At 41.7% G+C, this 115,343-nt stretch carries 104 protein-coding genes (2 of these 104 cut by a window edge); 63 read left to right on the top strand and 41 right to left on the bottom strand.

Going from position 1 to position 115,343, the window contains the following annotated elements; genetic code table 11:
* The 23 genes from CS948_RS14980 to CS948_RS14870 all read left to right on the top strand — a co-directional run.
* Nucleotides 1-550 carry the 3' portion of a sugar transferase gene (locus CS948_RS14980; protein WP_099292508.1) on the top strand. Its footprint begins 65 nt before the window's first position, so 550 of the gene's 615 nt are visible here — the last part of the coding sequence; its start codon lies beyond the left edge, outside the window; its stop codon occupies nt 548-550.
* A 9-nt stretch (nt 551-559) separates the two neighbouring features.
* The gene (locus CS948_RS14975; RefSeq protein WP_099294553.1) at nt 560-1,192 is read left to right on the top strand and encodes an acetyltransferase; all 633 of its coding nucleotides are present in this window, start codon (nt 560-562) and stop codon (nt 1,190-1,192) included.
* A gap of 11 nt (nt 1,193-1,203) precedes the next feature.
* The gene (locus CS948_RS14970) at nt 1,204-2,316 is read left to right on the top strand and encodes a 3-oxoacyl-ACP synthase III family protein (protein ID WP_099292507.1); all 1,113 of its coding nucleotides are present in this window, start codon (nt 1,204-1,206) and stop codon (nt 2,314-2,316) included.
* Nucleotides 2,317-2,330: 14 nt separating this feature from the next.
* Entirely contained in the window at nt 2,331-3,839 is a 1,509-nt protein-coding gene (locus tag CS948_RS14965) for an amino acid adenylation domain-containing protein (RefSeq protein WP_176555072.1), read from the top strand.
* A complete protein-coding gene (locus tag CS948_RS14960; RefSeq protein ID WP_176555071.1) occupies nt 3,826-4,638 on the top strand; it encodes a GNAT family N-acetyltransferase in 813 nt (270 codons plus the stop codon). The genes CS948_RS14965 and CS948_RS14960 overlap by 14 nt, the downstream gene beginning before the upstream one ends.
* Before the next feature lie 3 nt (nt 4,639-4,641).
* Entirely contained in the window at nt 4,642-4,866 is a 225-nt protein-coding gene (locus CS948_RS14955; RefSeq protein ID WP_099292504.1) for a phosphopantetheine-binding protein, read from the top strand.
* A gap of 13 nt (nt 4,867-4,879) precedes the next feature.
* A complete protein-coding gene (locus CS948_RS14950; RefSeq protein WP_176555070.1) occupies nt 4,880-5,551 on the top strand; it encodes an SDR family oxidoreductase in 672 nt (223 codons plus the stop codon).
* A complete protein-coding gene (locus CS948_RS14945; RefSeq protein WP_099292502.1) occupies nt 5,548-6,306 on the top strand; it encodes an SDR family NAD(P)-dependent oxidoreductase in 759 nt (252 codons plus the stop codon). Before CS948_RS14950 ends, CS948_RS14945 begins: the two co-directional genes overlap by 4 nt.
* Nucleotides 6,307-6,321: 15 nt before the next feature.
* The gene (locus CS948_RS14940; RefSeq protein WP_099292501.1) at nt 6,322-6,540 is read left to right on the top strand and encodes an acyl carrier protein; all 219 of its coding nucleotides are present in this window, start codon (nt 6,322-6,324) and stop codon (nt 6,538-6,540) included.
* A 54-nt stretch (nt 6,541-6,594) separates the two neighbouring features.
* Nucleotides 6,595-7,212, top strand: coding sequence for an MBL fold metallo-hydrolase (locus tag CS948_RS14935; protein ID WP_099292500.1), 618 nt, complete (start codon nt 6,595-6,597; stop codon nt 7,210-7,212).
* Nucleotides 7,213-7,242: 30 nt separating this feature from the next.
* A complete protein-coding gene (locus CS948_RS14930; protein WP_099292499.1) occupies nt 7,243-8,403 on the top strand; it encodes a DegT/DnrJ/EryC1/StrS aminotransferase family protein in 1,161 nt (386 codons plus the stop codon).
* A 29-nt stretch (nt 8,404-8,432) separates the two neighbouring features.
* Nucleotides 8,433-9,554, top strand: a complete 1,122-nt coding sequence (locus CS948_RS14925; protein ID WP_099292498.1) for an SIR2 family protein — start codon at nt 8,433-8,435, stop codon at nt 9,552-9,554.
* Between the two features lie 9 nt (nt 9,555-9,563).
* A complete protein-coding gene (locus CS948_RS14920; RefSeq protein ID WP_099292497.1) occupies nt 9,564-11,840 on the top strand; it encodes a hypothetical protein in 2,277 nt (758 codons plus the stop codon).
* A 157-nt stretch (nt 11,841-11,997) separates the two neighbouring features.
* Nucleotides 11,998-12,390 carry a LytTR family DNA-binding domain-containing protein gene (locus tag CS948_RS14915; protein WP_099292496.1) on the top strand — a complete coding sequence of 131 codons (393 nt, stop codon included), beginning with the start codon at nt 11,998-12,000 and terminating at the stop codon, nt 12,388-12,390.
* Nucleotides 12,391-12,576: 186 nt separating this feature from the next.
* On the top strand, nt 12,577-12,948 hold the full coding sequence (locus tag CS948_RS14910; protein WP_099292495.1) for a hypothetical protein: 372 nt from the start codon (nt 12,577-12,579) through the stop codon (nt 12,946-12,948).
* Nucleotides 12,949-12,979: 31 nt separating this feature from the next.
* Complete coding sequence (locus CS948_RS14905) at nt 12,980-13,564, top strand: N-acetylmuramoyl-L-alanine amidase (RefSeq protein ID WP_099292494.1); 585 nt, start codon at nt 12,980-12,982, stop codon at nt 13,562-13,564.
* Nucleotides 13,565-13,582: 18 nt separating this feature from the next.
* Nucleotides 13,583-14,206 carry a hypothetical protein gene (locus CS948_RS14900; protein WP_099292493.1) on the top strand — a complete coding sequence of 208 codons (624 nt, stop codon included), beginning with the start codon at nt 13,583-13,585 and terminating at the stop codon, nt 14,204-14,206.
* A gap of 29 nt (nt 14,207-14,235) precedes the next feature.
* Nucleotides 14,236-14,874 (top strand): DUF6266 family protein, encoded by a 639-nt coding sequence (locus CS948_RS14895; RefSeq protein ID WP_099292492.1) that lies wholly within the window; start codon nt 14,236-14,238, stop codon nt 14,872-14,874.
* Between the two features lie 300 nt (nt 14,875-15,174).
* Nucleotides 15,175-18,870 (top strand): phosphoribosylformylglycinamidine synthase, encoded by a 3,696-nt coding sequence (gene purL, locus CS948_RS14890; protein ID WP_099292491.1) that lies wholly within the window; start codon nt 15,175-15,177, stop codon nt 18,868-18,870.
* A gap of 137 nt (nt 18,871-19,007) precedes the next feature.
* Nucleotides 19,008-20,522, top strand: a complete 1,515-nt coding sequence (locus CS948_RS14885) for a PQQ-binding-like beta-propeller repeat protein (protein WP_099292490.1) — start codon at nt 19,008-19,010, stop codon at nt 20,520-20,522.
* Between the two features lie 62 nt (nt 20,523-20,584).
* Nucleotides 20,585-21,151, top strand: a complete 567-nt coding sequence (xpt, locus tag CS948_RS14880) for a xanthine phosphoribosyltransferase (protein ID WP_099292489.1) — start codon at nt 20,585-20,587, stop codon at nt 21,149-21,151.
* Nucleotides 21,152-21,162: 11 nt separating this feature from the next.
* Nucleotides 21,163-22,488 (top strand): nucleobase:cation symporter-2 family protein, encoded by a 1,326-nt coding sequence (locus CS948_RS14875; protein ID WP_099292488.1) that lies wholly within the window; start codon nt 21,163-21,165, stop codon nt 22,486-22,488.
* 22 nt (nt 22,489-22,510) lie between these two features.
* Entirely contained in the window at nt 22,511-23,659 is a 1,149-nt protein-coding gene (locus CS948_RS14870; RefSeq protein WP_099292487.1) for a M20 family metallopeptidase, read from the top strand.
* Between the two features lie 66 nt (nt 23,660-23,725).
* On the opposite strand, the gene CS948_RS14865 is transcribed toward CS948_RS14870, so the two are convergent.
* From CS948_RS14865 to CS948_RS14845, 5 genes are all read right to left on the bottom strand, one after another.
* Nucleotides 23,726-25,120: a hypothetical protein gene (locus CS948_RS14865; protein WP_099292486.1), complete on the bottom strand. Its 1,395-nt coding sequence runs from the start codon at nt 25,118-25,120 to the stop codon at nt 23,726-23,728.
* 155 nt (nt 25,121-25,275) lie between these two features.
* Entirely contained in the window at nt 25,276-26,349 is a 1,074-nt protein-coding gene (gene buk / locus CS948_RS14860) for a butyrate kinase (RefSeq protein WP_099292485.1), read from the bottom strand.
* A gap of 119 nt (nt 26,350-26,468) precedes the next feature.
* Nucleotides 26,469-27,593 (bottom strand): glycerate kinase, encoded by a 1,125-nt coding sequence (locus tag CS948_RS14855; protein ID WP_099292484.1) that lies wholly within the window; start codon nt 27,591-27,593, stop codon nt 26,469-26,471.
* 3 nt (nt 27,594-27,596) lie between these two features.
* On the bottom strand, nt 27,597-28,964 hold the full coding sequence (locus CS948_RS14850) for a serine hydrolase (RefSeq protein ID WP_099292483.1): 1,368 nt from the start codon (nt 28,962-28,964) through the stop codon (nt 27,597-27,599).
* A gap of 109 nt (nt 28,965-29,073) precedes the next feature.
* On the bottom strand, nt 29,074-29,859 hold the full coding sequence (locus CS948_RS14845; protein WP_255302107.1) for an aminotransferase class IV: 786 nt from the start codon (nt 29,857-29,859) through the stop codon (nt 29,074-29,076).
* Nucleotides 29,860-29,981: 122 nt separating this feature from the next.
* On the opposite strand from CS948_RS14845, the gene CS948_RS14840 reads away from it, so the two are divergent.
* The 7 genes from CS948_RS14840 (at nt 29,982) to CS948_RS14810 (ending at nt 36,395) form a co-directional block, all read left to right on the top strand.
* Nucleotides 29,982-30,461, top strand: a complete 480-nt coding sequence (locus CS948_RS14840) for a hypothetical protein (RefSeq protein WP_099292481.1) — start codon at nt 29,982-29,984, stop codon at nt 30,459-30,461.
* Between the two features lie 2 nt (nt 30,462-30,463).
* Nucleotides 30,464-31,303 (top strand): Rossmann-like and DUF2520 domain-containing protein, encoded by an 840-nt coding sequence (locus tag CS948_RS14835; protein WP_099292480.1) that lies wholly within the window; start codon nt 30,464-30,466, stop codon nt 31,301-31,303.
* Nucleotides 31,304-31,324: 21 nt separating this feature from the next.
* Nucleotides 31,325-31,852 carry an HAD family hydrolase gene (locus CS948_RS14830; protein WP_099292479.1) on the top strand — a complete coding sequence of 176 codons (528 nt, stop codon included), beginning with the start codon at nt 31,325-31,327 and terminating at the stop codon, nt 31,850-31,852.
* Nucleotides 31,853-31,869: 17 nt separating this feature from the next.
* On the top strand, nt 31,870-32,805 hold the full coding sequence (locus tag CS948_RS14825) for a geranylgeranylglycerol-phosphate geranylgeranyltransferase (protein WP_099292478.1): 936 nt from the start codon (nt 31,870-31,872) through the stop codon (nt 32,803-32,805).
* Nucleotides 32,806-32,808: 3 nt separating this feature from the next.
* Nucleotides 32,809-33,399, top strand: a complete 591-nt coding sequence (locus CS948_RS14820; protein WP_099292477.1) for a Maf family nucleotide pyrophosphatase — start codon at nt 32,809-32,811, stop codon at nt 33,397-33,399.
* Between the two features lie 29 nt (nt 33,400-33,428).
* Nucleotides 33,429-35,588 (top strand): S46 family peptidase, encoded by a 2,160-nt coding sequence (locus tag CS948_RS14815; protein ID WP_099292476.1) that lies wholly within the window; start codon nt 33,429-33,431, stop codon nt 35,586-35,588.
* Nucleotides 35,589-35,795: 207 nt separating this feature from the next.
* Entirely contained in the window at nt 35,796-36,395 is a 600-nt protein-coding gene (locus tag CS948_RS14810) for a GNAT family N-acetyltransferase (RefSeq protein ID WP_099292475.1), read from the top strand.
* A 13-nt stretch (nt 36,396-36,408) separates the two neighbouring features.
* On the opposite strand, the gene CS948_RS14805 is transcribed toward CS948_RS14810, so the two are convergent.
* The 3 genes from CS948_RS14805 to CS948_RS14795 all read right to left on the bottom strand — a co-directional run bounded on the left by CS948_RS14805 (nt 36,409) and on the right by CS948_RS14795 (nt 40,189).
* Complete coding sequence (locus tag CS948_RS14805; protein ID WP_099294551.1) at nt 36,409-37,017, bottom strand: superoxide dismutase; 609 nt, start codon at nt 37,015-37,017, stop codon at nt 36,409-36,411.
* 320 nt (nt 37,018-37,337) lie between these two features.
* Nucleotides 37,338-38,027, bottom strand: coding sequence for a hypothetical protein (locus CS948_RS14800; RefSeq protein ID WP_141560962.1), 690 nt, complete (start codon nt 38,025-38,027; stop codon nt 37,338-37,340).
* A 26-nt stretch (nt 38,028-38,053) separates the two neighbouring features.
* Nucleotides 38,054-40,189 (bottom strand): TonB-dependent receptor, encoded by a 2,136-nt coding sequence (locus CS948_RS14795; RefSeq protein WP_255302027.1) that lies wholly within the window; start codon nt 40,187-40,189, stop codon nt 38,054-38,056.
* Between the two features lie 807 nt (nt 40,190-40,996).
* Between CS948_RS14795 and CS948_RS14785 the strand changes: the two genes are divergently transcribed.
* From CS948_RS14785 to CS948_RS14775, 3 genes are all read left to right on the top strand, one after another.
* Nucleotides 40,997-41,428, top strand: a complete 432-nt coding sequence (locus tag CS948_RS14785) for a Fur family transcriptional regulator (RefSeq protein WP_099292471.1) — start codon at nt 40,997-40,999, stop codon at nt 41,426-41,428.
* 24 nt (nt 41,429-41,452) lie between these two features.
* Complete coding sequence (locus CS948_RS14780; protein WP_027202454.1) at nt 41,453-42,001, top strand: NADH peroxidase; 549 nt, start codon at nt 41,453-41,455, stop codon at nt 41,999-42,001.
* A gap of 203 nt (nt 42,002-42,204) precedes the next feature.
* Nucleotides 42,205-42,789: an alpha/beta hydrolase gene (locus tag CS948_RS14775; RefSeq protein WP_099292470.1), complete on the top strand. Its 585-nt coding sequence runs from the start codon at nt 42,205-42,207 to the stop codon at nt 42,787-42,789.
* Nucleotides 42,790-42,836: 47 nt separating this feature from the next.
* Here the strand turns inward: CS948_RS14775 and thiD are convergent, their stop codons facing one another.
* Nucleotides 42,837-43,646, bottom strand: a complete 810-nt coding sequence (thiD, locus tag CS948_RS14770) for a bifunctional hydroxymethylpyrimidine kinase/phosphomethylpyrimidine kinase (protein ID WP_099292469.1) — start codon at nt 43,644-43,646, stop codon at nt 42,837-42,839.
* Nucleotides 43,647-43,660: 14 nt separating this feature from the next.
* Nucleotides 43,661-44,368, bottom strand: a complete 708-nt coding sequence (locus CS948_RS14765; protein WP_099292468.1) for an SAM-dependent methyltransferase — start codon at nt 44,366-44,368, stop codon at nt 43,661-43,663.
* Nucleotides 44,369-44,442: 74 nt separating this feature from the next.
* On the opposite strand from CS948_RS14765, the gene CS948_RS14760 reads away from it, so the two are divergent.
* The 13 genes from CS948_RS14760 to CS948_RS14700 all read left to right on the top strand — a co-directional run bounded on the left by CS948_RS14760 (nt 44,443) and on the right by CS948_RS14700 (nt 59,600).
* A complete protein-coding gene (locus CS948_RS14760; protein ID WP_099294549.1) occupies nt 44,443-45,204 on the top strand; it encodes an MBL fold metallo-hydrolase in 762 nt (253 codons plus the stop codon).
* A gap of 95 nt (nt 45,205-45,299) precedes the next feature.
* On the top strand, nt 45,300-47,816 hold the full coding sequence (gene gyrA, locus CS948_RS14755) for a DNA gyrase subunit A (protein WP_099292467.1): 2,517 nt from the start codon (nt 45,300-45,302) through the stop codon (nt 47,814-47,816).
* A gap of 43 nt (nt 47,817-47,859) precedes the next feature.
* The gene (locus CS948_RS14750) at nt 47,860-49,104 is read left to right on the top strand and encodes a lipopolysaccharide assembly protein LapB (protein WP_255302026.1); all 1,245 of its coding nucleotides are present in this window, start codon (nt 47,860-47,862) and stop codon (nt 49,102-49,104) included.
* Between the two features lie 188 nt (nt 49,105-49,292).
* Nucleotides 49,293-50,102, top strand: a complete 810-nt coding sequence (locus CS948_RS14745) for an SDR family oxidoreductase (RefSeq protein ID WP_099292465.1) — start codon at nt 49,293-49,295, stop codon at nt 50,100-50,102.
* A 298-nt stretch (nt 50,103-50,400) separates the two neighbouring features.
* Nucleotides 50,401-51,741, top strand: coding sequence for a DUF3078 domain-containing protein (locus CS948_RS14740; protein ID WP_255302025.1), 1,341 nt, complete (start codon nt 50,401-50,403; stop codon nt 51,739-51,741).
* A 4-nt stretch (nt 51,742-51,745) separates the two neighbouring features.
* A complete protein-coding gene (locus tag CS948_RS14735) occupies nt 51,746-52,792 on the top strand; it encodes a nucleoid-associated protein (RefSeq protein ID WP_099292464.1) in 1,047 nt (348 codons plus the stop codon).
* Between the two features lie 2 nt (nt 52,793-52,794).
* On the top strand, nt 52,795-53,829 hold the full coding sequence (mltG, locus tag CS948_RS14730; protein ID WP_099292463.1) for an endolytic transglycosylase MltG: 1,035 nt from the start codon (nt 52,795-52,797) through the stop codon (nt 53,827-53,829).
* A gap of 111 nt (nt 53,830-53,940) precedes the next feature.
* Nucleotides 53,941-54,288, top strand: coding sequence for a 30S ribosomal protein S6 (gene rpsF / locus CS948_RS14725; RefSeq protein ID WP_199691956.1), 348 nt, complete (start codon nt 53,941-53,943; stop codon nt 54,286-54,288).
* A 3-nt stretch (nt 54,289-54,291) separates the two neighbouring features.
* Nucleotides 54,292-54,561, top strand: a complete 270-nt coding sequence (rpsR, locus tag CS948_RS14720) for a 30S ribosomal protein S18 (protein WP_018336357.1) — start codon at nt 54,292-54,294, stop codon at nt 54,559-54,561.
* Nucleotides 54,562-54,582: 21 nt separating this feature from the next.
* On the top strand, nt 54,583-55,023 hold the full coding sequence (gene rplI, locus CS948_RS14715) for a 50S ribosomal protein L9 (protein WP_099292461.1): 441 nt from the start codon (nt 54,583-54,585) through the stop codon (nt 55,021-55,023).
* Between the two features lie 128 nt (nt 55,024-55,151).
* Nucleotides 55,152-57,902, top strand: coding sequence for an excinuclease ABC subunit UvrA (uvrA, locus tag CS948_RS14710; protein ID WP_099292460.1), 2,751 nt, complete (start codon nt 55,152-55,154; stop codon nt 57,900-57,902).
* A gap of 43 nt (nt 57,903-57,945) precedes the next feature.
* The gene (locus CS948_RS14705; protein ID WP_099292459.1) at nt 57,946-58,707 is read left to right on the top strand and encodes a dihydroorotate dehydrogenase electron transfer subunit; all 762 of its coding nucleotides are present in this window, start codon (nt 57,946-57,948) and stop codon (nt 58,705-58,707) included.
* Complete coding sequence (locus tag CS948_RS14700) at nt 58,695-59,600, top strand: dihydroorotate dehydrogenase (RefSeq protein ID WP_099292458.1); 906 nt, start codon at nt 58,695-58,697, stop codon at nt 59,598-59,600. The genes CS948_RS14705 and CS948_RS14700 overlap by 13 nt, the downstream gene beginning before the upstream one ends.
* A 56-nt stretch (nt 59,601-59,656) precedes the next feature.
* On the opposite strand, the gene CS948_RS14695 is transcribed toward CS948_RS14700, so the two are convergent.
* Nucleotides 59,657-60,079, bottom strand: a complete 423-nt coding sequence (locus tag CS948_RS14695; RefSeq protein WP_099292457.1) for a helix-turn-helix domain-containing protein — start codon at nt 60,077-60,079, stop codon at nt 59,657-59,659.
* Nucleotides 60,080-60,728: 649 nt separating this feature from the next.
* Here CS948_RS14695 and CS948_RS14690 point away from each other — a divergent pair.
* Nucleotides 60,729-62,507 (top strand): aminopeptidase P family protein, encoded by a 1,779-nt coding sequence (locus CS948_RS14690; RefSeq protein WP_099292456.1) that lies wholly within the window; start codon nt 60,729-60,731, stop codon nt 62,505-62,507.
* Between the two features lie 57 nt (nt 62,508-62,564).
* Here the strand turns inward: CS948_RS14690 and CS948_RS14685 are convergent, their stop codons facing one another.
* Entirely contained in the window at nt 62,565-63,296 is a 732-nt protein-coding gene (locus CS948_RS14685; RefSeq protein ID WP_099292455.1) for a hypothetical protein, read from the bottom strand.
* A gap of 192 nt (nt 63,297-63,488) precedes the next feature.
* On the opposite strand from CS948_RS14685, the gene CS948_RS14680 reads away from it, so the two are divergent.
* Entirely contained in the window at nt 63,489-64,022 is a 534-nt protein-coding gene (locus CS948_RS14680) for an RNA polymerase sigma factor (protein WP_099292454.1), read from the top strand.
* Entirely contained in the window at nt 64,015-65,304 is a 1,290-nt protein-coding gene (locus CS948_RS14675) for an outer membrane beta-barrel protein (protein WP_099292453.1), read from the top strand. Before CS948_RS14680 ends, CS948_RS14675 begins: the two co-directional genes overlap by 8 nt.
* On the opposite strand, the gene CS948_RS14670 is transcribed toward CS948_RS14675, so the two are convergent.
* Nucleotides 65,301-65,786: a hypothetical protein gene (locus tag CS948_RS14670; protein WP_099292452.1), complete on the bottom strand. Its 486-nt coding sequence runs from the start codon at nt 65,784-65,786 to the stop codon at nt 65,301-65,303. The genes CS948_RS14675 and CS948_RS14670 overlap by 4 nt on opposite strands.
* 199 nt (nt 65,787-65,985) lie before the next feature.
* On the opposite strand from CS948_RS14670, the gene purH reads away from it, so the two are divergent.
* The 8 genes from purH to ftcD all read left to right on the top strand — a co-directional run bounded on the left by purH (nt 65,986) and on the right by ftcD (nt 76,351).
* Nucleotides 65,986-67,524 carry a bifunctional phosphoribosylaminoimidazolecarboxamide formyltransferase/IMP cyclohydrolase gene (purH, locus tag CS948_RS14665; RefSeq protein WP_099292451.1) on the top strand — a complete coding sequence of 513 codons (1,539 nt, stop codon included), beginning with the start codon at nt 65,986-65,988 and terminating at the stop codon, nt 67,522-67,524.
* Nucleotides 67,525-67,531: 7 nt separating this feature from the next.
* Nucleotides 67,532-68,554: a rod shape-determining protein gene (locus CS948_RS14660; RefSeq protein ID WP_018336345.1), complete on the top strand. Its 1,023-nt coding sequence runs from the start codon at nt 67,532-67,534 to the stop codon at nt 68,552-68,554.
* A 4-nt stretch (nt 68,555-68,558) separates the two neighbouring features.
* Nucleotides 68,559-69,386, top strand: a complete 828-nt coding sequence (mreC, locus tag CS948_RS14655; protein ID WP_099292450.1) for a rod shape-determining protein MreC — start codon at nt 68,559-68,561, stop codon at nt 69,384-69,386.
* Nucleotides 69,379-69,885, top strand: a complete 507-nt coding sequence (locus tag CS948_RS14650; protein WP_099292449.1) for a rod shape-determining protein MreD — start codon at nt 69,379-69,381, stop codon at nt 69,883-69,885. Before mreC ends, CS948_RS14650 begins: the two co-directional genes overlap by 8 nt.
* A 41-nt stretch (nt 69,886-69,926) precedes the next feature.
* Nucleotides 69,927-71,768, top strand: a complete 1,842-nt coding sequence (mrdA, locus tag CS948_RS14645; RefSeq protein ID WP_099292448.1) for a penicillin-binding protein 2 — start codon at nt 69,927-69,929, stop codon at nt 71,766-71,768.
* The gene (gene rodA, locus CS948_RS14640) at nt 71,761-73,185 is read left to right on the top strand and encodes a rod shape-determining protein RodA (RefSeq protein WP_099292447.1); all 1,425 of its coding nucleotides are present in this window, start codon (nt 71,761-71,763) and stop codon (nt 73,183-73,185) included. Before mrdA ends, rodA begins: the two co-directional genes overlap by 8 nt.
* A 63-nt stretch (nt 73,186-73,248) precedes the next feature.
* Complete coding sequence (gene hutI / locus CS948_RS14635) at nt 73,249-74,502, top strand: imidazolonepropionase (RefSeq protein WP_099292446.1); 1,254 nt, start codon at nt 73,249-73,251, stop codon at nt 74,500-74,502.
* 148 nt (nt 74,503-74,650) lie between these two features.
* Complete coding sequence (ftcD, locus tag CS948_RS14630; protein WP_099292445.1) at nt 74,651-76,351, top strand: glutamate formimidoyltransferase; 1,701 nt, start codon at nt 74,651-74,653, stop codon at nt 76,349-76,351.
* Nucleotides 76,352-76,611: 260 nt separating this feature from the next.
* Here ftcD and CS948_RS14625 read toward each other — a convergent pair whose 3' ends face one another.
* The 12 genes from CS948_RS14625 to rimO all read right to left on the bottom strand — a co-directional run bounded on the left by CS948_RS14625 (nt 76,612) and on the right by rimO (nt 89,275).
* On the bottom strand, nt 76,612-76,989 hold the full coding sequence (locus CS948_RS14625; RefSeq protein ID WP_099292444.1) for a nuclear transport factor 2 family protein: 378 nt from the start codon (nt 76,987-76,989) through the stop codon (nt 76,612-76,614).
* A 4-nt stretch (nt 76,990-76,993) separates the two neighbouring features.
* Nucleotides 76,994-77,761, bottom strand: coding sequence for a class I SAM-dependent methyltransferase (locus tag CS948_RS14620; protein ID WP_099294545.1), 768 nt, complete (start codon nt 77,759-77,761; stop codon nt 76,994-76,996).
* Between the two features lie 358 nt (nt 77,762-78,119).
* Nucleotides 78,120-78,587: a co-chaperone YbbN gene (locus tag CS948_RS14615; RefSeq protein ID WP_176555069.1), complete on the bottom strand. Its 468-nt coding sequence runs from the start codon at nt 78,585-78,587 to the stop codon at nt 78,120-78,122.
* Between the two features lie 329 nt (nt 78,588-78,916).
* A complete protein-coding gene (locus CS948_RS14610; protein WP_099292442.1) occupies nt 78,917-79,231 on the bottom strand; it encodes a helix-turn-helix transcriptional regulator in 315 nt (104 codons plus the stop codon).
* 307 nt (nt 79,232-79,538) lie between these two features.
* Entirely contained in the window at nt 79,539-80,246 is a 708-nt protein-coding gene (locus tag CS948_RS14605; RefSeq protein ID WP_099292441.1) for a LytTR family DNA-binding domain-containing protein, read from the bottom strand.
* Nucleotides 80,243-81,301, bottom strand: coding sequence for a sensor histidine kinase (locus CS948_RS14600; RefSeq protein WP_099292440.1), 1,059 nt, complete (start codon nt 81,299-81,301; stop codon nt 80,243-80,245). Before CS948_RS14600 ends, CS948_RS14605 begins: the two co-directional genes overlap by 4 nt.
* On the bottom strand, nt 81,298-82,176 hold the full coding sequence (locus tag CS948_RS14595) for a sensor histidine kinase (protein WP_099292439.1): 879 nt from the start codon (nt 82,174-82,176) through the stop codon (nt 81,298-81,300). The genes CS948_RS14600 and CS948_RS14595 overlap by 4 nt, the downstream gene beginning before the upstream one ends.
* 5 nt (nt 82,177-82,181) lie before the next feature.
* Nucleotides 82,182-82,373, bottom strand: coding sequence for a hypothetical protein (locus CS948_RS21480; RefSeq protein WP_141560961.1), 192 nt, complete (start codon nt 82,371-82,373; stop codon nt 82,182-82,184).
* 34 nt (nt 82,374-82,407) lie between these two features.
* Entirely contained in the window at nt 82,408-84,717 is a 2,310-nt protein-coding gene (locus CS948_RS14590) for a carboxypeptidase-like regulatory domain-containing protein (protein WP_255302106.1), read from the bottom strand.
* A 194-nt stretch (nt 84,718-84,911) separates the two neighbouring features.
* Complete coding sequence (locus CS948_RS14585; protein WP_099292437.1) at nt 84,912-85,511, bottom strand: nitroreductase family protein; 600 nt, start codon at nt 85,509-85,511, stop codon at nt 84,912-84,914.
* Between the two features lie 162 nt (nt 85,512-85,673).
* Nucleotides 85,674-87,857: a sodium-translocating pyrophosphatase gene (locus CS948_RS14580; RefSeq protein WP_099292436.1), complete on the bottom strand. Its 2,184-nt coding sequence runs from the start codon at nt 87,855-87,857 to the stop codon at nt 85,674-85,676.
* Between the two features lie 131 nt (nt 87,858-87,988).
* On the bottom strand, nt 87,989-89,275 hold the full coding sequence (rimO, locus tag CS948_RS14575; protein WP_099292435.1) for a 30S ribosomal protein S12 methylthiotransferase RimO: 1,287 nt from the start codon (nt 89,273-89,275) through the stop codon (nt 87,989-87,991).
* Nucleotides 89,276-89,393: 118 nt separating this feature from the next.
* Here rimO and CS948_RS14570 point away from each other — a divergent pair, with 118 nt between their 5' ends.
* The 4 genes from CS948_RS14570 (at nt 89,394) to CS948_RS14555 (ending at nt 93,404) form a co-directional block, all read left to right on the top strand.
* Complete coding sequence (locus CS948_RS14570) at nt 89,394-89,954, top strand: Crp/Fnr family transcriptional regulator (RefSeq protein WP_099292434.1); 561 nt, start codon at nt 89,394-89,396, stop codon at nt 89,952-89,954.
* Nucleotides 89,955-90,036: 82 nt separating this feature from the next.
* A complete protein-coding gene (locus tag CS948_RS14565) occupies nt 90,037-90,705 on the top strand; it encodes an HAD family phosphatase (protein WP_099292433.1) in 669 nt (222 codons plus the stop codon).
* A gap of 100 nt (nt 90,706-90,805) precedes the next feature.
* Nucleotides 90,806-92,641 carry a YgiQ family radical SAM protein gene (locus CS948_RS14560; protein ID WP_099294543.1) on the top strand — a complete coding sequence of 612 codons (1,836 nt, stop codon included), beginning with the start codon at nt 90,806-90,808 and terminating at the stop codon, nt 92,639-92,641.
* A gap of 142 nt (nt 92,642-92,783) precedes the next feature.
* Nucleotides 92,784-93,404: a tetratricopeptide repeat protein gene (locus tag CS948_RS14555; RefSeq protein WP_099294541.1), complete on the top strand. Its 621-nt coding sequence runs from the start codon at nt 92,784-92,786 to the stop codon at nt 93,402-93,404.
* On the opposite strand, the gene CS948_RS14550 is transcribed toward CS948_RS14555, so the two are convergent.
* From CS948_RS14550 to CS948_RS14520, 7 genes are all read right to left on the bottom strand, one after another.
* A complete protein-coding gene (locus CS948_RS14550) occupies nt 93,395-94,540 on the bottom strand; it encodes a hypothetical protein (RefSeq protein WP_099292432.1) in 1,146 nt (381 codons plus the stop codon). The two genes, CS948_RS14555 and CS948_RS14550, sit on opposite strands and share 10 nt — an antisense overlap.
* 113 nt (nt 94,541-94,653) lie before the next feature.
* Nucleotides 94,654-95,421 carry a hypothetical protein gene (locus CS948_RS14545; RefSeq protein WP_099292431.1) on the bottom strand — a complete coding sequence of 256 codons (768 nt, stop codon included), beginning with the start codon at nt 95,419-95,421 and terminating at the stop codon, nt 94,654-94,656.
* Nucleotides 95,422-95,533: 112 nt separating this feature from the next.
* Nucleotides 95,534-96,007, bottom strand: a complete 474-nt coding sequence (locus tag CS948_RS14540) for a GAF domain-containing protein (RefSeq protein ID WP_099292430.1) — start codon at nt 96,005-96,007, stop codon at nt 95,534-95,536.
* An 87-nt stretch (nt 96,008-96,094) separates the two neighbouring features.
* A complete protein-coding gene (locus CS948_RS14535) occupies nt 96,095-97,546 on the bottom strand; it encodes an aminoacyl-histidine dipeptidase (protein ID WP_099292429.1) in 1,452 nt (483 codons plus the stop codon).
* 89 nt (nt 97,547-97,635) lie between these two features.
* The gene (locus tag CS948_RS14530) at nt 97,636-98,052 is read right to left on the bottom strand and encodes a MarR family winged helix-turn-helix transcriptional regulator (protein WP_099292428.1); all 417 of its coding nucleotides are present in this window, start codon (nt 98,050-98,052) and stop codon (nt 97,636-97,638) included.
* An 83-nt stretch (nt 98,053-98,135) separates the two neighbouring features.
* The gene (locus CS948_RS14525; RefSeq protein ID WP_099292427.1) at nt 98,136-98,465 is read right to left on the bottom strand and encodes a DUF1904 family protein; all 330 of its coding nucleotides are present in this window, start codon (nt 98,463-98,465) and stop codon (nt 98,136-98,138) included.
* Nucleotides 98,466-98,587: 122 nt separating this feature from the next.
* On the bottom strand, nt 98,588-99,607 hold the full coding sequence (locus CS948_RS14520) for a bifunctional oligoribonuclease/PAP phosphatase NrnA (protein WP_099292426.1): 1,020 nt from the start codon (nt 99,605-99,607) through the stop codon (nt 98,588-98,590).
* Nucleotides 99,608-100,042: 435 nt separating this feature from the next.
* Between CS948_RS14520 and CS948_RS14515 the strand changes: the two genes are divergently transcribed.
* Nucleotides 100,043-100,588: an RNA polymerase sigma factor gene (locus CS948_RS14515; RefSeq protein ID WP_099292425.1), complete on the top strand. Its 546-nt coding sequence runs from the start codon at nt 100,043-100,045 to the stop codon at nt 100,586-100,588.
* 124 nt (nt 100,589-100,712) lie between these two features.
* On the opposite strand, the gene CS948_RS14510 is transcribed toward CS948_RS14515, so the two are convergent.
* From CS948_RS14510 to guaA, 7 genes are all read right to left on the bottom strand, one after another.
* Nucleotides 100,713-102,170, bottom strand: coding sequence for a thioredoxin family protein (locus CS948_RS14510; RefSeq protein ID WP_176555068.1), 1,458 nt, complete (start codon nt 102,168-102,170; stop codon nt 100,713-100,715).
* Nucleotides 102,171-102,185: 15 nt separating this feature from the next.
* Nucleotides 102,186-103,148 carry an FISUMP domain-containing protein gene (locus CS948_RS14505; RefSeq protein WP_099292423.1) on the bottom strand — a complete coding sequence of 321 codons (963 nt, stop codon included), beginning with the start codon at nt 103,146-103,148 and terminating at the stop codon, nt 102,186-102,188.
* A gap of 12 nt (nt 103,149-103,160) precedes the next feature.
* Nucleotides 103,161-104,189, bottom strand: a complete 1,029-nt coding sequence (locus CS948_RS14500) for a hypothetical protein (protein WP_141560960.1) — start codon at nt 104,187-104,189, stop codon at nt 103,161-103,163.
* Nucleotides 104,190-104,217: 28 nt separating this feature from the next.
* Nucleotides 104,218-105,780 (bottom strand): RagB/SusD family nutrient uptake outer membrane protein, encoded by a 1,563-nt coding sequence (locus CS948_RS14495; RefSeq protein WP_099292421.1) that lies wholly within the window; start codon nt 105,778-105,780, stop codon nt 104,218-104,220.
* A gap of 12 nt (nt 105,781-105,792) precedes the next feature.
* Nucleotides 105,793-109,386 carry a SusC/RagA family TonB-linked outer membrane protein gene (locus tag CS948_RS14490; RefSeq protein WP_255302024.1) on the bottom strand — a complete coding sequence of 1,198 codons (3,594 nt, stop codon included), beginning with the start codon at nt 109,384-109,386 and terminating at the stop codon, nt 105,793-105,795.
* Between the two features lie 82 nt (nt 109,387-109,468).
* The gene (locus tag CS948_RS14485; protein ID WP_099292419.1) at nt 109,469-110,641 is read right to left on the bottom strand and encodes a FecR family protein; all 1,173 of its coding nucleotides are present in this window, start codon (nt 110,639-110,641) and stop codon (nt 109,469-109,471) included.
* Between the two features lie 346 nt (nt 110,642-110,987).
* On the bottom strand, nt 110,988-112,517 hold the full coding sequence (guaA, locus tag CS948_RS14480; RefSeq protein WP_099292418.1) for a glutamine-hydrolyzing GMP synthase: 1,530 nt from the start codon (nt 112,515-112,517) through the stop codon (nt 110,988-110,990).
* Between the two features lie 106 nt (nt 112,518-112,623).
* Here guaA and CS948_RS14475 point away from each other — a divergent pair, with 106 nt between their 5' ends.
* The gene (locus CS948_RS14475) at nt 112,624-113,970 is read left to right on the top strand and encodes a sodium-dependent transporter (RefSeq protein WP_099292417.1); all 1,347 of its coding nucleotides are present in this window, start codon (nt 112,624-112,626) and stop codon (nt 113,968-113,970) included.
* A gap of 112 nt (nt 113,971-114,082) precedes the next feature.
* Here CS948_RS14475 and thiE read toward each other — a convergent pair whose 3' ends face one another.
* Together thiE and thiM are read right to left on the bottom strand one after the other, a co-directional pair.
* Nucleotides 114,083-114,697: a thiamine phosphate synthase gene (gene thiE / locus CS948_RS14470; RefSeq protein WP_099292416.1), complete on the bottom strand. Its 615-nt coding sequence runs from the start codon at nt 114,695-114,697 to the stop codon at nt 114,083-114,085.
* A 1-nt stretch (nt 114,698) separates the two neighbouring features.
* On the bottom strand, nt 114,699-115,343 hold the 3' portion of the coding sequence (gene thiM / locus CS948_RS14465; protein WP_099292415.1) for a hydroxyethylthiazole kinase. It continues 150 nt past the right edge of the window; only the last 645 of its 795 coding nucleotides appear in the window; its start codon lies off the right edge, out of view — the gene reads right to left on this strand; its stop codon occupies nt 114,699-114,701.

The following is a 115,343-nucleotide window of genomic DNA, read 5'->3' as shown; positions in this document are numbered from 1 at the left end:
TTGGTGGTTCTTAGCTATTCTTACTATCTGGCTTCACTTTGCTAATAAAGGTGCGGGGGCATTTTTCACTCAGGAGCGTCCAGGAAAAGACGGGAAAATCTTTAAAGTGATTAAATTTAAATCAATGACAGATGAGAAGGATGAACAAGGATGTTTATTACCGGATGCAAAACGTTTAACACGGGTCGGGAGGTTTATCAGATCCTCCTCGTTGGATGAATTACCCCAGTTGCTTAACGTGTTAAAAGGAGATATGGCTCTGATTGGGCCGAGGCCATTATTGGTTCAATATTTACCCTTGTATAGTAAAGAACAAGCCCGTAGGCATGAAATAAGACCCGGAATTACCGGATGGGCTCAGGTACACGGGAGAAATACGATAAGTTGGACTGAAAAATTTGAATTAGATGTTTGGTACGTGGACCATTGCACGTTGTGGACTGACATCAAAGTTGTTTTTATCACCCTAAAAAAAGTGATTTGCAGAGTAGATATTAATAATATATCGGGACAATCGGCAACGATGCCCACGTTTACAGGAAATAATTAATGAATGCAGATGAAAGATATTATAATACTTGGAGCTAATGGCTTTGGAAGAGAGGTGTTACAGTGGATCAAGGATATTAATAAAGTTGAAGAAACGTGGCATATAAAGGGTTTTCTTGACGATAATTTAAATGCACTGGATGGATATGCTTGTGACAAAAAGATTTTAGGAACAATTAGTGATTGGGAGCCTTCCGAAAATGAAGAATTTGTATTCGCTATAGCTTCTCCAAAAGTGAAAGAGAGAATCGCCACAGAATTAAAAGCCAAGGGAGCCCGATTTGCAAGAGTGGTGCACCCGACCTCGTTAATAGGGGAATTTTGTGAAATAGGAGAAGGACTTGTGGTAACACCTCGTGCAAAGATTTCACCTAATGTGAGAATGGGTGATTTTGTAACCGTTCTTGGTTGTGGGGTAGGTCATGATGCGGAGATAGGTGATTTTTCTACGCTTTGTGGAAATTGTGCGGTGAATGGTCATGTGAGGTTAGGTAAACGAGTATTCGTGAGCACAAGTGCTGTAATAGCACCTTCCAAAAAGGTTGGTGATGATGCATATATTTGTATGGGGAGTATGGTAATGACGAATGTTAAGGCTGGATACAAAGTGTTGGGGAATCCTGCTAAAAAAGTTGATCTATAAAATTTCGATGTATGGCGTTTTTCCAATTTAAAAATATTAAAGTGGCGGGGATTGCTTGTGCTGTGCCTGTCAATGAAGTAAAAACCGAATCATATAAAACTCTTTTTGGTGATGAGGAAGTAGAAAAGTTCATGGAAATGACCGGAGTTAGAGCGTCCCATAGAACCACGGAATACCAAACTTGTAGTGATCTTGGTTTTAGAGCAGCCCGTGAACTGCTCGCAAAAAAAGGCGTGAATCCAGAAGAGATTGGGGCTTTGATTTTTTCTTCCCATAGTCCAGATTATCGTAGACCTTCCACGGCTTTTGTGCTTCAACATAGATTAGGTGTACCGAAAGAGGCTGTTTGTTATGATATTAGTTTAGGATGTTCCTCGTTAGTAGTAGGTATGCAGACCGTGGCTTCTATTATGAGTACGGGGAATATCAAAAAAGCACTTCTTTTCGTGGGTGATACTGCTGGCAAGTCCGTGTATTCTAAAGATAGAAGTTCTGCTATGCTTTTTGGGGAGGCCGGAGCTGTGATGCTTTTAGAGAAAACAGAAAATGAATGTGATGAAATTAAAGCATTGGTAAGGAGTGATGGTTCCGGTTTTAAATATATGATTGTTCCGGGAGGAGGTTATAGAAATCTTCATGCGAATGAGGGGGTCATAATGTGTGAAGATGGAAATGAGAGAACTTTGATGAATTCCTTTATTCAAGGAACATCAGTTTTTACATTCACAATTTTTGATGTACCGCGGCTTATTAAGGATTTTTTGGTGCAAACAGGAACTGTTCCTGCCGATTATGATTGTTTTGCTTTTCACCAAGCTAATCTTTATATATTGAAGCAGATTGCCAAGAAGACCAAAATAGATTTTGATAAAATGCCAATAACGCTTGATCGTTACGGGAATACTTCCGGTGCATCTGCTATTATATCACTTTGTGACCGATATGGACATTGCGAGGAACATAAAGTTTTGAAAGTGATGACTTGCGGTTTCGGTATCGGTATTTCACTTGGAGCAACGTCTTTCGAGATTAACACGGATGATATTTTACCAATTTATGAAGATGATGAAATTTACGAGGAAGGTTTAATAATTAATCCTAATCAACTTTACGAGAAAAAGTAATGATAACCAATATTTTGACATATTTAGAAGAGGCTACAACTCATTGGCCGGATAAAACGGCAATTGCGGATGACAAGAATTTACTGACTTTTACACAATGGTTGGATTATTCTGAAAGGATTGGTTCTGCTATTGCTGAGGTGACGGGAGGGGTAATTCATAAACCCGTTTTAGTGTTTGTAGATAGAAGGATAGAGGGATTGGTCGGTTTTACCGGAGTTGTCGAAAGTGGTAACTTTTACGTGCCGATTGATTGTAGAATGCCGGAACAAAGGGTGAAGCTTATTCATGATGTACTTGATCCGATTGCGGCAATAACGGTGACCGAATCTGATTCCAAGATTCTGGATATGATAAATTTTAAAGGAGTTTGTTTGCATTATGAAGAGGTTATTTCTCATGAAGTAAACCATGAGAAATTGTATGAAATCCGTTCTGAAATGATTGACCTTGATCCGGTTTATGCTATTTTTACCAGTGGATCAACAGGTATACCGAAAGGGGTATTGGTTAGTCACCGAGGAATGATAGATTTGTCGGAATGGTTAGTCGAGACATTCGGTTTTGACGAGACTGATTCTCTTGGAAATCAAACTCCGTTTTATTTTGATGGTTCCGTGAAAGATATTTGTATTTGCTTGAAAGCAGGTGTAACACTAAATATTATTGGCAAAAAGTATTTTACGTTTCCGAAACTTTTGATCCAATTCTTGAATGACAGGAAAATAACTTCTATTCTTTGGGCGACATCAGCAATAATCTTGGTAGGTAACAGTAATATTCTTGATGATAATGAGCCTCGATATATCAAAAGAGTAACTTTTGCGGGGGAAGCCATGCCTGCCAAACAATTGAATGTTTGGATAAAGAAATTATCGGGAGCAAAGTTTTATAATTTATATGGTCCAACGGAAGTGACTGTGGATTGTACTTATTATGAGGTGAAGCGGGAATTTCGAGATGACGAGTATATTCCTATAGGCAACAGTTGTAGAAATAAGGCTGTCTTAGTTTTAAATGAGTCTAATCAACTCGTGAAGGAAGGAGAATCGGGGGAACTTTGCGTGAGGGGAACCGGATTGGCTCTCGGATATTACAATAACAAGGAGAAAACTCGAGAAGTGTTTGTTCAAAATCCCCTTCATGATTTGTATGATGATAAGATTTACCGGACAGGAGATATTGTCAAATATAATGAAATGGGAGAAATTGAATTTATATCCCGGAAAGATTTTCAAATAAAACACATGGGTAACCGTATCGAAATGGGAGAAATAGAGGTTACAATAAATTCTATTCCAAAGGTCACTAATGCGGCTTGTATTTACGATCAGGCTGGGGAGAAGATAGTGCTTTATTATACAACATCAGACGGGAAAGAAGTAGATATCATCAATTATTTAAAGGTAAAACTTCCCAAGTATATGTTTCCGAATATTATCTATCATTTAAAAACGATGCCTTATAACATGAATGGCAAGATTGATAAAATCGAACTTAAAAAGATGTATGGATCCAAATAAAATAATTTCTCTCAAGCATTATGACGAGATTGTGAAAAAATACAACTTTCGGAGTAGTTATTCCAATAATTATATGCTACGGGAAGAGGTCCGTGATCTTATTAGTAATGGCAGTTTAAATGTGTTTAGCACAGGATATAATTTGTTTTTTATTATTCAGAAACCGAAATGTTTTCGTTTGTATTACTATTTGAATGACCTGAGTGAATTGATGTTTTTTGATAAAGAAAATTTAGTAACGGAAATTCTTTATAGAGGAGACGATTTTTATCCTGAGGTTGAGGTCGATTTTTTTTTGAAGTGTGGTTTTTCTAAGAATTTGATCCGTGATCAGTATTCTGGAGTCTATAAAAATTTAACTATAGCGAGGGATTATGATAGTATATCTGTAAAGATTGCAACCACAATGGAAGAGATTAAATACGCTTGTGAGTTGTTTAATAATAGTTTTGATCCTTTCAGTGGTGATTTTATCTTAGAATCTAAGTATGAAACATTACAAGATAACGGGGATATTGTTGTGGCAACACTAGATAATCAACTCATTGGAGCACTTCACCAAACGCTCAAGAATAATGTGGCTTGGATTTCTCATGTGGCGGTTGATGAATATGCTCGAGGGCGGCATGTGGGACAGGCGTTAGTAGATTTTTATGTTACTAGAAATATGAGCTCAGAAAAAAGTCGGTACATGTTTTGGGTGCAGCGACAAAATATGCCAGCTATAAATATGTATCAGAAAAAAGGTTTTAAATATATCAATAAGTCAACGATATCACTATTGAAAATTAATAAATAGAGTATGGAAAAATTATTAGAACTTTTAAAAGGAATTCGTCCTGATATAGATTTTGAAAATGAAATTGCTCTTGTAGAGGACGGTTTGCTTGATTCTTTTGATGTTGTATCAATTATTTCAGAAATTGATGACGTTTTTGGAGTTCAGATTCGTATTAGCGAGCTTGATCCTGAGAATTTTAATTCTATTCAAACAATTTGGGATTTGATACAAAGACTCCAAAAATAGAATGATTAACCCGATGGATTTAACGGGGAAACAAATTCTAGTAATAGGAGGTGTTTCCGATATAGATAAGGCAATTATTCGCCAGATTTCTAACTTAGGAGCGAATGTGATATGTTATGATGAGCATGATACATCAAAGATCGAGACTGATATAAAGGAGATCGTGAAGAACAATAGAATTTTCGATGGGATGGTATTCTGTTTTGTTCATAGTGATTTTCGACCACTTCTATTCGTGAAACCAAATTACGTAAACGAGATTTTGAATGATAATTTTAATGTGTTTATTGAGGTAATGCGTTCGATCAATAAAGCCAAAGGATTGAAAGAAGGGGCAAGCGTGGTAGCTATGTCTTCGATAAGTAGTATCCGAGCGATGAAGGCTAAAATGGTATTTTGTGCTGCAAAAGCGGCTCTTGATGCAGCCATCAGATGTTTGGCTGTCGAGTTAGCTGATAAAAGAGTTCGGGTGAATTCTGTACAAAAGGGTGGTGTTGATGTTGATTTTGAGAAGGAACATATTCAAAATATTAATATTTTAAATGAAGAATTTACCAGCCAAAAACAGGTTTTGGGAATATCGAAAGCCGAGGAGATCGCAAATGTCGTTACTTTTCTTTTAAGTGATGCAACTAGAACGATAACGGGGACTTCAATAGTAATAGATGGAGGCTATACATTATGAATATAATAGATTTTACGGGTAAGACCTTTATCGTTTCTGGAATAGGAGGTATTGGTGCAGAAACGACAAAACTACTTGATAGCTGGGGTGCTAAAATTATCCTCATGGATATTGATGAGAAAAATATAACGAGAACTAAAGAATTATTATCTGGAGACAAGCATGCCGGTTACGTTTGTGATTTTTCTAACGTAGAAGGGATTGAGCCTATCGTGAGGGAAATTATAATGGAACACGGTCCAGTGGATGGATTTGTGCATTGCGTAGGTGTAGGTACCGTACGCCCCTTAAAGATGTCGAAATATGATTTCATGCTTTGGGTGATGAATATCAACTATTTCTCGTTTGTGGAAGTCGTTAGATGTTTGTCAATCAAGGGAAATTTTAACCCTGCGGGGATGAATGTTGTTGGGATTTCAGCACTTGGAGCTTTTTTAGGAAATTCGACCAAGACGGCTTATTGTGCATCGAAAGGGGCGATGAATGCTGCTGTGAGATGTCTGGCAAAGGAATTGGCCCCTAAAAATATTAGGGTAAACACGGTTGCCCCCGGGGTGACTAATACCTTAATGGCAGCTAATTTCGAGCAAATGGGCATAGAATCGGAGGAAACCAAAGCAATAAAATCAAGACAATATCTAGGGGCTTGCGAGCCTAGTGATATTGCAAATTCAATTGCGTTTTTGTTAAGTGATCTGTCAAGAATGATTACAGGATCATGTATAAACGTGGATGGAGGAAAATTAACGTCTTAATTAAAATAGAAGAATATGACAAATCAAGAAAAAATGAGAATGCTCGAAGAAATTTTCGAGTTAGATGAAAATTATTTAACAGAAGATTCTGTGCTTAAGGATATTGTTGAGTATGATTCGATGGCGAAATTGTCTCTTATTGTTCTTTGCGATGACGAGTTTGACAAAAAATTGACGGGAGAACAAATTCGGGAGTTTGAAACGGTAAGAGATATCTTGAATTTCTTGAATTAACTTTCTCTAATGGAAAGAAGTTTATAGAAGTTAAACTTTAAATTATTATTGAGAATGGGGAAACTTGAAGTATATAGGTTGGAAAATGATGTATTTATGTCTAACACGTATGTACTTTTAGAGACAAAAAGTCAATGGGTTTGGTTGGTAGATGTTGGGGATATTTGTAAAGTAAAAAAGTTATTGACTTCTAAAAACGACGTGAAGGGATGTTTTATAACCCATTCTCATTTTGATCATATTTATGGATTAAACGAGTTGGTAAATGAATTTCCTGATTGTGTAATTTATGTTTCGGAATATGGAAAAGAAGGACTTTTTTCTGCTAAATTAAATTTTTCATTTTATCACGAAAATCCGTTCGTTTTTGGAGGGGGAAATGTGAAAATTCTTGAAGATGGATATGATGTAAAGCTTCAAGAAAATCTTTTTATGAATGTTGTTTCAACACCAGGTCATGATAAAGGATGCTTGTGTTATAAAGTTGGAGATTACTTCTTTACGGGAGATTCTTATATACCAGGAATAAAGACTGTAACAAAATTGCGGGGAGGTAATAAGGAGGATAATGAAAAAAGTTTGATGAAACTAAAAGCTTTGTTCTTGCCAGATACTTTGATTTGTCCGGGACACGGGTTGATAGTACATGCGAAAGATATATTGGATAGCTGAGATATTAAATAGCAATAAAATACGATGTTTATGAGGCCTAAAATTTGGCTTTCTCTCGCCCACATGGGAGGAAGGGAGCAGGAGTTTATACAGGAAGCGTTTGATACGAATTGGGTTGTTCCGCTGGGACCGAACGTGAATGCTTTTGAAAAATCCTTGAAGGATTTTTTAATTGAAAATGGAAAGTTGAAAGTTGAAGACGAGGGGAAGCAGGTGGTGGCTTTAAGTGCCGGAACGGCGGCATTGCATTTGGGGTTGTTACTTTTAGGTGTCAAGGAGGGGGATGAAGTAATTTGCCAGAGTTTCACGTTCTCGGCATCGGCGAACCCGATCGCTTATCAAGGGGCAACTCCGGTGTTCGTGGATAGTGAAGTGGATACTTGGAACATGGATCCGGTGTTGCTGGAGGAAGCGATAAAGGATAGACAGCTAAAGACTGGACGATTACCGAAAGCGATTATTCCGGTACACTTGTACGGGATGCCGGGGAAGTTGGACGAGATTTTAGAGATCGCCGGTCGTTATAACATTCCCGTGCTGGAGGATTCGGCGGAGGCGTTGGGTTCCGAGTACAAGGGGAGGAAGTGTGGGACGTTTGGGGAATACGCGGCGTTGTCGTTTAACGGGAACAAGATTATCACGACCTCCGGTGGCGGGGCGTTAGTTTGTCCGAACGAGGAACGGGCCAAGCGGGCGTTGTTTTACGCCACGCAGGCGAGGGAGCAGGCCCCGCATTACCAGCACGAGAAGATCGGTTATAATTACCGGATGAGTAATATTTGCGCTGGAATCGGGCGAGGACAGATGTTCGTGCTGGATGAACACGTTGCCCGGAGACGGGAGATTCACGATTTGTACGTGAAGTTATTGGCCGGAGTGAAGGGAGTGAATGTGATGTGCCAGCCGACGGGGGGAGATTTTAACTCGAATTACTGGTTGACGTGTATTACGGTGGACCCGGAAGATGCTGGTTTCACGAGGGAGGACGTGAGGTTGGCTTTGGATGCGGATAATATCGAGAGCCGCCCATTGTGGAAGCCTATGCATTTGCAGCCGGTGTTCAAGGATGCGCCTTTTTACGGGAACGGGACAAGTGAGAGGTTGTTCAAGATTGGGTTGTGTTTGCCCTCGGGACCAATGTTGACGGATGAAGATATAAAACGAGTGATTGGGGTGATTCTTGATTTATGATTTTAGATTAAGTGGCTGAAAATATAACAATGAAGTTCAATCGTTATTTTTATCAACTTCAGGAAGATTTTAGAAGGAAAAAACGGATGGTGTTGTTCGTGGGAGCGGGAATAAATGCTACGAAAGGGAAACATTTGCTCTGGGAAGATTTGTTGCGTTACTTGTTTGACAAGGCAATACGTTACTTGTCTATAGAACGCAGTCTTGATAACGAGGTACTTGACAAGCTGAAGGGTGCTATGAATTTTTCCATGACAGGTAAAGGAAATCTTCAGGAACAGTTTGAACTTCATGAGTTTATTAACCGGGAGTTCCCGCTTATTGTTCAGGCATCTATAGTAAAAAAAGTGCTGGGAAACAGTTACACGTCCGCAATACAGGATTTCTTTTACGGGCAGTGCAACAAGGATTTGTTGGCGAGGGTATTCCGGGATAATTACAGTTTTTCTCGGGAAAAGAATGACGGGGATAATGAATACCCGTTTCACACGTTGTACCAGTTGGCACGAGTGATCTTGCTGTGCCCGTCGATTGAGGGCGTGGTGACATATAATTACGATAATTTCCTGACCGAGGCGATAAAGATACTGTACGAAGAACGGGAGGATTATTTTTCGGGAGCGGAACTGGATTGGCTGAATCGTCGCGAGAATTTTCGCGTGCACGATATTTCCGGCTCACTGTATGACCGGGAGCTCGGGTCTAACGACTTGTTCGTGTATCACGTTCACGGTTTTGTCCCGTCACCGTCGCAAGTGATCCCTTCCGCGGGTAACGAGATCGTGTTGTCGATGGAGGAGTTTTACGAGAATTCCCGGGAAGTGTATTCCTGGCAAACCGCTACCCAGTTGCATTTTTTCAGTCATTACACCTGTTTGCTGGCGGGAATGTCGTTGTCGGACATGACAGTACAACGGATGCTTCATTATGCCAGCCGTTGCGGTAACGAGGATAAGATTTATTATTTGCACGCGGGAAATGCGCGGGGAGATGATTCCCACGCGAGGACGTACGAGACGTTAAAGAATATCAAGGATACCTTTCATCTCGAGAACGGGGTGGTGCCGTTGTTTCACAAGGACGGGTACGTGGAGTTGTACCGTTGGCTCGGTGAAACGGTTTCCGATTTAGTCAAGAATGGATTTAAATAAGGGCGTTTTATGGATAAAAAAGAGATAGTACAGAAGTTGTCCACGGGAATCAAGGGGTTGAACGAGCTTTTTTACGGGGGTATACACCTGCAACCGTTTCACGATAACAGACAAGCGAGGGAGGAGGGGCGGTCGTCGCGTGCTAATGACGGGATCATTATCATGATCCGGGGTCCCCGGGGAATTAACAAAATACAACTGGCGATGCAAATGATGCACGGGTTGACACGAGATCTTTATTCTATCGGGGATTGCACGGATGCCTCCCCCTTGTTTTACTCGTTGAACAAGGACACGGCTCGATTGGAGAATATGCTTCTTGATTTATTGATCTCCAAGCAAGTGAACACGATTATAAGGGAGAATGCAAGCGGGAGAGGGAGCCAGTGGCATAACGATTTGTTGGGGAAGAGTTTGTTCGATTTACAAACTCTCTCTTTGCGAGAGTACGGCAACGATGTAAATGGACTAAGCCTTCCTGCCGATTACAAGGAGTGTATAGACCGGTACTTGTGCGATCGGACGATCTACTATAATACTCGCACGAACGCTTTGCATTTCAAACGTTTGGATAAAGGGGATGCTAATGACAACATGTTGTTCTATCGTTTTAGCGATCGGTTGGCGGATTATTGCCGGGATAACAAGGGGGCTTTGGGGGCTTTACCGAAGGAGATGAGGGATGATTTTTTTAATGTCGATTTTAATCATCACGAGTCCTCGGATGGAGGAGACTGGGATTATTATTATTCCCGCACGGTGTTGCAGATATTTGACCTGATCGTGGACGATATCGCCCGCGAACGGGCGAATAAATCTCGGCCGTGCCTAGTCGTGGACGGTTTCGCTGAATTATCATCGGAGGATCTGGCGAGGTTGCCGTTATCCCACCTGGAAAGATCTTTGCGGGAAACGGCACGGGTATCGATTTTAGTTTTTGACGAGAGGGGAAAGAACGTGAAATGTAACGCGGATATCATTATCGATATGCGGCGAAAGGAGGAGCCGGAGAACGCTTACACGTATCACGAGTTGCAAATTTCGAAGTGCGTGTTCCAGTCAGTTTCCTACGGTTGGCACCAGTACAAATTGCGAGATGCCGGTTTGGAAGTGTTCCCAAGTATACATCGTTTACTGCAACGCCGCCATTACCTGGCGCATATTTTGTTGAACACGCACGAGAGTATCCTGCACGATTCGTACTCGGAGTACATGCGTGCCGAGAAAATCACTTCCTCGAAACCGGATTATTCTTATAAGACCTATCAGGAGAAACAACGGGTAAAAGAGGATGAGTTCCTGAAAGAGATGTATCATCGGCAAGTGGAAAATAGGAAGCATACCGAAGAAATTGGGATGGATATATTGAAGAGGATAATCCTGGGACAAAAGGGGAAGGCAGGTGAAAAAAACAATCAACTTGCCCGAAAGGAGATTACCGCTTTGGTGGGAAACCCGAACAGTTTCAAGCGTTTTATCGTTAATGCCGGTATTTTTAATGCGTCCTGTCAAAAGAAGCACTCGTTGGTTATTCTTTTCGACAAGGAGGAGGCGGACATGAGACGTCAGATTATTTGTCCCGGTTTCAGGGACAAGGAGAATGTTGTGCCTTGTTTCGAAGATGAGAGCAAGTACGAGAATAGAGGGTGTGCAATTTGTAATCTATCCTGCAAGTTGAGAAAGTGTCGTTCGTGTTACGATTATATTCATTTTTTCGGGGTTCGGACGGGATGTATTTCGGCAGATGAGCTTTTTGCCGTGATCAAGGAGCAAGTGGAATTGCCGTTCTCGGATGGACAAAAAATTTCTCGCGTGATTGTTGATGATTTGCAGAAGATCGATTACAGTTTTCCTTTCTTGAGGAAGGAGAGTCTTTTCCTCACGGCATTTGTGTCATTGTGCCGGGAATATAATTTGGAAACGATGTTGCTTTGTGATAAGAATGCTTCGTTGACAGATCCCTTGTGTTCGTTAGCGGATAACGTGGTTTGCCTTAAGCGAGAGTGGGATGATTATGACAGTTTGACCTTGTACGTGGAACGAGATTCGGAACACGTGATTCCTAGTGGGGTGTATCGGTATGAGATCCAGAAAATTTCAAACTCGTTTTCTTGTGGCGAGGATGGGGTGAAATTAGACGAAAATGCGGGGAAGATTTCATGTGAACAGATCGGCTCGATGCGGGATTACTGGAGGAAAAAATTGAAGGTTTTCACGGAGGAAGATAAAAATGAAGGAGCAGCAGATAGAAGTAAAGGACGTGAAGAAGATAACAGCGATAAATAACTTGTAATTAGTAAGGGAATAATATATCGTATTACCTGCCAAGGGTATGGCGAAAGCATAAATCACTTTCGTCGTACCCTTTTTTGTTTTTTAGAGTTTCGACAAGGTGTTTGTAGATATGAAAAGGTCATTTCACGAAATATAAAACTACAGATTTATGAAAGAATTGAATGATCAATCGCAACGTCTCGTGGGAGACCGTTTTTTTATACGTAAAGGTGAACGCACAGTAAGATATTTTTACTCGGAAATTCTGTACGTGGAAGCTTCGGGATGTTATAGTCGTATTTATTTTCGGGATCGGTCCACGCTTTTCGTCACCAATCCTCTTGTGGCGACCGAACTGTTGTTGCCGAGGAATATGTTTCGGCGGGTTCACCGGAGTTATATCGTGAATCTTTGGGAGATTGAGGGGTTTGTCAATAACACAATCTACATTGATGATATTTTGATACCGATGAGTTCCCGTTACCGGGAGGAGGTATTCGGGTGTTTCGTGTTTTGGAATTTTAGGTCAGAGAAAAAGGGGGAAGAGGATAAAAGTGCATAGAAGATAAAATCGTTAATTATTAATCGTGCTTGTGAGATGACCTTGTATAGATAAAGGTAGAATAAGTTTCGTTTAGATAATTTTTCCGGGCATTCAGATAATAAATCGGGGCATTCAGATAATTTCGTTTGGTAAAGGGCGGTTTGGGATGTACTTTTGGAATACAATTAAAAATTACAAAAGATTATGGGAGTATTACAAAACGTGATTAGAGAGATTGGGGATATCGTGAATCGATTGTCGGTGTCCTCGAGAGAAAAACAGAAGATACAGGAGGAGATTCAATCTCTGGTGTATCGTTACAAGAGTGAGCTGGTGCGTGAACAGTCGGCGGCAGTGGGTGATGAGATGCGGGGAAATTGGTTGCAACGGTCGTGGCGCCCGATGGTGATGTTGGTGCTCACGTTATTGGTTGTACTGGGAGTATTCACGGAGTCGTCAATGTTGTCCGACACTTCCCGTTTTTGGGATTTGCTGGAAATCGGGATAGGCGGGTACGTGATTGGTAGAAGCGGGGAAACGATTACCGGTAACCTGTTGTCCCGAAGACAGAAATAAGGCATGTGTTTCATTTTAAATTTGAAGTGTTATGGAAATTATTGACAATTTGTTGTTCGGGGATAACGTGAAGTATTTACAGTGTTCGAAATGTAACGTGAGGTTATCGCACTCGGATACTATCGTGCTGCACGGGACGGGAGGTGCAAGCGCTGTTTCGTCTGCCCTTTACTTGAGCAGACCGGACACGGGAGTATCGGCTCACGTGGTGATCGGTCGGGACGGGGAGATATTCCAGTTGTTGCCTTTTGACGTGAAAGCGTGGCACGCGGGGAAGAGTTACCATGCCGGAAGGGTGAACTTGAATGATTGTTCGATAGGCATAGAGTTGGATAACGCCGGAGAGTTGCAACGGGTAGGCGACAGGTATTACTCGTATTTCGGACGGGAATATTCTCCCGAACAGGTGTACACGACCGAGATAGAAGGGAGAGCGAGGTACTGGCATCTGTTTACCGAGGGGCAGTTTAAAATTCTGGAAGAGGTTTGCCGCTTGCTGAAAGAAAGGTACAAGATCAAATATCTCGTGAGGCATTCGGATATCACTTCACGAAAGGTAGACCCGGGACCGGCATTTCCCTTCGAGGAGTTGAAGAAGAGATTAAAGTTTAATTAATTAGAAAAGGAGGTTGTTATGGCTCGTTGTTATTCAAGTGTGTTTAATCGTTTTTCGGGGCAGATAGGGAGGGTGATTTATTATCAGGTAGGGGATAATCTTTACATGAGAACATCCCCGGGACAGGTGAAGGATTGTCGTTCGGAGTTGCAATTGTATTACAGGGAGAGAATGCGGGGAACGGTCACGTTTTACGGGGTTGTCCGCCAGACATTGCTGGCTCTCGTGTGGCAGGCTGTGGGGCGGAGAAAGAAGCGTTCGGCATATAATCTTTTCGTGCAGGCCAATATCCGGGCGTTTAACGGGACTGCATTGTTGTATGATTTGGTGCGTTTCAGCTCGGGAGGCTTGGGTTTGCCCCATGATTTACAAGCGTGCCGGGAAGGTGATAAGGTTCGTTTGACATGGAGGAATGAAGATATGTTGAGCGATGAACGGCTGGCGGACGAATTGTGGTGCGTGGTGATGACGGAGGACAAGAATTTCCGGATTATCGGACCGGGAGAAACCGGGGCAATTCGAGGGGATGAACTCGTGGAGATAGAGCTCACGAGCGAGGAAAGAGGGAAGGTACATTTTTATTGTTTCTTCGGGTCAGCGGGGAGAGATGATTTCTCGGAGAATTTACATTTCGTGTTATGAATATATGTTTTATTTTAAAATTTGAGATTATGGCATTATTTAAATCATTTTTGTTGGGAGACGTGAGAAAATCAGTGGCTAACGTGACGATGTACGCTGGGGCGAACGGGTACAGTATCGCGCGAGGCAAGAGGAACACGGTGCGCAACCCGCGGACGCCCGCGCAATTGACGCAACGGGCGAAGTTGAAGGCACTGGAAGAGGTTTCCCGGTATTTTGCCCCGGCGGCGGCCCTTGGTTTCCCGGGACGTAAGGGTGGAAGTACGTTCTATAACGCGTTCGTGTCATCGAACATGGCGGCAGTGACGGTGGACGAGAATTACGAGCCCACGATTGATTTCGAAAAACTCAAGTGTGCCGCTGGTTCTTTGCAAAACGGTAAAGTGACTATCACGGTGGACGAGGAGAACGGTAAGGTGATGGTTTCACAGGAGGCTCAAACTCGGTGGAACACGGTAGCTAACCCGACGGACGTGTTGCACGTGGTGGTTTACGAGAAGACCAAAAAGGAGATGATCGTGGAAGCTTGCAGGAATCGTAAGGAAGCGGGTTCAACATCGATCGCGATGGACGAGGGATGGAGTAAAGAGAATCTCGTGTTTTACGCTTTCATGTTGTCGAAGGACAAACGAAAGGCGTCGAATAGCGTGACGGTTCAACTGGAGTAGTGTTTTTTGCCCTATTAGTCAAAGGTTTATAAAGTTCATAAGGTCCGTAAAGTCCATAGACCCTGCGGGCGCTTAGCTTACGGCAGCAAAGCTGCCGATGAACACAGTCCGAAGGGGACGCCCGTGACCTTATGGACTTTATGAACCTTAAGAGCCGAAGGCTCGACTTTATGGACCGGGCAAAAAGCGGTTTCATGCGAATTGTCCGGTTTTTTCCCCGCGAGTTGAGAGGCTGGCGGGGAATTTTTTATTATATTCGCGGTGCGAACACGTGTAGTTGAAAATAAACAAATAAAACGCATGGCTATAGTATTCTATCAAAAAGATGCAACAGTGTATGCCGTACACTATAAAGATACGGAAAATCCTTTAGACGTAAGTAAATTAGAATGGTTGTTCAGTGGTGCGAAGAGAGTGCGGGAGGATGTTCTGGATAGCTTTTTCGTGGGGCCTCGCCGGGAAATGATTACCCCGTGGAGCACGAATGCCGTGGAGATTACCCAGAACATGGGGATTGCCGGGATATTGAGGATCGAGGAATTTACTCGCGTTGAAGATGAGAAAGCAACTTTTGACCCGATGCTTCAAGCATTCTACAAGGGGTTAAATCAAGATATATTCACGATTGACAAGAAGCCGGACCCGATCGTGTATATCGAGGATATACGGGTTTACAATCAACAGGAAGGGTTGGCTTTGAACGAGGATGAGATTTCTTATTTGGAGAGTTTGAGCAAGAAGTTGAACCGTCGTTTGACGGATTCGGAAGTGTTCGGATTCTCGCAAGTGAATTCGGAGCATTGCCGGCACAAGATTTTTAACGGAAGGTTTATTATTGACGGGGAAGAACAGGAGGAAAGCTTGTTTGCCATGATTAAGAAGACTTCCAAGACGAATCCTAATCGTATTGTATCGGCTTACAAGGATAACTGTGCTTTTATCGAGGGACCTGCCAGCGTGCAATTTGCCCCGGTATCACAGGATAAACCAGATTTCTACACGCAGAGGGATATTAACACGGTGATTTCGTTGAAAGCGGAAACGCACAATTTCCCGACAACGGTAGAGCCTTTCAATGGAGCTGCAACCGGTACGGGCGGTGAAATCCGCGACCGTATTGCCGGGGGACAGGCTTCTCTTCCGTTAGCGGGTACGGCTGTTTACATGACTTCCTACCCTCGCTTGGACGCAGACCGCCCGTGGGAACAGGCTATTGATCCCCGGAAGTGGTTGTACCAGACTCCGGAAGATATATTAATCAAAGCTTCGAACGGGGCTTCGGATTTCGGCAATAAATTCGGTCAACCGCTAATCGTGGGTTCCGTGCTGACTTTCGAGCACGAGGAACACGAGAAAACGTATGGTTACGACAAGGTGATCATGCAAGCCGGGGGTATCGGGTTCGGTAATAAAGACCAAGCAACGAAACATACCCCAGAGGTAGGTGAGGAAGTTGTGTTGTTGGGTGGCGACAACTATCGTATCGGCATGGGCGGCGGTGCCGTTTCATCGGTTGACACGGGTGTGTATGCCAACGCTATCGAGTTGAATGCCGTGCAACGTTCCAACCCGGAAATGCAACGCCGGGTATGTAACGCGCTCCGTTCTATGGCGGAAAGCGAGAATAACCCGATCGTGTCTATTCATGACCACGGGGCAGGCGGGCATTTGAATTGCTTGTCCGAATTGGTGGAAGAAACGGGAGGTTTGATTCATCTGGATAAGTTGCCCGTGGGTGATCCGACACTTTCCGACAAGGAGATCGTGGGTAACGAATCGCAGGAGCGCATGGGACTTGTGATTAAATCCGGGGACGTGGCAACATTGCAACGGGTGGCTGACCGCGAACGCGCACCGATGTACGTGATAGGGGAAACGACCGGAGATCACCGTTTCGTGTTCGAGGACGGGAAGACCGGGGAAAAGCCAATCGACTTGGAGATGACCGATATGTTCGGGAATCCGCCGAAGACGATCATGGAGGACAAGAGTAAAAAAGAACACTTTGCAGAAATAGAATATAGTGCCGATAAAGTTGAAGAGTATATCGAGCAGGTATTACAAATCGAAGCGGTGGCTTGTAAGGATTGGTTGACGAACAAGGTCGACCGTTCCGTATCCGGTCGGGTGGCTCATCAGCAGTGTGCCGGACCGTTGCAATTGCCGTTAAACGATTTGGGTGCCGTGGTATTGGATTATCACGGGGAGAGAGGTATCGCGACTTCTATCGGGCATGCCCCGGTTGCCGCGTTGGCTGATCCTGCCAATGGTTCCCGGTTGGCTATTGCCGAGGCTTTGACTAATTTAGTCTGGGCTCCGGTCGAAGAGGGACTGCGGGGTGTTTCCCTGTCGGCAAACTGGATGTGGCCTTGCAAGAACGCCGGAGAGGATGCCCGTTTGTATAAAGCGGTACAGGCTGCCAGTGATTTCGCGATAGAGTTGGGTATCAATATCCCGACGGGAAAGGATTCCCTTTCCATGACGCAGAAATACGGCAAGGATAAAGTATACGCACCGGGTACGTTGATCGTTTCCACCGTGGGAGAGGTTATCGACGTGAAGAAAATCGTTTCTCCGGTATTGAAGGCGGACAAGGATACAGAAATCGTTTATATTGATTTCTCTTTCGATAAGTTGAAATTGGGAGGTTCCAGTTTTGCCCAGATATTGAACAAGGTGGGACGAGAAACCCCGGACGTGAAGGATGCGGATTATTTCGCCGCTGCTTTCACTGCCGTTCAGCGTTTGGTGGACGAGGGGTATATTCTTGCCGGACACGATATCTCGGCAGGAGGTATGATTACCGCGTTGCTTGAGATGTGTTTTGCAGACAATCGTTTGGGACTGGATATTGATTTCTCTTATTTAGCAGAGAAGGATATCGTGAAGATATTGTTTGCCGAAAACCCGGGCGTGTTGGTACAAATCAAGGATTGCAAGAAGGTTGCCGCTATCTTGGATGAAGCCGGGGTCGCTTATAACTTCTTGGGACGTACGGGTAAAGCCGGGAAGTTGAATATCAAGAAGGACGCTACCGTGTTGAATCTCGATATTCCGTCTTTGCGGGATCTTTGGTTCAAGACGTCTTATTTGCTGGATCGTCGTCAGAGCGGTAATGAATTAGCTCTTGAAAGATACAAGAATTACAAACATCACGAGTTAAAATACAAGTTTGCCCCATCGTTCACGGGAAAACTGGCACAATTCGGGTTAGATCGCAACCGCACGAAATCGTCGGGTATCAAGGCGGCTATTATCCGGGAGAAAGGATGCCAATGCGAGCGCGAAACGGCTTGGGCAATGCATCTCGCTGGATTTGACGTGAAGGACGTGCATATGACCGATTTGGTTACCGGTAGGGAAACTCTCGAAGACGTGAATTTTATCGTGTTCGTGGGCGGATTCTCCAATTCGGACGTACTCGGTTCAGCTAAAGGTTGGGCAGGAGCTTTCAAGTATAACGAGAAGGCTCGTATCGCTTTGGAAAATTTCTACAAACGTGAAGATACTTTGAGCTTGGGAGTTTGCAACGGTTGCCAGTTGATGGTGGAGTTGGATTTGATTTACCCGGAACACAAGGAGAAAGCGAAGATGTTGCATAATGATTCCCACAAGTTGGAGTCGGCTTTCCTGAGTGTCGATATCGAGGAAAACAATTCCGTGATGTTGAAGACTATGGCCGGAACACGATTGGGAATCTGGATTGCTCACGGGGAAGGGAAATTCTACCTGCCTTACGGTCAGGAAGAGTACAATATCCCGGTACGTTACTCGCATGATACATACCCCGCCAACCCGAACGGCTCGCCGTTTGCCACCGCAGCAATATGTAGTAAGGACGGTCGCCATCTGGCGATAATGCCTCATTTGGAACGTTCTATACACCCGTGGAACTGGGCCTATTATGCAGAGGGACGTGAAAATGACGAAGTGAGCCCGTGGATAGAGGCATTCGTGAATGCACGGTTGTGGGTTGAGAAACAAAAAGGACTTTAGGCTGAGTTTATAAAGTTCATAATAAGGTTTATAAGGTTCGTAAAGTTGTAGGGATATATTCCTTGACTTTATGAACCTTCTTTTTTCTTTAAAGAAATATTCTATATTTGTAGGAATAGATTTAAAAGTCCGCACTTATGGTTACAACATTACATTTTATACGTTTTTCTATATTGATTTTGGTATGCGTGATGGTTGTTCCCGAGGCGGACGCACAAGCCCGCCGTAAAGTTGACGATGAAGAAATAGCCAACCGTATCGTGGGTAGGGATTATGAACGTCAAATAAATATCTCGGGACGGGAAATTGTTTTTGACGGGAATATACCTTACATGTATCCGGATACGATAAATCTTTCTTTATTCGTGCAATTGGAAAGGTTATCCCGATCAGGAAATCCTTTGAACGCGGGGGTGTTGTTAACCGTGGACGCGGAGAATGAAAAAGTGTTATGGCGCGAGAAAATAAATAATGAATACGAGCGGCTGAATCCTATCGGAAGTATATTGTTGTTGGAAGCCGGAAATAACACTGCCTGTTATGACCGTAATACGGGAAAGATTTTGTGGCAGCATAAAAATCACTTTTCGCACGCGAGTGAAAAATGGGGAATAGCGATGGGGTACAAATTGACATCATCGTCACCTCGCCCGAAGTTGCAGGGTGTTGACGTGAAGACCGGTGAAGTTTTATGGGAAAACCATTTATATACTAAATACGGTTGGACGGAGATGAACGGGAAGGATGATTCCCTTGTGTTTGTGGTTTCCGACGCGTTGTACGGGCTCAACGTGAAAAGCGGGAAGGTCTGGCGGCATGAGCTGTTTTTGAAAGATCTGCCGTTCGAGCGGGGGAAAGAAGAGTTAATGCAGAGTCTGGTATCGAATATTTACATGGAAGATGATAAGATTTACGTGGCCTCATGTGATCGGGTATTCTGTTTGGATAGAAACGGGAAAGTATTGTGGCTGCAGGGAGTGCCCCGCAAAATCGCCGCTCAGTCTTTGCTGTTCACTAAGGACAATTTGTTATATATGGTCAGTTTAGGGTATGGTAAAGTGGGTACTCTTTATCCCGCATGGGGACAGACTTTTATCGCTTCGTTCAACAAAGAAACGGGATTTCAAAATTCTTTTTCGGCCTATCCCAAGGAGTTGGGCAAAATTAATTACGTGCAATTGCGAGGCGACACGTTATACACCTTGTTTGAAAAGTATATGCTTAAATTCCCGATAGATAGTATACGGGGTATTTCTCCTCTTAAATTTATATACGATCAAGAGAAAGATGCCATGAAGTATCTGGTAAGCGAGAATGTTTTCGTGATGGACGAGCATTCTTTGTACAAGAGTTTATACGAATGTGATTCCACGAAAACTTATGTATTCACGAATCAGCAGGCGATATTGTGCGTGAACGGGGATATGGCGTCTTATGTATGGCTGCAACCGGGACAGTATTGGGTAAGTTATATGGCTTACCGGGGATATCATTTTTTAGCGAACGAGGACGAAACTATGGTCGTAAATCCCGGTGGAGAGCTCGTAGCACATCTGAGAGTGGGAAAAGAATCGGTGCGGATAGGGGATAAACTTTTTGATGCGCAGAATAACCGGATTGTGATTGTAGATTTGGAAAGTATTATAAGGTAAGCCAAGAAAATTTTGTACTTTTGCCCTTTAGACAGTGTAAACGTGCAATAATCATTCGGTATATGGAATTACTTAAAAAGAGAATACTACAAGACGGTAAATGCTTTGAAGGCGGCATTCTGAAAGTGGATAGTTTTATTAATCATCAAATGGATCCGATCCTGATGAAGTCTATCGGGGTTGAATTTGTACGGCGTTTTGCCAATAAGGATTTCAACAAGGTGATGACGATTGAAGCGAGTGGTATTGCCCCGGCTATCATGGTGGGGTATCTTTTGGAGTTACCGGTAGTCTTCGCGAAGAAGAAGCAACCTAAAACGATGGAAAATATGATTTCCACGACGATTCGGTCTTTCACGAAAGACCGGGAATATAATGTTTGTATCAGTCGGGATTTTTTGAAAGAAGGAGATAGGGTTCTTTTTATTGATGATTTTCTGGCGAACGGGAATGCAGCGAACGGTATCATTGATTTGATCGAACAAGCGGGTGCTCAACTCGCGGGTATGGGATTTATTATAGAAAAGGCATTCCAACACGGGGGTGACACGTTGCGGGAGAGAGGCGTGCATATCGAATCGTTGGCTATTATAGACAGTCTGGATAATTGTCAAATTAAAATCAGGTAACCGTATAAATTATGAGCACGAATAAACAAGTGAGTTCTGCCATTATATACGGAATTGAAGATCGGCCACCTTTTAAAGAAGCGTTCTTTGCCGCGTTACAGCATTTGTTGGCTATTTTTGTCGCTATTATTACTCCGCCGTTGATTATCGCGGGAGCTTTGAATCTTGATTTGGAAACGACAGGTTTTCTTGTTTCGATGGCTCTTTTCGCATCCGGGATTTCTACGTTTATTCAGTGTAAACGAGTCGGGCCTATCGGTACCGGGTTATTGTGTATTCAAGGAACCAGTTTTTCGTTTATCGGACCTATTATATCAACGGGATTACTGGGGGGACTGCCTTTGATTTTCGGGGTGTGTATGGCAGGTTCCGTGGTGGAAATGCTGATTAGCCGCATACTTAAATACGCTAAAAGAATTATCACTCCGTTGGTATCCGGGATAGTGGTCACTTTGATCGGAATGAGCCTCGTGAAAGTCGGGATAACAGCTTGCGGAGGTGGTGTAGGGGCGAAAGCTAACGGCACGTTCGGTAGTTTCGAGTATCTCGGATTGGCTGCATTGGTGTTGGTGCTGATTATCTTTTTTAACCGGAGCACGAACAAATATCTCCGGATGAGTTCTATCGTGATCGGGTTGGTTGTCGGGTATGTTATCGCTTATTTCATGGGAATGATTGATTTTTCCTCGGTACAGAGCTATTCCGGTGTGAATATTCCGGTACCGTTCAAATACGGATTGGCTTTTGACTGGTCGTCTTTTATAGCTATCGGTTTGATTTATATGATCACGGCGATTGAGGCTTACGGGGATATTACGGCAAATTCCATGATTTCCGGTGAGCCGGTGGAAGGAGAGAAGTTTATCAAGCGTGCCTCGGGAGGTATTTTGGCGGATGGTTTTAATTCTTTTTTGGCCGGGGTTTTCAATTCTTTCCCGAATTCCGTTTTCGCCCAGAATAACGGGATGATTCAATTGACAGGTGTTGCCAGTCGATACGTGGGATATTATATTGCTGCTTTTCTGGTCATTTTAGGTCTTTTCCCTGCCGTGGGGCTGGTCTTTTCGTTGATGCCGGAACCCGTGCTCGGTGGTGCTACTTTGTTGATGTTCGGGACGGTGGCAGCAGCTGGAATCCGGATTATTGCTTCCCAGAATATTAACCGGAAAGCGACTCTCGTGATAGCTTTAAGTTTTTCACTCGGGTTAAGTGTTGAATTGATCCCGGAGATACTGGCTTATTGCCCGGATACGATAAAGAATATTTTTTCATCGGGAATTACCACGGGAGGTCTTACCGCTATATTGGCGAATGCTTTGATACATATAAAAGAGTAGTTGTATTTCAACAGGATTAAATATGAGTGTAGAAGATATTTTTCCGTTAGCCGTGGAATTCAGGCGTCATTTTCACCAGCATCCGGAATTTGCCATGCAGGAGGTGGAAACACAGCGTTATATTACAAAAGTATTGGATAAATACGGAATTGTATACCGTACCGTCGGGACCGGTGTTATCGCGATGATCGGGCAAGGGGAGAAGTGTGTGGCTATTCGTGCGGATATGGATGCTTTGAAGGTAACAGAAGAAACCGGATTGCCGTTTTGTTCTCTGAATCCGGGAATGATGCACGCTTGCGGGCATGATATGCACATGGCTATGGTATTGGGGGCTGCTGTTGTTTTAAAATCACGGGAACAGGAGTTGAACGGGATGGTAAAGGTCATATTCCAACCCAGTGAAGAGAAAAGACCGGGTGGGGCCCGTCTTTTGTTGCCGGAGTTATTGAAAGCCCCTGTGCCGCAAGCTATATTCGGGCAGCATGTTTTTCCTAATTTGCCGACCGGAACAATCGGAATCCGTTCGGGGGCATTTTTTGCTTCTTCCGATAATATAATCTTTTCCGTCGAAGGGAAAGGAACTCACGCGGCAATGCCTCACATGGGCTCAGATCCGATTCTGGCAACTGCTTGTTTGATTCAATTCTACCAGACTTTAGTCACTAAATTCCGTGATCCCTTGATTCCAGCCGTGATTTCGATTACTTCCGTGCACGGGGGAACATGCAATAATGTAATTCCCGATAAAGTGGAAGTTTTGGGAACGGTCAGGACACATGATAATACATTGCGTTACCGGCTATTCGAGTTGATAGAACAAAAGTCCAAAGAGATTTGTAAGTTGTATGGATGTACTTTTACCATGGATAAAACTTGGAACGGGTTGCCCGTACTTGTGAATGACGAGCAACTGACAAAATTCGTGACTAATAATGCGACAGAACTTTTGGGAGAAGACCGCGTGATTTCGATGAATCATCTCACTTTAGGGGAGGATTTTGCTATTTATTTGGAAAAGATTCCCGGGGCTTTTTGGGTATTGGGAGTTCGTCCGCCGGAGCAAGAGAATATGCCCCCGTTGCATAACCCGAAAATGTCACCGGATGAGAACGCGATAAAGATTGGAATAGCGTTAATGGTGAAGAATTGCCTTCAATATTTTATATAAAAAGACGGTGTAAAAGAGTTGGATGGTCTCTCTTTTACACCGTCTTTTTCTTTAATATGGTGGTCTCTATAGATTTGCGATGTCTACTTCAATGGCCGCAGGATAAAGTCTCGCGGGATCAAAGAATGTTGCACAACTATTCACGATGTGTTTGAGTTCCGGTTTAACTTTTCCTTTGAAAACCTCTTTACCATTGACAGTTAGGGTTATTTCTTTGTCCAAGTTTACCAATTCTTCACACAGGTAAATGATTACTTTTCCTTTGGTAGCGGGTTGGTAATTCTTCTCGCATTTGAGTTCAATTCCCCAGTTCGGGTCTATTTCCGTGGCTTTGTAAGTTACCACATCTGCTTTGAGGGCGATATGGTTGTCCATGATATTTAATTCGTAATAGGTTCTGGATTTGGTATCATCATTTGAGCGTTCTTTCACGGCTAAATTGTAGAATCCGTCACGGTACAATCCGTCCATTTCGAAATTCTCCCAACTCACGAATTTTGGATAAGGATTACGGGTATATTGCTTCAACCAAGGTGTAGTGGGTTTGTAATCTATGCCGTGTCCCATACCGGGGATGAGTTCGATATAGTGAATAAAACTTCCCGGGTATAATTTTTCTAATCTATCAAATTCGTCCTTTGTGTATTGGGTGAGTTTATTCCGGTAAAATCCCCTGTCCAAGGCTCCTGTGCGTAAAGAAAAAGCAATATTCCTGCAGTTCTCGACAGGTGCGTTTTTCAGTGGTTCACCACCTGCCATGGGACCCGCTCCGGCTAAATAGTCGGCATAGAATGAAGCAAGACGCTGACTACCGTATCCACCTTCGGAAATTCCGAAAAAGTAGACCTTATTGGGATTTATTTTGCCGGTAACAAAGGCCAGACGAAGCATCTTTTCCCATGCGTATTGCTTGGCTTTTTGCCACCAACGGTAATAATCTCCCATGTTTGGTATTTGGGGAATAAAGTAAACAGAGGGAGCGTCATCAAAATTCTTACATATACTGATTCCCGTTTTCCACTCGGCATCCTTGTGTCCCGATCCATGCGTGTACAAGTATAACGGGTATCCGTTTTCAGGGATTGTTTCACCTTTAAATCCCCAGTAATAAGGCATAATAGCGTTGGGTTCAAGTTCTGCCGGGAGAGTCCATTTCCCGGATTTCGTGTTATCCAATTTTTCGAGGTCGATTAATTTCTCTTCCGTGAAGTTATTATTGGCATCTTTCCAAGCCTCCCATACAATATTCTGCATTTTCTTCACGTCCGACAATTTGAGGGTGGCTTTATCTTCACATACTTTCTTTTTACCGGACAGGTAAGCGGAGAAGAATGAGGTTACTTTTGCCTTTGTTTTTAAATCTTGTTTCTTTAAGGATGTTTCTTGCGCCATACTATTTCCGGATATGACAAATACAAGTAACAGACTTAACATGTTAAGTGAATAAGTAGACTTCTTCATTTTTTACTTCGAGTTTTGGTTTTTGCAAAACTACAAATAATTTGTATTAATTAAAGCTTTACAGCCTTGTTTTTGGAGCTAACGAGTGATGAAAATAAAAGTCCGCCGGATTATTTCCAGCGGACTTTCAAACTATCTAATCCTAAATTATTTATTTACTTGTAAGTCTTTCCGGTAAGTTCACCTCGAAGAACCATTAAGCCGTTCATCGCCAGAGCTCTCATTTCATCCTCTCCGCCGTAAGCTTTCACGGGAGCGATGAAACCCACCATTTCTTTCACGTAATCCACGAGGAAAGGATTGTAAGCGATTCCCCCGGTCAACAGGATTCCATCCACTTTACCTTTCAACACGGCAGCCATCGCACCGATTGCCTTACCAACCTGATAGGACATGGCATCTTGAATTAATTTGTATTTCGGGTCTTCTTTGGCTTTCATTTCTACCTCATAAGCATCATTTGTGCCCAAGTGAGCCACCAAGCCGCCTTCGCCTTTAATCATTTTCTTGATTTCGGCTTCCGTTTTGGTACCGCTGAAACAAAGTTTCACGAGTTGCCCGGTCGGGAGAGAACCTGAACGTTCCGGTGAGAACGGACCGTCCCCGTCCAATGCGTTATTCACGTCGACAACACGTCCTTGCAGGTGTGCTCCAACGGAAACACCACCACCCAAGTGAGCCACGATTAAATTCGTGTCCTCGTATTTTTTGCCAATTTCTTTGGCATAGGTACGAGCGATTGCTTTTTGGTTCAATGCATGGAAGATTGAAACTCTCTTGAATGCCGGATGACCACTGATGCGTGCCACATCTTGCAATTCGTCAACAACAACTGGGTCTGCGATATATGCTTTCGCTCCGTTTTTAAGCGATTTAGCGATATCGTTTGCGATTAAACCGCCTAAATTGGAAGCATGTTCACCAAGAGGGGGATTATTCAAGTCATGAATTAATGCTTCATTTACCTCATATACACCAGATTCGATAGGTTTAACTAAACCACCTCTTCCAACAATGGCTTGAATTTCGTTAATATCAAATCCGGCGTTTTTTAATTCGGAGAGAATGATATCTTTTCTAAATTGGAATTGAGAAGCCACGTTGTCGAATTGGGCAATCTCTTCTGCTGAATGCTTAATGTTTTTTACAAACTTCTCGTTTTCGTCCTCGAATATAGCGATTTTCGTGGATGTTGAACCCGGGTTAATCGCGAGAATTTTAAATGACATAGTTCTAACTGTTATATTTATATTAATAATTATTCTTTTTCGCACGTTTTGAGGCTGCAAAATTTATAAATTGTAAGCAAAACTCAAAGAAAAAGTGATAATTTATTTGTAATAGAGAATCAATCCGAATAAGCCGATAAATATAAAGTATCAATCATCGCTTGTACCGCCAGTTTCAAGTAATGGGAGGTATTCGTGATGGAGTCGTGTACGGAACGGGCATAAGTGACCAAGGTGAACACTTTGTCGAAATAGGGAATTGCCTGTTTTTCAGCGAGTCCTACAATAGCGTAAACCGGTATATTTCGCTCTCTGCACAAGGAAGCTACCGTACCGGGTATCTTGCCATAAAGCGATTGTAGATCAATTTTACCTTCCCCCGTGATGACGACAACCGCTCCGGATAGATGTTCCCGGAAACGGGCGAGAGAAAGGCAATATGATGAGCCGGATACAAGACGGGCATTCAACAAGGCATACATGGCTGCCGTGATGCCTCCCGCCGCACCGCCATGTTTCAAGTTATACACTTCTTTGCCTGTTTTAGCGTGTAGTAAATCGGCAAAATAACGCAATTGTTTATCCAGCATGATAACTTGTTCGGGAGAGGCACCTTTCTGTGGACCAAACACGGATGCGGCTCCTTTCGGCCCGCAAAGCGGATTGTCAACATCGCAAAGAATAGTTATACGGATATCTTTAAATTTTTGCTGTAAGTATTCTATGTCAATATCCTTAATATCTGTAATATGGTTATTGTTTTTACTATCCTCGTCTACAATTGTCAAACCCATTTCCAAAAGAGCCCCGGTACCGCCATCAACACTGGCGCTTCCCCCGACACAAAGAATTAATTCCTTTGCCCCGTGTGCTATTGCATGGTTTATTAATATTCCGAATCCGGTTGTAGTTGCGTTTAAAATGTCATATTCTTCCCGTTTCAAGTGTTTCAGACCGCAGGCAGCCGCAAGTTCTATGATAGCGGTATTTTCATGCATAAAATAGGATGCGGTATGCTCTCTTCCCAATGCATCTTTTGTCAGCGTTTTAACGGGAATCGCGTCTAAATACCATGCAATTATTTCGGCAGTTCCATCGCCGCCATCACCCAGCGGGAGCGACACGGTAGACAAGCCACATTCTTCAAATTCCGCCGCCACGACTTTACAAAAATCAAAAGCATTTATACTCCCTTTGAAAGCATTGGGAGCGATCAGAATATGACGTCCGTTCAAAAAGTTCATCGCTTAAATATTATCGGGCAAGGGAGGTCCGAATTTTGTGCTTCTATCGTCTGCCAACAGTTTTTTCTTGTCATGGAAGTTTTTGCAATAGGCAGGATCGAACAAATTTCTGTCCGGCCATTCTTTTACCCGGTTCATTGCTTGGTATACCATGCTTTCTATTTTCTGCGGGAAATGAGGTCCGGTCCAATTACTTGTGTTTGTCACGAAAGCCCAACAAAAACCATCATGTTGACGCTTGAGCATTGCACTGGTGCCAGCCAATGTACCGGAACGTAACCAATCTCCGCGACCATTTGTTTTCATCCAACCGATAGGCAAAGAGAAACCCGGGCAACTAACCATGGTGTTGATGCTGTTCTGACTTAATACATCCGGATAGGAATCGTCCCCGTCTATCGCGGCCAAGAAACATAATAATTCAGTAGGAGAGGCTACCCAACCACCGGCTCCGGAAAGAGCTTCTATGTTATTTCCGCCGTTACTGCGAGGGAGTAAGGTATCTCTACCATCACAGGCACGGATTAGATCGGCATCCGCCTGTTCGTAGTAACGTACCTCGTTCAAATAACGTTCTTCATAAAGATTATGTGCCAGATGCATATCATAACATCCTGCGGGGATTAAGATATTATCCTGAATGAAGCGTTCGTAATCTTCCCCGGCAACTTGCTCGATGATCTTGGTCAGGATACCATACCCCACATTGGAATAATTGGTACTTGTGCCGGGAGTAAAACCCAAACGTCTTGATAATACGAACTTGATAACCGTGTTGAGGTCGGCAGGTGCGGGAACATCCATTTTCTTCGCGATATCCACGGGATTGAACATCGGATCTCCGTAACGTGCGGTGAAACCACCTTGATGCCGGAGCAAATTTTCAACGGTAATGTTTTTGGCTCTTTTATCCTTGATCGGGTAATATAGCGTCGTGTCGTTCAATATCCCGTCCTCTCCGAAAACCTTGTCATCCAAAGATAGTTTGCCATTTTCGACTAACTTCATGATGCCTGCCGCGGTGATTAATTTGGAAACCGAAGCAATACGGAAGATATGATTCACGTCTGTTTTTATTCCGTTTTCTTCATCCGCATACCCGTATCCTTTACTGTAAATTAATTTCCCGTCTTTCATAATCGCCAACGATGCACCTTTTATTTCCCATTGACGCATAAATCGTTCGATGGTATTATCTAAACGTTTGGTTTCGTCAAGATCGGAATATTCATTGGTGAATAAATCATGTATGGCTATGGCTAACGTATCCTGAGGGGGAATTTCTTCAACTTGGATCTTTTCGGGGTGAGATTTCCAAGGGATAGTAATAAGTACAACAAAAATTAATATCAGTAGTATCGTGTATTTCATTATATGCTATTAAAAAATCAAAGCGTAACATTCTATGACAAAAGGATGTTACGCTTGCAATATTAAGAAAAATGTATTTCCTATCAAAACAAATTCGTGTAAAACAGTTCTAAAAATTCTTATTTAACAAATCGAAGTAATATTCCATAACTCGGACAAGCAGAGGATGGTGAGGATCAAAGGTAATATTGTCTATATGCAATATGGGCAATACCAATGGAGAAGTACCCGTGATGAAGGCTGCTTCATAAGTGGATAAGTCTTTGTAAGCCACTCGTTTTTCTTCAACCCGGATGTTATTTCCCTGACAGATGATCAGTACCCGCTTGCGACTTGTTCCGGGTAATACATGAGGGAGTGGTGCCGTGAACAAGGTATTGTCTTTGATAAAAAATACGTTGGAGCGAGAGCCTTCCGTGATAAAATTCTCGTTGTCAATGAGTAATACCTCGTGTACGCCTTGTTCGCCGATGATTTTATTTGTCATTTCCCGCAAACCGGAATTAATGTATTTGACCTCGGCGTTTTCCCGCATGGCACGGCAAGTTACCGTGTCAACTCCGTGCTGATAGTCTTCTTCTCTCGGGTAGGAGTGTTTTATCTGGTAAACATACTCGTCAATTCCCGTGGGGGAAACGTGTAGTACATATTTTATATTACCTTCCTTGATATGTTCGAGTTCAATCAAACGCTTCAGTTTTTCTTCCACGCGCAAGGTTGTCAAGTCTATATCCAGACCTGATTTTTTAATTGAATTATCCAACCTTAACAAGTTGTCATTCATAAAAATGACATTGCCTCTAAAAACTCGGCAGACTTCATATATACTTAATCCGTGATTTAAAATATCTTCGGAATATTCTTTATTATCTATCGGTTGGTTGTTAAATAGCATCATAATTTATCTCCTTAGTTATCGCGGTGCAAATTTATGGTTTAAAACGATTATATAGACAGAAATGTTTATAAAAATCATATTTGTAACTTTCGATTATTCGCGTTACTTTTGACTATGATATGGAAGCAGAAGAACAAATAGAAAGAAGCGAGCATTTTTTGCGTGAAGTGGTTGAAAAAGAAATTGCTAAATTACAAGGTGTCGGGCTGTCATACATGCAGTTTGTCATCATGGGACAGGCTATTGAGGTATTGGGGAGTTTCTTGGATAACAAACCTATGAAGGCCAAGGGACAATCGGCCAAACGTTTTTCTCTTGCCGTGAAGAAATTGTTCGGGGGACGTTACCGCCAATTGAATGACAATTCTTTCCTGTATGATAAACTACGCAACCAAATGACTCACACGTTTATTCCCGGTGGGGATTTGATTCTATTGAATCAATCGGAAAATACCAACGGGTATAAGCATTTGCAAATGACCAACGGGAAATTGGTGTTGATATCAGAGATTTTTTACGAGGATATATGCAAAGCATGCGAACGCTTGCTGGAAGCGTTGAAAAGTGGGGTTTTACCACCTAAAAATATTGCTTATTAGTTATGGAACAAGAGAGAATCATATTGATTGGAGCGGGAAACGTGGCACATCATTTAGCGGCAGCCTTATTAAAAGCAGGGGAGAATTTATGTCAGATATACAGCCGCACGCTTGAATCCGCCCGCCTGCTGGGAATGAAAACGGGAATAGCCTACACGGCAGAAATGAGCGAGATTTATCCCGATGGAGATATTTATATATTTTGTGTAAGTGATGATTCGTTAGCGTCTTTGTTAAAGACAATTAGAATTAAAGAAGAAGCGTTGTTACTACATACTTCCGGAAGTTTGCCGATGGATATACTCAAGCCTTACTCAAAGAATTATGGTGTACTGTATCCGGTTCAGACTTTTTCGAAAAAAAGGGATTTGGATTTTGATGAGATTCCTTTGTGTATCGAGGGGAGTTCGCCGAATGTTTTAGGAAAAATCAAGATGTTGGCAGAGAAGTTATCCGGTAAAATATACGCGATAAATTCTATGCAGCGCAAAGAATTACACCTCGCTGCCGTTTTTGCCTGCAATTTCCCGAATTATTTGTATAGTGTGGCGGGAAAATTGCTGGAAGAACATGGATTGTCATTCGCGATGTTGCGTCCGTTGATATTCGAAACTGCGCACAAAGTGATGTTGTTGACGCCGGAAGAAGCACAAACCGGACCTGCAAGACGGGGAGACGAGGGAATTATGAATATGCACAAGAGCATGTTGAAGAATAATAAAGATTTATTGAAGATATACACGTTATTGTCGGACGGAATCAAAGAGGCGCAAGTGAAAGAGGGAACGGATGATTCGAAAGCATCTCCCGCGGAAAGCGTGGATATGCCGACATTATGGTAGATAAAATTAAAATGATATAACATGAAACTGTTCAAAGAAGAATTGAAAAAAGTGGAAGCTTTCGCGTTTGACGTGGATGGTGTTTTCTCTCGTCACGAGATGAACATAACCCCGGAGGGAGATTTGGTACGGACATCTTGCACGAAAGACGGTTATGCCATGATGTATTGCGTGAAAAAAGGATATCCCGTGTGTATTATTTCCGGTGGTTATGCTCCCGGGGTAAAGGAACGTTTTAACAAGTTGGGCGTTACGGAAGTCTATTTAGGGGTGGCAAACAAGGTGGAAGCGTTGAACGAGTTTCTCGAAAAATATAATTTGAATCCTGAAAACGTGATGTATATGGGGGATGATATACCAGACTACAACGTGATGACGATAGTGGGAATGCCTGTATGTCCGGCAGATGCTTGCGAGGAAATCAAATCGATTTCACGCTATATATCAGATACCCCGGGTGGATTGGGATGCGTGCGTGATGTTGTAGCCCAAGTACTGAAAGCCAAAGGGGAATGGATGGATACCCAGTGTCACGTGAAATGCATGTAATGACAAATAACTGACGTATGTTGGAAATTTTCAAATTAATACGATTAAGAACAATTGCTTTCACGGCATTCACGATGTATACCACGCGTTATCTGGTTGTTCTGCCTGTCTTGAACAAGGAAGGCTTCTCGTTACAAATGCCGGAACGTGATTTTTCGCTTCTGGTGATTGCCGTGTGTTGTCTGGTATCGGCTGCTTACGTGATAAACGACTATTTTGATACCAAGGCTGACCGGATTTCGGGTAGCAGGCATGTGATTGTGGGGAAAACAATCAGTCGTCGCACTGCTATCACGCTTCATACCTTGTTGAACGTGGTTGCCGTGGGGATAGCGTTTTATCTCGCGCAAAGTATTCAGCACAGTGAAATCGTATTTCTATTTTTGATTATTTCCCTTATTCTATGGTTTTATTCTTCCCGCTTCAAAAAGTATTTTATATGGGGTAATTTATGCGTTGCCTTTTTGGCGGGATTGATTCCTTTGACGGTTATCACGTTTGAAATACCGCTGTTGAGTGACGTGTACTCGGATGTTGTCGTGAAAACCCATGTCGGATTTGCTTCGGTATTCTATTGGACACTTTGTTTCTCGTATCTTTTGTTCTTTAACATGTTGATATACGAGATCAACAAGGATATTTACAGCGTGAATGGCGATCGGGCAGAAGGAATCACTACAATACCCGTGAAATGGGGAATTTCTGCCACGCGAACTTTATTGACAGGATTGACGATACTGGTAATTTCTTCCTTGATTGCGTTTTTCTTGTGGAAATTCTCGGAAAGTGTGCTTGCCGGAATATATATGGTAATATTTCTAATTTTACCTTATATCGGGTACGCGCTGGTTATCCGCCGCAAGGGATGTATGAAAGTTCAGTTACGATTGATTCGGACACTTATGGTTTTATGCATGTTACTGAGTCTGTTTGTTCATACAACGCTTAAATAATTTATGACAGAAATGCACTCTATAAAGAATTATAAACTTGTATTAGCTTCCGCGTCTCCCCGAAGACAACAATTAATGAAAGACGCGGGGTTTACTTTCGAGGTTAGATTAAAAGATGTAGAAGAAAAATATCCGGACGGGTTGGCTTTGGAGAAAGTTCCTGAATACTTGTCAGGGGTGAAAGCCGAGGCTTTTCGAGATGAATTAAAACCCGATGAAGTGTTGGTTACTGCCGATACTGTAGTTTGTATTCATGATAAAATACTGGGTAAACCTACCGGTCGGGAAGATGCCATACGTATGTTGCAGGAATTGTCCGGTGCCCGTCATTTGGTGGTGACCGGGGTTTCCGTCACGACATGTACCGAACAATTGTCTTTCTCGTCTTTTACAAATGTATTTTTCAAAGCGCTATCTATCGAAGAAATAGAATATTACGTGGATACATATAAACCTTTTGACAAAGCGGGAGCTTATGGTATACAGGAATGGATTGGTTACATCGGTATCGAACGTATCGAGGGATCGTTTTACAATGTCATGGGACTTCCGGTGCAGAAGTTGTATGAAACGTTGCGAATGTTACAATTCTAAATATATATAACTATTTAAAATACCAGTAAATGAGAAAAATTACATTATGCTTCTTGGCTTTCATTCTGATTGCCTTACCGGGTTTTGCTGATGAAGGGATGTGGATCCCGATGTTGTTGAAAAAATACAACATTGAAGACATGCAAAAGACCGGTTTTAAACTAACTGCTGAAGATATTTACGATATCAATCAGGCTTCGTTGAAAGATGCCGTGGTTGGATTGGGAAGAGAGGGGTCGCCTTTTCAGCATTTCTGTACTGCGGAAATCGTGAGTGACCAAGGATTAATGATAACCAATCATCATTGTGCTTTCGGAATGATACAAGCTCATTCGAGTTTGGAACATAATTACTTGCGTGACGGTTTTTGGGCAAAGTCGTTACAAGAAGAGTTGATGAATCCCGGCACCACGGCTTCAATCCTTGTGCGAATGGAAGACGTGACGGATAAAATCAATGCCGCATTGAACGATAATATGTCTGAACAAGAACGGGCAGAGAAGGTAAAAGAGATTAGCCGTAAGTTGGAAGCCGAAGCTGTTAAAGGCACAAATTTACAAGCAAATATCAAACCTTATTTCAACGGGAATCAATATTTCATGTCTATTTTCAAAATCTTCCGGGATGTACGTTTAGTAGGTGCTCCTAACTCGGCTATCGGCAAATTCGGCGGGGACACGGATAATTGGACATGGCCTCGTCACACGGGTGATTTTTCCGTTCTCCGTATTTATGCAGGACCGGATAATGAACCGGCAGCGGTTTCACCGAATAATGTTCCTTACAAACCGGCTAAATTTTTCAAAGTTTCTGCACGGGGTGTGAAAGAAGGTGATTTTACTATGGTATTCGGTTATCCCGGAACAACGAACGAGTACTTGACTTCTTATGCTATCGACCAGATAGCGAACGTGGAAGACCCGCACAAGATCAAGATTCGGACGGCAAAACTGGACGTGATCAATGCAGCTATGGAGTCTGACGAGTTATTACGTATTAAATATGCCGCTAAAGCTGCCAACGTGGCTAACGCATGGAAGAAATGGCAAGGGGAGATTAAGGGATTAGATCGTTTCAACACGGCGGATAATAAACGTGTTCTGGAACAGAATTTCAATCAATGGGCACAAGCGAACGGGAAATCTCAGTATATCGGTTTGACCGATCGTTATAAAGAATTATATGCAGCCCGCGAGGAATATATTCTTGCCGCGGCTTACGCGATGGAAGCCGGATTAAACGGTGCTGAAGTGATAGGTCTGGCCCGGAATATAAAGGGAGCTTTGGAGTATTTTGACAAAGCTGAGGACAAGGATAAGTTCAAGCAAACGATAAAAGATTATGTGACGTCCTTTTATAAAGATTATGATCCTGCCACGGATGAACGTATTCTGGTTGAAATGCTTAAATTGTATAATAACAAGGATTTAGGAGAGCAATGGATTCCGGGAGTGATTCGTGATATCAAAGGAAATAATTACGAACGCCATGCGGCAGATGTTTTCAAAAAATCCATTTTTACTCATGAAGAGCGCTTGTTGGCCTTCGTGGATAAATTGAACGCCAAAACGGTTAAAAAGCTCGAGAAGGATCCGATTTACCAAATGATGGAAGGAATTCAAAACTTACGTTCCGAAAAAATCAATCCCGAGTTAAGTCGTATAGAACGGGAGTTGGTTACTCTGAATCGGTTGTGGATGGCCGGTTTGATGGAGATGCAACCCGATAAAGTGTTCTATCCGGATGCTAATTCCACGTTACGAATTGCTTACGGTAAAGTGTCCGGTTACAAGGCTTTGGATGCCGTCTATTACACGCCGTATACCACGTTGAAAGGGATTATGGAAAAGGATAACCCGAATATCTACGATTATGATGTACCTCAAAAATTACGGGATCTTTACAAGAATCGGGATTTCGGTCCGTACACGCAAGACGGGGAAGTACCGGTTTGTTTCATTGCTACCAATCATACGACGGGCGGTAACTCCGGTAGCCCGGTATTGGATGCCGAGGGTAACCTAATCGGTTTGAATTTTGACCGTGCATGGGAAGGTGTGATGTCGGATATGCAATACAGTCCGGAAATCTGTCGGAATATTGCGGTTGACATTCGCTTCGTGCTTTTCATCATTGACAAGTACGCCGGGGCAAAACATCTGATCGAGGAGATGGAGATCATTCGGTAGAGGTTTGCAATATACTTGCTTATAAAGTCTGTAAAATCAGTATATTTTGATTTTACGGACTTTATAGTTTTATGTAATCGGCTATAATTATTATAAGACAATAATTATCTTCGCATATTGAGTATAAATATCGTCTTATGGTACTAATCAATAATTCCTTTGTGTTTATTGGCAGACAAGAGTTGTACTGAAAAAGATCTTTAGTTTATGATATATAAAAACGAAATCATATTACAACCTCTGTTTAATGAAGATATACCCTTGTTTAATAGTTGGCTGAACAAGGAATATATCTACAAATGGTTGTGCCCGAATGGAGAAGAACAAAGAGAGGCTTGGTTGGATGAAGTAAATAATAGAAATGGTAAGTATGATTTTATAAAACATTTTATTATTCACTATAAAGATAGGAAAATAGGGTATTGCCTTTATGCTGATTGTTTCTTTCTGAAAGATTTAGAGGAAGAAGGCCATGATTTTGAGAGCTTGTATAGAGACGTTGTCGAAGAGAACCACACTTATGAAATTGGTTATTTGATTGGTGAAGAAGAGTACCTGAATAAAGGTATCGGCAAAATAGTTATTCAGAAGTTGGAAGAAAAAATCATTGAAATTGGTGGGCGTGAAATATCGGCAGACCCTTCTGAAGAAAACACGTTCTCGATAAAGGCTTTGTTAAGTAATGGGTTTTATAAAAAGAATGATGGAGATTATAGAAAAATAGTTATCGAAAGAGATTCCGGAGAGGCTATAAAAGTCATGAGCGGAAGAATTTTTCTTCCGCTCATGACTAGGTTAAAAGTGTAGTATAGATTATCTTTTATGCCAGTCGTTTGTTTACAACGTCCCAATTGATAATATTCCAATAGTTCTCGATGTATTTCGGGCGAGCGTTCTGAGTGTCCAGATAATAAGCGTGCTCCCAAACATCGATGGTTAATATCGGTTTCTTGCCATGTTTCAATGGGGTATCGGCGTTGCTTGTTTGCATGATTTCCAATTTCCCGTCTTTGTCTACAACCAACCAGCCCCAACCCGAACCAAATAAGGTAGTGGCTGCTTTGGCAAACGCTTCTTTGAAAGCATCAAAGTTCCCGAACGATTTATCTATCAATTCTTTTATTTTTCCGGTAGGAGCAACCTTTGCCGCATTATGCGGTTGGAATGTTTCGAAATAGAAAATATGGTTGTAAGTTTGTGCGGCATTATTGAATATTCCGCCCTCTGATTTGATCACGATACCTTCCAGACACATTTTTTCAAACTCGGTTCCGGCAATCAGGTTGTTCATGTTCGTGATATAGGTAGCAAGGTGTTTACCATAGTGGTATTGAATCGTTCTCTCGCTAATATAGGGTTCTAATGCATTTTCCTTGTAGGGGAGAGCAGGTAATTGAAATTTATTGTCTGCACCTCTTTTGTTGATCATATCAGATGATATCAACACGTCTAAATCTTTAAATTCTTCTGGTTTCATATCCTTATGTTTTAAATTAAACTGTCTTTAAATTTAGTAATTCTAATGGATAGAAACGATAAGTTATAAAAAAAGTTTCATTAATCGGAAGATATTTTTAGAGAATATGAAGATAAAAATGGAAAGAAACCAATAATATAGAGGGGTATCCGACGAAAATACTTAAAAACAAATAATTTAGGAGAAATGCTTAGGAATATATAAAAATGCTATGAAGCGTTTGGAATTTTAAAATTTTCCCCGGCATGTTAGTGGCCGGGGAAAAGTATGAATTAGCGAACAAGGACGGGACCAAATTCTAATTTAGTGATTTTGTTGGAAATGTTCTGTACTGCAGTTGTAACACCGGGTAAAACTTCTTCGGGAATAACTTCTGCTGCTACTAGTATACGGGGAATCATACTAATAATAGTTTTTGCATATGTTGTATTCACATAAAGAGTTAATTTTCCATCTTTGAAGAAATAATTCAAATCAATAGACGCTACTGCTTCGGGAATCATATTATTGGTTATCGTTTTGAAATCCTCACTTTGAGTGCTGATTTTAAGTACAGTTCCCTGTATCTCGTAAGTGGTTTTAATCTTTTGATCTTTCTTGTCTTTAGTGATTAGGATTTCTAATTCACTATCAGATAAAAAATTGATCCCTCTGAAATACTCTTGCATTTGTTGCTTAGCATAAGGTGCTAAAAGTTTTTTTACATCAGCTACTGGAATTTTTCCATCCGGATATAAAACAGCAATTGCAGCTTTTATTTCAGCAGGTAGTATACTAAGGAAATCGCTTATATCAATTTTATTTTCCGCATATTCTAATTCTAAATATACATCACCTTTTGAACCATAATTCCAAACTCCAGTGAGTTCTTCATCACCATCATTTTTGTCATCATCGCTACACGAGAAGCACACGAATGCTGCAAATAACACAGCTACTAAATACATTAATTTGTTTTTCATACTAGATTAATTAAAAGATTTGTCATTTAAATTTTAATGGTTATCGATGCCCCGAATCGTGATGGAGCTCCGGATTGACCGGAATTCAGGTATTCGGGTAAGTTTTTGCCTACCGGACTGTTGAACATGTAGCAGAAAAAGGCTTTATTCAAGATATTTTTCCCCCACACGTGAAAGTCTATGTATTTCCCTGAAACGCCAAAATTCATATTCCACAAGAAATAAGGATTTTGTTTCAAGGTATTTGCTTCGTCGAAATATTGTTTGCCAAAACCTGTCACGGAAGTCGTTGCCATGAAAGACTGAAATAAAGGTGTTTTCACTTTCTTTTGGTAAGAGAATCCCGTGTTCAACGTAAATTCCGGAGCCATCACGATTTTATTACCCTCGTATGCTTTAGTCAAATGGTGATAGTACTCGGAATTACTGTACCCTGATGAAAGAAAATAGGTGAGGTGAGGCATGCATTCCCATGTCAGATCCATTTCCGCACCGAAACTACGTGCATCTCCGGCGTTCTTTATGATCGGTCCCATCATCTCCATCACGAAGATTTGCTGATCTTTCCAATCAATATAAAAAATAGCGGCATTCACGTTGAAACGTCCGTTTTGGCTGAAATACTTTGTCCCGATCTCGTAATTCCAAAGGGTTTCCTTATCATACTCCAATTTTACGACCTGCGAGGTCATATCATTCGCTATGATATTATAGCCTCCCGCTTTGTATCCCTTGGCTATGCTGGCATAAGCCGATAGTTGCCCGTTCCACTTTTTCAACACGGAGAATTTCGGCAGCCAAGCGCTGTACGAGTTATCTTCCTCCCAATCATGGAACCCAGAAAAGCTGTTTGCCTTGTGGAATAACAAGCTATCCTTGTAATCGAGTGATGCCTTCTCGTAATCATATCGTAATCCCACGGTGACAAATACACCGGGAAGCAGATTTTTTAGAGTGACTTGCCCGTAACCTGCGATACCCCACGTACTCGTGTTATTGTAATACAACGTCTTATCCAAATCCAAGGGGAGCAATAAATGGCGTTCAGTCCCGAAAGTAGCCAGATAATCGTTCGTCAAATCTTTGTAGAAACCGAATGTCCCGACAGTCCAATCCAATTTTTCACTCTCGGTGGACTGGTAATTGATCTCTTGTGTAACCAAGTTCTGCTTTGATTTTTTCCCGTTTCGGAACACGTCATGAAATGTAAAATCGGCATCCAATTCCTGCTTGTCTTTTGTCCATGAATAGGAGGTAATCCAGCTTAATGTCGTTCGGTCAAAAGTTTTCCGTGCGTTCACGTGGGCGGAAGCCAAGTCCCGTTTGTAAGAAGCATCGGCATCATAATTCACCCGGTAGCGATGTACTTTCAGTGAATCAATAGCATGATAGGCGTATCCGTCATCAAAACTATGATTATAATTTATGCCTAAAGCCACTTGCCAAGTATCATTCGTGTATAATTGTCCTTGATAGCGCAAGTTGTAAGAATCGGATTTATTGGTTTTTCCTCCCGTGAAATCGTTCTTGAAATACCCGTCTGTTCGGTTGTAAGAAAAAGACAATTTATTGTATACTACATTCCGGACGGGCAGATTTGCCGTTACCATGTAGTTCTGGGAGTTATAACTCGAAACCCCGGCTTTTGCCTGTAGGGTAAGTTTCGAGGCGGGGGGATTGGTTCTGATATTTATCAACCCGATAATACTATTTCTCCCGTACAGAGTGGTTTGCGGACCTCTCAGTACCTCGATCTGTTTAATATCATATAGATCGAAAATAAAGGCGTTCTTGTCAAAGACCGGAACTCCATCCACGTATAAGCCCACGGGCGGCGTTCCCGAAACGGTTCCTATTCCGCGCACGTAAAGCGGGGTGGAGAGTTTTAACCCACCTTCCTGCATGTAAAAATTGGGAATCATACCCGACAGATTACGCAAATCTGGTGTATTTTCATTCAGCAGATTTTTTCCCGAAATAACACTAAGTGCGACAGGAATTTCGCTGATAGACAATTCTCTTTTCTCGGCGGTGATAGTCACTTCCTGCAATTGTTTGATAGCGCTAAAAGTGGTATCATCCGACTGCATTACCTGTGAACGTTGGGCTGATAAAGAACCGCAAATTGTCATAAATAGCAAAGAGCTATATAATTTTCGCATATTTTTATCAATGATTAAATTGTTTGATGTGTCAATCATTTGTCCTAAGTTAAATACATAACGGACACTATAAAATACAGACACGTCGGGGGTGCCCTTAACGTTTTCAAGGTTAGACACGGAGCCTTGGATTCCGCGGGGGGAGTATAATATAGTCGCTCCGGACTATCAATACGCGGGATAAATATTTTCTTGACTTCAGTTTTTGTTTGTTTTTCATGTACTTCCTCATAATGGAGTACGTGATTACCGGTTAAATTATAAAAATGAACCGTATTCCCCGGAAGCGCTTCCGGGAGCTTTGTTTGTTCTTTCGGGTAGAAACATACCACGAAAAAAGCCGAAACAAGCAAGTAGACAAATATATTAACCGATGGTCCTATGAAAAACATGATGCAAATCTATAAAAATATTTCAAGTGTAATACAAAAAGTTGAATATTTCAATGTATTCGTAATAAGTATTGTTTCTAGTGTTAATCAAGGGTTATTTCGGGGTTATCTTTGCTCAACTTACTTACAAATCAGTTTTAACCCTCTTACAAGTATCCCGTTTAGTGATGTTGTAAGCGGGGTATAAGTGTTTCGTAAAGGGTGTGAGGTTTTATTACCCGGGGATAACCCTAGATTAAAGTTGGATAATCCATTGGTAAGCAATATACTTATTTATCTCTGTTGAACAGAAGCGTGAAACGTTAAAATTGGAATGGTTCTAAATTATAGTAAAATCAACAAGAAGATGTTGCGATTATAAAAAAGATAACGATATTTGCACTCGATATAATTTTGTAACAATTACAAATTAGCAATGAGTACAATTCAAGATACGAGAGAGTACATGCTACAATATGATATTAAACCGTCCGTACAACGAATGGCTATCATGGAATATCTCATGAAGAATAGGGTGCATCCCACGGCTGACGAGATATACGGGGCTTTGTACCCGACGATGCCTACTTTGTCGAAAACGACCGTGTACAATACTATGCGGTTGTTCATGGAGCAAGGTGCGATAAAAGCTCTCGTGATTGATGAAAAGAATGTTCGGTTTGACGTAGACACGAGCGATCATGCTCATTTCATGTGTTTAGGATGCGGGTGCGTGTACGACATCCCGATCGAGAACCGAGAAGCAATCGTGTTGGACGGGGTAGGAGAATTGCTCATCACGGAAACACACCTTTATTATAAAGGGTATTGCAAAAAATGCGCGGAAGAAAAAGGAAAAATCATATAATTAATAATTAAAACAAAGTGCGTTATGAAAAAATTTATTTGTACAGTATGTGGCTATGTTCACGAGGGAGATGAAGCTCCAGAATTTTGTCCTCAATGTAAACAACCGAAGAGCAAATTTAAAGAATTGGTAGAAACCGAGGGAGCGTTGACTTTTGTTGACGAGCATCGTTTAGGCGTTGCCAAAGGCGTTGACCCGGAAGTTTTGGAAGGATTAAGAGCTCATTTTAACGGGGAATGTTCTGAAGTCGGGATGTACTTGGCAATGAGTCGTCAAGCAGATCGTGAAGGTTACCCGGAGATCGCTGAAGCATTCAAACGTTACGCGTGGGAAGAAGCGGAACATGCTGCCAAATTTGCCGAGTTGCTGGGAGAATGCGTGTGGGATACCAAAACGAACTTGAAAAAACGTATGGAAGCAGAGGCAGGAGCCTGCGAGGATAAAAAACGGATCGCTACTTTAGCTAAAAAGTTGGATTTGGACGCAATCCACGATACTGTTCACGAGATGTGCAAAGACGAGGCACGCCACGGGAAAGGGTTTGAAGGACTTTACAACCGGTATTTTAAATAATCAAGGCAAAGCCTTGATGTTGCAGGTTACAGGTTCACGAGTTACAAGTTGTTTTATAAAACTTTTAATTTGTTGATTTGTAATTCATAACAAAAATCTATTTGGTAACTCGAATAGATTTTTGTTTTTTTATACTTTGCTAGTGTAACTTTGCTTATTCACTCTCCGTATTAAAGAGCAAATTCACTTAACATGGAAATTGTATGAGAACTTATAGATGCGAAGACGTCACTTTAACAGATAAAGGCATAGACAGCAAAGGATGGTTGTGTAACCCACAAGAAAAAGGGAGAAAACCGGCAATCATTGTTTTAGGACCCAAAAATACGTCAAATACCCCGGTATCATTACAATATGCCACTAGACTGGCAAATTACGGTTACGTTGTATTGGGGTTGGAAGAAACTCAAAACGTGAGAGCCGCTATTGATTACTTGAGTTTAAAGGACGAGGTTGATCCGGATAAATTATACGCTATCGGTATTTGTAACGGTACCAACGAGGTGTTGGCAGGTACGGAAGCGGATAAACGATTAAAAGCGATAGCCCTCGTGTCCGGTTGTTACAAGCGGAAAGAGGCTTCCAAAGTAAAAATACCTACCATTGTTATTCATGGCGGTGAAAACGAGAAAGAATATCAAGCGGCTCAACGCGTGTATGACACGATTCGAGCGGAAGAGAAGTTAGCGATTTGGGAAGGTTCTGTGACTCATGCCCAATATTTTGATGACCCGCTCGTGCTGGATAAAACAGTACGTAATGTATTCCGTTGGTTTAAAACACATTGACAACCACACTATATATTTCGAGGGGCTGCAATTGCGGCCCCTCGATTTCATTCCCACCACTTGTAAAAATGATGAACAGCCCCGTGTCCATGCCCGATCCGGTAATTCGCGGCAGCTTCTATTGCCCCATGCAAGTAATTAATAGCAGCTTGCACGGCCTCTTCCATGGAGTAATCGTGAGCGAGATACGCGGCAACGGCGGATGATAGTGAACATCCCGTACCATGCGTGTTCACCGTATTGATTTTTTTCATGGTGTACCGGTATTCCCGATCGTTCTTGTAATCAACCAGCACATCGGTTATTTCCTCGCATTCCAGATGTCCTGCTTTCAAGAGAATATTGCTGGCTCCGATATTCTTCATTTTAGGGATGGAAGCGTACAGGTCTTCCTGCGTGTTAATCTTCATTCCGGACAGTATTTCAATCTCGAACGTGTTCGGGGTAATCACGGAGGCAAGCGGGAAAAGTTCCTGTTGAAGCACCGCGATGGCCTCTCGCTGAACGAGAAGATCACCGGAAGTTGCTACCATAACCGGATCAACCACGATATGTTTTACAGGATAATCCTGCAATACTTTTACTATCGCGCGAATGACATCAACAGAATGTAACATACCGATTTTCACGGCATCAGCACCGATATCATCCAGACAAGCCCGTATCTGTGCTTCAATAACATGAACGGGGAGAGGCTCTATGGCTTTCACTCCCACGGTATTTTGAGCGGTTACGGCAGTTATGGCAGTCATGGCAAAACAACCACAAGCGGAGATCGCTTTCAAGTCGGCTTGAATTCCGGCTCCGCCTCCGCTATCCGAACCGGCTATGGATAAAACTCTTTTATAAGTCTTCATCGTAATTTGAATAATTAGAATGGTCTGGCGTACAGGATAAAGATAGTCGGACGCTTGTTGATGTCCGGTTTAACATGTTTCCAGTCCTTGATTTGCATTGTTTTTATATACTCGTTTTTTGTCGTGATATCACAAGCTACTGTGAGGCGTGTCACGGGAGAGAGAGAAGACACGATATCCTCGAATAGTTGCAGGTTGCGATAGGGTGTTTCAATAAATATCTGGGTACGGTTTTCTGCCGCGGATTGCTTCTCGTAAGTTTTCAGACTTTTTACTCGTTCCGAACGATTGACGGGAAGATAGCCGTTGAAAGAAAAATTCTGACCGTTGCACCCGGAAGCAATAAGCGCGAGCAGGATGGAGGAGGGACCGACAAGCGGCACCACTTGATAGTTGTGGCGATGTGCCAGCGCTACCAGTTCTGCCCCCGGATCAGCGATACCGGGACATCCGGCCTCTGATATAATACCCACGTCGTTGTCTTTCAAATAAGGTATATACGCCTCAATATCCTTGATGTCCGAATGTTCGTTCAGATCCAGAAAAGTCAGTTCATCGATGTGAATTGTTTTGTCTATTTTTTTCAAGTATCGACGGGTGTTTTTGACATTTTCCGTGGCAAAAATCCGGATACTTTTGATCGTGTCGATCACATCACGGGGAATAACCCCCTCGACTGTTGTTTCCCCTAGCAAATTAGGAAGCAAATATAATTTTCCCATAAATAAAATGTTTGCGGCAAATATACGGGATTATTCCGAATCTTATTAATTTCGCGATAAATAGTTGTGAACGGATGAAAGTTACGATACTAGGAAGTGGAACTTCGCAGGGCGTGCCTGTTATCGCTTGCGAATGTGATGTTTGTCGCTCGACCGACGAACACGATAAACGATTGCGGAGTTCCGTAATGATTGATATAGAGGACAAGAAATTAATCATTGATGCCGGACCCGATTTCCGGACCCAAATGCTGCAAGCGCAAGTGAAGGACGTGAGGGCATTACTGCTGACACATGAACACAAGGATCATATCGGGGGATTGGATGATATACGGGCATTTAACTGGGTGAAACAAGGTGGGGTTGACGTCTATTGTAATTATTTGACCATGAAAGCTGTTCGTAAAGATTACGATTACGCTTTCGCTAAATTCAAGTACCCGGGAGTCCCGGAAATGAATATACACGTGGTGGACGAGGAACCTTTTCTGATTGACGATATCGAGGTTATTCCGATCACGGTCATGCATTACAAACTGCCGGTCACGGCGTTTCGTATCGCTAACTTCGCGTATGTTACCGATGCCAATTATATCCCGGAGGAAAGTATGAAGAAACTGGAAGGGGTAGAATATCTTGTAATCAACGCCCTGCGGAAAGAGCCGCATCTATCGCATTTTACCTTGGGACAGGCTTTGGAGGTGGTGAAACGACTGAACGTGAAGCAGGCATACATCACGCATATCGGGCATCAAATGGGGTTACACGGTGACGTTTCGGGTGAATTACCGGATAACGTGAAGCTGGCACACGATATGTTAGTTTTTGAATTGTGAATATTGCGGGGAAAAAATTTCCTTTAATTCATCGTTTTTATTACATTTGTGGGATTTTGGGAATAATGAATTAAAAGAGTAATTTAATATTATAAATGGAAAACGTCGGAGAAAAAATTATTAAGATCAACATCGAGGAGGAGATGAAATCTTCGTACATTGACTATTCAATGTCGGTGATCGTGTCGCGTGCATTGCCTGATGTTAGGGACGGTTTGAAACCGGTACAGAGAAGGGTATTGTTTGGAATGAGCGAATTAGGTGTAACATCCGGTAAGCCATTCAAAAAGTCAGCGAGAATCGTGGGAGAGGTACTCGGAAAGTATCATCCTCACGGGGATAGCTCGGTGTACATGGCAATGGTGCGTATGGCTCAAAGATGGTCTTTGCGTTACCCGTTGGTGGACGGGCAAGGTAACTTCGGGTCTGTGGACGGGGATAGTCCTGCTGCCATGCGTTACACGGAGGCTCGCTTAATGAAGATTTCTGAAGATATTCTGGCTGATTTGGATAAGGATACGGTAAACATGATACCGAACTTTGACGAATCGTTGAAAGAACCGAGTGTTATGCCGACCAAGATACCTTTATTATTAGTGAACGGAGCTTCCGGTATCGCGGTGGGTATGGCAACGAATATGGCACCTCATAACGTGGGTGACACGGTAGACGCTATTTGTGCTTATATAGATGATAACGATATCGAAATTGATGACCTGATACGGATAATCAAAGCCCCGGATTTCCCCACGGGTGGAACAATTTACGGGTACAATGGGGTGCGGGAGTCCTACCACACGGGAAGAGGACGTATTATTGTGCGCTCTAAAACATCCATAGAAACGACTCCCCACGGACGGGAAAAAATCATCGTGCATGAAATCCCTTACATGGTGAATAAAGCCGAATTGATTTCCCGTATTGCCGATTTGGTAAATGAAAAGAAGATTGACGGTATTTCGAATATCAACGACGAATCTGACCGGAGTGGTATGCGTATCGTGATTGACCTGAAAAAAGACGCGATAGCCAACGTGGTATTGAACACCTTGTTAAAACATACAGCTCTTCAAACTTCTTTCGGGGTAAATAATATTGCTTTGGTTGGAGGACGCCCTCGGCTATTGAACTTGAAAGATTTGATACGTTTGTTCGTGGAGCATCGCCATGAAGTGGTAATTCGCCGTACGCAATTTGAATTGAAACAAGCGGAAGACCGGGCTCATATTCTGGAAGGATTAATTATAGCCAGTGACCATATAGATGAAGTTATTCGTATTATTCGCGCATCCAAAACACCGGATGAAGCGAGAAATACTTTAATGGAAACTTTCTCTTTAACGGAAATTCAGGCACGGGCCATAGTGGAAATGAGATTGCGCCAATTAACGGGGCTTGAGCAAGACAAACTGAGAGCGGAATATAATGATTTACTCAAGTTAATCGAGCACTTGAAGGAAATTTTGGCTAGCGTGGAACTGAGAATGCAAATCATTAAAGATGAACTTTTACAAGTAAAGGCTCAGTATAATGACGAGCGTAGAACCGATATCGTGTACGCTTCCGAGGAGTTTAACCCCGAAGATTTCTATGCAGATGAAGCAGTGGTCATCACGATTTCTCATATGGGATATATCAAGCGTACCCCGCTTTCCGAGTACAAGGTACAAAATAGAGGAGGGGTAGGGTCCAAAGGCTCCGCGACTCGTGACGAGGATTTCCTCGAACACATGATTATGGCGACAATGCATAATACCATGTTGTTCTTTACCGAAAAAGGAAAGTGTTTCTGGCTGAAAGTTTGGGAAATCCCGGAAGGCTCGAAACAATCGAAAGGTCGGGCAATACAGAACCTGTTGAATATAGAGCCGGACGATAAAGTAAAAGCATATATCAACACGCTGGATTTAAAAGAAAGCGATTATATTAACAGCAATTACATCGTGTTATGCTCCAAGCAGGGTATTGTCAAGAAAACCACGTTGGAAGCCTATTCTCGTCCGAGAGCAAACGGTGTGAACGCAATCACGATTAAAGACGGGGACCAACTATTAGATGCCAAATTGACTAACGGCGAAAATGATATCATGATAGCCGTGAAATCCGGTAAAGCGATTCGTTTCCCGGAAGCAAAAGTGCGTCCCATGGGTAGAACGGCATCCGGTGTTAGAGGTATCACCCTGGATAGTGAAAAAGATGAAGTAGTTGGCATGATTTGTGTTGAACCGAACAAAGCAGACGTGTTGGTTGTTTCTGAAAACGGATATGGAAAACGCTCTAGCATAGAAGACTATCGAATCACGAATCGTGGTGGCAAGGGAGTGAAAACCATTAACATGACAGATAAAACGGGAGAATTAATCGCGCTATTGGATGTTACGGATGAAGATAACTTGATGATTATTAATAAATCCGGCTTGACTATCCGACTTGACGTGAGTACGTTGCGAGTAATGGGACGTAACACTCAAGGAGTGAGATTGATTAATTTGCGGAACGATGACGCTATAGCCGCCGTCGCGAAGGTTTCAGCTTCAAAAGAAGAAGAGGGACAGGAAGAAGGGCAGGAGAGTACGAATGTAGAGGAAGCCGGAGAAAATAACGAGGAATAATTATTTACAAATGATATCTAATTGGAACACAAATTTTAAACGTATGAGAAAACTAACTTTTATCATTGCCCTTCTGCTTTGCGTGAACGTGTCTTTCGCGCAAATGGGAAAAGTGACATCTGCTGTTAGCTTTTACACGCAGGGAAAGCTAGATAAAGCAAAAGAGTTAATTGATGAAGCTATCGGACATGAGAAATGTGTAAATAACCCGAAAGCACACTTCGTGAGAGGACAGATTTATCAAGGTATCTTCGAGAGTCAAGATGAAAATTTCAAGAAATTATCTAAAGACCCGCTTCCGATTGTTTGGGAATCTTTCCAAAAGGTAATACAATTGGATGATAAGAAAAAATTTGAAAAAGACTTGAAGGCTCAATTCGCCAATCTTGTTATTGATTTCACTAATCAAGGTATCATATGTTATAACGAAGGTACCAAAGTGGAAGATGCACAAGGAGCTGAAGCGGCTAAAAGTTATTTCCAAGCAGCCTTCGATAATTTCAAAAAGACTTTGGACCTCAATGTTTCTCCTTATGGAACCCAAAAAGTGGATACTGCCGTAATCTATAACGCGGGTGTTGCCGCTCATAAAGCCGGTAACGTGGATGAAGCTATCGAGTATTACAAAAAGTCTATGGAATTGGGTTACGAGGCAAACAGAATTTATGCCATGTTAGCCAGTATCTATTTAGGCAGAAGCCGCGAAGCCAAAGAAGCCGGGGATTCAATTACCGCTAAAGCAATTCAAGAAGAAGCAGTTAAGTATTTGCAAGAGGGACACAAATTATTCCCGAATGACGAATACATGTTGATAGAGCTTATCAATTATTATCTGATGGGAGATACCCCAGCGAAAGCTGAAGAATTTTTGGATGCAGCAATCAGACTGGAGCCGAATAAACCTGATTATTACCGTGCCAAAGGTCAATTATACGAGAAAATAAACCAACCTGATAAAGCAGAACAAATGTATATCAAGACGTTGGAATTGAAACCGGATGATTTCTTTGCACAGTATAACTTGGGAAATATCCAGTTGAACCGCGTAATTGAAGCGCACAAGATTGTTATGGATATCGTTGATGTTAAGGAATATAACGCAGAACTTGCCAAGATTATGGACCAATACGAGGCTGTGGTTCCTTATTTTGAAAGAGCTTTAGAATTACAACCGAACGACAAAAATACTTTGGTTACTTTGAAAGAATTGTATTATCGTTTGCAAGCTAGTAAAAAGCAATATGAAAGCAAGTACAATGATACAATGTCTAAGATTAATAACCTGTAATACATTTATTTAAAAGAAAAGGGATGTTTTTCCCTTTTCTTTTTTATATATTCAACTTATCATAATATGAATTATAAAACATTTGTATAACAATCTTTTTTCTTATAGAGATTGTTTATTCTTTTAAACTTGTTATTATATTTGTAAGTTAAAACGAGGAAATTCTAAATATCTAAGAAACAAGATTCATGCAAAACAAAGTGGTGATTATTACAGGTGCATCTTCCGGTATTGGTAAAGCGTTGGTTTATGAATTTGCCAGACGCGGAGCCAAAATTTCCATGGGTGCCAGAAATATAGACGAATTGAAAAAAATTGAGGATGACTTGAAAGCCAGTGGAACGGAAATACTTTCCGTACAGACGGACGTCACCCGTGAAACGGATTGTAAAAATCTGATAGAGAAAACTCACGAGCGTTTTGGCAGAATTGATGTCCTTGTGAATAACGCGGGAATTTCCATGCGCGCTCTATTTGAAGATTTGGAAATAGATGTTATACGTCGCTTAATGGATGTCAATTTTTGGGGAACCGTGTATTGTACGAAATATGCATTACCTTATTTATTACAGGCAAAAGGTAGTTTGGTCGGTATTATCTCCGTGGCAGGCTTCCTCGGTTTACCGGGAAGAACCGGATATTCAGCTAGTAAATTTGCTGTTCGCGGATTCTTGAACACGTTACGTGTCGAGAACTTGAAAAAAGGTTTGCACGTACTTGTTGCCGCCCCGGGATTTACGGCATCCAATATTCGTAAAACCGCTTTAGTTGCTGACGGTAGTCAACAAGGTGACAGTCCAAGAGCCGAAAATAAAATGATGAGTGCAGAAAGATGCGCTCAAATCATTGTAAATGGGGTTGTTAAGCGAAAACGTGAAATTATTATGACGTTGGTTGAAGGAAAAATATCCGTGTTCTTGAGTAAATGGTTCCCTAGCTTGCTAGATAAACTTGCTTATAGCCATATGGCAAAAGAGCCGAATTCTCCATTCAAATGACAAGTTAGTTTATCTCATGAGGTTTGTTGTTGTTATAATTATTATTTTTGCCCTATCCCAGAATACGCTTTTTGCACAACAAAAGATGGACTCTCGGGTTATAACGGTACGTCCCTCGTGTATTTTACCGGTCAAACATACTCGAGCTGACTCTCTTTATCATACAAGACCTCAGATAAGATATGCGTATAAACAATTGAAAAACACTCATATAAGTAATCCAGCAACTCGATACGCCCTGGAGAATCTAAAGAAGGAGCGATTAAAGTACTATGAACTTAACCGGGCAATTAGTACGTTGAGAGATTACGCTGAAAACGAACATATTAAATATATGCTCGATTACGTGAGGAGTTATTTCAAAACAGTACAGGCAAAGGAAGAAGCTATCAAAAGAATACAGGAACGCATATCGAAAGATAGTGTTGATTTTTACAAACAACATCCGGACTTGGATTCATTACGTTTGCTGGACTCTGCCCGGTATGATATATTTCTAAACCCAAATCTAGAAGCGCTTGTAGCATTCATGGAACAAGATGAAAACTATCAATGGATGAAAGAGAAAAGTCGTGATTCTGTTCTGGTTTCCGTGCTGGGAGTATCCAAGTGTTCTAAAAATATTTGGTTGAACACGGGACGTACGGAGTATCATCGTTTAATGACAGAAAATTTCCGTGGAGATACGATTAGCGGTTGGATAAAAATCCTACCCGATGGTAAACAAATGAAGTTCTTTTTGGATGGAGATGTTTATCAAACCAAGAAATTCGCCATATTGCATGAACCGCACGAGGAACCGTTGCTCATGGCATCCGATTCGATCTATTTTGTTCTTGCTGAGATGAAAATCGGGACACTCAAAAGACGGCATTGGACTTATTATTCTGATGTTTCGTTATCTTTCGGACAAGGTTTTATTAGTGACAATTGGGCAAGTGGCGGTGAAAGTTCTCTATCTATTCTCTCTGATTTAAAGTATTTTATTAATTATAAAAAGAAAACCACGACATGGGAAAATTCATTCCGTTATCGTTTGGGGGCGCTGAAAAGCGGAAGCGAGGAATTGAGTAAAAATGAAGATAAATTAGAGATACAATCAAAAGTCGGTGTAAAAGCTTTCAGGCATTGGAATTATGCCACGCAGTTTGATTTGAATACCGTTCTGTTTAATTCTTACAATACTTCGGATAGGGAAACCGTGATTGCCAATTTTTTGTCACCTTGTAATTTTACGTTATCTTTGGGTTTGGACTTTAAGCCCAAGGATAATATTTCATTGTACCTCTCTCCTATTGCCGGACAATGGGTATACGTACGGGATACAAATAAAGTGGATGTAACCCGGTATGGTATTGAGGCAGGGAAAAGATATAAAAGTGATGCCGGTGCCAAGATAGAATTGAAGAACAAACATTCTCTCTTTAATTTTCTTGACATAGACAATCACTTGATGTTATTCTCAAGTTATTACGAGCAACCGGAAAAACTGACGGTTGACTGGCGTCTGACATTGAAATTCAAGATAAATTATTTCATGCAGACTTCGATATACGCCAACGCGGTGTATAATCAAAACGATTCGAAAAAAATACAGTTTAAAGAAACATTGAATTTAGGAGTACATTTTAGATTTTAGCATTATGATGAACTTTGATACTTGCGAGATAAATAATATCGTGATTCACGATATCGGAAATAAATACGAGGATGGTCAGATACGCCTTTCCGAGTCATGTTTTCTGCCGGATGACGCGGATGTACACGGCCTATTGAAAAGTTATTTCCTCTCCCCTTTCAAGAAAGACGCTTATTATCATTTCGCTCCCGTGGAGGACGACTTGTATAATAATCTGGTATATAGCACCGTAAGTTCTGTTTTTGAAGATGAATCCAACTTGTACGAGGCTTCCGTGAATATCGCGCAACATTTGTTTGACCAATCCAATCATCCGAATATCAAGGCGGGAGAACTCTATATGGTACATTTCAAAAACTGTGTGCTGGAAGAAGGTCCTTGTGATGCCGTTGGTATCTTCAAGTCCGAAACAAAAGATACTTTCTTGAAAATTATTCTTAACGAGAATAGTTACCAGCTTGAAAGTGAGCGAGGTATTAATATCAAGAAATTGGATAAAGCCTGTCTGGTATTCAATGTTGACGGGGAAAACGGTTATCGGGTAAGCATTCTCGATAAAACGAACTCCTCGGAAGCTGTTTATTGGACGACTGATTTCTTGGGGTTGGAACAATGTGATGATAACTATTTCCAGACATCCAACTACTTGAAACTTTGCAAAGATTTCGTGCAAGAGGTTTATAATCAAGAAAATGATATCCCGAAAGCAGACCAGATTGATATGTTGAATCGTTCGATAGATTATTTTAAAAAGGCAGACGTGTTTAACGAGAACCTTTTCAAGGATGAAGTTGTCAATGATCCACAGATAATCAATGCTTTCGAAGATTTCAAAAATTATTACGAGGAAAAGAACGAATTGTCTTTAAAAGACCAGTTCGATGTTTCCAACAGCGCGGTTAAAGATGAAAAGAGATTCTTCAAGCATATATTGAAATTGGATAAGAATTTTCACGTGTATATACACGGGCAAAAGAAATATATTGAAAAAGGATATGATTCCGCCCGTGATATGAATTACTATAAATTATATTTCAGGGAAGAAAACTAATTATGAGTAAGATAGTAAAAAGAATTCTTGTATTTGTTATAATAATCATGGCGTTAGTGGCTGTCATGGGTGGAATCGGTTATTATTACGTGTTCTCCCCTAATACTGTCGTGACAGATGATGGAATTCTTTATATCCGGGATAGTAATTCTGTCGCTCAAGTGTTTAAAATACTGCGAAGCCGGGGATACATCAAGAATCCCAACACCCTCAGTAGCGTGGCGAAACTGAAGAAGTTTTCTTCTTCTGTAAAATCCGGAAAATATAAAATCCGTGATGGAATGAACAACAACGAACTGGTTAATATGTTTCGGGCGGGAAATCAAGTTCCGGTTCATTTTACCTTTAATAATATGCGGACTATTGAAGAGTTTGCCGATGAAGCTCAAGAAGAATTGGCTGTTTCCAAAGATGAATTAATGGCTTTACTGACAGATTCGGACGTTCTCGCGGAATTAGGGTTCAATTCGAATACCATTTTGGCGATGTTTATTCCAAATACGTACGAGATTTATTGGAATATCTCGGCCATAGATTTGCTAAAACGGATGAAAAAAGAATATGCCCGCTTCTGGAATGAAAACCGTATGGCAAAAGCCAGAGAAATAGGATTAAGTCCCGAAGAGGTGATCACGTTAGCTTCAATTATAGAAGAAGAGACTGTAAAGGCAGAAGAATACCCTGTCATCGCCGGAGTTTACATGAACAGATTAAACAAAGGAATAAAATTAGATGCTTGTCCCACGTTGAAATTCGTGCTCGGTGATTTCACGATCAGCCGTATTCTGGACCGTCATATGCAAATAGATTCTCCTTATAATACTTATATGTATGCCGGACTGCCCCCTGGTCCTATTCGTATGGCTTCAATAAAAGTTATAGATAGTGTTCTGAATTACCAGAAACACGATTATTTATTCTTTTGCGCGAAAAGTGATTTTTCCGGTTACCATAATTTCTCCCGTACACTTCGGCAACACAATGCCTATGCCCGGGAGTACCATCGAGAGTTGAATAAACGCAAGATATGGAAGTAGAAAGAAAATCTAAAATTGAGGATTTCTTTGTAAATCCAAACAAAAGTGCTAACTTTGCGGGCGATAAAATAATTTTTATTAGATTAATGTATTAATAAACAATCAGTTATGTTGAATCATTACGAAACCGTTTTCATCACAACTCCCGTTTTATCTGAAATACAGGTAAAGGAAGCGGTAGAAAAATTCAAGGCTGTTATTACCGAAAATGGAGGTAATATCGAGCACGAGGAGGCTTGGGGTCTACGCAAGCTGGCTTATCCAATCCAAAAGAAGACGACAGGTTTTTATCACTTGTTTCAATTCGAAGGAGAAGGAACTTTAGTTGATAAACTGGAGACTTCTTACAGACGAGACGAAAAAGTGATTCGTTTCTTGACGTTCAGATTAGACAAGTATGCTTACGAGTATGCATTGAAAAGAAGAGCAAAAAATCAAGTAAAACAAGAGGAGAAATAAGCCATGGCACAGAACGAAAGTGAAATTAGATATTTAACCCCCCCAACGGTTGAAATCAAAAAGAAAAAGTACTGTCGATTCAAAAAAGCAAAAATCAAATTTATCGACTACAAGGATCCGGAATTTTTAAAGAAATTCTTGAACGAACAAGGCAAGATTCTTCCCAGAAGAATTACCGGAACTTCTGTAAAGTACCAAAAGAAAGTAGCAACCGCAGTGAAGAGAGCAAGACATCTTGCTTTGTTGCCCTACTTAACCGACTTGATGAAATAATTTTAAGGAAGGAGGACACAAATGGAGATAATTTTATTGACAGATATAGCAAACTTGGGACATAAGGATGACATCGTTGATGTTAAGCAAGGTTACGGTCGTAACTATCTTATCCCTCAAGGTTATGCTATTTTAGCAACCCCTTCAGCAAGAAAAGTTGTAGCGGAAAACTTGAGACAAAGAGCTCACAAAGAAGCTAAATTAAAAGCTGAAGCAGAAGAATTAGCAGCACAATTAGCAGAAGTAAAACTTACCATCGGTGCTAAAACCAGCTCTACCGGTAAGATTTTCGGTTCTGTAAACAGTATCATGATTTCTGAAAGTCTGAAAGAGAAAGGATTCGATATCGACCGTAAGAAAATCGTACTGAAAGACGTAAAAGAAATAGGAACTTATACCGCCCTTATCAAACTTCATAGAGAAGTAAAAGTTGATGTAGAGTTCGAAGTAGTTTCCGAATAAATTAAAACAAGTCATTAACAAGACTTAAACGCATTTCCAAACATATTCCAAACGCTAAAAGCACCCCTCAAAGGGTGCTTTTTTTGTGAGAAAAGTCGTATCTTTGTAGATATTTTGGAAGGACTGATATGAGTAAGCAGAGAATAGAGTTGAAAGGAATACGGGTGCATAACCTGAAAAATATAGATCTTGACATTAAATTAAACCAGTTGGTGGTTATTACCGGGGTTTCCGGTAGCGGTAAATCATCATTGGCTTTTGATACGTTATATGCCGAAGGACAGCGGCGTTACGTGGAAAGTCTTTCTTCGTATGCGCGCCAATTTCTTGGAAGATTGAATAAACCGGAATGCGATTACATTAAAGGTATCCCCCCTGCCGTTGCCATCGAGCAGAAAGTAAACACATCGAACCCGCGTTCAACGGTGGGAACATCCACGGAACTTTATGACTATATTAAACTTCTGTATGCCAGAATGGGGAAAACCTTTTCACCTGTTTCCGGTGAAGAAGTAAAACGTCATAGCGTGGATGATATAAGCCAGTATATACTGGAGCAAGAAATGGAACAAACCGTTATCATTATGGCAAAATCCAAAGACATGACGGACGATGGACTTCCTCTCTTGGTCAGTCAAGGATTTTCGAGAATTAAATACGGGGACGAATTTATCCGTATTTCCGATTTGATTGATAAAAATGAATCACTTACTCCTGACAAAGAGATTTTTCTAGTAATAGACAGACTTCGGATAAACCACGAGAAAGATACCGTTTCAAGAATCAAAGACTCGATAGAAACCGCTTTATACGAGGGTAACGGAACTTGTTACGTGGAAATAGACGGAAAGATAAAGTCTTTTTCGAATAAGTTTGAAGCCGACGGAATCACGTTCCAAATCCCGACAATAAACACGTTCAGTTTCAATTCTCCTATCGGGGCTTGTCCCAGATGCGAGGGATACGGGAAGATTCTGGGAATTGACGAAGATCTTGTGGTACCTAATAAATCTTTAAGTGTTTATGATGATGCCGTCATGTGTTGGCGGGGAGAAAAAATGAGCGAGTGGAAACACTATTTCATCAAAAATGCGCACAAGGTAAATTTTCCCGTGCATACCCCCTATTATGAATTGACGGAAAAAGAAAAAGATACCCTTTGGAATAACGAGAGTGGTATATACGCGTTCTTCGAGTATCTTGAATCCAAAAAGTTCAAAATACAGAACCGCGTGATGATTGCACGTTATACCGGTAAAACAAAATGCCCGGTATGTCATGGAACCCGATTAAAAAAAGAAGCCACTTACGTGAAAATAAACGGTAGGGCTATAACGGAACTTGTAGATATGCCTATCACGGAATTGAAAACATTCTTTGACACGTTGGTACTTTCCGAACACGATCAAGTTATTGCCGCTCGTGTGCTTCCGGATATTCATAACCGGATTAATTTCTTACTGGATGTCGGATTGGGATACTTGACTCTTAATAGGTTATCTTCTTCTCTGTCCGGTGGTGAGTCACAACGGATTAACTTGGCAACCTCTCTAGGGTCGGCCTTGGTCGGTTCTTTGTATATTTTGGACGAACCGAGTATCGGACTTCACTCTCGCGACACGGATCGCTTGATCAACGTGTTGCATCGTCTTCGGGACTTGGGAAACACGGTCGTTGTCGTGGAGCATGATGAAGATATTATAAAATCTGCCGATGAAATTATTGACGTAGGACCATTGGCCGGACGTTTAGGCGGTGAAATTATTTTCCAAGGTTCGTTGAAGGAACTAAAAAAAGCGAATACATTAACGTCAGACTATATTTACGGGGAAAAAACGATTCCTGTGCCTGCCGTCAGAAAGAAATCGGAGCGCAAAATTGTACTTACTGGGGCAACAGAAAACAACTTGAAGAATATTGATGTCACGATTCCTTTGGGCGTGATGACCGCGGTAACCGGAGTAAGTGGTTCCGGGAAAAGTACATTGATTAAAACGATCCTCGTTCCCGCCCTGAAAAAATACTACGGTGATTATTCCGATCGTACCGGGAGTTTTAATAAATTATCCGGTGATATTGATATGATACGCGGGGTTGAATTTATAGATCAAAATCCGATTGGTAAATCCTCTCGTTCCAATCCGGTGACTTACTTGAAAGCATGGGATGATATCCGGAAAATATACGCGGACGAGAAACTTTCAAAATTAAACGGTTTCAAACCGGCACACTTTTCTTTTAACGTACCGGGAGGACGATGTGAAGAGTGTCAAGGAGAAGGTATTATTAAAGTTGAAATGCAATTCATGGCGGACGTTTACCTTGAATGCGAGCATTGCAAAGGGAAGCGTTTCAAGGATGAAGTGTTGGAAATCAAGTACAAAGACAAGAACATCTACGATATATTGGAAATGACGGTAAACCAAGCTGTCGAGTTTTTCTCTTCCGGGACAAGCCATAGCGAACGGAGTATCGTGGCGAAACTGCAAAAATTAGTCGATGTCGGGCTTGGGTATATCAAGTTAGGACAAGCTTCCAGTACATTAAGTGGTGGAGAAAGTCAGCGGGTAAAATTAGCTTATCATTTGAGCCAAGAGAATGCTGATCCTACCCTTTTCGTGTTTGACGAACCCACGACAGGTCTACACTTTCATGATATCCACAAACTGATGGACTCGTTGAATGCCTTGATAGACAGGGGGCACACGGTACTGATTATCGAGCATAACATGGACGTGATCAAATGCGCTGACAACATTATTGACCTTGGTCCCGAGGGAGGAAGTGAAGGCGGATACCTCGTGTTCGAGGGGACTCCCGAAGAATTGGTGAAATGCCAAAATTCGTACACGGGTAAATATTTAGCAGAGAAATTATAAGAGAAATGATTATAAATGAAAATTACTGGGAAATATTGAGTAAATGAAAAAGATTATAGATTTCACGGTCAAAGAAAACCAAAGGTTGAACGATGATACCATCTTATTGGTATTACATTCACCGGAACTCCCGGAGATAAAACCGGGACAATTTGTCAATGTCCGGGTAGACCATTCTCCGTCAACCTTTTTAAGAAGACCGATATCCGTACATGATGTAGATAAAGAGCAGGGATTACTTTATCTTTTCATCAAGATCGTGGGATGCGGCACTTCAACCATGGGAGAATTGCAACCCGGAGAGAAGTTGAATGTTATACTGCCTTTGGGTAATAGCTTCACTATACCTTCTTCTGGTAGACCATTATTAATTGGTGGCGGTTGTGGAGTAGCTCCTATGTTACATCTTTCTCGGGAAATGAAAGCCCGGGGATTATCTCCGGTAGTTTTAATCGGGACTCGCACTAGTAAAGATATTCTTCGTAAGGAGGAATTTGAAAAATACGCCACGGTTTATTACACGACCGAGGATGGTTCTTTCGGGGAAAAAGGATACGTGACACAACATTCAATATTGAATGAAACATTTGACAGTATCTTTTGTTGTGGTCCCGAAGTGATGATGAAAGCAGTTGCCGCTTATGCTAATTCCAAAAATATAGAGTGTGAGGTGTCTTTGGAAAACACGATGGCATGTGGCATCGGGGCTTGTTTATGTTGTGTGACAGACACGAAAGAAGGCAACAAATGCGTGTGTACGGAAGGTCCTATTTTTAATATAAAAGACTTGAAATGGCAGATTTAAGCATCAATATCAACGGTTTATCTTTAAAGAATCCCGTGCTTACGGCATCCGGGACTTTCGGCTACGGAACAGAATTTCAAGATTTTATTGATCTTGAACGTTTGGGAGGATTTATCGTGAAGGGTACAACTCTCAAGCATCGTGAAGGAAATCCTTATCCCCGTATGGCGGAAACTCCTTCCGGAATGTTAAATGCCGTGGGATTGCAAAACAAAGGTGTCGATTATTTTATAGAACATATTTACCCGACTATCAAAGATATCAAGAGTAATATTCTTGTTAACGTTTCCGGCTCTACTGTCAGCGATTACGTGGCAACGGCAGAGAAAATCAATGAATTGGAAAATATTCCCGGGATAGAATTGAATATCTCTTGCCCGAACGTGAAAGAAGGCGGAATGGCTTTCGGTACCTCGTGTGCATCTGCATCCGAAGTGGTGAAGGAAGTTCGTAAGGTTTATAAAAAACACTTGATGGTGAAATTGTCACCCAACGTGACCAGTATTCAAGAAATTGCCCTCGCGGCGGAGAGTGCCGGAGCGGATTCCGTTTCTTTGATCAACACGCTTATGGGGATGGCAATAAATGCCAAAACGAGAAAACCGGTTTTGAGTACGATAACCGGGGGATTAAGCGGACCATGCGTGAAACCCGTGGCACTCCGGATGGTATGGCAAGTTGCCAAAGCTGTTAAAATTCCGGTGATAGGTTTAGGTGGAATTTGTAGTGCAACCGATGCCATCGAATTTCTACTTGCCGGAGCATCCGCAATACAAATCGGAACGGCGAATTTTATTGACCCGACTGTGACAATCAAAGTGATTGATGGGATTAATGAATACCTCGACCAGAACGGTTTCAAATGCTTGAGAGATATTATCGGTTTAATTTAACTTGACTCTCTTACATCTAAGTTGATTTCTGTAACGCTTAGATGTAAGAGAAGTCTTTATTTCTCGTAATCTTCAAAACTCCCGTCTTCAAAAAAGAGAACAATCCGTTTAATTTTCTTTGTCGGAGATTTGGCAATCGCTTTACCGATAATTTCTATTTCTGTTTTCTTTTCTTTTTCTTGAATCGGGGTGTCTGTTTGTTTTTTAGGCTCATCCAAATCAAATAAGGTAGGTTCCTCGGAAAAATGATTATTCTCTTTTTTAGAGGAGGAAGTATACATGGAGCCATTCCCGGTTATCAACCAACCTAAATCTATATCCGGAAAAGTTTTTGCAATATTATTGATAATATCAAATCCCGGTTTATTTCTTCCGGCTAGAATATGAGAGATCGTGGAGGCATTCACTCCAATCAGAGCGGCAAATTTAGTTGCGGTTAATCCTCTTTGCTCTATAATTTGATTTAATCGTTCTTGCATAACTCCCTCCTTTTGTAAAATTCTACATTACAAATGTAATGCTTCTTGTTGAGTTTTCAAAATTACATTTGTAATGGAGCGTATTTACAAATGTATTACATAGAATGAGGAGTAAGAATGTAATAACTGGATTATATTTATATTACTCTAATAAACAATTAGTTCGATTGTATTTATAACATTACAGATTTAACGCTACTTCAAATAATTGATATATCATTAATATTCAACTATTTAACAACAGTAGATGTCTTGTTTTTATATTCGAGTAAAACTTCGTAAAAACAGTATAACATATTGGTAAATAGATGTATAACTTATATTGTTTACATTTATTCACAAGAACTTAAGGATCGGGATAGAGAAAATAAAGGTTTTCACTTGAATCATCACAATAGAATAGATGAATATACATATTGGTTTTCAGTATATTAAATTCAATTGTATATAGATGTTAATACATCATTTCGCCTTTATGGATCATATCTCCTATCTTTCTGACATGATTAAATTCTGTTTTTTCCTAGAACTTGATGACATTACAAATGTAATCACAAGTATCAATAATATTTTATTTACAAATGTAACATTCGTGTGCTTTGTTATCTGCTTTAAAATCTTTACATTTGAAAAAATAAAAAATCAAGTCATGACGATACAAGAGAAACTTACAGAATTAAGAAGGATTATGCGACGTGAGAATATTTCCGCTTATATTATATCCGGTACAGATCCTCACAATAGTGAATATCTTCCCGCTCCTTGGCAACAAAGAAAATGGATATCCGGTTTTACCGGCTCGTTCGGAACCGTAGTGGTAACAAACGACGATGCCGGATTGTGGACAGATACCAGATATTTTATTCAAGCAGAACAGGAATTAGCGGGTTCTGGTATCGCATTGCATAAACTTCGGATACCGGGTGCCGTGGATTACCCGCAATGGTTGTCCGAAGTGTTGGAAGCTGACTCTAAAGTAGGTATAGATGGATTTTGTATGTCTGTTAGCGATGTGCGCAATCTAAAGAACGTGTTGTCCCCCAAGAATATCACTGTACAAGAACAGATTGATTTACTTGGAGAAATGTGGTTAGACCGTCCTGCTTTCCCTATGGGAGAATTAATGCGATTGGATTTGAAATATGTCGGAGAATCGGCAAGTGAACGCGTTGCACGTGTACGACAATTTATTTCGGCTCAAGGCAGTGATGTCATGTTGTTTAGCTGTTTGGACGAAATCGCTTGGATGTACAATATTCGTTGTAATGATATATCTTACAATCCTCTGGCGATAGCCTATGCCATAGTGGAGAAGGAAAAAGCCCATTTATTTATTAAATTGGATAAAGTAACCCCGGAAGTTCAACAACAGTTACAGGCAGATGGTATTGAATTGCATGATTATCACCATTTATTCTTATTTCTGGATGAACAGGACAAAGAGAAGAAGTATTTGGTAGACACGAATACTTGTAATTATGCCGTGTACTATCATTTAGCAAAACGGTTCGAAACGAAGGAAGTGGAATCACCTGTACCGTTAATGAAATCAGTGAAAAACGAAACAGAACTGGAAGGCTTCCGGTTGGCTTGTAAAAAAGACGGTGTGGCATTGACAAAATTCTTCTACTGGTTGGAAAAGAATTTGACGAAGAGAACGATTACGGAACTTGAAGCCGCGGAGCAATTAGGTAAATTCAGGGCAGAGAACGAGGGCTATATGTCGGATAGTTTCGGATGTATTTCAGCGTATGGAAAAAACGCCGCTCTACCGCATTATTCCGCTACACCGGAACAACAGTCCGAATTACAGCCGAAAGGTTTATATCTGGTGGATTCGGGGGCACAATATATACACGGTACAACGGATGTTACAAGAACGATGCCGTTAGGTGAATTAACTCGTTTGGAGAAAGAAGATTACACCTTGGTTTTGAAAGGAATGATTGACCTTAGTCGGCTATATTTCCCTAAAGGCTCAAAAGGATGTAATATTGACATAGTTGCAAGGTTGCCTTTATATATGAATTTAAGGAATTTCGGGCATGGAACCGGACACGGTGTCGGGTATTTCCTAAATGTTCACGAGGGACCGCAATCCATACGCCCTGATCTTAAAAATCAAGAAATACTTCCCGGAATGGTTACTTCCAATGAACCGGGTTTATATCGAGAAGGTTTACATGGTATCCGCCACGAGAATTTGATTGTTTGTCAACCTAAAGCGGAGAACGAATTTGGCGAATTTTATCAGTTTGAAACCATCACACTCTGCTATTTTGATACATCCGCCCTTTTAGTTGAATTGTTAACTAAAGAGGAAATCGAATGGCTAAATGAATATAATGAGCGGGTTTATAAAGAGGTTTCGCCTTATTTGATAGATGAAGAAAAGAAATGGTTAAGAAGCAAAACTCAGAAAATATAACCTCCAAAAAAAACGCCTTGAATATAAGGCGTTTTTTTTTATTATTGACAAGTTATTTTATTCTGCTTTTGAATAAGAAGTTGATTTGCCTTCCTGAACAACCCCAAAATTACCATTACTTGATGTTCCGGTAATAGCAACAATTGTTAATGTATAAGTATTTCCCGCTGCCAATTTTTTTGCAAAAGTTGCTTCTTCCAAAGATTTCTCACCCTCTGCCGTATAACTTTCAATAACGGCACTTTGGTAAAGAGATGCACTTCCGGATGTTCTAGCAATTAATAAATATTCTGTTGCATTCTCAACTTTATCAAAGTTAAATGTGAGTTTTTTTGTTTGGCTATCATAAACAATATCTCCTTTTAATTTCCCCTTCATGGATTTAGTGATCGAACTAAAAGATAAAGAGAAAGTTGCAGGATCACCATCAGTATTAGTCGCAGAAATTGAATATGTTTCTTTAGGTAGTTCTGAAGAAGACTGCGAACTGGAGCTGGTTATTTGCCAATTTGCCCCGTAATCATCAAGTTTCGTTGGAATCATAATTCCACTACTTGAACCTGATGCGGTACATGATTTGATATAACCATTTCCATACACGATAATAACCGGACTAAATCTATTGGTTGTTGTAGCATCTTCTCCCTCACCTTCTTCTGTTACCGTTTGATTAATATATCCGGTAGCTGCAATCTGAAAATCCGGATCGTCACTCTTCAAGCAGGATGTCAAGGAGAACACCGCTGCGAATAAAATTAAGCATTGTTTCAAATTTAAAAATGTTTTCATTTTAGCTGTTTTTTATAGTTTAAAATATTCGTAATTGCATTTGATTTTTGAAATTACACTGCGAATATTCGCAAAAAAACGATAGGATGCAAAAAAAACGGCAGCTTTTTAGTTGGTAATGAATTTTTTTTATTTTTTCGCGTAACGAACGCAACCATTTGCGCAAAACCGCATCTAAGAAATAAGTTATCAATGTGTAATTTGGACAAAATAGTAGAGCGATGCAAGAAAGGAGACAGAAAAGCGGGAGAACAACTATATAATATGTTCTCTGCTAAAATGTTTGCTATATGCATTCAATACTCCAAATCACGCGAAGAGGCTGAAGATAACTTACAGGATGGTTTTATAAAGATACTGGAGTCTATCAGGCAATACACGGGCAAAGGCTCCTTTGAGGGATGGATGAAACGTATATTTATTAATACCGCGTTGGAAAAATACAGGAAAAACCGTTCTCTGCAAGTTGTCGAAGAAGTCCCGGAAGTAATGGATGAAGACGATATTGATGATAATTTGAGCATTCCGTCGGACGTGTTGTTCGAGTTTGTCAATCAATTACCGGAAAAGTATCGGTTGGTGTTCAACTTGTATGTCATGGAGAACATGCAACATAAGGAAATCGCCGCGATGTTGGGTATTTCTGACGGTACGTCAAAATCCAATCTGGCACGGGCAAAAGATATTTTGAAAAAGAAGATAAATGCATATTTGAGAGATGAGTGAGAATTTAGAGAAATTGTTTAAAAATGCCATGGAACAGGTTTCCGTCGAGCCTCCGGCACGAATATGGGAAAGGATTGATTCCCACTTCGTGATGAAGCAACGACGCTTGAAACGCATATATACATATAGCGGAATTGCGGCTGCTGTTATTTTACTGCTGTGCATTACTTTTGTTATTCCCAATCAACAAGACACTCTCTACTCTCCCACTCCTATTGCTGCTATACAACCAATTGATAACTCTCAGGATGAAAACCGAATACTAGCATTTACTTCAACTCCTCATTCAATTCCGGCAGTTACCCGTAAACGGGAAACAAGACAGTCCGGTATGGATTCGGGGACAATCACTCCCGTGCAACTCGCGATTCAATCTTCAAGCGGTCTGGAAGTGGAGCAGCCCGAGAGTGAATTGAAAAAAACAAGTGTTCGTGCGGAATTTATCCCGTTGGTAAACGGGAATGCCCTGCAAAATCAAAAGGAGTATATGGCTTTGTTGGATGGTCGAGCACCTGTTGCAAGTACTCCTAAAGAGAAAAAACTTTCCAAGGAAGAGAAAATATTTATGGTTGGAGGTTATATCTCCCCCGGGTATTCATCGGGAAATTACCATGTAAATAATCAAGCTGCTCGTTCCGCTCAATTTGATAACAGTTCGATGAGTGGTATATTCAATTTAGGTGGAGGGTTGACCTTTGCGGTGAAACCTAGCAAACGTATATCTATTGAAACCGGATTGGGATATTCCAGAATGGGACAAAAGACATCAGATGCACAGGTTTTCGTGCCTCGCGGTGATATGGTAAGTTATACTGCTAATACACATGCCTATACTCCACTTGGTAACGTGAAGAATCAAGCAAAAGCGACAGTTTCCAATTCAGAGAATTATTTGTCCTTAAAAGGAGAACAAGATGAAGAAGGAAGTATCGAGCAGCAATTTGATGCCATCGAGATCCCGTTAGCATTCCGTTTCCATTTGAACGATAACAAGATTCGTTTCAGTATATTGGGTGGTCTTGGTGCAAGTTTCCTCGTGCGTAATCATACTTACGTGAATTATAGCGGTAAAAAAGAATTAATGGGAGAAGCTGAAAATATCCGGACGTTTAATATCAGCACGAATGTCGGTTTCGGTATTGAATACCCATTATCTAAATCCATTCGCCTTAAATTGGAGCCGGGATTCAAATATTATCTACAATCGCTTAGTAAGAATAGTGATATTGACTTCAAGCCTTATTCTTTCACTTTCTCTACCGGTATCGGAATTAATTTCTAATATTTCCGATTCAAGATTTCACTAGCGATGATGGCTTGACGGATATCCAGTTCGAAATGCTTATTTTGGATTTTCGTTTGTTGCTCGTTAGACGGTTCCTCTTCTTCCTCTTTAAATAAAGTCGTGATTCGTTTCCCTCGAACTTTTCGGGCTTCTTGTTGCATTCTTTCCAACATGGCATAGCGTTCTTCATCCGTTCTCCCGAAACCCGTGATACTTTCCTCTTTTTCTTTTTCCAGTTTTTCGGAAAGTTCCTCGTCTTGCCATACAGGTTGAAATATTTCTTGGGGTTTAAAAATTTCCGGTTGCTGCGTTATGACTACCATATCATCATCCGATTCATCAAAAAATTCTTCCGGCTGCTGTACAACCGGACGTGCATTTTTGGCTTTCTTTTCTCTGGAGGACTTTATTAAACCCACGGCTCCAGCCCCTAAGGTCAACGCCAAGTAAACAATCAAATCAAGTGCGCTATCACTCATAATATCAGTATATAAATGGCTTTAAAAGCCTTTCGTGAAACCTAAAATTTTATCAAATATACGTATTTTTCAAACACATGGAAACGATATTGAGAAAAATATTACACGAAACCATTTTTTATTTAAAGAAATACTATTCTTTTTTTTACCTTTGTCGGCAAAGTAATATTACGTTCATACAAAAAAATAAAATATCCGGATGAGAACGAAAAGAGCATTAATCAGTGTATTTGACAAAAGTGGGATTGTTGATTTTGCTAAATCGCTAAATTCTATGGGTTGGGAAATCATTTCTACCGGAGGCACATCCAAGAAGCTAAAGGAAGAAGGAATTAACGTGAAAGATATTTCCGACATAACCCGATTCCCAGAGTGTTTTGACGGTAGAGTAAAAACTCTTCACCCGAATGTAGAAGGAGGAATTTTAGCGATCAGGGACAACGAGAAGCATAAACAGCAAATGACCGAATTGGGGATTGAACCTATTGATATGGTCGTTTGTAATCTATATCCGTTCAAGGAAACCATTTTAAAAGCAGGAGTTTCACACGAGGAAATTATTGAAAATATTGATATCGGCGGACCGACGATGATTCGGGCAGCCGCAAAGAATTATCCTTTCGTGACGGTAATTACCGATCCGGAAGATTATAGTAAGGTGATAGAAGAAATTCAAGCAAACGGGGATACTTCTGTCGAAACCAAGGAATTATTAGCAGCGAAAGTGTTTATTCACACATCTCATTATGATGCTCTAATAGCCAACTATTTTTCAAAGAGATTGAATATCCAATCTCCGAAGACACTGACTCTGACTTACGAAAAGAAACAGGATCTTCGTTACGGGGAAAATCCCCATCAAGCTGCCACTTTCTACACGCAAGTGCAGGAAACAGAGGGAACTTTACCGGGAGCCGTTCAATTGCAAGGAAAAGAATTATCCTATAATAATATAGGTGATACCGACGGTGCGCTGGAAGCATTGAAAGAATTCGACGAACCGACAATCGTGGCAGCCAAACATGCCAATCCCTGCGGGGTCGGAAGTGCCGCTACATTAGCAGAGGCATTCAAAAAAGCGTATGATGCGGATCCGGTATCTATTTACGGCGGTATTGTTGCCGCGAACCGGGAAATAGACAAGGCCACGGCAGAAGTTATGGCACCCGTTTTCCTTGAGGTCGTTGTAGCACCCTCCTTCTCGGAAGAAGCACGTGCTATATTCGCGAAGAAAAAGAATTTAAGATTATTACAATTATCCGATATTACCAAGAGAGATTATACGTGTTCGAAAGCGAAAACCGTGCTCGGGGGATTGTTGATTCAAGACATGGATTTGCAACTTCTGGGCGGTGAATTACAATACGTGACCAATCGTCGTCCGACAGAAAAAGAACTGGAAGATATGCTATTCGCGTGGAAAGTGGTAAAACACACGAAATCCAACGCTATCGCTATCGCGAAAGATAAATGCACGACAGGGGTCGGTCCGGGACAAGTCAGCCGGATATGGGCTTTGGAGAATGCAATCCGTCAAGGCGGCGAACGTATTCCGGGTAGCGTGATGGCATCCGATGCCTTCTTCCCGTTTGCCGATTGCGTGGAAGCCGCTCACAAGGCCGGTATCACGGCTATTATTCAACCGGGCGGGTCTATCCATGACCAAGATTCGATTGACGCGGCAAACAAGTATGATATTGCGATGATTTTTACAGGAATGAGACACTTCAAACATTAATAGAATTATGGGTTTGTTTTCTTTTTTAACACAAGATATAGCGATAGACTTGGGAACGGCAAACACTATCATTATCATGAATGATAAGATGGTTGTAAACGAGCCTTCCATCGTGGCTATCGACAAAAAGACGGAAAAAGTGATTGCTATCGGCGAGAGAGCACGCCAGATGCAGGGTAAGACACACGAGTATATCAAGACCATTCGCCCTCTTCGCGATGGTGTGATTGCAGATTTTAACGCCGCTGAACAGATGATTCGGGGAATGATTAAAATGGCGAACGGGAAAAGCAAGTTCTTCTCCCCGTCCCTGCGTATCGTGGTATGTATCCCTTCGGGAAGTACCGAAGTGGAATTACGTGCCGTTCGCGACTCTGCCGAGCATGCCGGGGGACGTGACGTGTACATGATTTACGAGCCGATGGCTGCCGCCTTGGGTATAGGGTTGGATGTTGAAGCCCCGGAAGGAAACATGATCGTGGATATAGGTGGTGGTACCACCGAGATCGCGGTGATTTCTTTAGGGGGTATCGTGACCAACAAATCTATCCGTATTGCCGGTGATGACTTGACGGATGATATTCAAGAGTACATGAGGCATCAGCACAATATCAAAATCGGTGAGCGTACTGCCGAGGAAATCAAGATTCATGTAGGCTCCGCGCTTTCCGAGTTGGACGAACCGCCGGCCGATTTCGTGGTACAAGGTCCTAATCAAATGACCTCGCTCCCGGTTGAAGTGCCCGTGTCTTATCAAGAAATAGCACACTGTATCGAGAAATCCATTTCCAAGATCGAGATTGCTATTCTCGCGGCGTTGGAACAGACGCCACCGGAATTGTATGCCGATATCGTGAACAAGGGTATTTATCTCGCCGGTGGTGGAGCGTTGCTTCGCGGGCTCGACAAACGTTTGACCGACAAGTTGAATATTCCGTTCCATATTGCCGAGGATCCGCTTCGCGCCGTGGCACGAGGTACGGGTATCGCGCTAAAGAATGTAGATAGGTTCTCATTCCTTATAAGATAGTGATGTGAAAGAGATTATAAAACTTATATTAAAGTACCATTTTACTATAATTTTTATACTTCTGGAAATCGTAAGTTTCTCTCTGATTATTCGTCATAACGAGTATCAGAGAGCAATTTTCTCTCAACACGCCTCTACTCTATTCGGGAATATCTCGTCGGTGACTACTGACGTGAAAGATTATTTCCGGTTAAAGGAGATTAATGAAGTTCTTGCAGACGAGAACATTCAATTAAAGAAACGTCTGGAAGGATTCGAGGTATTGAGGGATACGGTTGTCAGGGGAATAGTTGTACAGGATAGTATACCCGTTTATGATTACACGGGGGCTAGGGTTGTGAACGCGACTTTCAACCGGGTGAAGAATTACATCACGATTGACCGGGGGCGTAAAAACTTCATCGAGAAAGAGATGGGCGTGGCCTCCCCGGAAGGAATTGTAGGTCTGATTCAAGACTTGAGTGACAACTACTCTATCGTTATTCCCTTGATTAACATCGATACCAGAATCTCAGCCAAGATAAAGAAGAATAATTATTACGGTTCTTTACAATGGGACGGTGACAATTATCGCTATTCTTACTTGAAAGATATCCCCTATCATGTTGATGTTGTAGAGGGTGACACGATCGTGACCTCCGGACTTTCCAAGATTTTTCCGGAAGGTATTATCGTGGGATACGTGGAAGCGGTAGATCGTGAAACGGCTAATTTCTTGAAGATAAAAGTCAGATTAGCGGTTGATTTCAAGCGATTGAATCACGTGTACGTGATCGAGAACAAAAAGAAGAACGAGCAAAACCTGTTAGAAGCCATAAACTATCATGAGTAATGTAAATTATCTTATCCATTTCGTGATTTTAGCCATTCTCCAGATCGTGATCGTGGATAATATCCATATTGGCTCCTATTTCTATATCAATATATATATTCTGGCCATTTTCATCCTGCCCTACAAGGTGAAAGGTATACCGTTACTTTTGTTCGGGTTCCTTTTGGGCTTTTTGATGGACTTGGCAGATAACACTGTTGGTATTCACGCGGCGGCTTCCACCTTTCTGGCCTATCTCCGCCCCCGGCTGTTATTGCTGACTTCCACGCGGGAAGAATTGGATGAAGCCCACGGGACGCTACGGTTGGATGACTTCAGGTGGTTTTTCAAATATTCTTTTTTATCCACGTTGTTTTTCAATATAGTCCTGATTTTCGCGGAAGCGTTCACGTTTAACGACATCACGATCACGCTTATACGGATTATTTTGAGTACCTTTATCTCCATGCTGTTTATCCTGCTTTACTATTTTATAGGAATCAAGAAAGTACAGCAATAGAGAATAGTGTGTTTCAATTGACTTAGTAACAGACTTTTGATATGAATAAATTCGGATACAGGAAAGGGATCATATCAGGTATTATCATAGCGGTATGCGCCATATATATGTTTCGCTTGTTTTCTTATCAAGTGATAGATGACACCTATAAAGTCATGGCGGACAACAATTCGCAGCGTACGGAAACTCAATATCCCGCGCGCGGGTTGATTTATGACCGTAACGGTAAACTTTTGGTGGATAACCAAGCCGCCTATGATTTGATGATTATTCCCCGGCAGGTAAAACAGTTTGATACATTGGAACTGATTTCGATTTTAGGTATATCCAGAGAATATTTAGAACGAAAGATTCAAGAATGTAAGGATTATTCAACATGGAAAGCATCTCCCCTGATCTCTCAGATCACGGGGCCTAAATATGCCGTACTTCAAGAAAAGCTATACCGTTACCCGGGTTTCTATATTCAGACCAGAACGTTACGCAAATATAACGTGAATCACTCGGCTGACGTGTTCGGGTACATCAGCGAGGTTACAAAAGAACAAATCGGTAAAGATACTTCTTATTCTCGCGGTGACTATGTCGGCGCAAACGGGTTGGAATATACATATGAAAAACATTTGAGAGGAACCAAAGGGAAAAAGATTTTATTAGTCGACCGTTTTAACCGGGTGAAAGGTTCCTTCGCGGACGGGGAATACGACCACGAGGCTGTCGTGGGAGAAGATTTACATACCACGTTAGATATCGACCTGCAAGAATACGCTTATCAATTAATGCAAAACAAAAAAGGCGGTATCGTGGCAATAGAACCCCGCACGGGCGAGATACTGGTAAAAATGTCCAGTCCGGGGTATGATCCGCAATTAATGGTCGGGCTAGACCGGGGAAACAATTACTCGAAGTTAATTCAAGACCCGCTAAGACCTCTCTTTGACAGAACGACCATGGCGCAGTATCCCCCCGGCTCTATTTTTAAAACCGTGCAAGCTCTTATCGGGTTGCAAACAAAGGCGATCACGACGAATACGCGGGTTTCATGCCACGGCGGAGCTCCTATTGTCGGCGGGCGGTTTATGAAATGCCATAACCACAGCTCTCCCGTCGATCTGGTGCAATCGATAGAGAACTCGTGCAATCCTTATTACGTGACCGTTTTCAAACAGATACTGGAATTACCGGAGTACGGGAACGTGCGTAACGCTTACAATGAATGGCGAAAATACGTGACTTCCTTCGGGTTCGGGAGTAAGCTATGTCCCGACTTCACCAATGAAGTATCCGGTTCCATTCCCACGCAGGGTTACTATGACAAAGTGCTGAAAACCCAAAAATGGTTCCCGTCATACATTATCTCCCTTTCTATCGGTCAAGGTGAGTTATTAATCACTCCGATACAAATGGCAAACCTTGCAACTATACTGGCGAACCGAGGATATTACATGACTCCCCATGTCGTGCGTCCCACGGATGACGTTGCCAGACGTATCGAAAAACACGAAATCCCGATAGACCGAAAGCATTTCGAGCCCATTATCGAGGGAATGAAAATGGTTATCACTAAAGGCACGGGACGACGGGCGCAAGTGGATTCCGTCACGATAGCCGGGAAAACGGGAACGGTACAAAACCCGGAAGGTGACGACCATTCCGTGTTTATCGCTTTTGCCCCGGTAGAGAACCCCAAAATAGCGTTAATCGTGTATGTCGAAAATGGCGTGTGGGGTTCGCGCTATGCCGCCCCGATTGCCGGCTTATTGATAGAAAAATACTTGAAAGGCAAGATATCGGACAAGAAGAAACCACTGGAAAAAGAGATGTTCGAGGGAAATCTTATCAAAAACCTAACCATTAAAAGCAACGAGAAAAGTGATGAATAGCAGGTCTAATAAATTATTGGCGAATATTGACTGGGTGTCTATTTTGCTGTACATCTTGCTCGTCTTCATCGGTTGGCTGAATATATATGCGGCTGTTTATGACGAAGAACATAGTAGTATTTTCGATATAACCCAAAGGTACGGCAAGCAATTGCTATGGATCGGGGCTTCTTTCGTGTTGGCTTTCCTCGTGCTATTGACAGACAGTAAATTTTTCACGAGTTTCTCGCTCGTGATATACGGGTTTATGGTGTTCCTGTTGGTCGCCGTGCTTTTGTTCGGTACGGAAGCAAAAGGAGCCCGTTCATGGTTTGAAATCAAGGATATACGAATACAACCGGCAGAGTTTGCCAAGTTCGCCACCAATCTGGCTATCGCTTATGTTATGAGTCGTCACAATTTCAAGATGATGCGTTTTTCCAGCCTGCTCACGATCGGTGTCATACTTGCCATTCCGGCAGGATTGATTATTTTGCAGAACGATACGGGTTCGGCACTCGTGTACAGTAGTTTTATTCTCGTGCTGTTCCGGGAAGGGTTGCATGGCTCAATACTGTTGCTCTGCTTTATCGTACCCGTTATATTTATCATCTCCTTGCTTTATTCTCCTTTCGCGGTTTTGATAATTATCATTATCGGGACGTTGATAGCCTTCTATTATTACAGGCATAATATGCGGGAATTATTACAGATTGTAGCTTTTATCGCGGGTGGTTTCGGGTTATTCGTTCTGGTTGATTGGGTGTTCCACCTGTCTATCCCGTTCTATTATATGTTATTGAGCGTGTACATTGTAACGACAATCGCGGCCTTGTTCCCGATTTACCAGCGGAAGATGAAATACATGATCGCGTTGCTTCTTGTATCTTGGCTATGCGTGGGAGCCGCGCTTTCCGTTGATTATGCTTTTGACCATCTTCAACCTCACCAGCAAGATCGTATAAACGAACTTCTGGGTATAAAGGTTGATCCCAAAGGTTCGGGCTATAACGTGATTCAGTCTAAAATAGCCATCGGCTCCGGCGGGTTTTTCGGGAAAGGTTTTTTGCAGGGAACACAGACGAAATTCAATTTCGTACCGGAGCAAAGTACTGACTTTATTTTCTGTACCGTGGGTGAGGAATGGGGATTCCTTGGTAGTTCCGTCGTGATTTTATTATTAATGGCGTTCATTTTGCGAATGATAAAGTTGGCAGAACGGCAGCGTTCCGCTTTTTCGCGCGTATACGGGTATGGGGTAGCTTCTATCCTATTCTTCCATGTTGCGGTGAATATCGGAATGACGATAGGTCTTGTACCCGTGATCGGGATTCCGCTCCCGTTTTTCAGTTACGGGGGCTCCTCCTTATGGGCATTTACCATACTTATTTTCATCTTCTTAAGATTAGACGCGAACAGATTGCAAGTATTCAGGTAAAAACCTTGCGGATATTCAAGGTTTTTAATACTTTCGTTCCCAAATGATATAAACACGAAAAGGATGAAAACATTAATTATCAACATAAAGCAACTCGTTCAGGTTGAGGAAGAACCGCGTAAATGGGTTGCGGGTGCCGATATGGCGAAATTAGGCATAATTGATGATGCCTACCTTCTAATCGATGATGATCGTATCGAGGCTTTCGGGAAAATGAGCGAATTGAATCAAGACGCTATTTACGAGAATACCGACACGGTACAGGAAGTTGATGCGACCGGTCGTCTTGTGTTGCCCGCTTATTGCGATTCACACACGCATCTCGTGTACGCGGGAAGTCGCGAGATCGAATATATAGACAAAATCAAAGGACTCTCTTACGAGGAAATCGCTAAAAGAGGCGGTGGTATATTAAATTCTGCCGAGCGTATCCGCAAGGCTTCCGAGCAGGAATTATTTGATTCCGCTTACGCCCGTTTGCAAGAAATCGCTTCATTGGGAACCGGAGCCGTGGAAATCAAGAGTGGTTACGGGTTGGATACAGAGAGTGAACTCAAGATGTTGAGAGTGATTAAACGCCTGAAAGAAGAAACTCCTTTAACTATAAAATCCACGTTCTTGGGGGCTCATGCCGTACCGTTGGAATACAAAGGACGACAGACCGAATACGTGGATTTGATTATTAACGAAATGATTCCGGCAGTGGCGGCAGAAGATTTGGCCGATTATATCGATGTGTTCTGTGACAAAGGATTCTTTACCGTGGAAGACACGGACAGAATGTTGAATGCCGGAATGAAGTACGGAATGCGGGCGAAGATACACGCCAACGAACTGGACTACTCGGGTGGTATCCAAGTCGGGGTAAAATATAACGCCCTTTCAGTCGATCACCTCGAATACGTGGGTGAAGAGGAAATAGCCGCACTGAAAGGAAGTGAAACCATGCCGACCGTGTTACCGGGTGCCGCGTTCTTTTTGAATATGCCCTACTCTCCCGTTCGGGCGATGATAAACGCGGGGTTGCCGGTAGCCTTGGCTTCTGATTTTAACCCGGGCTCCTCTCCTTCCGGAAACATGAAATTCGTGATGTCACTCGGGTGTGTCAACTACAAGATGCTTCCCGAAGAGGTGATAAACGCTACAACCATAAATTCGGCTTATGCCATGGGAGTTGAAGACGAACTCGGCAGTATCGCCGTGGGTAAAAAAGCCAATTTCTATATCACTGCCCCGATCACGGGAATCGAGTATCTCCCCTACGCTTACGGAAGCGACTTGGTGGAAGCCGTGTTCTTGAACGGGGAACAAATCTGATGCGTTATGCCGTATTCACACTACAAGAAAGTATGGATTCGGAAAGCGTACAGGATACGTTACCCGTAGTCGATTATATGATTTCCGATTTTGTGATTAGGTGATTCTGAATATTTTATAAATAGTAATTTTCAATTTAAACAAGGATATGAAAAAGTTAATAGAATGCGTTCCGAATTTCAGTGAAGGGAACGATATGCACATTATTGACCAGATTACGGCAGAGATCAAGGCTGTTGAAGGTGTTAGTCTGATTGACGTGGACCCCGGTAAGGCAACCAATCGCACGGTAGTGACCATGGTAGGTACGCCGGAAGAAGTTTGCGAAGCCGCTTTCCGCGCAGTAAAGAAAGCCTCTGAACTGATTGATATGAAAAAACATAAAGGAGCGCATCCTCGTTTCGGGGCTACTGACGTGTGTCCTTTAGTGCCCGTGTCCAATATTACCATGGAAGAAACCGTGGAATACGCTCGCGCTTTGGCAAAACGTATCGGGGAAGAATTGAATATTCCGGTATATTGCTACGAGAACGCCGCTTTTACCCCGGAAAGAAGAAATCTGGCTACTTGCCGTGCCGGGGAATACGAGGCTTTGGGCGAACGTTTGAGCAGCGAGCAATGGCATCCTGATTTTGGTCCCCGCGAATTGAACGAATGGACGGCAAAAACTGGGGCAACAGCCGTGGGAGCACGTAATTTCCTAGTTGCTTACAACGTGAACCTGAACACGACTTCTACCCGTCGTGCCAACGCTATCGCTTTTGACGTGCGCGAACGCGGACGTGCCAAGAGAGAAGGCAACCCTATCACCGGGAAAATCGTGAAAGACGAGAAAGGTAAAAACGTGATGATTCCCGGAACATTGAAATCCGTGAAAGCCATCGGCTGGTTTATCGAGGAATACGGTATCGCCCAAATTTCCATGAACCTGACCGATATTTCCGTGACTTCCGTGCACGAGGCATTTGACGAAGTATGCCGGAAAGCACAAGATCGCGGTATTCGTGTAACGGGTTCCGAGTTGGTAGGTGTAATTCCGTTGAAAGCCATGTTGGATGCCGGACGTTATTTCCTGCGCAAACAACAACGCTCTACCGGAGTTTCCGACAAGGAGTTAATCAAGATTGCCGTGAAGTCTTTGGGTTTGGATGAACTTTATCCTTTCGAACCGAGAAAGAAAATTATCGAATATATTCTGGAAGACGAGATGAATCAAGGAAAGAAATTCCTGATTGATATGAACCTTCGTGAATTTGCTGACGAAACGGCTTCCGAATCTCCCGCTCCCGGTGGTGGTTCTATTTCCGCTTACATGGGTGCTCTGGCTTCTTCATTGGCTACCATGGTGGCTAACCTCTCCTCTCACAAACGCGGTTGGGATGAACGTTGGGAAGAATTCAGCAATTGGGCAGAAAGAGGAAAGGCTTATCAAGTTGAGTTAATCAAAATGGTTGACGAGGATACCAACGCTTTCAACCGTATCATGGATGCCTTCGGGTTACCCAAGAAATCGGAGGAAGAAAAAGCCGCTCGCCATCAAGCTATCCAAGACGCAACCAAATTCGCTACTGAAGTTCCTTTCAAGACGATGATGCTTTGCTTCGAGTGCATGGAAGTCGTGAAAGCTATGGCTGAAATCGGTAACCCTAATTCAGTAACAGATGCCGGAGTTGGAGCTTTGGCTGCCCGCTCCGGGGTAATCGGCGCTTTCCTCAACGTGAAGATCAACGCTGCCGGATTGGATGATAAAGAATATGCTAACGACATCATTTCCAGAGGTGAAAGAGTGGTCGAACTGGCAAAACAAATGGAAACTGATATTCTGAATATCGTGAACTCCAAGATTTGATTTCAATCGAATTTATTACATACAAAACAGCTATCTCACGTGGAGATAGCTGTTTTTATTTTAGATTTTCATAGGATTGATTTAACCGATTGAAGAATAAACTTTTAGCGGAGTTTTTGAGATTCAGAGATAACGAGTTAGTAACCATAAGGCAAGGCTTTTACCGGAAAGATATGAGAATAGAAAATTTCTGGTAAAATTCATTTCAGCCTTGACGTTTTATTCTTGGAATATACCTTTGTGTTCAGATAAATAAAGGATTATAGGTCAAATAGTTCTCTATTTGCCTTTGTGTCAGAATATATATGCCATGCCCCAACCTTATTTTTTATAATTTCTGCAATCCAAATCGCATGAATATTATTAAGTATCTCATCAGAACAAATCGAATAACCTTGCATAATAACAGTAGAACCTCTTACTACAATATTTTCAAATATATTCTGGTATCCAGGATAGCGATTGAAGAATGGCTGCCATGCCTGAACTATATTATTATCCTTTCCTTTAATTCGATTATTTGCAGTATCAATAAATATATGATCTTCTGTCATTAAATTCGACAAGCCATTCAGGTCTGCATTTGTAATGCATTCGTTGAATTGTAGGGCAATGCTTTTAGGGTCTATAGCTACCATGCTACTATATTTTTGTTTTCATTGCTAAAACGTATATCTGTTTTTCTGAATTATCGTTAAATATTTCTTCTTCAAAACTGCCAAACTTATGAATAACATAAAATCCAGCCCATTCCAGATATGCATCCAATTCTTGAGGGAAAAACATTCTCATATCCAAATTTTGAACAGAATTAAACTCGCCATTGATATAATAATGCCATTCTATGCGATTAATTTGGGTTGCTGTTTCGTATCGCATTGTCTGCTTTATCAATACATCTCTCCCATCGTCAGTTGTATATGCAGCAATTTTCTTCTGTTCTTTTTCACTTTCAACTATATACTGAATATTGGGGTTAAAGCAATCTAACAGAAATAGACCTCCGTCTTTAAGGTGATTCTTAACGACATTAAACGCCTTAAACAAATCTTCATTCTTATACAAATGATGGATTGAATTAAATGGAATAAAAATGAGGTCGAATTTTTCCTGCAAGCTTAATGTTCTAATATCGGCCTCAATGAAATTAATCTCTAATCCTGCTTCCGAAGCTTTCACCTTTGCTTGTTCAAGCATTGATGAAGTGTAATCCACGCCACAAATATTGTATCCATCCTTTGCTAATGGAAGCGTAAGCCTGCCTGTACCACAACAAAGTTCAAGTATTTTAGCATCCTTATTTTTCGGCAGCCACTTTTTGTAAAATTGCAAATCGAATAAAAAGGTATTTAATCCATCATAAATATTTGCATCATAAATTAAATCGCCAACCTTGTAATCAGTATTCATTTTGTTCTTTGAATTCATTGTACAATCTTATTTAAGTGTATACTTGGGTGATACACTATTTCTTGTTCCACTTGCGAAAATACGTTTCGTCTGTATTAATTCCAAAAGATGTTGTTAGTAAATATTCCAATTATTTTGTTGCGGACTTTTTTACTAATTCTCTTTTGATTGGTATCCGTTAATCAAAATGAAAACCGATTTTCTGAATATAGTGAACTCTAAGATTTGATTCAAGTAAATATACATATAAAGATAGCTAGTTCGTTATGAACTAGCTATCTTTATATGCTCTTATCAGGGAAATACCCAAAGAATCCCAAAGTATTCGGTAAGAAATAAGGGACGAGGATATTGTCCGTTATTCCCGAATGAAAAATTGTTTACTCAAATCATCTGCCGAGATATAGCCTTCATGACGATAATATTCTTTCCCATTTTTGTCAAGTAATATTTGAGCCGGAATAGTTACGATTCCAAAATATTTCACGATATCTTTATTTGCGGGAAGAGTCACGTTAATAAACACGGTATTTACTTTGCTCGAATAGCGTTCTCGCACTTCCTCCATGACTTTCTCTATTAGTTTGCAAGAATGACAGGTAGTTGCCCCGAATTCTAAAAAAGTGACTTGATAATCACTGTCATTCCGGTTGTAATTGTATCGTTTGATGATTGTATCGGCTATCGCTTCATGTTTTATATCCGTACTATTTTTCGTTTGTATCCCCGATAGAAAACGACTAATATTTCCCCTTAGAAGAAATAAACTTCCCAATAACACGAGAACGCTGATAATATATATATAACTTTGAATACGTGATTTCATTATTGATTCATTTAATGTGAACTTGGCATACATTGCTCTGCCTTTACTCTATACTTTCTCTACACCATAGACGTAGCATGAACGAAGCATGAACGAAGCATCTTCGCTGATTTGCCTTCATGGTATGTTTCAACAGTGTTTCTACTCTAAAGATAGTCGGGACAAGCCATAGCCCGCCGCTTGCGCGCGGGTAAACTAATGATACTCCTCTCTTGTTCATATCTTGATCGTGTTACTCCCTAGCGCAGGGAACCACTTTTTAGTTCAGTTTGCCATTCGTACCAAAGCAAGCATAACCAGCACTTCGACAAGTACGCCGACAACGGCCACTAAAGCCGCACCCGATTACACTCGCAAAAGAAATTCGCGAATAATCTACTTGCTAAAGCCCAATTCTCCCGGTTGATACAATACTTCACCTTGGGAGTTTCAATTTCTCCTTGTATTAAACCTGCTTTTTTCAGTTCTTTCAAGTGCTGAGAAACAGTCGCTTTCGCGATAGGTAATTCCTCGTGAATATCTCCAAAATAGCAATTCTCCTGTCCTGCAAGGAAATCAAGAATCGCCATTCTTGCCGGATGCCCCATTGCCTTGGCAAAACGGGCTACCTGTATTTGTTCGTCAGAGTATTTCTTATCTTCCATTCTTTAGATTGTTTGTTATTCGTAAATCTACGAACAATACATGAAAACTCCAAATAAAATCAATAAATATCGTATATGTACGATAGTCTGAAAATCTCATGCGTAAAGGTTACCTTTCTCCCCAAGTAGGCTCCTTCATTCGATGTTCTACCATTGTTCATCCGTTGCAGATATACCCCGAAGCGTTTCTACACTGTATCTACAACAAACGTGCAACCACATTACAACTCAAGTATTACCCGTTTGCATCACGATATTACCGGGATTACTCTAGGACAAACGCGTGAAAACGTTTTTTACCTTGAATTTATCCCCTCTTCATAAACGTATCGAAAAATGAATCCCGGTACGTGTTGCCTATCGCTATTTCGTAATTCCCGATAAAGATGTCGTTATTGTCGAAAGAGTCAATATGATTCGTGTTCACGATATATGATTTATTTACCCGTAGGAAGTCTTTTTTAGGCAGGAGTTCATATGTCGTTTTCAAGTTCATCCGGGTAATAATACGCTGGTCTGCCAGTTGGATAATCACGTAATCTTTCAGTCCCTCGATAAAAAGTATATCTTTGAAATTCACTTTGAAATAACGGCGATCGGACTTCACGAAGAAAAATTCATTATCTACCGGTTCGATATTCTCTTTTTCTTCCTGCAACAAGAGTGCATGGTATATCATCGCTTTTTCCACGGCTTTTTGGAAACGTTCTGCCTCCACGGGTTTCACCAGATAATCAATAGCATCCACCTCGTAGCTGTCCAAGGCATACTCCGTGTACGCGGTCGTGAAAATGACCAGAGTCCTCCGGGGAATCGCCCGGGCAAATTCAATCCCCGTGATGCCCGGCATTTGGATATCCAGAAATACCAGATCAACGGGGTTGTCCTCCATAAACCGGGAAGCGGACAATGCATTATTAAATGTCCCCGTCAATTTCAATCGCGTGTTCTCCCCTGTCAATAATTCTATGGCTTCTCTTGCCAACGGTTCATCATCTACAATAATACAATTCATAATATCAGGTGTAAATTTACAGTGTATGTTTTTTCGTCTTCTTGAATTTCCAAAGAATGGTTACCCGGGAATAACAATTCCAACCGACGTTTTATATTTTTCAATCCCAACCCTCCCACTTCAGCGCGTTCCGGTGCTATTGCAGGCTTTGAATTTTGGCAGCGGAATATCAAACGCTCGTCCGTCACTTCAAAAGAAAGGTAGACGAACGACTTGTTTTCCGTGTCCGGATTATGCTTCACGGCATTTTCCACGAAAGGGATAAACAACAATGGCGGTAGCCAAAACTGCTCCATTTTTCCCTCTTTCATAATCAGGTATTCGAAATTATCCCGCCGCACTTTCTCCAAATTCAGGAAATCACTCAAGAATTGAATCTCCGAGTTCAATGATACTTTCTCTTTGGTACTGTCATTTATCTGGTAACGCAGCAAGTCTTTCAAACGAAACAGTACGCGGGAAGCCTCTTTCGGGTTCTTGCGGAGCAGCACGTTGGCATTATTCAGCATATTGAACAAGAAATGAGGGTTGATTTGTTTCTTCAGAAATTTCAGTTCCGACTGCAAAGTGGAAGAAGCCAATTCATCCACTCTCTGATTATATTCTATCCAGTATTTTATAAGTAGCAAGGTTGACGAACCGAATGTAAGCAGCCCGATTGATATCATTGAAGAAACAAGATTCAACACGATATACCGGTTATACACGGGATCTGTTTGATAGAGATTATAAAAACTGGATTGCAAAACGGATATAATCAGGATAGCAAACAGTATCATACCGACAACGGATAATATATAGCTGGAAATACGATCTCTCATAAGGAAACGGGGTGCAAGGAGATAAAGATTGCAATACACGTCCAAATTAAGCACGAGATAGAACCCGATAAAACAGTAGAGCCGTTCCCGCGTGGCAAGTACCTCTCCCGACAGGTCGGCAAAAACACTCGACGATATGCAGATAAGTGTCAACTGCAATAACAGATGCCTGTGTACCCGGAACTTGGGGGATGACAGGAAATCAGGTATACTTCGGTCTATGTCTTTTATCATGATTCCGGCTGTTTTAACGTTAAATGAATGGAATTTTCAGCGAGGGCTAACGAATAATCGGTTTTGTACAAGAAAGCCAAGCGTTGTTTTATTCTTGAAAGATCGCCTTCCCCGGGAATTGTTTTGCGATCGTGTTCGCAAACAAATTCAACCTGTTTCTTATCCGCTTTAAAATCCAAGTGAAGCACTCCCTGTTGGTTCTCTTTGTATATTTGCATCACGCACCACTGCACGAAAGGGATAAATAATAAAGGTGGGATAAACACCCGCCTGACCTCTCCTTCCGATGAAATCCGGTATTCGAATTGCCGTGAATATATTTGCTCCAGTGACAGGTAATTGCCTAGAAAACGAATTTCAGCATCCAGCAATACCGTGCCGCGGCTACAATCATACAACTGGTATCTTAGGAGTTGACTCAATTTGAATAGCATACGGGAAGATTCCTCCGGCTCCGTGTTTGCCAAACGTCCGGTTTTATCCAGAATGTTGAACAATAATTGCGGGTTCACCTGTTCTTTCAATTGCTCCACTTCCGATTGAATATGCATCTTCTCCAACCGGCTCACGTGTTGGTTTTCCAGCATCCAATATTTCAGCAGCACGGTAATAGATCCACCCACCAAACAGAGAGAGATGGTGGTAAAAGAAGATATATTGTTTATCAAGGATACCGGACTGAGATAGTTCATTCCCGCTTCTCCCAAGTATGAACGGGTAATATCCTCGATCAAGTTCTGCCCGCACAGAAGCAATATCACCGAGATAGCAACTCCTATACCGTACAACGTGTATTTCTTTTTTATCAGATACTTGGGAATCAGCACGTAAATATTGTAATAGACAACGACCAGATACGATAAGGCTGCAAACAAGGCTATCAGGTATAGTTTTTCAACACGGGAATCCCGTGTTGAAAAACTATATACGTCTGGTTGAAAGAAACCGAAGCGATAGCCACAATCAGGAGAGCGTGCCGCCAAACCTTAGCCTTCGGGTTTATCAAGATATGATGCAGCAGCTTCTGCCCTTTCGTGTTCAAATTCATGATTTGATATTTGTTTATTTCCACGCGTACAAATGTAATACCTTATCTCTATAAATTTTTAAAATTCCAACTTATAACTTATGTTCGGCAAAGCGGTTGCACTTCTCAACGGCTTGATCTCTCCCGTATTAAAGTTATACTCGTGACCGTAATATTCTTTACAACCCGTTGCATTCAAGCCTTTCAAGGCAAATTCATGAGAAACTTTTTTCTTGTTTATCTTGTAACTGATCGTGTAATTGACGATAAACATCGGCGAGAATTGTTTCGTGAATGCTTTCGTTTCATCATGTTGTACCACTTTATCGGGAGCGTCAAGCGTTGCCACCCTGTCAACCGGACTATAACGATCCCCTCCCTGCATGGTCATTTTCAGATTGATTCCCAGTATATTCTGCTTGTCTTGTCCTAACATCCACTCTTTGCCGCCCAGACAATTGATAATAAATTGCCGGTTATATTTCGTGTTCCGCCATTTGCCGTCCCCTCCCTTGTATTTGGAACTGAAAAGCGAACCGGATATCATGTAGTAAACACCGTCATTCAAGTATCTTTCCAAGGTTACGTCTACCCCGAAGTTACGTCCCTTTCCCTTGTTCTTCAAGGCTTCCTCCACGTAGAAGTCCACACGGTTCAGCACGGAATAGGAACTATCGGCAATCACGGGAATATCAAATAGATGTTGGAAGTAAGGTTCAATCCTTAAATTCAAGTTATCGGATAACCTGCAACCATACGAAAGCATCACGTGATGCGCCTTCGAAAAATCCAAATCCTTGTTCACGGGTTCCGTACCCGTGCTTCGGGTACGCACGAAATAAACATCCATTTTTTCCATCCGGCTATGAAGCCCGTAAGCCAAGGCAAACGAGGCTTTCGGGGTAGCCTGCCATTTTATTCCGGCACGAGGCTCTACCGTCCAATGATTATTTAGCGTGAGTACCTGTGCGTTAAGTCCCACGCTTAGGGTTACCCGGTCGCTCAGTCCGATGGATGAACTCGTGTACCCGGAGATCAGATTCGTGTTGCCGTCACCCTTGGATATCAATTCCAATGGTTGCATCGTGTACGGGGACAGGTTCATTTCCATGTCGTAGTACATCTTCGTGAAAGTAAAACCCGTTTTGTTGGTAAATTTTGCACTGAATTTCCGGTTCAATATGGCGGAGAAAATCAAGTTCGTGTTATTACGTACCAAATCCAGATTCGGGTACTTGTTCAAATCGAAATCATAGAAGTCAACAAATCCTTTATGCCTGAAATAAGTAGCGGCAACAATGGTTTTCAATCGCGTGTTATCGTTGAAGAAATAGCTGTGAGAGATGCCTCCCGCCACCATGTACTGACTTGTTTCGCTCTCCATCTGTTCGCCGAGATATTCCCATTCTTCGGGGTTCTTCTCGAATTCACTTTCGGATTTATCGATCAGTCCGGTTCCCCAGACGGAAAAGGTTCCCGCTTTCCGCTTGGGAATGTTAAATTTGAAATTCAAGCCCTGATAATCCAGTATACCCCCGAAGTCAACAATACCCGCTTTCTCGAGTATCCCCGTCGTGGAATAGCGGTAATTGAATATATAAGAGGAATTATGTTTCTTCGTCAACGGGCCTTCCGAGGCAAAGTCCATACCGAGCAATCCGATTTGTATCGTGTTCTCCACTCGACGGTTATTCCCGTTTCTCAATTTCATGTCGAAAACACCGGACACGGCATTACTAAATTCGGCGGGAAAAGCCCCGGAAAAGAAATCCGAATTTCCCAACACGTGACTGCTTAACCCCGAAAGAATACCTCCCCCGAGAATTGATAAATCGGCAAAATGATTCGGGTTCGGTATCTCCACGTCCTCCAATCTCCATTGCAACAAGTGAGGAGCATTCCCGTGAATAGAAATCCCGTTCGTTGACATGGCAGGTGATACCCCGGCAAAAGAACTGACCAGACGCGCTGGATCATCCATTCCCCCTGCGTATCGGCTTGCCTCTTCCACGCTCAGCATCCTCGCTCCCGTCGTTGCCATTTTATTTAACGGTTGCTCTTTATTCAGACTCGGACGCACCGTGACTTCGTCCAGTTCCCGTATAGCCTCTTTCAACGGAATGTTCAGAAACACTTCTTTAGAGGAAGTGACAAGTATTTCTTTAAAAATAGCGGATTCATATCCCACGAACGATGCCTGTATATCGTGACGCCCGACAGGTACATTTTTTATAATAAAATGTCCCGAACTATCCGTGATCGCTCCCGTTCCCGGTCTTCCTAGCAGAGCAACCGAAGCGTAAGCAATCGGATAACCCGAAGCTACGTCTACCACGGTTCCCCGTATCGACCGCGTCAAGACTTTTCGATTGTCTTGCCCGTTGAGCATCACCGGTGTTACCGCGAATAAAAAGAGTATGACTAATTTTGAAACTCGTGTAATAACTTCTATCTTTTCCATAATCGGTTTTAATTAATTATGCTTCAAAAATAGATACAAGACAGAAGTCTTTCCGGAAGAATATACAAAGTACCCCGGTTTGTATACCAAACCGGGGTACTTTGTATAGATTCTGAAATTTGTTATTTAAAGATACGAACCCTTTCTTCCAACGGATTAAACTCTTTTTTCCCGGGTTCTTGCAACGGAATACCGAAAGGCATCTGTGCAACTAATTCCCAATTCTCGGGTAGTCCCCATTCCGCGATAACGGCTTCATCAATTAAAGGATTGTAATGTTGCAACGAAGCACCGAAGCCGGCATCCTCCAACATTGTCCAAATAGCTAACTGATGCATGGCAGAAGTATGTTGCGACCATATAGGGAATTTTTCATGATAGGTTGGGAATGCTTTTTGTAATCCCTCGACCACGGTACGGTCTTCAAAAAAGAGCACGGAACCATATCCCGCGGCAAATGATGTATCGACTTTCTTCTCGGTTGCCTTAAATGCTTCTTCTGAAACGATTTTACGCAATGTATCTTTCACGATATTCCATAATTTCAGGTGCTGTTCTCCTAATAACAAAACAACTCGTGTTGTTTGGGAGTTAAACGCGGAAGGGATATTCTTCACGGCAAACTTTACAATATCTTCTATCTCGCTATCAGTAATTAATGATTTATTTGTAATAGCGTAATAACTTCTTCTATGTGCTAAAGCTTCTTTTAATGTACTCATATCTCTTTCTTTTATTTTTTTACAAGATACGATTATTTTTCAAAAAAGTTAAGCCTTTCATGGTTTATCTTTTATCTGAAGTAAACGGACATAAAAATTGCCCAAGTATATTCATCACGTATACTTGGGCAAACACCAACTACTTGGATAGATAGTCGGAACTTAGAGAAGGCTATATGCACAAGTCACTCCTGCCATAACAATAGCGACCATACTCATCAATTTTATCAAAATATTCAAACTCGGTCCGGAAGTATCCTTAAACGGATCACCCACGGTATCTCCGATCACGGTAGCCTTGTGGTTATCGGAACCTTTACCCCCTAGATTGCCTTCTTCAATATACTTTTTAGCGTTATCCCATGCACCACCGGAGTTTGCCATAAAGATAGCGAGCACGAATCCGCTTCCCAAGCCCCCGGCCAACAAACCGATTACACCAGCAACACCGAAGATAAGTCCCATAGCCACGGGAATAATGATAGCCAGCAATGACGGGAAGATCATCTCGTGTTGGGCGCCTTTAGTCGAAATCTCCACGCATTTAGCGTAATCCGGTTCTGCTTCTCCGGTCATGATACCCTTGATTTCACGGAATTGGCGACGTACTTCGTTTACCATTTTTTGTGCAGCCCGTCCGACGGCATTCATCGTCAGTCCACAGAATACAAATGCCATCATGGAACCGATAAAAATACCTGCCAACACGTTCGGGTTCATTAAAGTAACATCATAATGAATCATAAAATCCTGTAACGTTGCATCAGCCGTTCTTACCGTGTTTTCCCCGACTGTCAGAATCTCCTCTCCCATACGTAACAATCCAATTTTTATTTCCTCGATATAAGAGGCAATCAATGCTAATCCGGTCAAAGCCGCGGAACCGATAGCAAATCCTTTGCCTGTCGCCGCGGTTGTATTGCCTAAAGCATCCAATGCATCCGTACGATGACGAACTTCCTCGCCCAAATGACTCATTTCGGCATTCCCCCCCGCGTTATCGGCTATCGGTCCGTAAGCATCCGTTGCCAACGTGATACCCAAGGTAGAAAGCATTCCGACAGCGGCAATACCCACTCCGTACAATCCCATGGACATGTTGGAGAAGTCGAATTGTGACGCGAACAAAAATGAAAGTACAATACCCACCACGATCGTGAAAACCGGGATAGCCGTCGAAATCATACCCGTACCGATACCTTTAATAATCACGGTTGCGGGTCCGGTTTCCGAACTCTTGGCAATATCCTGCGTCGGTTTATAGGCATGTGAAGTATAATATTCTGTTCCTTTACCGATAATGATTCCCGTTATCAACCCGACAATCACGGATCCGCAAATCCAATAACTCAATCCCAATAAATAGATCACCAAGAAACTGGCGCCCACGATAAGAATTGAACTTACATTTATCCCCCGGTCAAGCGCTCTCAGTAATTGTTGTTGAGAAGCACCCTCTTTTGTTTTTACCATAAATATACCCAGCAACGATAAGATAACTCCAAAAGCGGCAATCAGCATCGGGGCCAGTATGGCGTTAAATTGCATATCCGCTTCCAGTCGGAACGCCGCGGCACCTAAAGCAGCCGTGGCAAGAATAGAACCGCAATACGATTCGTAAAGGTCTGCCCCCATACCAGCAACGTCCCCCACGTTATCCCCCACGTTATCTGCGATGGTCGCGGGATTACGAGGATCATCTTCCGGAATACCCGCTTCAACCTTACCCACGAGATCAGCACCCACGTCGGCCGCTTTCGTGAAGATACCTCCCCCCACTCTGGCAAACAGCGCCTGCGTCGATGCCCCCATACCAAAGGTCAACATGGTTGTCGTGATCACTATCGCTTTCTCCGTGGATGTAGCCTCTTCCACGAAATAATCGAGCAATAACCACCATAACGAAATATCAAGCAGAGCCAAGCCGACCACTACTAATCCCATTACCGCACCCGAACGAAAAGCGACTTTCAATCCATCGTTCAAACTTCTGCGTGCGGCATTTGCCGTCCTCGCCGAAGCATAAGTTGCGGTTTTCATCCCGATATAGCCTGCCAGACCGGAAAAGAAACCTCCGGTAAGAAAAGCAAACCATACCCACGGGTTTTGCAGCCCGGGACCGTACGCCATCCAAGCAAACAGAATACACAACACGAGGAACACCATACCCACGATCCGGTATTGTTGTCGCAAATAAGCCATAGCTCCCCTGCGGACATGTCCGGCAATACGTTTCATCGTGTCGGTTCCTTCCGACTCTTTCATCATCCCTTTAAAGAAAATCCTCGCGAACAGAAGTGCGATAACGGCACATGCCGGTACTATCCAAAATAGATTATTCAACATGGTATTTATATTTGTAGTTAGTAAAAAGTCATACAAAAAAATACTCATCAAAATTTCAATGAACCTCGATGAGTAAAAGTACGAATAAAAACGAAAAATTATTCTCCGTTTCTATATTTTTTATAAAATTTTTAGATTACGCCGTATAGTTCGAACGGTTCCGCGCTCGTGATTTCCACTTCATAGAACTCTCCGACTTGTAAAGGACGGTCGGTTGTTACAAATACTTCCTGATCCACTTCCGGCGAATCGTATTGCGTGCGTCCCACGAAAAACTCGCCTTCCGTCCTATCTATCAATACGGTAAGTTTCTTCCCGATCCAACTTTGATTCAACGCCGCCGCCACTTCCAACTGTCTTTCCATTAATTCTTCCGCCCGCTTATTTTTTATTTCTTCAGCAACATCATCTTTATAATTCTTGTCGCAATAAGTATCATCCTCGTGCGAGTACGGGAATACCCCCAGACGTTCGAATTTCATCATTTCCACGAAATCAATCAATTCCCGGTAGTCCTCTTCCGTTTCTCCCGGGTGTCCCACCATTAAAGTGGTTCGCAAGGCTATTCCGGGTACTTCTTCTCGAATTTTATTGATGAGGTCTATGGTCTGTTGTTTTGTTACCCCTCTTCGCATCTGTTTCAGCATGTGATCACTACAATGCTGCAAAGCAATATCCAGATATTTGCATACATTTTCGCGCTCCCGCATCACGGGCAGCAACTCCATCGGGAACCCCGCCGGATAAGCGTAATGCAATTTTATCCACTTGATTCCCTTGATATCTGCAATTCGCTCCACCAACTCGGCAAGTCGATTTTTCCCGTACTTATCAATCCCGTAATAAGTAATATCCTGTGCCAACACCAATAGTTCCTTTACCCCTTGTTTAGCCAAACGCTCCGCTTCATCAACGATTTCCTCGAAAGGACGGGATTTGTATTCTCCCGTCATGATCGGAATGGCACAATAAGAGCATTTACGGTTGCATCCTTCCGATATCTTTAAATAGGCGTAATGCGGCGGTGTCGTCAAATGGCGTTCATTCCGAAGCTTTTCATCGTACTCTTTCCCAAGCTCCGCTAAAATACCCTTCCAGTCAAATTTCCCGAAATAAGCATCCACTTCCGGGATCTCTTTCTGTAATTCCGGCTCGTAACGTTGGGACAAACATCCCATAACAAATATCTTGTCCACCTTTCCCTCTTTCTTCAACTCCACCTGTTCCAGTATCGTGTTCACCGATTCTTCTTTCGCGTCCCCGATAAACCCGCAAGTATTGATTACAACAATCTTAGCCTTGGAATTCTCAACATCAACTTCAACACTATACCCTACTTTCTCCAATTGCTTCATCAACAACTCCGTATCCACGAGATTCTTGGAACACCCAAGACTTATAATATTTACTTTCTTCATTCTGCTTTCAAAATTTGCCGACAAAGGTAATATTTTTCATTTTCAATTTCTAATTCTGTATTTTAATTGACTTTCCGTATCTTTGTTAAATTCACCAGCTAATTTAAAGCTAACTGACATGAAGAATATAATAGAATCCATTATAAAAAAGTATCCTGTATCCCATGAAACGATAGAGGCATTGACTTCCCGTTTTGAAAAACACTTATTTCCCCGTAAATCCCATATTATAAAGGCAGACAAGCCCGACCGGAAAGTGTTTTTTATAGAATCGGGGCTCACGAGGTCTTATATCCTGTCTGACGGTAAAGAAATAACCACGTGGTTTTCCAAAGAGGGGGACTGGACTTACGGATCGTTGGACTTTCTAAAGAACAAGGTTGGTTTCGAGTATGTGCAGACTCTTGAAGAAACAATAGCATATTCCATTCCGATAGATACACTTAATGAGTTGTTCCGAACCAATGTCGAATTAGCTAATTGGGCTCGCGTTTCTCATCAAGATGCATTTCTGCTATTACAAGATTTGCGTATCGAAAGGCTTACACTCCCCGCTAAAGAACGGTATGAAAAACTACTCCGGGATCTTCCCGGCTTGTGCAACAGGGTTAATTTAGGTTATATTTCCTCCTATCTCGGTATTACATTACCCACTCTAAGTAGAATACGAGGAGAATAAAGGTACGATTTTAATCTATCACAAATTTTTTCCGGTTTCTCGTTCCTATTTTTGCTTTTATAAACTATAAAAAGTAACGAGTATGAAAGAAATAAGAAAATTTGCTGACACGTGTAATGTTGTTATCTTTGATTTCGGTGGTGTCATTATGGATGTCGATGTTAATAAAACAGTTAAATCTTTTGAAGAACTCAATATCGACGGACTCGCTTATAATGACATTATAGCCGAGAACGGGTCGTTTTTCCGTGATCTCGAACTCGGGTTAATAACTCCTGCCGAATTCATTGATGAATTTCACGTGAATTTTCCGGCATCAAAAAACGTATCGGACGAGGATATTTGGAAGGCTTGGAACAATATGCTTCAGCCCTACAATAAAGAAAGAATAGAGTTGATTAAAACAATAAGAAAGCGTTATACAACCTGTATTTTCAGTAATACCAACTATCCTCACCGGAAAACATATAAAGCCATGTTCCGGGAGCAATTCGGGTATGATTTTGAAGACCTGTTCGACAAATACTTCTATTCAGATGAATTACATTTACGGAAACCCGATCCAAAAGCATACGAGCGGATCACGAAAGAACTTGCAATAGCCCCTCGCGAAATATTATTCATTGATGATAATCAAGCCAATATAGAACAAGCCAAGGCAAACGGATGGCAGGCTCATCTCTTGAAGAAGGGAGAAACGATTTCGGATATTTTTTATTTTGACAACCAAGAAGAAACAAACGAAATATAATTATTACAGAGACTTTCCGTATCTTTGCAACGAATTTCAAGCAAATGACTAAAGTTCGTGAAGAAATAACTTTATGAACTTTACAAACTTTATGAACCTTATGAACTACAACATACAGCAATGGTTACCGACAACCAAAAAAGAAGTTGAACAGCGGGGTTGGAATAGTATCGATGTAATTCTCTTTTCCGGAGATGCTTACGTGGATCATCCCTCTTTTGGGGCAGCAGTTATCGGACGCCTGTTGGAATCATTGGGTTTGAAAGTGGCTATCGTTCCCCAACCCAACTGGCAAGACGATTTACGGGATTTCAAGAAATTAGGGAAACCCAATTTGTTTTTCGGTATTAGTCCGGGATGCATGGATTCCATGGTCAATCATTACACGGCAGCCAAGCGTCGCCGTTCGGATGACGCCTACACGCCCGGTAATCGTAGCGGGGCACGTCCCGATATGCCCACCATCGTTTATACCCGTATATTAAAAGAGTTATTCCCGGATACTCCCGTCATTATCGGGGGAATTGAAGCATCATTGCGTCGCTTCACGCATTACGATTATTGGAAAGATACACTTAAACCCTCTATCCTTTTTGAAAGTCAGGCAGATATGCTCGTGTATGGCATGGGAGAAAAACCGCTTACCGAGCTTTGTCAAATGTTACGGAGAGGGATTCCTTTCCACAGTCTGACAAATATCCCACAAACCTGCGTGCTACGGGATAAGGAAGAAAAATACGCCACGAATAAAAGATGGCAAACCATTACTTTAGCGTCACACGAGGAATGCTTGACGGATAAAAAGAAATACGCCACGAATTTCCGGTATATCGAAGAAGAATCCAATAGTATTCACGCCGCCAAATTGATACAACCGATTGAGGACAAACTTATCATCGTGAACCCGCCCTATCCTCCCATGACCACGGACGAGATAGATGCCGTTTACGATCTCCCGTTCACCCGATTGCCTCACCCGAAATACAAGGACAAGGAAATACCGGCATACAACATGATCCGACATTCCATCACCCTGCATCGCGGATGTTTCGGGGGATGTGCCTTTTGCACGATCTCGGCTCATCAGGGAAAATTTATTGCTTCCCGTTCCGAACAATCCGTCTTGCGTGAAGTACAGCACGTGTGCGAGATGCCGGATTTCAAGGGAACCATATCCGACTTGGGGGGACCCTCTGCCAATATGTACGCGATGCGAGGCAAAGACTTGAACATTTGCGGACTGTGCAAACGTCCCTCCTGTCTGCACCCTACCGTGTGTAAAAATCTGAATACCGACCATTCGCACCTGTTACAGTTATATAATAAGGTGCGGCAAGAACCGCGAGTGAAACACTGTTTTATAGGTTCGGGCATCCGCTATGATCTGGTTATGCACCGCACGGGTAACAGAGAAGTAGACTCGACAAACCGGGAATACCTCGAAACGGTCATTAAACACCATGTTTCCGGGCGCTTTAAAGTCGCACCGGAACATAGTTCTGACAACGTGCTGCATCTAATGCGCAAGCCCTCGTTCAAATTATTTCATGAATTGACAGCCCGCTTCAACGCGATCAATAAAAAAGAGCATTTAAAGCAACAAATCATACCTTATTTTATATCTTCTCACCCGGGATGCAGTCTCGTGGATATGGCAGAATTGGCCATCCAGACAAAAGAACTGGATTTCCGTTTGGAACAGGTGCAGGATTTTACACCCACGCCCATGACATTAGCCACGGATATGTATTATTCCGGACTTCACCCCTACTCCTCGCGTAAGATTCAGTCTGCCAAGACAGAAACAGAGAAAAAACGTCAGAATATCTTCTTCTTCTGGTATAAAAGGGAATTCAAGGATGAAATTATCGGTATCTTGACGAAACTGAAAAGAAATGATATCGTAAAACGGTTATATTCAAATAAAAATAGATAATTATTTATTATTTCACGATTAATCATTAACTTTGAATCACGTAATTATAAAAACAAATATGCGCCACTATATCTGGATAATGTTATTTTTCATACTCACCTCGTGCTCACATCATCAAGCGGTGAAGAGTAACCGACGGGGTATGGATTACATTACCCGGGAACAACCCGGAAAGGCCTTACAGGAATTCAATAACGCCATCGCATTGGATCCGAATCTCTTTTCGGCTTACTATAACCGGGCTATTGCATTGGCAAACCTGAAGCAACCCCAAGAAGCGCTTAAAGACATGAATTACGTGATTGCCAACGTGCCCAACCATGCTATGGCATATTACAACCGGGGAATTATTCACGAGAATTTGGGTGAACCCACTTTAGCGATACAAGATTACAGCCATGCCATTAATCTGCAACCCGATTTACTGGAAGCCTATCATTACCGGGGAATCGTGCGTTACGGGATGAAGGATTTGGACGGCGCATTGGCAGATTACGAGAAAGCGATCTCGTTAGGTTTAAAATCAAGCGCCTTGTTCTTTAACCGGGGGGTTATCTTCCACCAAAAAGGACAATTAAGCAACGCTATCGAAAGTTACACCCGCTCCATACAAATAGACCCCTCGAACGCGAAAGCCTATTACAACCGGGCTATATCCAAGCTGGTCGTTGATAATTACAAAGAAGCCCTCGAAGATCTCGAAATCTCGAAACGCCTCGGGTATCCTAAGGCGGCAGAAGTAATATCCCAATATTACCACTGATCGAATCGTTTCATCAGTAATTCACTAAATGCTTTGTTAGCGTGTTTACACAGCTTGTCCCGATCAAGGTCCCAGCACATATGAAATTCAGCATACCAAGACTTTTTCTTTTCTTGGAGTACTTCTATCCATATATCAGCGAATTCTTCTTCTGTAATATCGGCTATTTCTACAACCTCTTCATTCTCTTTGAAAGATTTTAAAAAATTGTCTGCCCATAATAGTATGAAATATTGTATGATCCCTCTCCTTTTCCCACATGTTTGGCGCAAATACAAATAGAGTATCTTCCCTATCCTGTCAAACACCGGTTCGTATTCAATATATTGTAAAGAAAACAAAAGCATCACTTGGACGCCCCTCGTCAATGGCTCGTCCCATTTTTCCTTTTGCAGATAATCCGGGACATTGCAATATTGCATACAGTCCATCACACCCAACTCGGTCATTTCCAGTCTTTGATATCCATATCTGATACACCATTCTATCGTGTCTTCTTGTTCCGAATTCGAAAGTAAATATCGCAAGCATAGTAATTTCCCGTAACCACTTAACGGTTCTATCAGTTTGATAAGAATAACCTCCCATTCAGGTGTCATATTAAACAGTGCTATCCCGACATAGAATGTGAATTCTTCATGCTGGCTGAGCGTGGTCAGTAAATTCAAATCTTTCTTATTACGAAGCATACCCACAAAAAGAATACCCAGCTTCACCACTTCCTGGTCCGGTGCTTTTCGAACCATCCAGTAAATTAATTCTATAGCATTATATTCAATCCTTATCTTTCTATCAGACAATTTTTCAAAAAACTCATCCATGTACCCTATGATGTGATGATCTTTCACCATATTATAGAACTTGACCTTATCTTCAAGATGCGCATGTTTTGAATAATTATCGAATAAATAAATCAACCGGTTAATAAACTTTGAGTTTATCTTAGGGTCTTCTCTATCTATCAACGAGTAATCATTATACCCCGGGGTATAATCCTTCCAATGTAGGTTATTCTCGCTAACATCCGGTAAATATCTATCCTTCTCATTCTTGTCTTTCAAATGGGCTTTTACATGCTCGAAAATAGGCGGTCGTCCCTCCCATGGTAACTTACCGCTAAAAGAATCTGTTTTCATATCATTGAATTTTAAAATTCCTCACCAATTTGTTCAAAATTACAAAAAAAAACGGCATAAAAAAAAGAAGGCTAAGTAAATCTTAGCCCTCTTCCTCTTTAGCAAGACTATCTTTAACTTTGAGGAGTTGTCAATTTTGTCATGGCGTCCTTTACTTCCTTTAGAACCTCAGGAGCTTCCACGTTCTTCGGGTCAGCACTCATGGCTTCAACCAAGAACCCTTGAGCTTTTTTAAACTCTGCCATTGCTTTTGCTTTTCCTGCCTCGTATTTATCATTTTCCTTGTTAGCGAAAGGAGTGGCTTCTTGAAGAATAGCGGCACCGTTATTAAAATACAAAGTACCTAAACTAACCAATCCTTGAGCTTTAAAACCTTTGTCACTCATGTTGGCTATTTTCTGGTAATTCTCGGCAGCCTTGGCAATATTATTCGCCTTTTGGAATTTCTGCCCTTCTTTCAAGAAATACACGGCATATGTTCTCATCAAAGCGGAATTCTGTCCCGGAGTCGCCTTGATTCCTTCTTCCAGTGTTTTAATCATCTGGTCTGTTTTCTTCAAGTTCTTCTCGGCATCTGCTTTGCCGGCATAGGAATCTTTTAATTTGTATTTATTCGCGATAGACATCGTGAAATACTTCTCGGCAGCCGCGTAATCTTTCAGTTTATTAGCACAAACAGCCACGTTGTAAACACTGGCGTCATCTTTAAAATCTATTGCTTTTAAATAATTCTCCCAATTGGTAAATGCTTCCTTGTAATTTTTTGCTTTCCATGCGGCATTTCCCGCGTTCTTTAATTTACCTGCTTCTTCTTCCGTCGTTTGTGCTGCAAGTGTTCCCACAAAAAAGCTTACTAGAACAAATAAAAGTAGTTTTTTCATAATCCTCTGAGTTTTGTATTTTACGTGATAAATTTCATTATTCATGCCCCTAAGATAACACACTCTTAAGAAAAATCAAAAGCCTCTTAACTTATTTTTCACATTTATGAGTTCATTTTACGCTATCTGACTGATAAAGAAGTGACAAAATTTTCTTCAACCCAATCTCGTCTTCCTTGTCAAATGCCGATAAATGATCGCTATCCACGTCTAAACAACCGAAAATAACCCCTTTTTGATCTCTTAGCGGGATTACAATTTCACTTTTTGAAGCCGCATTACACGCGATATGTCCGGGAAACTCTTCCACATTATCCACGATAACGGTTTCTCCCGAATTAATAGCCGCCCAACAAACACCCCCGTTACGCAATTTCTGACAAGCCACAGGACCTTGGTATGAACGCACGATCAATTCTCCATCTATCAACACGTACACTCCCGTCCAAAAAAAAGATTGCATCTTGTGATGCAACACCGCTTCCATGGTCGCCAGTCGAGCCCAGACATCTTCCGTCGACTGAATGTACTGCTTGATTTGTTCGTACAAACGATCGTATTTGGCTAGTTTCTTAGATTGATCCATATATTAATTTCTGATTTGCGAATTACGATTTATGATTCCGGAACTATATCGTAAATCTGAAATCATAAATCGTAAATTAGAGCGTTATTAAAGTTTTTCCAAAATATCAACCAAATGCTGCCACCACATTTCCACAGTCTTGATATTTATCTTTTCGTCCGGCGAGTGTACGCCCCGTAAAGTCGGTCCGAAAGAAACCATGTCCATGTTCGGGTATTTCTCGAGGAACAAACCACACTCCAACCCGGCATGGATAGAACGCACGATAGGTGCTTTGCCGAACAAACGTTTGTATGACTCCACTGCCACTTTTACCACGGGAGAATCCGGATTCGGAGCCCAACCGGGATAACCTTCTCCATGTTCGACCTTGGCTCCTGCCAGCGTGAATACGGACTCAACCATATTTGCGATATTGAATTTCTCCGAATTTACATCACTGCGCTGGGAAGTCGTGATTAAAATGTTGTTCGGTTCATTAAACCGGACTGCTGCCAGATTCGTGGATGTTTCCACCAATCCCGGCATACGATAACTCATGGAGAAAACCCCGTGCGGACATGCATACAATGAATTAAGCAATGCGTTAGTGCTTTTTGCTGTCAGCACTTCCGCAGGAACATCATCAGATTCCAATGCCAACTGTAAACCCGGCTCGGTAATCTTCCACACGTTTTCCATTTCCGCCGCGTAAACATTAAAATCCGCTCTCACGTTTTCACGATATTGATCTTCAAAGGTGATCACGGCAGAAGCCTCGCGAGCGATAGCGTTACGCAAATTCCCTCCCTCGAGAACAGAAACCCGTACTCCATACTTCCGGTTCAGATCCCACACGAACCGATTCAGTATTTTAATGGCATTTCCTCTACCTTTATTAATATCGTCACCGGAGTGACCTCCTTGTAATCCTTTTACCTGTATTTTCACGGCGAAAGAATTTGCCGGAGTCTTTTCCGTTTCGTATCCCATATTAATAACGGTATCGATACCTCCCGCACAACCGATGAACATCTCTCCTTCATCTTCCGAATCAAGATTTAAAAGGATATTACCACTCAGGAACCCCGGTTGCAAAGCAAATGCACCTGTCAATCCGGTTTCCTCATCCACGGTAAACAAACATTCGATAGGACCATGAGCAATATCCGTAGAGGTCAACACGGCCATTTGCGCCGCCATACCGATTCCGTCGTCCGCACCCAAAGTAGTTCCTTTAGCGCGTACCCACTCCCCATCCACGTAAGGTAATATAGGATCTTTGTCGAAATCATGTATCGTATCGGAATTTTTCTCGCATACCATATCCATATGTGCTTGCAATATCACGGTCGGGGCATTCTCCCGTCCTTTTGTTGCCGGCTTCTTGATCAACACGTTTCCGGCATCATCTCTTTTTGCCTCTAAACCATGCTTGCTTGCCCAATCCAACATGTAAGCAATAATCTTTTCTTCTTTTTTAGAAGGGCGGGGAACTTGACAAATTTCTTCAAAATATCCCCAAACAGCTTCCGGTTTTAATCCTTGAAAAACACCCATAGTAATTTTAGATTTTAGATTTTAGATTTATGAATTTGGATTTGTAATTTCTTTTAATCGTAAATCGTAATTCATAAATCATAAATATATTATACATTCAGTTTCTTCAACACCCAAATGGCAGACTTCAACTCTTGCGAAGACAGGGTGAAACTCATGTCCGTGTGTACCTGCTCTTCTATCCGCTCCAACGCGTGACGGGAATCAATTCCTTTTTCCGTCAGAACGATAAAATTATTCCGCTTGTCCTCTTTGCACATTTTTCGTTGAACGTATCCTCTTTTCTGTAAGGTGTTCAACAATTTAGTGACATTATATTTGTCCTTTTGAAGTTGTTTGGAAATGGTTTGTTGGTTCACGTTATCTTTTGCCCACAACACCTGCAAAAGCTCGTATTGCTCCCGGCTGATATCATAACCGGCATTTTGAAAACTACGATTCAGCATTTTCGTGTAACCTCTTTCCGCCTTGCTCAAAAGGGCTACCAGTTCACTTAGTTCGGTCATAGTCGTTGCATTTTATACTATGCACAAACTTAATTATTTTTTCCGAAAATAAATACTTCAAGCAAGATTATTTCTCTCGAAAATTACTTGATAACCTCCCCGTTCTCGTAATATCGCTCCGGTGACAAGAAAGAAAAATAGACATCACTCTCCGGATATCCGGCTTCTTGTAAACTCTGGTAGACGATCTTAGCTAAAGCATCCTGTTGTTCTTTCGGGCGTTCGAAATACTCGATCTTCACGAACGGATACGCCTGCAAATGCTCATCCCCGGACACAAAAGAGGAATGCACCACCTCCAATACAACCGTTTCCCGGGGACATCCCAAGGTACTTACAATTTCGGAAATCAACCGCTCGCCTACCCGAGCCAATTTCTCTTTTTCTATGGCATGAAATCTCAAAAAAGGCATAACTATTAATTGAAAATGCAGAATTGAAAATTGAAAATGATCCTCTATCCTGCAAGATTAAACATTTTAACTTCAATGGAATATTTTCATTATATCTCCCATAAAGAAATAATTCTCCACTTTCAATTTTCAATTTTCAATTGTTTGAAGAACCATTCTGATGTTTCCCGTACTTTCTGTACTACATCGTTTAACGGTAACGGCATTTGTCCCCCCGCGGCATTCAAGTGTCCTCCCCCGTTAAAATATTCCTTCGCCCACAAATTCACGGGTATATTTCCTTTTGAACGGAATGACAATTTCACTTTATCCTTACGTTCCGTGATCTGCACGGAAACCAATATCTCTTCTATTGACAGCGGGATATTCACCAGACCTTCCAAATCCCCGTCCTTGTAATTATAGACATCCAATTCCTGCAAAGTAATCGGAATAACGGCAACCGGGAAATGTTCATCTATCGTGAGTTTATTCAAAAGACAATTTCCCGTCAATCTCAATCGAGAGAGCGTGTTACGCTGGTAAAGTTGCTCATGCACGTAATCCTTGTCCAGCCCCAAGGCTAATAAATCGGCAATTACCCGGTAGGTTTCCGGATGAGAAGAATTATGACTCAAACCGCCCGTATCCGTTGAAATCCCGGCATATATGGCATTGGCTATATCCGTATCAATGATCTCTTTTCCCCATATCCCGGAAATCACGTTATACAACAATTCGCACGTGGAAGAAACACTGGTATCGGAAATCCGATAAGTCACCTCGTCCGGATCGGGATGATGATCTATCATGATCGTTTCCCCCTTGAATTCCCTCACGAAAGGCTCCAAATCCCCTTCTCTCGCTATGGTATTATGATCCAGCATAAACAATACATCCGCTTTTCTCAACCACTGTTTACACTCCTTCTGTCTATTCTGGAAAGAAATGGCATCCGGTATACGTTTCAACCACTTCAAATAATCCGGTATATAATCACACGTCATCAATTGCGCGTTGATCCCGACTTTATCCAACACTTGCCACAAGGCTGAACACGATCCCGCCGCATCCCCGTCAGGGGAAATATGAGGTATAATAACAACATTCAAATTTTTGACTGCCAGTCTTTCTTTTATCTTCTCGATGATTTCTTCGTACATTCTATCTAATTTTCGAATTCTCGCAAAAATAGGAAAAAACTACATTTATAACGTGTAATCTCAAAGATAAAAATACAAACACTGATTATTCTGCAACTGAATTATCCCTAAATCAAGTGAATGACAATTCCAAACATGGAATTTTGAGGATTAAATAGTCCATTTGAATTTAAATAAACCAACGTTTTATTATATTACAAATATAGGCTAATTATTGGGAATCTCGAAGATTTTTTTCATCTGTTTAATTTTTTCATTTTCAATATGAAATGAAAAAAATGAATCTTTAAAAGGACATATTCAGAATCCTAAATTTTGAATATTATCAAACGTTCCTTTTATGATTACATAAAACAACAATTAAATATCTAATATACAACAAATAATACATTTACCTAAAGAATCTATTAACCATATGTGAACGTCACTATTATTATGCAAGATAATTTGATTATAAATCTTTTAGGAAAAGATCAAGAAAAATCTTTCCGTTACCTGTATGAAAAATATGTTGTTCAATTGCGTTATTTTGCCGCTAAATACATTGACGATAAAATGACTGTTGCAGATATCGTACAAGACGCGTTTGTTCGGCTATGGGAAAAAAAATCTCAATTCCAAGATGAAAATACTATCAAAGCATTTTTATATAGGGTAGTTCAAAATGCTTGTATTGACCTCATTCGTCATCACGAGGCAGCCCAAAATTACACGAAACACGTCATAGCAGAAAATGAAGAAGATTCCTTTCTGGACAATATACTTGAAACAGAAATATTTCAAGCTTTGCGAACTGTATTCAACGAACTTCCCCCCGCTTGCAAGGAAGTTTATCTATTAAGCCTCAACGGCAAATCCCATGAACAGATCTCCCAACTGTTAGATATCTCGATAAACACCATAAAGAAGCACAAGAACAATGCCAATCATTATATGCGTGAAAGATTAAAACACATATTATCCATATTACTATATATTTGAATTTCGCTAATAAGCCAATCAAGATACATTACAATATTAATTTAATAAAAAATTCTCCTCAAGATTCAGCAAGAATACATGAGGAGAATGAATTAAAACACAACACATTCAGGCACCAACTTAATCACTCGCTCTGCTTCAAACCTTGTTTCACTTTTTCCACGAAAACATCCGGAGATTGAGCTCCTACGATTTGAAAAAGCACCTCTCCTTCCGCATTCAATAAAAACATCGTCGGGAACGATTTAACCCCATATCTCTTGCCCAACTCTCTCCCTTCCTCTGTTTCCATATCAATTTTCACGTTCACGAAACGTGCATTCATGAAATCCCCAACAGCCTTAAGCGGGAAAACTTGATTACTCATTTTCTTGCAAGGACCGCACCAAGTCGTGTAACAATCCAAGAACACAAGCTTATTCTCCTGCTTTGCCTTTTTCAGTACTTCAGCGAATGACAAATTCTCGAACTTCATTCCCTCCTTGTTCACGAGTTTATTCAAAGCTCCTTGATAATAATCTCGAGCCGTCCCCTTCATTTTGTCCATTTTTTCCTTCAAATAAGCGATAACAAGCGCCTCCTCGGCTGTGGACAAATCTGGTAAATTCACTAAACCTAAATCAACATTTACAACAAGTTGTGGATGTAAACCGCTAGATTTATGTTTTAAAATATTCAAAATCTTATTCAGGTCCCGATCCGTGTGCGCTTTAACGATATCGTACACTGTATAAACCGTGCTTGTATCCGGTAAACCATTATTTTGCATAGAGATATAAAGATCTAATAACTTCTCGCTATTGTAAATCTTCTCTCCGGTTGTATAAGGATATAATTCTCCCATATACCCCTTCTCTATTAACTTATTCACTGACATCAAACCATTCTGCTTCACGAAATCTTTCTTGTGCTCCACCATGAAACGGAACATGTCATCATCCAAGCCACGTACTTTTTTACAGTATAAATCCCAATTCTCAGCTTTACACCATTCGGATTTCTTCAATTTCGTGAAAAATTCATCTGTTACCAGTTTCGCTTTTTCTCTTTCATCCGCTACATCCAATATTTTGGCGTAATCCCTTAAAAACTTCACTCCCCGTTCACCACTTTCATACCTTCTATTCATCTCCGGCAAAGTCGTTTTCGGGTTCAACGCTTGAGCCAATAACTGCTGGAATTCAGGTAATTTTACACCACCGACAATCCGGTAAAGAATTTCACCGTTACTATCCAATACCAGATAATGGGCTTGAAACTTCACGTCATATTTTTTTGCGAAAGGCTTTCCCTCTTTCGTGGTCACGTCAATAAAGAAATTCACGAAATGCTTATCCATCCAATCGGCAAACTTTTGATCACTAAACACCAATTTATTCATGGCATGGCAAGGTACTGCCCAATCGGCAAAACAATTAAAGAAGATTGGTTTTTTCTCTTCTTTAGCCCTTTTCAAAGCCTCTTCAAAAGAATAAACGTACTTCATCCTTACATCTGCTTTCACTTCATCCCCGTACATGCTTTGGGCAGAAACGCCCAAAGCAATAAATAACATACTTACAAACAATACAATCTTTTTCATCATAATTTACTTTAATTATTCTTTAATACAACGTACACTATAAGCTGCTGTCAAATCGGAAGTTCCACGCATAATTTGATCATTTTCCATGGAAAGCAACCGGATAATCCCGTGATTAATCGTATCATTCTCCACAACCTTTGAAGACGACCAGAAATAAGCCCGACTTCCCTTATTAATGAAATTTGTTCCATACATAAAAGTACCGAAAACCCGAGCTCCGCTAAATAAAGCATCAAAACCGCATCCATCTTTTCCGGCTTTCAACAGGCGTCCCTCTTCTCCACCTCTCCAAACATCCAATTTATCAAGTTCCGAAAGCGACATTCCTAAATTCTCTTCTAACTTTTTCCAATCCTCATCCGTGGGCAATCGCCATCCCTCGGGCATAGCTTTCACTGCCCCGTCATAAGAATAAAGAAAACCGTTTACCGATGAATAATTCCCATTCTTAGCTTCCGTATCCTTTAAATTATTTTCTACAAGCTCTGCAAGAGCAAACGGCAAAAGATTATTATACATCCTTTTAATAGCCTTCACTCCATTAGGACAAGTAACTTCACACGTTCTCTCTACCATACTTATTGCTTGAGAAACAGGCATTTGATAATTCACCACATACGCCTTTAATAAATCACCTACGGAAAAATTATCATTATATCGCTCGGATAACTCTCCCCGTTCCATGGCAGCATTCATAGAATCTGTAAAAAGTTCTACACTAACCTTTGCATCATATTCCCTTACAGCTCCTTCTTTAAACGTGTAACACCCATCTATACTTCCCAATGGCAAACGATATTTCAAATTCTCTGCCATCCATGTCTGTTCGCCAATGGTCACGCATTTATACACTTTCATATCACGTGGGTCCGTGAATTCGGAAAAAGCAACCTCCGGCTTTACCACGTGATCATCATCATTATTACATGCATAATAAACAATCACGCTCAACAGTATTATCATTATCTTTTTCATCTTCTGTTTACTTTATAATTCAACACCCAATTCATTGACAACAATTTCATACAGAATATTATATTTCTGCATTACCAAGGGAGAGTCTCCCCATTTTTCTTCAAATTCTTCCGGTGACCACCTCAACATTTCCGTGATATACCCGACTAAATCGTCCTCTTTCTTTCGCGGTGTCCAAGTATTAGCTAACCCGCAAGAAACAAACCCCCATGTTCCTATCTTTTCCCGAACACACTTTCGAAAGTTTTCCAAACCTTCAGGGGTAAACCATTGAGCAGTCCCCCAATTATCATCAAAACACTGAGGCCCAAAAGAAGATTGTCCCGGAATATAAGTCCAGCTACCGGTAAACCCAAAATCATTAGGAAACACCAAGTATTCATAATAATCGGGATCTAAAGAAGAAAAACTAGTATCAAACCATTCCGGCTTGGAAAAACTGTAAAATTGTGCCAATAACGTCGTGTAATTCAATATTTTACTCTTCACCATTTCCTTCATCATCTCCGTGGGCAAATCACGTATCACCCCGTCACTTTTCCAATCACCTGTCATCAAAAGTGTTCGTAAATAAATTTGATACGCACCTTCATCCAAAACTTGAATATTATCATAGTTATCTTGTGCTCTAACAGATTTCACTACAAAAAAATTATACGGGTAAAGTGCTTTATTAACAAGGGCCAAATAATTCTCAATAATATTTAAAGCCTTTAATTGTTCTTCCGGTTCTACAAGGTATTCATACCGATATGCAAATTGAGAATAAGAAGAAAAATTCCATGCCAAATCCAAGGTTTCATATCGATAGATAGGATTTCCATTTATATCTTCCTTCAGGAAAGATTTCTTGATCGTATCGTTAAAGTAAACCGGAACATTATACTTCTTGTAAATCTCGTATACCCGATGTTTCACGGGATCTGACGGGTCGTCTTCAATCACGTAAAAATTCTCGTACTCGATTTTCTGTGTTAAAGCACCTTCTTTCGAGCAACCGAACATAAAAATAATCAATACAATGTACAATATTGTCTTCATACTCGTGTGGTTAATTATTTTATTCATTTTATTTTTCATCACCGGCTCCACCAGCAGACCTATAGATTAAATGAGAATATCCCCTTTGCTCCCTTGGATTATCCTGCATACCGGTATCAAATTCCAACACGGACTTTGGAATAGCAAACGTGTATGCCAAATCGTTTTCTTGCAGAGAATAAACTTCCCCATGTTTAAACTCACGTCTATTATCCCAATCATAAACAGAAAACATATGTTCTATGACCTTTTTAAAAGGAGCTTTACGGCATACGGCATATCGGCGTAAATCAAACCAACGGTGCCCCTCGAAACACAACTCCTTTCTTCTTTCCTCTCTCACGGCTTCCGTTATATCTGCTGCAGAATATTCAATATCCCTGTATTCAGCTATCCTATTTCTCCTCAAACGATTCAAGTATTCGGAAGCCGTACCGGGATCATCAGACATGGCACACGCTTCTGCCATATTCAAATACCCCTCCGCTGTTCTTAACAACCAAAAATCAGAAACATTCGAGCGATAAACACCTCTTTTGTATTTTCTTCCCAACCCTATACTATCTATCTCCGAAGCATTAGAAAAATATAAATCACGTCGACAATCAGCCTCCTCGTATAAACGGTACAAATCTTTAGTCACGCAAAAATTTCCCCCTAATCCCGTAATATCATTCTGTAAACTCAAAGAGCCTTGTGAAAATAAAACTTCAACACTATTTTCAGATATTGCGACCGCTTCCGGGTCCGTGAGTGAATTAAAATTATACAAGTCACGTCTTAACTTCAAAAAATCCTCGGCGGCTACTCGTGCATTTTTCCAATCTTGCATATACAAGTACACCCGACTTAACAACAAACGTGCGGCTGCCTCAGAAGCCCGATAAAAAGAACGAGTCTGGGGACTTTGTTGAAAACACTTCACGGATACCTTCAAGTCATCCACGATCTGCGCATAAACCTCAGCGACGGACGCTCTTTCGAATTGCGTGTTTTTATCTTTATCATGTTCCACGTAATGCGTCAACTTCAAGGGAACTCCTAAGGTAGATGCCGCAGTTTCCGGAGCATAGGCATTAGCATACACATTCACCAGTACCAGATAGAATTGGGCACGCAAAAACAAACATTCGCCTTGAAGTGTCAATGCATCCAATTTTTCTTGTGGTAAAGCCTGACTCACGTTTTTCAACTCGTTCAAGATAATATTAGTGGTATTTATGCGACTATATAACTCATCCCACAAGGCATTATCTCCGGATAAATTTTTTTGGTCATAATCTCTTCCCACCTCGTATTGCCAAGTATAGTAACCGTAATAAGTAGTATTCAAATACATGTATTCATTACTCGTGTTAGCCGTGTGCATTATCACAGTATTAACGTCATCATCTAAAATATGTAACCACCATCCGACAGTACCTCGGGCTAAATCCTTCACCTCGCTACTTGGTAAGTATCCGCTTCCTAAAATTACCTCGTTTAAATCGGACACTGTTTTGGGTATAACCAAATCTTGCGAATAATCTTCCAAAAAATCAGAACATCCGGCAAACAGCACCACGATAATACTATATATAAAATATTTCATCTTAATTTCTATTTAAAAAGTTACATTAAATTGAAATGTATACGACGGTCGAACAGACAGATTCGGTTTCGCAAATCCCGATTGCGAGGGATCTTGACCTTTCAATTCTTTCGCCGACAGGGTAAACAAGTTCATCGCGTTCAAACTCACTTGGATTGCCTCAAAAGGAGTGTACGACAAAATATCCTTACCGAACGTGTAGCGCAAAGACATCGAATTACATCTAAGATAATTACCGCTTACAACCCGAAGGTTGGATTTATCGTACATATCCCACGTGCTACGGGCAAATTTCTGAATATGCGTTGCATTATTCAGGCTACTTGAAAAATGAGCATAATAGTGCATGTAATCAGCATCCGCCGGACTCAATATAGCGGGAATATTTGTTTTCATTTCGTCACCGGGAACTTGCCAACGATTTAAAAACTCCTTTCTAACATTAGCTTCCGCACTCACCCCGGATACAATAGGTTCGTAAAGAGCAAATAAACGCACCTTTGAACCTAACCCGTAAGCCATATTCATCGTCAACGTGAAATTCTTATAGGTGAAAGTATTGGCAAAATTTCCACTGAACTTCGGTTCTCGCTGCCCACTCTTTTCCATGATCATCAAAACGGTTTCTTCCAACGATTTATATTTCAAAAGGTGTTGACGATCAGCATAATCATCAAATACCGGAGTTCCATTTTCAGGACTCAATCCTAAAAATTTATACGAATAGAAAGAACCTATCGCCGTACCGTTAATAATTGCTGTTCCATTCAAATAATCGTCTATAGTATAAACCTCAACTGTTTCCGATTCCACCTTATTCATATTTCCGGAATATTGAGTAGAAAACAACCACTGGAAATCTTTTGTTTTTATAGGTTTCACTTGCAAAGCGATCGAATAACCGTCATTTTTTAAATCACCGCTATTCATCGTGTAATTGGAAAGTCCATTAACTGTTGATACTCTTACCGAAGTGAAACAATCTTCTGTCTTTTTAAAATAAAGAGAACCTTCTATATTCACGCGAGATTTAAAAAATGACAAATCCAACCCGAGGTCGAAAGAGTGAGTCTCCTCCCACTTCAGATTCGGGTTCGGGTAACGGGCGATAACCGATACATTTTCATTATACATCGGGTCTATCGTTCCTTGTTTAATCGTCAAGTTCGGACTTTGATCATCCAACATATTACCCTGATAACCGTATGAAGTCCTAAATCTTGCTTCATTTACAAAATTCCAGTTTCTTAAAATATTTTCTTTTAAGTTCCAACTTCCGGAAATTGCCCAAATAGGCAAGAATTTATCATTACTTTGACTACCGAATTTATTAGAAAAATCACAACGCGCATTAGCATACAGCGTGAAATGATTACCGTAACTATAACTTAAAGTCAAATATCCAGATACTTGATGCGAGATTCCATGTTTCAGTGTTCTGTGATTTTCGTTCAACCATTTGGCATAGCGAGTATACAAGGTAAGATCAACCTCATCAATAAATTGCATTCCCCGATCTTTTACATATCCCCGGTTTTCATCACTGATACTCCGTGAAGTCGAGCCATTCATCTCGAACCCTCCAGTGGACATAATCATGTGTTGATCATCACTACCGAACGGTTTACGAAAATCGTATTGTACACGGAATACATAACTTTCGTTTATCGTGTTGGTGGTTTTCAAGATACCACCGTAAGGCAAATAACACTCCCCGTCATCTCCCGGCATAGGAACTTCCTCGTATTCGGCATTTTTCCAACGAGCCGCGTAATGTGACTTTTCCCCCCACCACTGTTCTTGCAAAGTACTACTTCGATTATAATTTCCAGCTATTGTAACATCCAACTCCCTCCACGGTGAATATTTCAAATTCAAGCGAGCACCTAGCGTATTACCATCATAGGAATTTGAACTATTGTCAATCTCATTCAAAATATTATACCTAAACAGACTGGCCCACCTATTCATCCCATTGTAAGCCGATTTCTCGTAATAATACAAAGTACCATCTGGGTTATAGCAAGGCAAGGCTCGTGTTGTATTATAAGCGTAGTCCATTGCGTCAATTTCCGGCATCAAATGATTCTTCTTTTGCACGTTCCCGTCTAAAGAAAAACTAGCTTTTACTTTCTCTGAAAAAGTCATATCCATATTTATTCTCGCCGTGTATCTTTCCGTGTATGTCGTTTTAGATACTCCATCCTCGTAATTATACCCTAGGGAAGCATAGTAACGTACACTCTCAGCCCCCCCCGAAACACTTAAAGTATGATCATGAGAATAAGTATCTTGTGTCAAAATATCGAACCAGTCGGTATTCACTGTTTCATATCTCTTCACTTCATCTAAAAACTCGTCGTAATTCGTTTGTCCCGTGTAAAGACGATATGCGGCACCTTCATACCCCACCATCGGCATATTACTTGGGAACGGATAATGCAATTCCGTCAAATCCTTTCCGAACTGCACACGTTGCTGTGAATTCATCAAATTGATATTACGGTCTGAATAACGGGGACGGCGTGTGTATTTTGACGAATGATTATAAGAAACACGTGCAGGTCCGATTCTTCCCTTCTTTGTTGTTACCACAATCACACCATTCGCCGCACGGGTACCGTAAAGAGCTGTTGCGGAAGCGTCTTTCAACACGTCAATACGCTCAATATCCTGAGGATTAATTCCGGCGATAGCATTCCCGATAATATTAATATAATCAGGATTGTTCAAATCGTCATTACTCACGTCTACCGGATCATCCAAAATAAAACCGTCCAAAACCCACAGGGGTTCCCGGTTACCCAACAACGTGGAGGTTCCTCTTACGCGAATACGCGGAGTTGCCCCAACCTCTCCCGAGTTAGTCATCAACAATAACTCCGGTATTCTCCCTTCCAACGCTTGATCAATACTCGTCATACCCGGCACCAACACGTCTGCCGCGTTCACGGTAGTAATCGCACTTGTCAAATGCTTCTTGTCAATCGTTTGATAACCCGTGATTACCACTTCATCCATCTCGGCGACATCTTCCTCCATCTTAACATTGATGTTCAGTTTCTCTTTCACGGTAATATATTGAGTTTTCATACCGATAAAAGAAAACATCAATATAACCTCCCCGGTTGTCGGGACACCAAGTTTGTAATTACCATTCACATCTGAAACAGTACCGACGGTCAACCCCTTGATTAAAATCGTAACCCCGGGTAAGGGACTTCCGTTCATGTCTGAAACTCTTCCCGCAACCACTTTCGTCTGTTCCGCCTTTGTCTCTTCTCGCCGAATGACAATAGTCTGCCCGTTAATAGCATAAATCAATCCTGTACCCTTCAAACAATCAGAGAGAACTGCATCAATCGTCGCATCCTTGTACGAAACATCCCTCTGCTTAAAAGCGGATAAGTAGGAATCGCTATAAACGAAATCATACGTCGAAATTCGTTTAATCTCGTTGATGACCTCTTTTAAAGTAGCATTTTTCAGACTAAAGGTCATTTTTACCTCCTGACAATAAGCTCGTTGGCTTAATTGAGTCGTGAAAACAAGGAAAAGCAGGAATAAAAACCACCTTTTCCTCACAACATTAAAATTTTTCTTCATAGATTTGTATTTGAATTTAATAATCATTCTGCCCCTGTTCGCATCAGAGGTAGTTTTTAAGTAGCGTTACCAGCGCTACTTTTTATTTTACAATCACGGTATTATCCTCTATTTCAAATTTCACGCATCCTGTTTCTTCCAGCAAATCAAGCACCTCTGCGAATACCTCGTGTTTTTTGATATTCAAAGAGAAGGGTAGCACACGCGACTCTTCCCGTTCGAAAACCACGTTAAAAGCGTACCACCGTCCCAAATCTTTCAGAACCCGTTCCAACGGGCAATTGTCAAAAATCAGACGTCCGTCTTTCCAACCGATATATAAATTGACATTAACCTCTTTCGCATCCAGCCGTCCATCCGATCTATTGAACGTAGCCTGCAAGTCCGGAGTCAGGATAACACTGCGCTCCTCTGATTCCACGCTCACTTTCCCTTGTTTTAAAGTCGTTTTGATACATTCTTCATCACTGTAAGCCCTTACCCCAAATTCTGTACCCATAACTTGAACCCGCAGGGGATCGACATCCACGATAAAGGGTTTGGTCGCATCTTTTTGTACTTCAAAATAAGCCTCTCCTTTCAAACGAACTCTTCTCTCTTGCCCCGTAAAATGCGCCGGATAAGATAATTCCGATTCGGCATTCAGATATACTGTCGAACCATCGGACAAAACCAACACGTATTCGCCTCCCCGGGGAATCCGCAACGTATGATATTCGACTATCGTATCCACGTTTCCCGATGAATAAGTCAACATCTCACTATCGGCAGATAAAGTAACCCTATGATTGGTCAATGCCTCCAAATCCTCCTCGTTCTTTAAATCGAACTTCCTCCCGTCGGACAAAACCAAAATAGCCCTAGACTCCAATTCTTGGATTGCATTCCTTTTGGCTACCACGACCTCTTTTTCCGGAATATATTTCTCGTTACTAAAGTATAGCACTCCACCGACAGACAATAACATAACGGCTATCGCAGCGTATTGCAAAACTCTTCTTAACCCGATTCGACGGCTCCCTATCGTTCTCGTGTAAATTTGTTTCCACTCGGCATCCATCTCCTCTCCCGTCATTTCATGAGCCGTCAGGCTCTCCTCGAAATGTCGACGGGAAATCATCCGTTGAAAAATCTCCTCGTTCTTGGAAGATTCCATACGCCACGCATCCAAATCCTCCATTTCCCGCTTATTTAAGTTGCCTTGCACGTAGCGGGCGATCAATTGAACTATATACTCTCGTGTTTTTTGTGTCATATTCTTTGCTTGTTTCTCCTAAAACGGAACCCTACCCGTTTGGTGTAATATGAAATATGACCTTTTTTCAAAAATATTTTACAATTCGCTTATTTGCAATATTTTACATCATGTTTTTTTTTACAATTTTACCCTATTTCCATGGTTATCTCACAGTAATACTACTTCTACTCTCTTACAAGCTACTCCTATGTCCCTTACACCACCATTCACCAAGGGTGATGCGAGGGATGTAAAAGTTTGCTGTAACAATCGAGAGGTAGTATTACAGTGAAATAACCCTAGGATTACATATAAACATCACTAAACTAAGCATAAAAAAAGCGCCCCGAAAGGCGCTTGTATATTATTCCCACTCGATGGTGGCTGGTGGTTTTGAACTAATGTCATAAACAACCCGGTTGATACCCCGCACGTTATTTATGATTCGGTTGGAAACCTTTGCCAAGAACTCGTAAGGCAAATGACACCAATCGGCAGTCATTCCGTCCGTCGATTCCACGGCACGCAAGGCAACCACGCTCTCGTAAGTACGTTCGTCCCCCATCACCCCGACACTCTTGATCGGTAACAGAATCGTACCCGCTTGCCATACTTTATCATATAATCCCGCTTCCTCAAGCATGGATATGTAGATATGGTCGGCTTCTTGCAACAATGTCACTTTCTCTCTCGTGATCTCACCCAGAATACGAATAGCAAGTCCCGGACCGGGGAAAGGATGGCGTTTCAAAAATTTATCCGCTAAACCGAGGCTTTTACCCACGCGGCGAACTTCATCTTTAAACAATAAACGCAAGGGTTCTACCACTTTAAGTTTCATGTAATCAGGTAATCCTCCCACGTTATGATGAGATTTAATGGTCTGTGACGGACCATTCACCGACGATGATTCAATCACGTCCGGGTAAATTGTACCTTGTCCCAACCATTTGGCATCTTCTACCTTGTGCGACTCCTCGTCAAACACGTCCACGAAAGTGGCTCCAATAATCTTGCGTTTCGTTTCAGGCTCCTCGACTCCCGCCAGACGGGACAGGAAAAGATCACCGGCATTCACACCAATAACGTTCAATCCTAATTCCTTGTAATTTTCAAGCACGGACGAGAACTCGTTTTTCCGCAACAATCCGTTGTCAACAAATATGCAGACAAGATTTTTACCGATAGCCCGGTGTAATAACATGGCTGCCACAGTGGAATCTACTCCCCCCGACAAACCCAATATTACCCGGTCTTCGCCTATTTTTGCTTTCAATTCGGCTACCGTGGTTTCGATAAAAGAATCCGGAGTCCAGTCTTGTTTACAACCGCAGATATCAACCACGAAATTCTTCAGCAACGCGGTTCCTTCCGTACTGTGATACACCTCCGGGTGGAACTGAATACCATACGTTTCCTCACCTTCTATCCGGTACGCTGCATTCTCCACGTCAGTCGTGCTTGCCACTACCGTGTAATGTGACGGCAATACCTCGATCGTATCCCCGTGCGACATCCATACCTGTGAATGTTGGCTGATATGTTTGAAAAGCGGGCAACCGTTATCCACGTAAGACAAATTTGCCCGACCGTACTCTCTTTTGTTGGAGGCTTGTACTTCCCCACCGAAATAATGAGCCAGATATTGAGCCCCGTAACACACTCCCAGCAACGGCAGTTTCCCCTTGATGGAAGACAAATCCGGTCGCGGAGCCTTCTCGTCACGCACGGAGAAAGGACTTCCCGAAAGAATAACTCCCTTCACGGAAGCATCGAGTGCCGGATAATGGTTAAAAGGATAAATCTCGCAATAGACATTCAATTCTCGCACGCGTCTCGCGATCAATTGCGTGTATTGAGAACCGAAATCAAGTATTAAAATCTTCTCTTGCATGTGAATCGCTTATTTTATTTTGACGCGAAGATAGTTTTTTTCTATACAAAATGCTAACTTACACTCCGGAAACTCGTAATATTTGTTAACTCAAAATAATTTAACCATGCACAACACCAGAGATAGTTTTGGTTCCAAATTCGGGGCTATTGCCGCACTAGCCGGTTCGGCAGTCGGATTAGGTAATATATGGAAGTTTCCCTATGAGGCCGGGAATAACGGTGGCGGGGCTTTTTTGCTCGTGTACATATTTTTTACCGTTGCTATCGGACTCCCGGTCATGCTTTCGGAGTTCGCACTCGGTAGATATTCCGGTCGGAATGCTTTCGGGACATTTGATCGGTTGGAACCGAAAACACCTTGGCGTTATTTTGGAATCCTCGTGTTATTGGCCGCCACGATGATCCTTTCTTTTTATGGCACAGTTGCCGGGTGGACGTTGGAATACGTGGTTAAATCCCTCTCTTTCTCGTTCCATTCAAGCGCTGATATTGATTTGAATAACTTGTTCGACGACTTTATTTCCAACCCGTACAAGCCGGTATTCTGGCAAATTATATTCATGGTACTTACCGGATTTATCGTGTTGGCAGGGGTAAAAAAGGGTATCGAAAGATACACGAAACTCATGATGCCCTTACTCTTCATACTAATCGTGATTTTAGGTATCCGGGCATGCACGCTGGACGGTGCCATGGAAGGAATAAAATTCCTGTTTTTACCCAAGTTCTCGGAACTCACCTCTCAAGGGGTACTCTCTGCACTGGGACAAGCGTTTTTCTCCTTGTCAATCGGCATGGGTGTCCTACTGACTTACGCTTCATACATCAAGAAAAGTGAAAATCTAACCTCGATATCGTTACAGGTTATCTGTGCCGATACCCTAATCGCCGTGCTGGCAGGCGTTGCCATATTTCCTGCTGTATTCGCCTTTAATATCGCACCCAATTCCGGCCCGGGACTCGTGTTCCTCACCTTGCCCCAAGTGTTCCAGAGTATGGCATTCGGGCAATTGTGGGCTATTTTATTCTTCGTGCTGCTGACAATGGCTGCATTGACGTCCTCGATATCATTGCTCGAAGTGATTGTCGCTTTTTTCGTGGAAGAGAAACACATCAGCAGGCGTAAGGCAACCATTATTTCAACCGTTATCGTGACTGTTTTCGGCATCTTGTGTACTCTATCGTTCGGTCCTTTAAAAGACATACAGATAGGGAGCCGCTCCATATTCGGGATATTTGATTTTATCAGTTCCAATATCCTGCTCCCCGTCGGCGGCATACTCATATCCATCTACGTGGGGTGGCGATTCGATCGCCGTTTGTTGATTGCCGAGTTGACGAATGACGGGCAATTGAAGTTATGGTTGATAAAACCTCTGGTTTTCGTGCTGAAATACGTGGCGCCCTTGTTTATCTTGGTTATACTTTTGCATTCTTTGGGGGTATTCTAATCCTATAGAATACCGAGGCAAAACGGTTCGTACATCGCCAGTGCGGTACGTCTTCCCTAGTTCTTGGGTAGGATTACGATAGGATTTCAGTAGTAAAAGGTTATATCTTTCTTTAGGGTATAAGACGAATCAATTCTCGTGCGGCTTTTCCCGGATCATCGGCTCCGATAATCGCGGAAATCACAGCCACGCTATCCGCTCCCGCCCGAAAGATTGAGGCTACATTGTCGGGATGAATGCCACCGATAGCCACTAACGGATGACGAGACACGGAACGAATCCATTGCAACCCGTCCAATCCCCACTCGACAATTGTATTTATTTTCGTTGTCGTGGAAAAGACAGGACTTGCCGCGATATAAGTTACATCCCACTCGTTGGCTTCAATTACCTGTTCTCGCGTTTCCACGGATAACCCGATTATTTTTCCTTCCGGCAGTAGCCGTTTCACCTGCGAATAGGGCATATCACTCTGTCCGATATGCACCCCATCGGCATCGGCAGCCAGTGCCACGTCTACCCGATCGTTAATAATCAAAGGTACATGATAAGGTGTCAACAATACTTTCAGCCGAATCGCCCGTTCAATAAAATCCCGGGTAGAGGATTCTTTTTCCCGTAATTGTACCATGGTCACGCCTCCTTTCACGGCAGCTTCAACCGTGCTGTAAAGATCTTTACCATGCAGCAAACCTTCGTCGGTCACTAAATAAAGCGGGGCATTCATATCATTCGGAAATTTGCACGCGTTGTATGAACTGCTCGCGTGTCAGATTATACATCACGTCATACAAATACAATTGCAGGGTTCCGGGACCTTGTGCCATTCCGACCGCGATCTCCCCGCATATACCCATAAAAGAAGTAGCACTCACGGCAGCCATAAACTCATCTTTCGCGACAGCAGCAAATGCACCCAAGATAGCGGAAGCCGTACACCCCAGTCCGGTCACCCTCTCCATCATCGGGGAGCCATTATGCAAATAAATCACTCTCTCGCCTTGCACAACGAGATCCGTTTCCCCACTCACGCAGACAATACACCCTACACGGGAACTCAATTCGCGGGCAGCTTCCAGACTATTCAGAGAAGACTCGGTACTATCCACGCCTTTAGATTTCGTGGATAACCCTGCCATTGTCATGATTTCCGAGGCATTCCCACGTATATACCGGGGAGTACCGGCGTTTAATATATCTTGGAGAACCTTCTTCCTAAAACTCGTGGCTCCCGCACCCACGGGATCGAGTACTACCGGATGCCCGATTTCATTCGCTTTCCGGATAGCTGCTTTCATAGATTCCACGGTAAAACGATCCAATGTCCCGATATTAATCACGGTAGCCCCACATAGCGCAACCATTTCATCAAT

This window comes from Butyricimonas sp. Marseille-P3923 (assembly GCF_900184685.1).
GTDB classification, from domain to species: domain Bacteria; phylum Bacteroidota; class Bacteroidia; order Bacteroidales; family Marinifilaceae; genus Butyricimonas; species Butyricimonas muris.
Note: the sequence above shows the minus strand (reverse complement) of the source record. Positions and strands in the feature narration are given on the sequence as shown.

Bases quoted from the DNA above. Each gene is read 5' to 3' on its own strand.
- CS948_RS14485 (WP_099292419.1), bottom strand. From the start codon at position 110,641: ATGACACAAAAAACACGAGAGTATATAGTTCAATTGATCGCCCGCTAC.
- CS948_RS14690 (WP_099292456.1), top strand. From the start codon at position 60,729: ATGACGATACAAGAGAAACTTACAGAATTAAGAAGGATTATGCGACGT.
- CS948_RS14865 (WP_099292486.1), bottom strand. From the start codon at position 25,120: ATGAAGAAGTCTACTTATTCACTTAACATGTTAAGTCTGTTACTTGTA.
- CS948_RS14530 (WP_099292428.1), bottom strand. From the start codon at position 98,052: ATGACCGAACTAAGTGAACTGGTAGCCCTTTTGAGCAAGGCGGAAAGA.
- CS948_RS14760 (WP_099294549.1), top strand. From the start codon at position 44,443: ATGAAAGTTACGATACTAGGAAGTGGAACTTCGCAGGGCGTGCCTGTT.
- CS948_RS14545 (WP_099292431.1), bottom strand. From the start codon at position 95,421: ATGAAAAAACTACTTTTATTTGTTCTAGTAAGCTTTTTTGTGGGAACA.
- CS948_RS14510 (WP_176555068.1), bottom strand. From the start codon at position 102,170: ATGAAAAAGATTGTATTGTTTGTAAGTATGTTATTTATTGCTTTGGGC.
- CS948_RS14835 (WP_099292480.1), top strand. From the start codon at position 30,464: ATGGAACAAGAGAGAATCATATTGATTGGAGCGGGAAACGTGGCACAT.
- CS948_RS14845 (WP_255302107.1), bottom strand. From the start codon at position 29,859: ATGCTATTTAACAACCAACCGATAGATAATAAAGAATATTCCGAAGAT.
- CS948_RS14870 (WP_099292487.1), top strand. From the start codon at position 22,511: ATGAGTGTAGAAGATATTTTTCCGTTAGCCGTGGAATTCAGGCGTCAT.
- CS948_RS14850 (WP_099292483.1), bottom strand. From the start codon at position 28,964: ATGAAATACACGATACTACTGATATTAATTTTTGTTGTACTTATTACT.
- CS948_RS14600 (WP_099292440.1), bottom strand. From the start codon at position 81,301: ATGATAAAAGACATAGACCGAAGTATACCTGATTTCCTGTCATCCCCC.
- gyrA (WP_099292467.1), top strand. From the start codon at position 45,300: ATGGAAAACGTCGGAGAAAAAATTATTAAGATCAACATCGAGGAGGAG.
- CS948_RS14780 (WP_027202454.1), top strand. From the start codon at position 41,453: ATGAAAAAATTTATTTGTACAGTATGTGGCTATGTTCACGAGGGAGAT.
- CS948_RS14905 (WP_099292494.1), top strand. From the start codon at position 12,980: ATGGAAATTATTGACAATTTGTTGTTCGGGGATAACGTGAAGTATTTA.
- CS948_RS14960 (WP_176555071.1), top strand. From the start codon at position 3,826: ATGGATCCAAATAAAATAATTTCTCTCAAGCATTATGACGAGATTGTG.
- CS948_RS14495 (WP_099292421.1), bottom strand. From the start codon at position 105,780: ATGAAATATTTTATATATAGTATTATCGTGGTGCTGTTTGCCGGATGT.
- CS948_RS14895 (WP_099292492.1), top strand. From the start codon at position 14,236: ATGGCATTATTTAAATCATTTTTGTTGGGAGACGTGAGAAAATCAGTG.
- CS948_RS14785 (WP_099292471.1), top strand. From the start codon at position 40,997: ATGAGTACAATTCAAGATACGAGAGAGTACATGCTACAATATGATATT.
- CS948_RS14675 (WP_099292453.1), top strand. From the start codon at position 64,015: ATGAGTGAGAATTTAGAGAAATTGTTTAAAAATGCCATGGAACAGGTT.
- purL (WP_099292491.1), top strand. From the start codon at position 15,175: ATGGCTATAGTATTCTATCAAAAAGATGCAACAGTGTATGCCGTACAC.
- CS948_RS14910 (WP_099292495.1), top strand. From the start codon at position 12,577: ATGGGAGTATTACAAAACGTGATTAGAGAGATTGGGGATATCGTGAAT.
- CS948_RS14945 (WP_099292502.1), top strand. From the start codon at position 5,548: ATGAATATAATAGATTTTACGGGTAAGACCTTTATCGTTTCTGGAATA.
- CS948_RS14565 (WP_099292433.1), top strand. From the start codon at position 90,037: ATGAAAGAAATAAGAAAATTTGCTGACACGTGTAATGTTGTTATCTTT.
- CS948_RS14535 (WP_099292429.1), bottom strand. From the start codon at position 97,546: ATGGGTGTTTTTCAAGGATTAAAACCGGAAGCTGTTTGGGGATATTTT.
- buk (WP_099292485.1), bottom strand. From the start codon at position 26,349: ATGTCATTTAAAATTCTCGCGATTAACCCGGGTTCAACATCCACGAAA.
- CS948_RS14625 (WP_099292444.1), bottom strand. From the start codon at position 76,989: ATGGTAGCTATAGACCCTAAAAGCATTGCCCTACAATTCAACGAATGC.
- CS948_RS14680 (WP_099292454.1), top strand. From the start codon at position 63,489: ATGTGTAATTTGGACAAAATAGTAGAGCGATGCAAGAAAGGAGACAGA.
- rplI (WP_099292461.1), top strand. From the start codon at position 54,583: ATGGAGATAATTTTATTGACAGATATAGCAAACTTGGGACATAAGGAT.
- CS948_RS14765 (WP_099292468.1), bottom strand. From the start codon at position 44,368: ATGGGAAAATTATATTTGCTTCCTAATTTGCTAGGGGAAACAACAGTC.
- CS948_RS14700 (WP_099292458.1), top strand. From the start codon at position 58,695: ATGGCAGATTTAAGCATCAATATCAACGGTTTATCTTTAAAGAATCCC.
- CS948_RS14900 (WP_099292493.1), top strand. From the start codon at position 13,583: ATGGCTCGTTGTTATTCAAGTGTGTTTAATCGTTTTTCGGGGCAGATA.
- CS948_RS14955 (WP_099292504.1), top strand. From the start codon at position 4,642: ATGGAAAAATTATTAGAACTTTTAAAAGGAATTCGTCCTGATATAGAT.
- ftcD (WP_099292445.1), top strand. From the start codon at position 74,651: ATGAAAAAGTTAATAGAATGCGTTCCGAATTTCAGTGAAGGGAACGAT.
- CS948_RS14745 (WP_099292465.1), top strand. From the start codon at position 49,293: ATGCAAAACAAAGTGGTGATTATTACAGGTGCATCTTCCGGTATTGGT.
- CS948_RS14685 (WP_099292455.1), bottom strand. From the start codon at position 63,296: ATGAAAACATTTTTAAATTTGAAACAATGCTTAATTTTATTCGCAGCG.
- CS948_RS14970 (WP_099292507.1), top strand. From the start codon at position 1,204: ATGGCGTTTTTCCAATTTAAAAATATTAAAGTGGCGGGGATTGCTTGT.
- CS948_RS14555 (WP_099294541.1), top strand. From the start codon at position 92,784: ATGGATTACATTACCCGGGAACAACCCGGAAAGGCCTTACAGGAATTC.
- CS948_RS14615 (WP_176555069.1), bottom strand. From the start codon at position 78,587: ATGAAATCACGTATTCAAAGTTATATATATATTATCAGCGTTCTCGTG.
- CS948_RS14540 (WP_099292430.1), bottom strand. From the start codon at position 96,007: ATGGATCAATCTAAGAAACTAGCCAAATACGATCGTTTGTACGAACAA.
- CS948_RS14795 (WP_255302027.1), bottom strand. From the start codon at position 40,189: ATGCGAAAATTATATAGCTCTTTGCTATTTATGACAATTTGCGGTTCT.
- CS948_RS14820 (WP_099292477.1), top strand. From the start codon at position 32,809: ATGACAGAAATGCACTCTATAAAGAATTATAAACTTGTATTAGCTTCC.
- uvrA (WP_099292460.1), top strand. From the start codon at position 55,152: ATGAGTAAGCAGAGAATAGAGTTGAAAGGAATACGGGTGCATAACCTG.
- CS948_RS14560 (WP_099294543.1), top strand. From the start codon at position 90,806: ATGAACTACAACATACAGCAATGGTTACCGACAACCAAAAAAGAAGTT.
- CS948_RS14650 (WP_099292449.1), top strand. From the start codon at position 69,379: ATGAGTAATGTAAATTATCTTATCCATTTCGTGATTTTAGCCATTCTC.
- rpsR (WP_018336357.1), top strand. From the start codon at position 54,292: ATGGCACAGAACGAAAGTGAAATTAGATATTTAACCCCCCCAACGGTT.
- CS948_RS14815 (WP_099292476.1), top strand. From the start codon at position 33,429: ATGAGAAAAATTACATTATGCTTCTTGGCTTTCATTCTGATTGCCTTA.
- CS948_RS14505 (WP_099292423.1), bottom strand. From the start codon at position 103,148: ATGAAAAAGATAATGATAATACTGTTGAGCGTGATTGTTTATTATGCA.
- CS948_RS14570 (WP_099292434.1), top strand. From the start codon at position 89,394: ATGAAGAATATAATAGAATCCATTATAAAAAAGTATCCTGTATCCCAT.
- CS948_RS14695 (WP_099292457.1), bottom strand. From the start codon at position 60,079: ATGCAAGAACGATTAAATCAAATTATAGAGCAAAGAGGATTAACCGCA.
- CS948_RS14525 (WP_099292427.1), bottom strand. From the start codon at position 98,465: ATGCCTTTTTTGAGATTTCATGCCATAGAAAAAGAGAAATTGGCTCGG.
- CS948_RS14520 (WP_099292426.1), bottom strand. From the start codon at position 99,607: ATGTACGAAGAAATCATCGAGAAGATAAAAGAAAGACTGGCAGTCAAA.
- rodA (WP_099292447.1), top strand. From the start codon at position 71,761: ATGAATAGCAGGTCTAATAAATTATTGGCGAATATTGACTGGGTGTCT.
- CS948_RS14875 (WP_099292488.1), top strand. From the start codon at position 21,163: ATGAGCACGAATAAACAAGTGAGTTCTGCCATTATATACGGAATTGAA.
- CS948_RS14935 (WP_099292500.1), top strand. From the start codon at position 6,595: ATGGGGAAACTTGAAGTATATAGGTTGGAAAATGATGTATTTATGTCT.
- CS948_RS14735 (WP_099292464.1), top strand. From the start codon at position 51,746: ATGATGAACTTTGATACTTGCGAGATAAATAATATCGTGATTCACGAT.
- hutI (WP_099292446.1), top strand. From the start codon at position 73,249: ATGAAAACATTAATTATCAACATAAAGCAACTCGTTCAGGTTGAGGAA.
- xpt (WP_099292489.1), top strand. From the start codon at position 20,585: ATGGAATTACTTAAAAAGAGAATACTACAAGACGGTAAATGCTTTGAA.
- CS948_RS14840 (WP_099292481.1), top strand. From the start codon at position 29,982: ATGGAAGCAGAAGAACAAATAGAAAGAAGCGAGCATTTTTTGCGTGAA.
- CS948_RS14825 (WP_099292478.1), top strand. From the start codon at position 31,870: ATGTTGGAAATTTTCAAATTAATACGATTAAGAACAATTGCTTTCACG.
- CS948_RS14930 (WP_099292499.1), top strand. From the start codon at position 7,243: ATGAGGCCTAAAATTTGGCTTTCTCTCGCCCACATGGGAGGAAGGGAG.
- purH (WP_099292451.1), top strand. From the start codon at position 65,986: ATGAGAACGAAAAGAGCATTAATCAGTGTATTTGACAAAAGTGGGATT.
- CS948_RS14750 (WP_255302026.1), top strand. From the start codon at position 47,860: ATGAGAAAACTAACTTTTATCATTGCCCTTCTGCTTTGCGTGAACGTG.
- CS948_RS14800 (WP_141560962.1), bottom strand. From the start codon at position 38,027: ATGAAAAACAAATTAATGTATTTAGTAGCTGTGTTATTTGCAGCATTC.
- CS948_RS14810 (WP_099292475.1), top strand. From the start codon at position 35,796: ATGATATATAAAAACGAAATCATATTACAACCTCTGTTTAATGAAGAT.
- CS948_RS14855 (WP_099292484.1), bottom strand. From the start codon at position 27,593: ATGAACTTTTTGAACGGACGTCATATTCTGATCGCTCCCAATGCTTTC.
- CS948_RS14580 (WP_099292436.1), bottom strand. From the start codon at position 87,857: ATGTTGAATAATCTATTTTGGATAGTACCGGCATGTGCCGTTATCGCA.
- CS948_RS14805 (WP_099294551.1), bottom strand. From the start codon at position 37,017: ATGATCAACAAAAGAGGTGCAGACAATAAATTTCAATTACCTGCTCTC.
- CS948_RS14885 (WP_099292490.1), top strand. From the start codon at position 19,008: ATGGTTACAACATTACATTTTATACGTTTTTCTATATTGATTTTGGTA.
- rimO (WP_099292435.1), bottom strand. From the start codon at position 89,275: ATGAAGAAAGTAAATATTATAAGTCTTGGGTGTTCCAAGAATCTCGTG.
- CS948_RS14705 (WP_099292459.1), top strand. From the start codon at position 57,946: ATGAAAAAGATTATAGATTTCACGGTCAAAGAAAACCAAAGGTTGAAC.
- CS948_RS14975 (WP_099294553.1), top strand. From the start codon at position 560: ATGAAAGATATTATAATACTTGGAGCTAATGGCTTTGGAAGAGAGGTG.
- CS948_RS14775 (WP_099292470.1), top strand. From the start codon at position 42,205: ATGAGAACTTATAGATGCGAAGACGTCACTTTAACAGATAAAGGCATA.
- CS948_RS14940 (WP_099292501.1), top strand. From the start codon at position 6,322: ATGACAAATCAAGAAAAAATGAGAATGCTCGAAGAAATTTTCGAGTTA.
- CS948_RS14500 (WP_141560960.1), bottom strand. From the start codon at position 104,189: ATGAAGACAATATTGTACATTGTATTGATTATTTTTATGTTCGGTTGC.
- CS948_RS14920 (WP_099292497.1), top strand. From the start codon at position 9,564: ATGGATAAAAAAGAGATAGTACAGAAGTTGTCCACGGGAATCAAGGGG.
- CS948_RS14585 (WP_099292437.1), bottom strand. From the start codon at position 85,511: ATGAGTACATTAAAAGAAGCTTTAGCACATAGAAGAAGTTATTACGCT.
- thiE (WP_099292416.1), bottom strand. From the start codon at position 114,697: ATGAATGCCCCGCTTTATTTAGTGACCGACGAAGGTTTGCTGCATGGT.
- CS948_RS14490 (WP_255302024.1), bottom strand. From the start codon at position 109,386: ATGAAGAAAAATTTTAATGTTGTGAGGAAAAGGTGGTTTTTATTCCTG.
- CS948_RS14620 (WP_099294545.1), bottom strand. From the start codon at position 77,761: ATGAATACTGATTACAAGGTTGGCGATTTAATTTATGATGCAAATATT.
- CS948_RS14610 (WP_099292442.1), bottom strand. From the start codon at position 79,231: ATGGAAGATAAGAAATACTCTGACGAACAAATACAGGTAGCCCGTTTT.
- CS948_RS14915 (WP_099292496.1), top strand. From the start codon at position 11,998: ATGAAAGAATTGAATGATCAATCGCAACGTCTCGTGGGAGACCGTTTT.
- CS948_RS14515 (WP_099292425.1), top strand. From the start codon at position 100,043: ATGCAAGATAATTTGATTATAAATCTTTTAGGAAAAGATCAAGAAAAA.
- guaA (WP_099292418.1), bottom strand. From the start codon at position 112,517: ATGCAAGAGAAGATTTTAATACTTGATTTCGGTTCTCAATACACGCAA.
- CS948_RS14475 (WP_099292417.1), top strand. From the start codon at position 112,624: ATGCACAACACCAGAGATAGTTTTGGTTCCAAATTCGGGGCTATTGCC.
- CS948_RS14550 (WP_099292432.1), bottom strand. From the start codon at position 94,540: ATGAAAACAGATTCTTTTAGCGGTAAGTTACCATGGGAGGGACGACCG.
- mltG (WP_099292463.1), top strand. From the start codon at position 52,795: ATGAGTAAGATAGTAAAAAGAATTCTTGTATTTGTTATAATAATCATG.
- CS948_RS14830 (WP_099292479.1), top strand. From the start codon at position 31,325: ATGAAACTGTTCAAAGAAGAATTGAAAAAAGTGGAAGCTTTCGCGTTT.
- CS948_RS14950 (WP_176555070.1), top strand. From the start codon at position 4,880: ATGGATTTAACGGGGAAACAAATTCTAGTAATAGGAGGTGTTTCCGAT.
- CS948_RS14590 (WP_255302106.1), bottom strand. From the start codon at position 84,717: ATGCTCAACGGGCAAGACAATCGAAAAGTCTTGACGCGGTCGATACGG.
- CS948_RS14670 (WP_099292452.1), bottom strand. From the start codon at position 65,786: ATGAGTGATAGCGCACTTGATTTGATTGTTTACTTGGCGTTGACCTTA.
- thiD (WP_099292469.1), bottom strand. From the start codon at position 43,646: ATGAAGACTTATAAAAGAGTTTTATCCATAGCCGGTTCGGATAGCGGA.
- mrdA (WP_099292448.1), top strand. From the start codon at position 69,927: ATGAATAAATTCGGATACAGGAAAGGGATCATATCAGGTATTATCATA.
- CS948_RS14925 (WP_099292498.1), top strand. From the start codon at position 8,433: ATGAAGTTCAATCGTTATTTTTATCAACTTCAGGAAGATTTTAGAAGG.
- CS948_RS14605 (WP_099292441.1), bottom strand. From the start codon at position 80,246: ATGAATTGTATTATTGTAGATGATGAACCGTTGGCAAGAGAAGCCATA.
- CS948_RS14660 (WP_018336345.1), top strand. From the start codon at position 67,532: ATGGGTTTGTTTTCTTTTTTAACACAAGATATAGCGATAGACTTGGGA.